At 70.4% G+C, this 114,619-nt stretch carries 97 protein-coding genes and 1 riboswitch (2 of these 98 only partly in view); of the genes, 30 read left to right on the top strand and 67 right to left on the bottom strand.

The window, feature by feature from the left end; all coding sequences use genetic code 11:
* Positions 1–983, bottom strand: partial view of an APC family permease gene (locus tag OG707_RS30910; protein WP_329124108.1) — the 5' end (the start) only. 1,066 nt of this gene lie to the left of the window's left edge; the window shows 983 of its 2,049 coding nt (coding positions 1–983); it begins with the start codon at positions 981–983; the stop codon falls past the left edge of the window.
* Between the two features lie 288 nt (positions 984–1,271).
* Here OG707_RS30910 and OG707_RS30905 point away from each other — a divergent pair, with 288 nt between their 5' ends.
* The 4 genes from OG707_RS30905 to OG707_RS30890 all read left to right on the top strand — a co-directional run bounded on the left by OG707_RS30905 (position 1,272) and on the right by OG707_RS30890 (position 6,903).
* The gene (locus tag OG707_RS30905) at positions 1,272–3,770 is read left to right on the top strand and encodes a beta-glucosidase family protein (protein WP_329124106.1); all 2,499 of its coding nucleotides are present in this window, start codon (positions 1,272–1,274) and stop codon (positions 3,768–3,770) included.
* Position 3,771: 1 nt separating this feature from the next.
* A complete protein-coding gene (locus OG707_RS30900) occupies positions 3,772–5,367 on the top strand; it encodes a carboxylesterase/lipase family protein (RefSeq protein ID WP_329124104.1) in 1,596 nt (531 codons plus the stop codon).
* A gap of 196 nt (positions 5,368–5,563) precedes the next feature.
* Positions 5,564–6,232 (top strand): potassium channel family protein, encoded by a 669-nt coding sequence (locus OG707_RS30895; RefSeq protein ID WP_329124102.1) that lies wholly within the window; start codon positions 5,564–5,566, stop codon positions 6,230–6,232.
* On the top strand, positions 6,232–6,903 hold the full coding sequence (locus OG707_RS30890; RefSeq protein WP_329124100.1) for a potassium channel family protein: 672 nt from the start codon (positions 6,232–6,234) through the stop codon (positions 6,901–6,903). The genes OG707_RS30895 and OG707_RS30890 overlap by 1 nt, the downstream gene beginning before the upstream one ends.
* Positions 6,904–6,964: 61 nt before the next feature.
* On the opposite strand, the gene OG707_RS30885 is transcribed toward OG707_RS30890, so the two are convergent.
* The 8 genes from OG707_RS30885 to OG707_RS30850 form a co-directional block, all read right to left on the bottom strand.
* Positions 6,965–7,696 carry a DUF3159 domain-containing protein gene (locus OG707_RS30885; protein WP_329124098.1) on the bottom strand — a complete coding sequence of 244 codons (732 nt, stop codon included), beginning with the start codon at positions 7,694–7,696 and terminating at the stop codon, positions 6,965–6,967.
* Between the two features lie 3 nt (positions 7,697–7,699).
* The gene (locus tag OG707_RS30880) at positions 7,700–8,083 is read right to left on the bottom strand and encodes an OB-fold nucleic acid binding domain-containing protein (protein ID WP_329124096.1); all 384 of its coding nucleotides are present in this window, start codon (positions 8,081–8,083) and stop codon (positions 7,700–7,702) included.
* A 9-nt stretch (positions 8,084–8,092) separates the two neighbouring features.
* Positions 8,093–8,788 carry a response regulator gene (locus OG707_RS30875; RefSeq protein WP_329124094.1) on the bottom strand — a complete coding sequence of 232 codons (696 nt, stop codon included), beginning with the start codon at positions 8,786–8,788 and terminating at the stop codon, positions 8,093–8,095.
* Between the two features lie 29 nt (positions 8,789–8,817).
* Positions 8,818–11,361: a sensor histidine kinase KdpD gene (locus OG707_RS30870; protein WP_329124092.1), complete on the bottom strand. Its 2,544-nt coding sequence runs from the start codon at positions 11,359–11,361 to the stop codon at positions 8,818–8,820.
* A 90-nt stretch (positions 11,362–11,451) separates the two neighbouring features.
* Entirely contained in the window at positions 11,452–12,186 is a 735-nt protein-coding gene (locus OG707_RS30865) for an ABC transporter ATP-binding protein (RefSeq protein ID WP_329124090.1), read from the bottom strand.
* Between the two features lie 157 nt (positions 12,187–12,343).
* Positions 12,344–13,102, bottom strand: coding sequence for a DUF3710 domain-containing protein (locus OG707_RS30860; RefSeq protein ID WP_329124088.1), 759 nt, complete (start codon positions 13,100–13,102; stop codon positions 12,344–12,346).
* 1 nt (position 13,103) lies between these two features.
* Positions 13,104–13,616, bottom strand: a complete 513-nt coding sequence (gene dut / locus OG707_RS30855) for a dUTP diphosphatase (protein ID WP_329124086.1) — start codon at positions 13,614–13,616, stop codon at positions 13,104–13,106.
* Positions 13,616–14,200, bottom strand: coding sequence for a PaaI family thioesterase (locus OG707_RS30850; protein WP_329124084.1), 585 nt, complete (start codon positions 14,198–14,200; stop codon positions 13,616–13,618). Before OG707_RS30850 ends, dut begins: the two co-directional genes overlap by 1 nt.
* A gap of 58 nt (positions 14,201–14,258) precedes the next feature.
* On the opposite strand from OG707_RS30850, the gene OG707_RS30845 reads away from it, so the two are divergent.
* Positions 14,259–14,705, top strand: a complete 447-nt coding sequence (locus OG707_RS30845; protein WP_329124082.1) for a DUF3093 domain-containing protein — start codon at positions 14,259–14,261, stop codon at positions 14,703–14,705.
* Positions 14,706–14,858: 153 nt separating this feature from the next.
* Here the strand turns inward: OG707_RS30845 and OG707_RS30840 are convergent, their stop codons facing one another.
* The 4 genes from OG707_RS30840 to OG707_RS30825 all read right to left on the bottom strand — a co-directional run bounded on the left by OG707_RS30840 (position 14,859) and on the right by OG707_RS30825 (position 18,341).
* A complete protein-coding gene (locus OG707_RS30840; RefSeq protein ID WP_329124080.1) occupies positions 14,859–15,743 on the bottom strand; it encodes a hypothetical protein in 885 nt (294 codons plus the stop codon).
* Between the two features lie 13 nt (positions 15,744–15,756).
* Positions 15,757–16,053, bottom strand: coding sequence for a DUF4193 domain-containing protein (locus tag OG707_RS30835; protein WP_206962697.1), 297 nt, complete (start codon positions 16,051–16,053; stop codon positions 15,757–15,759).
* A gap of 395 nt (positions 16,054–16,448) precedes the next feature.
* The gene (locus tag OG707_RS30830) at positions 16,449–17,681 is read right to left on the bottom strand and encodes a sensor histidine kinase (protein WP_329124077.1); all 1,233 of its coding nucleotides are present in this window, start codon (positions 17,679–17,681) and stop codon (positions 16,449–16,451) included.
* Between the two features lie 6 nt (positions 17,682–17,687).
* Positions 17,688–18,341, bottom strand: coding sequence for a response regulator transcription factor (locus OG707_RS30825; protein ID WP_329124075.1), 654 nt, complete (start codon positions 18,339–18,341; stop codon positions 17,688–17,690).
* Positions 18,342–18,661: 320 nt separating this feature from the next.
* Between OG707_RS30825 and OG707_RS30820 the strand changes: the two genes are divergently transcribed.
* The gene (locus tag OG707_RS30820) at positions 18,662–18,835 is read left to right on the top strand and encodes a hypothetical protein (protein ID WP_329124073.1); all 174 of its coding nucleotides are present in this window, start codon (positions 18,662–18,664) and stop codon (positions 18,833–18,835) included.
* A gap of 103 nt (positions 18,836–18,938) precedes the next feature.
* Here the strand turns inward: OG707_RS30820 and OG707_RS30815 are convergent, their stop codons facing one another.
* Positions 18,939–19,739, bottom strand: a complete 801-nt coding sequence (locus OG707_RS30815) for an inositol monophosphatase family protein (protein WP_329128071.1) — start codon at positions 19,737–19,739, stop codon at positions 18,939–18,941.
* 18 nt (positions 19,740–19,757) lie between these two features.
* Positions 19,758–20,870 carry a ferrochelatase gene (locus tag OG707_RS30810; protein WP_329124071.1) on the bottom strand — a complete coding sequence of 371 codons (1,113 nt, stop codon included), beginning with the start codon at positions 20,868–20,870 and terminating at the stop codon, positions 19,758–19,760.
* 93 nt (positions 20,871–20,963) lie between these two features.
* Between OG707_RS30810 and OG707_RS30805 the strand changes: the two genes are divergently transcribed.
* Positions 20,964–22,202: an MFS transporter gene (locus OG707_RS30805; protein ID WP_329124069.1), complete on the top strand. Its 1,239-nt coding sequence runs from the start codon at positions 20,964–20,966 to the stop codon at positions 22,200–22,202.
* Complete coding sequence (locus tag OG707_RS30800) at positions 22,171–23,481, top strand: D-arabinono-1,4-lactone oxidase (RefSeq protein WP_329124067.1); 1,311 nt, start codon at positions 22,171–22,173, stop codon at positions 23,479–23,481. The genes OG707_RS30805 and OG707_RS30800 overlap by 32 nt, the downstream gene beginning before the upstream one ends.
* Before the next feature lie 4 nt (positions 23,482–23,485).
* Here the strand turns inward: OG707_RS30800 and OG707_RS30795 are convergent, their stop codons facing one another.
* A complete protein-coding gene (locus tag OG707_RS30795; RefSeq protein WP_329124065.1) occupies positions 23,486–24,478 on the bottom strand; it encodes a hypothetical protein in 993 nt (330 codons plus the stop codon).
* A gap of 398 nt (positions 24,479–24,876) precedes the next feature.
* Between OG707_RS30795 and sepH the strand changes: the two genes are divergently transcribed.
* Positions 24,877–25,929, top strand: a complete 1,053-nt coding sequence (sepH, locus tag OG707_RS30790) for a septation protein SepH (protein ID WP_329124062.1) — start codon at positions 24,877–24,879, stop codon at positions 25,927–25,929.
* A 64-nt stretch (positions 25,930–25,993) separates the two neighbouring features.
* On the opposite strand, the gene OG707_RS30785 is transcribed toward sepH, so the two are convergent.
* Positions 25,994–26,818, bottom strand: coding sequence for a sulfurtransferase (locus OG707_RS30785; protein ID WP_329124060.1), 825 nt, complete (start codon positions 26,816–26,818; stop codon positions 25,994–25,996).
* Between the two features lie 147 nt (positions 26,819–26,965).
* On the opposite strand from OG707_RS30785, the gene OG707_RS30780 reads away from it, so the two are divergent.
* The gene (locus OG707_RS30780; protein ID WP_329124058.1) at positions 26,966–27,736 is read left to right on the top strand and encodes a VOC family protein; all 771 of its coding nucleotides are present in this window, start codon (positions 26,966–26,968) and stop codon (positions 27,734–27,736) included.
* Positions 27,737–27,842: 106 nt separating this feature from the next.
* Positions 27,843–28,973 (top strand): peptidoglycan recognition protein family protein, encoded by a 1,131-nt coding sequence (locus OG707_RS30775; protein ID WP_329124056.1) that lies wholly within the window; start codon positions 27,843–27,845, stop codon positions 28,971–28,973.
* Between the two features lie 18 nt (positions 28,974–28,991).
* Here the strand turns inward: OG707_RS30775 and OG707_RS30770 are convergent, their stop codons facing one another.
* Positions 28,992–30,620, bottom strand: a complete 1,629-nt coding sequence (locus tag OG707_RS30770; RefSeq protein WP_329124054.1) for a fatty acid--CoA ligase — start codon at positions 30,618–30,620, stop codon at positions 28,992–28,994.
* Between the two features lie 44 nt (positions 30,621–30,664).
* On the bottom strand, positions 30,665–31,567 hold the full coding sequence (locus OG707_RS30765; protein ID WP_329128070.1) for an esterase/lipase family protein: 903 nt from the start codon (positions 31,565–31,567) through the stop codon (positions 30,665–30,667).
* 217 nt (positions 31,568–31,784) lie between these two features.
* On the opposite strand from OG707_RS30765, the gene OG707_RS30760 reads away from it, so the two are divergent.
* The 4 genes from OG707_RS30760 to xdhC all read left to right on the top strand — a co-directional run bounded on the left by OG707_RS30760 (position 31,785) and on the right by xdhC (position 38,113).
* The gene (locus OG707_RS30760) at positions 31,785–32,984 is read left to right on the top strand and encodes a PucR family transcriptional regulator (RefSeq protein WP_329124052.1); all 1,200 of its coding nucleotides are present in this window, start codon (positions 31,785–31,787) and stop codon (positions 32,982–32,984) included.
* A gap of 423 nt (positions 32,985–33,407) precedes the next feature.
* Positions 33,408–34,907, top strand: a complete 1,500-nt coding sequence (locus OG707_RS30755) for a xanthine dehydrogenase small subunit (RefSeq protein WP_329124051.1) — start codon at positions 33,408–33,410, stop codon at positions 34,905–34,907.
* Positions 34,904–37,285: a xanthine dehydrogenase molybdopterin binding subunit gene (xdhB, locus tag OG707_RS30750; RefSeq protein ID WP_329124049.1), complete on the top strand. Its 2,382-nt coding sequence runs from the start codon at positions 34,904–34,906 to the stop codon at positions 37,283–37,285. Before OG707_RS30755 ends, xdhB begins: the two co-directional genes overlap by 4 nt.
* An 18-nt stretch (positions 37,286–37,303) precedes the next feature.
* The gene (gene xdhC / locus OG707_RS30745) at positions 37,304–38,113 is read left to right on the top strand and encodes a xanthine dehydrogenase accessory protein XdhC (RefSeq protein WP_329124047.1); all 810 of its coding nucleotides are present in this window, start codon (positions 37,304–37,306) and stop codon (positions 38,111–38,113) included.
* 77 nt (positions 38,114–38,190) lie between these two features.
* On the opposite strand, the gene OG707_RS30740 is transcribed toward xdhC, so the two are convergent.
* From OG707_RS30740 to OG707_RS30730, 3 genes are all read right to left on the bottom strand, one after another.
* A complete protein-coding gene (locus OG707_RS30740; RefSeq protein WP_329124045.1) occupies positions 38,191–38,694 on the bottom strand; it encodes a nucleoside deaminase in 504 nt (167 codons plus the stop codon).
* A 160-nt stretch (positions 38,695–38,854) separates the two neighbouring features.
* Positions 38,855–39,529, bottom strand: coding sequence for a response regulator transcription factor (locus tag OG707_RS30735; RefSeq protein ID WP_329124043.1), 675 nt, complete (start codon positions 39,527–39,529; stop codon positions 38,855–38,857).
* The gene (locus OG707_RS30730) at positions 39,526–41,568 is read right to left on the bottom strand and encodes a sensor histidine kinase (RefSeq protein WP_329124041.1); all 2,043 of its coding nucleotides are present in this window, start codon (positions 41,566–41,568) and stop codon (positions 39,526–39,528) included. Before OG707_RS30730 ends, OG707_RS30735 begins: the two co-directional genes overlap by 4 nt.
* Positions 41,569–41,751: 183 nt before the next feature.
* On the opposite strand from OG707_RS30730, the gene OG707_RS30725 reads away from it, so the two are divergent.
* Positions 41,752–42,213 carry a hypothetical protein gene (locus OG707_RS30725; protein WP_329124039.1) on the top strand — a complete coding sequence of 154 codons (462 nt, stop codon included), beginning with the start codon at positions 41,752–41,754 and terminating at the stop codon, positions 42,211–42,213.
* Positions 42,214–42,274: 61 nt separating this feature from the next.
* On the opposite strand, the gene OG707_RS30720 is transcribed toward OG707_RS30725, so the two are convergent.
* From OG707_RS30720 to OG707_RS30705, 4 genes are read right to left on the bottom strand one after another with little or no spacing between them, the layout of a single operon-like run.
* The gene (locus OG707_RS30720) at positions 42,275–42,925 is read right to left on the bottom strand and encodes a thymidine kinase (protein ID WP_329124037.1); all 651 of its coding nucleotides are present in this window, start codon (positions 42,923–42,925) and stop codon (positions 42,275–42,277) included.
* A 39-nt stretch (positions 42,926–42,964) separates the two neighbouring features.
* Positions 42,965–44,152, bottom strand: coding sequence for an alkaline phosphatase family protein (locus OG707_RS30715; RefSeq protein ID WP_329124035.1), 1,188 nt, complete (start codon positions 44,150–44,152; stop codon positions 42,965–42,967).
* The gene (locus OG707_RS30710; protein WP_329124033.1) at positions 44,152–44,739 is read right to left on the bottom strand and encodes a DUF5998 family protein; all 588 of its coding nucleotides are present in this window, start codon (positions 44,737–44,739) and stop codon (positions 44,152–44,154) included. The genes OG707_RS30715 and OG707_RS30710 overlap by 1 nt, the downstream gene beginning before the upstream one ends.
* Positions 44,740–44,787: 48 nt before the next feature.
* Positions 44,788–47,574: a bifunctional acetate--CoA ligase family protein/GNAT family N-acetyltransferase gene (locus tag OG707_RS30705; protein WP_329124031.1), complete on the bottom strand. Its 2,787-nt coding sequence runs from the start codon at positions 47,572–47,574 to the stop codon at positions 44,788–44,790.
* Between the two features lie 126 nt (positions 47,575–47,700).
* On the opposite strand from OG707_RS30705, the gene OG707_RS30700 reads away from it, so the two are divergent.
* Positions 47,701–47,982, top strand: a complete 282-nt coding sequence (locus OG707_RS30700) for an HPr family phosphocarrier protein (RefSeq protein ID WP_329124029.1) — start codon at positions 47,701–47,703, stop codon at positions 47,980–47,982.
* 124 nt (positions 47,983–48,106) lie between these two features.
* On the opposite strand, the gene OG707_RS30695 is transcribed toward OG707_RS30700, so the two are convergent.
* The 4 genes from OG707_RS30695 to OG707_RS30680 form a co-directional block, all read right to left on the bottom strand.
* Positions 48,107–48,790 (bottom strand): GntR family transcriptional regulator, encoded by a 684-nt coding sequence (locus OG707_RS30695; protein ID WP_329124028.1) that lies wholly within the window; start codon positions 48,788–48,790, stop codon positions 48,107–48,109.
* A 192-nt stretch (positions 48,791–48,982) separates the two neighbouring features.
* The gene (locus tag OG707_RS30690) at positions 48,983–49,798 is read right to left on the bottom strand and encodes a M23 family metallopeptidase (protein WP_329124025.1); all 816 of its coding nucleotides are present in this window, start codon (positions 49,796–49,798) and stop codon (positions 48,983–48,985) included.
* Positions 49,799–49,811: 13 nt separating this feature from the next.
* Positions 49,812–49,970: riboswitch (cyclic di-AMP (ydaO/yuaA leader) on the bottom strand.
* A gap of 195 nt (positions 49,971–50,165) precedes the next feature.
* On the bottom strand, positions 50,166–51,533 hold the full coding sequence (locus OG707_RS30685; protein WP_329128068.1) for a M16 family metallopeptidase: 1,368 nt from the start codon (positions 51,531–51,533) through the stop codon (positions 50,166–50,168).
* A gap of 29 nt (positions 51,534–51,562) precedes the next feature.
* A complete protein-coding gene (locus OG707_RS30680; protein WP_329124023.1) occupies positions 51,563–52,903 on the bottom strand; it encodes a M16 family metallopeptidase in 1,341 nt (446 codons plus the stop codon).
* Between the two features lie 167 nt (positions 52,904–53,070).
* Between OG707_RS30680 and OG707_RS30675 the strand changes: the two genes are divergently transcribed.
* On the top strand, positions 53,071–55,521 hold the full coding sequence (locus tag OG707_RS30675; RefSeq protein WP_329124021.1) for a DNA gyrase/topoisomerase IV subunit A: 2,451 nt from the start codon (positions 53,071–53,073) through the stop codon (positions 55,519–55,521).
* Positions 55,522–55,530: 9 nt separating this feature from the next.
* On the opposite strand, the gene OG707_RS30670 is transcribed toward OG707_RS30675, so the two are convergent.
* Complete coding sequence (locus tag OG707_RS30670) at positions 55,531–56,556, bottom strand: CobW family GTP-binding protein (protein ID WP_329124019.1); 1,026 nt, start codon at positions 56,554–56,556, stop codon at positions 55,531–55,533.
* Between the two features lie 262 nt (positions 56,557–56,818).
* On the opposite strand from OG707_RS30670, the gene OG707_RS30665 reads away from it, so the two are divergent.
* Together OG707_RS30665 and OG707_RS30660 are read left to right on the top strand one after the other, a co-directional pair.
* Complete coding sequence (locus OG707_RS30665; RefSeq protein WP_329124017.1) at positions 56,819–57,337, top strand: DUF6082 family protein; 519 nt, start codon at positions 56,819–56,821, stop codon at positions 57,335–57,337.
* A 275-nt stretch (positions 57,338–57,612) separates the two neighbouring features.
* Positions 57,613–57,849 carry a hypothetical protein gene (locus OG707_RS30660; RefSeq protein ID WP_329124015.1) on the top strand — a complete coding sequence of 79 codons (237 nt, stop codon included), beginning with the start codon at positions 57,613–57,615 and terminating at the stop codon, positions 57,847–57,849.
* A 49-nt stretch (positions 57,850–57,898) separates the two neighbouring features.
* Here the strand turns inward: OG707_RS30660 and OG707_RS30655 are convergent, their stop codons facing one another.
* Positions 57,899–59,053 carry a citrate synthase/methylcitrate synthase gene (locus OG707_RS30655; protein WP_329124014.1) on the bottom strand — a complete coding sequence of 385 codons (1,155 nt, stop codon included), beginning with the start codon at positions 59,051–59,053 and terminating at the stop codon, positions 57,899–57,901.
* A gap of 89 nt (positions 59,054–59,142) precedes the next feature.
* Between OG707_RS30655 and OG707_RS30650 the strand changes: the two genes are divergently transcribed.
* The gene (locus tag OG707_RS30650; protein ID WP_329124012.1) at positions 59,143–60,366 is read left to right on the top strand and encodes a citrate synthase; all 1,224 of its coding nucleotides are present in this window, start codon (positions 59,143–59,145) and stop codon (positions 60,364–60,366) included.
* Here the strand turns inward: OG707_RS30650 and OG707_RS30645 are convergent, their stop codons facing one another.
* The 5 genes from OG707_RS30645 to OG707_RS30625 all read right to left on the bottom strand — a co-directional run bounded on the left by OG707_RS30645 (position 60,367) and on the right by OG707_RS30625 (position 66,438).
* Positions 60,367–61,941, bottom strand: a complete 1,575-nt coding sequence (locus OG707_RS30645) for a glycoside hydrolase family 13 protein (RefSeq protein ID WP_329124009.1) — start codon at positions 61,939–61,941, stop codon at positions 60,367–60,369. It lies immediately after the preceding gene.
* A 25-nt stretch (positions 61,942–61,966) separates the two neighbouring features.
* Positions 61,967–62,842, bottom strand: coding sequence for a carbohydrate ABC transporter permease (locus OG707_RS30640; RefSeq protein ID WP_329124008.1), 876 nt, complete (start codon positions 62,840–62,842; stop codon positions 61,967–61,969).
* A gap of 15 nt (positions 62,843–62,857) precedes the next feature.
* Positions 62,858–63,817, bottom strand: a complete 960-nt coding sequence (locus OG707_RS30635) for a carbohydrate ABC transporter permease (RefSeq protein WP_329124006.1) — start codon at positions 63,815–63,817, stop codon at positions 62,858–62,860.
* Between the two features lie 61 nt (positions 63,818–63,878).
* A complete protein-coding gene (locus OG707_RS30630) occupies positions 63,879–65,294 on the bottom strand; it encodes an extracellular solute-binding protein (protein ID WP_329124004.1) in 1,416 nt (471 codons plus the stop codon).
* Positions 65,295–65,418: 124 nt separating this feature from the next.
* Entirely contained in the window at positions 65,419–66,438 is a 1,020-nt protein-coding gene (locus OG707_RS30625; RefSeq protein WP_329124002.1) for a LacI family DNA-binding transcriptional regulator, read from the bottom strand.
* Positions 66,439–66,527: 89 nt separating this feature from the next.
* Here OG707_RS30625 and OG707_RS30620 point away from each other — a divergent pair, with 89 nt between their 5' ends.
* Both OG707_RS30620 and OG707_RS30615 read left to right on the top strand, forming a co-directional pair.
* The gene (locus OG707_RS30620) at positions 66,528–68,162 is read left to right on the top strand and encodes a sensor histidine kinase (protein WP_329124000.1); all 1,635 of its coding nucleotides are present in this window, start codon (positions 66,528–66,530) and stop codon (positions 68,160–68,162) included.
* The gene (locus OG707_RS30615; protein WP_329123998.1) at positions 68,159–68,836 is read left to right on the top strand and encodes a DUF7342 family protein; all 678 of its coding nucleotides are present in this window, start codon (positions 68,159–68,161) and stop codon (positions 68,834–68,836) included. The genes OG707_RS30620 and OG707_RS30615 overlap by 4 nt, the downstream gene beginning before the upstream one ends.
* A gap of 9 nt (positions 68,837–68,845) precedes the next feature.
* Here the strand turns inward: OG707_RS30615 and OG707_RS30610 are convergent, their stop codons facing one another.
* The 3 genes from OG707_RS30610 to OG707_RS30600 are packed head-to-tail and all read right to left on the bottom strand — an operon-like array spanning position 68,846 to position 71,643.
* Positions 68,846–69,898: an ABC transporter substrate-binding protein gene (locus OG707_RS30610; RefSeq protein WP_329123995.1), complete on the bottom strand. Its 1,053-nt coding sequence runs from the start codon at positions 69,896–69,898 to the stop codon at positions 68,846–68,848.
* 58 nt (positions 69,899–69,956) lie between these two features.
* On the bottom strand, positions 69,957–70,847 hold the full coding sequence (locus OG707_RS30605) for an ABC transporter permease (RefSeq protein ID WP_443071422.1): 891 nt from the start codon (positions 70,845–70,847) through the stop codon (positions 69,957–69,959).
* Positions 70,819–71,643 carry an ABC transporter ATP-binding protein gene (locus OG707_RS30600; RefSeq protein WP_329123993.1) on the bottom strand — a complete coding sequence of 275 codons (825 nt, stop codon included), beginning with the start codon at positions 71,641–71,643 and terminating at the stop codon, positions 70,819–70,821. The genes OG707_RS30605 and OG707_RS30600 overlap by 29 nt, the downstream gene beginning before the upstream one ends.
* A 144-nt stretch (positions 71,644–71,787) precedes the next feature.
* Between OG707_RS30600 and OG707_RS30595 the strand changes: the two genes are divergently transcribed.
* Entirely contained in the window at positions 71,788–72,510 is a 723-nt protein-coding gene (locus OG707_RS30595) for a response regulator (protein WP_329123990.1), read from the top strand.
* On the opposite strand, the gene OG707_RS30590 is transcribed toward OG707_RS30595, so the two are convergent.
* From OG707_RS30590 to OG707_RS30565, 6 genes are all read right to left on the bottom strand, one after another.
* Positions 72,484–74,076: a solute symporter family protein gene (locus OG707_RS30590; protein WP_329123988.1), complete on the bottom strand. Its 1,593-nt coding sequence runs from the start codon at positions 74,074–74,076 to the stop codon at positions 72,484–72,486. The two genes, OG707_RS30595 and OG707_RS30590, sit on opposite strands and share 27 nt — an antisense overlap.
* The gene (locus tag OG707_RS30585; protein WP_329123986.1) at positions 74,073–74,549 is read right to left on the bottom strand and encodes a DUF485 domain-containing protein; all 477 of its coding nucleotides are present in this window, start codon (positions 74,547–74,549) and stop codon (positions 74,073–74,075) included. Before OG707_RS30585 ends, OG707_RS30590 begins: the two co-directional genes overlap by 4 nt.
* A gap of 109 nt (positions 74,550–74,658) precedes the next feature.
* On the bottom strand, positions 74,659–75,330 hold the full coding sequence (locus tag OG707_RS30580) for a response regulator transcription factor (RefSeq protein ID WP_329123984.1): 672 nt from the start codon (positions 75,328–75,330) through the stop codon (positions 74,659–74,661).
* Positions 75,327–76,484 carry a sensor histidine kinase gene (locus OG707_RS30575; RefSeq protein WP_329123982.1) on the bottom strand — a complete coding sequence of 386 codons (1,158 nt, stop codon included), beginning with the start codon at positions 76,482–76,484 and terminating at the stop codon, positions 75,327–75,329. The genes OG707_RS30580 and OG707_RS30575 overlap by 4 nt, the downstream gene beginning before the upstream one ends.
* The gene (locus OG707_RS30570) at positions 76,481–76,996 is read right to left on the bottom strand and encodes a DUF1453 domain-containing protein (RefSeq protein WP_329123980.1); all 516 of its coding nucleotides are present in this window, start codon (positions 76,994–76,996) and stop codon (positions 76,481–76,483) included. The genes OG707_RS30575 and OG707_RS30570 overlap by 4 nt, the downstream gene beginning before the upstream one ends.
* Before the next feature lie 123 nt (positions 76,997–77,119).
* Positions 77,120–79,210 (bottom strand): DNA gyrase/topoisomerase IV subunit B, encoded by a 2,091-nt coding sequence (locus OG707_RS30565; RefSeq protein WP_329123978.1) that lies wholly within the window; start codon positions 79,208–79,210, stop codon positions 77,120–77,122.
* 434 nt (positions 79,211–79,644) lie between these two features.
* On the opposite strand from OG707_RS30565, the gene OG707_RS30560 reads away from it, so the two are divergent.
* On the top strand, positions 79,645–79,875 hold the full coding sequence (locus OG707_RS30560; protein WP_329123976.1) for a DUF7455 domain-containing protein: 231 nt from the start codon (positions 79,645–79,647) through the stop codon (positions 79,873–79,875).
* 112 nt (positions 79,876–79,987) lie between these two features.
* Here the strand turns inward: OG707_RS30560 and OG707_RS30555 are convergent, their stop codons facing one another.
* The 7 genes from OG707_RS30555 to OG707_RS30525 all read right to left on the bottom strand — a co-directional run bounded on the left by OG707_RS30555 (position 79,988) and on the right by OG707_RS30525 (position 89,935).
* Entirely contained in the window at positions 79,988–80,818 is an 831-nt protein-coding gene (locus OG707_RS30555; protein WP_329123974.1) for a S1 family peptidase, read from the bottom strand.
* A 135-nt stretch (positions 80,819–80,953) separates the two neighbouring features.
* Positions 80,954–82,495: an RNA polymerase sigma factor gene (locus tag OG707_RS30550; RefSeq protein WP_329123972.1), complete on the bottom strand. Its 1,542-nt coding sequence runs from the start codon at positions 82,493–82,495 to the stop codon at positions 80,954–80,956.
* 328 nt (positions 82,496–82,823) lie between these two features.
* Positions 82,824–83,711 (bottom strand): FadR/GntR family transcriptional regulator, encoded by an 888-nt coding sequence (locus tag OG707_RS30545; protein ID WP_329123971.1) that lies wholly within the window; start codon positions 83,709–83,711, stop codon positions 82,824–82,826.
* Positions 83,712–83,871: 160 nt separating this feature from the next.
* On the bottom strand, positions 83,872–85,596 hold the full coding sequence (locus OG707_RS30540) for an ATP-binding cassette domain-containing protein (RefSeq protein ID WP_329123968.1): 1,725 nt from the start codon (positions 85,594–85,596) through the stop codon (positions 83,872–83,874).
* A 72-nt stretch (positions 85,597–85,668) separates the two neighbouring features.
* Positions 85,669–86,433: an NUDIX hydrolase gene (locus OG707_RS30535; RefSeq protein ID WP_329123966.1), complete on the bottom strand. Its 765-nt coding sequence runs from the start codon at positions 86,431–86,433 to the stop codon at positions 85,669–85,671.
* An 83-nt stretch (positions 86,434–86,516) separates the two neighbouring features.
* The gene (locus tag OG707_RS30530) at positions 86,517–88,544 is read right to left on the bottom strand and encodes a glycogen debranching N-terminal domain-containing protein (protein ID WP_329123964.1); all 2,028 of its coding nucleotides are present in this window, start codon (positions 88,542–88,544) and stop codon (positions 86,517–86,519) included.
* A gap of 89 nt (positions 88,545–88,633) precedes the next feature.
* The gene (locus OG707_RS30525; RefSeq protein WP_329123962.1) at positions 88,634–89,935 is read right to left on the bottom strand and encodes a DUF4192 domain-containing protein; all 1,302 of its coding nucleotides are present in this window, start codon (positions 89,933–89,935) and stop codon (positions 88,634–88,636) included.
* A 111-nt stretch (positions 89,936–90,046) separates the two neighbouring features.
* Between OG707_RS30525 and OG707_RS30520 the strand changes: the two genes are divergently transcribed.
* Together OG707_RS30520 and OG707_RS30515 are read left to right on the top strand one after the other, a co-directional pair.
* Positions 90,047–92,215 carry a RecQ family ATP-dependent DNA helicase gene (locus tag OG707_RS30520; protein ID WP_329123960.1) on the top strand — a complete coding sequence of 723 codons (2,169 nt, stop codon included), beginning with the start codon at positions 90,047–90,049 and terminating at the stop codon, positions 92,213–92,215.
* A 217-nt stretch (positions 92,216–92,432) separates the two neighbouring features.
* On the top strand, positions 92,433–93,068 hold the full coding sequence (locus OG707_RS30515) for a hypothetical protein (RefSeq protein ID WP_329123957.1): 636 nt from the start codon (positions 92,433–92,435) through the stop codon (positions 93,066–93,068).
* A gap of 102 nt (positions 93,069–93,170) precedes the next feature.
* On the opposite strand, the gene OG707_RS30510 is transcribed toward OG707_RS30515, so the two are convergent.
* The 3 genes from OG707_RS30510 to OG707_RS30500 all read right to left on the bottom strand — a co-directional run bounded on the left by OG707_RS30510 (position 93,171) and on the right by OG707_RS30500 (position 95,239).
* Positions 93,171–93,731 carry a hypothetical protein gene (locus OG707_RS30510; protein WP_329123955.1) on the bottom strand — a complete coding sequence of 187 codons (561 nt, stop codon included), beginning with the start codon at positions 93,729–93,731 and terminating at the stop codon, positions 93,171–93,173.
* A 97-nt stretch (positions 93,732–93,828) separates the two neighbouring features.
* Positions 93,829–94,539, bottom strand: a complete 711-nt coding sequence (locus OG707_RS30505; protein WP_329123953.1) for a ribonuclease HII — start codon at positions 94,537–94,539, stop codon at positions 93,829–93,831.
* A gap of 73 nt (positions 94,540–94,612) precedes the next feature.
* Positions 94,613–95,239 carry a TetR/AcrR family transcriptional regulator gene (locus tag OG707_RS30500; protein ID WP_329123951.1) on the bottom strand — a complete coding sequence of 209 codons (627 nt, stop codon included), beginning with the start codon at positions 95,237–95,239 and terminating at the stop codon, positions 94,613–94,615.
* 120 nt (positions 95,240–95,359) lie between these two features.
* Between OG707_RS30500 and OG707_RS30495 the strand changes: the two genes are divergently transcribed.
* The gene (locus tag OG707_RS30495) at positions 95,360–96,916 is read left to right on the top strand and encodes an MFS transporter (protein WP_329123949.1); all 1,557 of its coding nucleotides are present in this window, start codon (positions 95,360–95,362) and stop codon (positions 96,914–96,916) included.
* Positions 96,917–96,947: 31 nt separating this feature from the next.
* Here OG707_RS30495 and OG707_RS30490 read toward each other — a convergent pair whose 3' ends face one another.
* The 4 genes from OG707_RS30490 to OG707_RS30475 form a co-directional block, all read right to left on the bottom strand.
* Complete coding sequence (locus OG707_RS30490) at positions 96,948–98,564, bottom strand: DUF4153 domain-containing protein (RefSeq protein ID WP_329128065.1); 1,617 nt, start codon at positions 98,562–98,564, stop codon at positions 96,948–96,950.
* A 98-nt stretch (positions 98,565–98,662) separates the two neighbouring features.
* Entirely contained in the window at positions 98,663–99,553 is an 891-nt protein-coding gene (locus OG707_RS30485) for an ADP-ribosylglycohydrolase family protein (protein ID WP_329128063.1), read from the bottom strand.
* A gap of 15 nt (positions 99,554–99,568) precedes the next feature.
* Positions 99,569–100,228 carry a histidine phosphatase family protein gene (locus OG707_RS30480; protein WP_329123946.1) on the bottom strand — a complete coding sequence of 220 codons (660 nt, stop codon included), beginning with the start codon at positions 100,226–100,228 and terminating at the stop codon, positions 99,569–99,571.
* A gap of 48 nt (positions 100,229–100,276) precedes the next feature.
* Positions 100,277–100,882: a YdbC family protein gene (locus OG707_RS30475; protein WP_329123944.1), complete on the bottom strand. Its 606-nt coding sequence runs from the start codon at positions 100,880–100,882 to the stop codon at positions 100,277–100,279.
* Between the two features lie 85 nt (positions 100,883–100,967).
* On the opposite strand from OG707_RS30475, the gene OG707_RS30470 reads away from it, so the two are divergent.
* Entirely contained in the window at positions 100,968–101,927 is a 960-nt protein-coding gene (locus OG707_RS30470; RefSeq protein ID WP_329123942.1) for a DUF1152 domain-containing protein, read from the top strand.
* A 68-nt stretch (positions 101,928–101,995) separates the two neighbouring features.
* Here the strand turns inward: OG707_RS30470 and OG707_RS30465 are convergent, their stop codons facing one another.
* Together OG707_RS30465 and nrdR are read right to left on the bottom strand one after the other, a co-directional pair.
* The gene (locus tag OG707_RS30465) at positions 101,996–104,872 is read right to left on the bottom strand and encodes a vitamin B12-dependent ribonucleotide reductase (RefSeq protein WP_329123940.1); all 2,877 of its coding nucleotides are present in this window, start codon (positions 104,870–104,872) and stop codon (positions 101,996–101,998) included.
* 135 nt (positions 104,873–105,007) lie between these two features.
* On the bottom strand, positions 105,008–105,520 hold the full coding sequence (nrdR, locus tag OG707_RS30460; protein ID WP_329123938.1) for a transcriptional regulator NrdR: 513 nt from the start codon (positions 105,518–105,520) through the stop codon (positions 105,008–105,010).
* Between the two features lie 514 nt (positions 105,521–106,034).
* On the opposite strand from nrdR, the gene lexA reads away from it, so the two are divergent.
* Entirely contained in the window at positions 106,035–106,826 is a 792-nt protein-coding gene (gene lexA / locus OG707_RS30455) for a transcriptional repressor LexA (protein WP_329123935.1), read from the top strand.
* Between the two features lie 86 nt (positions 106,827–106,912).
* On the opposite strand, the gene OG707_RS30450 is transcribed toward lexA, so the two are convergent.
* The 5 genes from OG707_RS30450 to OG707_RS30430 form a co-directional block, all read right to left on the bottom strand.
* Entirely contained in the window at positions 106,913–108,901 is a 1,989-nt protein-coding gene (locus tag OG707_RS30450; protein WP_329123933.1) for an ATP-dependent DNA helicase, read from the bottom strand.
* Between the two features lie 38 nt (positions 108,902–108,939).
* Positions 108,940–110,769 (bottom strand): IucA/IucC family protein, encoded by a 1,830-nt coding sequence (locus OG707_RS30445; RefSeq protein WP_329123931.1) that lies wholly within the window; start codon positions 110,767–110,769, stop codon positions 108,940–108,942.
* A gap of 99 nt (positions 110,770–110,868) precedes the next feature.
* The gene (locus OG707_RS30440) at positions 110,869–111,600 is read right to left on the bottom strand and encodes a GNAT family N-acetyltransferase (protein ID WP_329123930.1); all 732 of its coding nucleotides are present in this window, start codon (positions 111,598–111,600) and stop codon (positions 110,869–110,871) included.
* 39 nt (positions 111,601–111,639) lie between these two features.
* Positions 111,640–113,496, bottom strand: a complete 1,857-nt coding sequence (locus tag OG707_RS30435) for an IucA/IucC family protein (protein WP_329123928.1) — start codon at positions 113,494–113,496, stop codon at positions 111,640–111,642.
* A gap of 29 nt (positions 113,497–113,525) precedes the next feature.
* Positions 113,526–114,619, bottom strand: the 3' portion of a protein-coding gene (locus tag OG707_RS30430) for a diaminobutyrate--2-oxoglutarate transaminase family protein (RefSeq protein WP_329123926.1). The gene runs 265 nt beyond the window's last position; 1,094 of the gene's 1,359 nt are visible here — the last part of the coding sequence; its start codon lies off the right edge, out of view; it ends in the stop codon at positions 113,526–113,528.

Genomic DNA, 114,619 nt, shown 5'->3' with positions numbered 1-114,619 from the left:
AAGAGGAACGAGCCCTTGCCGAAGACGGCCTCGGCGACCTGCGAGATCACCGGGTTCTGTACGAAACCGGAACCGACCGGGGTGCCGTTCTTGAGCAGGTCGGTCGCCGGGTTCTCGGCCATCTTCACGTCGGTGGTCATGGCCAGCGCGATGATGCCGCAGAACATGGTGACGGCGAGGCCGCCCATCAGGGCGAGCGTGGTCGCCGCGTTCTTGCTCTTGGGCTTGCGAAAGGCGGGGACGCCGTTGCTGATGGCCTCGACGCCGGTGAGCGCCGCACAGCCGGAGGAGAAGGCCCGCAGGAGGAGGAAGACCAGGGCGAATCCGGCGAGGCCGCCCTGTTCCGCATGGATCGAGAGGTTGGCCGTCGGGGCTTCCATGTTGTCGCCCGCGATCAGTCCGCGGTAGCCGCCCCAGAGCAGCATGATGAAGACGCCCGCGACGAAGACGTAGGTCGGGATCGCGAAGAGCTTGCCCGACTCCTTCATCCCGCGCAGGTTCATCAGGGTCAGCAGGACGACGGTCGCGACCGCGCAGAGCACCTTGTGCTCCACGACGAACGGGATCGCCGAGCCGAGGTTCTCCACTCCGGAGGCGATCGACACGGCCACCGTGAGGACGTAGTCCACCAGCAGGGCGCTGGCCACGGTGAGACCGGCCTTGGGGCCGAGGTTGGTGGTGGCGACCTCGTAGTCACCGCCGCCGCTCGGGTAGGCGTGCACGTTCTGCCGGTACGAGGCCACCACGGTGAACATCAGCACCACGACAGCGACCGCGATCCACGGGCTGAAGTGGTACGCCGACACACCCGCGATCGAGAGTACGAGCAGCACTTCTCCCGGGGCGTACGCCACCGAGGACAGAGGGTCGGAGGCGAAGACGGGGAGTGCGATGCGCTTGGGGAGGAGCGTTTCTCCCAGCTTGTCGCTGCGCAGGGCCCGGCCGATCAGGATCCGTTTGGGCACGTCGGTCAGTTTGGACACGCAGAGGATCGTAAGCGTTCGATATGGGTGCCGCCCACCCACCACCCACTTATCGCTGTGAATCCCCTGGGTCCATTCGTGGAGGGTTCCGTACGGGGTGCCCCCGACCGCCCGTCGCCGTGAGGGCCCAACTTCGTTTCTTGTTCAACTCATTGACACGCGTCAGCTGCGGTCATAGCTTTCCGGCCGAAATCACTGACACACGTTCAAGGGCTGAACACAACCCTGTCATTGACACGTGCAAGTGATGCACACCATCACGTCCCGATACAGAAGGAGTGACGGTCCATGCCCGACATCGTGTCCCGCCCCGTGTCCAGACGATCGGCCCTGCGCCTGCTCGGCGGCTCCATCGCCGTGGTCGCGGCAGCCACCACCGGACTGCCCGCCGCCCACGCCACGACCGCCCCGGCAGGGTCCGGCGCCCGCACCCGCCGTGTGGAGTCGCTGCTCGCCCGGCTCACCCTCGACGAGAAGCTCACCTTCCTCTCCGGCACCACCGACCCCAGGAACCTCGGTCAGGCCGGATACATCCCCGGGATACCGCGCCTCGCCATCCCGCCCCTGCGCCTCACGGACGGACCCGCCGGAGTCCGCGTCACCGCGCACGCCACCGCGCTCCCCGCCCCCGTACTCCTCGCCTCGGCCTTCGACCCGGAGCTGGCCCGCCGGTACGGGAAGGTCATCGGCCACGAGGGCCGCGCCCTGGAGCAGGACGTGCTCCTCTCCCCCATGGTCAACCTCATCCGGACCCCGTACGCGGGCCGCAACTTCGAGACCTTCAGCGAGGACCCGCTGCTCGCCTCCGACCTCGTCGCCGCGGAGATCACGGGGATCCAGGGCGAGGGGCTCATCGCCACCGTCAAGCACTTCGCGCTGAACAACCAGGAGAAGGACCGCGACTCCGTCGACGTACGGGCCGACGAGCAGACCATGCACGAGCTGGAGCTGCGGGGCTTCGAGTCCGCGGTCGCAGCCGGCGCGGGCGCCGTCATGGGCTCGTACAACAGGGTCAACGGCACCTTCGCCTGCGAGAACAAGGACCTGCTCACCGGCATCCTCCGCGACCAGTGGGGCTTCGACGGCTGGGTGATGACCGACTGGTTCGCCGCGCACAGCACCGTCGCGTCGATCGCCGCCGGCCTCGACATGGAGATGCCGGGCGGGATCTACTTCGGCGCCGCGCTGAAGAAGGCCGTCCAGGACAGGACCGTGCCCGAGGCCTGGATCGACCGCAGCGTGCGCCGCATCCTCGGCGTGATGGACCGCTTCGATCTTCTGGGCGGTACGGTGCCGACCCGGCCCGCGCGCGACGCCGAGGCCGGGGCCGCCGTGGCCCGCGAGGTGGCCGAGGCGGGCGCGACCCTGCTGCGCAACCGCGACCGCGCCCTGCCGCTCACCGGCTCCGCCGCCCGCGACATCGCCGTCGTCGGACCCACCGCCACCGTCCCGTTCGTCAGCGGCGGCGGAAGCTCCCACGTCACCCCCGACCACGCCGACAGCCCGCTCGACGCCATCACTTCCCGGGCCGGACACCGCGCGCAGGTCTCGTACGCGCTCGGCGAGGACATCTTCGGCAAGCCCCTTCCCCCGGCGCAGCTCACCCCGGCGGCGGACCTCGACGCGCGCAAGGTCGCGGCCGGTGAGACCTGGTCGTACGACGGAACGCTCACCGTCGACGCGGCCGACGAGTGGACCTTCGCCATCCACTACTCGGGCGCACGCCCCACCGTGCTGCTCGACGGCAAGGAGCTCTTCCCGCTGCTGCCCGGCTACGGCGAGTACTTCGCGGGCGGCCTGACCGGAGTCGCCCCCGACGGACTGATGCTGCGCCGCACCCCCGTCGCGCTCACCCAGGGTCAGCACCGGCTGCAGATCACCGCGAAGGGCGGCGACGCGGGCCAGACCTTCCGGCTGCGCCGCTTCAACTCCGCGACCAGGGCGGCCGACGTCGCCGCGGCCGTCAGGACCGCGCGCGGCGCCCGCAGCGTGGTCCTCTTCGCGTACGAGGACGCCACCGAAGGTCTCGACCGTACGACGCTCGCCCTGCCCGGACAGCAGAACGAACTGATCGCCGCAGTGGCGGCCGCCAACCCGCGGACCACCGTGGTCCTCAACACCTCGTCGGCGACGACCATGCCGTGGCTCGACGACGTCGCCGCCGTCCTGCAGATGTACTACCCGGGCCAGGAGGGCGCCGCCGCCACGGCCGCCGTGCTCTTCGGCGACTGCGACCCGGGCGGCCGGCTCACCCAGTCCTTCCCGGTCTCCGACACCCGCCACCCCATGGCGGGCGACCCGCTGCGCTACCCCGGGGTCAACGGCAGGGAGGAGTACTCCGAGGGCATCCATCTCGGCTACCGCTGGTACGACGCCCAGGGCATCGACCCGCTCTTCCCCTTCGGCCACGGGCTCTCGTACACCTCCTTCGCCTACGGCGACCTGACCCTGCGGCCCTCCGGCGGCGGCTTCGAGGCGCGGTTCACCGTGCGCAACACCGGGCGGCGCGCGGGGGTCGAGGTCGCGCAGATATACGTCGGCAGGTCACCGGACCTCAAGCTCGACCAGGCCGTACGCACCCTCGCCGGCTACCGCCGGATCCACCTCGCACCCGGCGAACACCGCCACGTCACGGTGCGCGTCGCGGCCCGCACACTCTCCTCCTGGGACGCGAAACGGCACCGCTGGGTGCTCGGAAGCGGCCGCCGCACCGTCCAGGTGGGCTCCTCCTCGCGCGACCCCCGGCTCACAAGGACCGTCGTCATCGGCCGCGGAAGGGACAACTGACATGAGGACCAGTCGCATCCGCGGGGCAGCGGCGGCCGTCGCCGCACTCGCGGCACTTCTCGCGGCGGCCCTGCCCGCCCAGGCCACCGCCGCCCACCACGACAGCACCCTCGTCCGCACGCAGGACGGCTGGGTCCGCGGGCAGTCCACCGCGGAAGGGCGCCAGTTCCTCGGCATCCCGTACGCACAGCCGCCCGTCGGCGAGCTGCGCTGGGCCGAGCCGCGCCCCGCGAAGTCCTGGCAGGGCGTCCGCAAGGCCACCGACTTCAGCAACCGCTGTGTGCAGAGCGCGAGTTGGGACCCCGGCTACCAGGACCCCACGTACACCGAGGACTGTCTCGACCTCAATGTCTACGCACCCGGGGGCAGCGGCGACAGGCCCGTCATGGTCTGGCTGCACGGCGGCGGGCTGACCGCGGGCGCGGGCAGCGACATCGTGCCCGACACCTTCGCGCGGCAGACCGGCACGGTTGTGGTGAGCGTCAACTACCGCCTCGGCGCGATGGGCTTCCTCGCCTCCGCCGGACTCGACCACGAGGCGAAGGACGGCGTCTCGGGCAACTTCGGCATGCAGGACCAGCAGCTCGCGCTGCGCTGGGTGCGCGCCAACATCGGCCGCTTCGGCGGCGACGCGCACCGCGTCACGATCGCGGGCGAGTCCGCGGGCGGCCGCTCCGTCTGCACCCAGCTCGCCTCGCCGACGGCGCGCGGGCTGTTCCGGGCCGGGATCATCGAGAGCGGGGCGTACGGCGACTGCGCGGCCCGCACCCAGCAGACGGCCGTCGCCGCGGGCGCCGCGTTCGCCGCGAAGCTCGGCTGCGACACGGCCCAGGACACCGTGGCCTGTCTGCGCCGCAAGCCCGCCCAGGACGTCCTCGCCGCCCAGTCGGGCTTCGACTGGGGCCCGGTGACGGGCGGCGCCTTCCTGCCGCAGCAGCCGGCCGCGGCCCTCGCCTCCGGGCGCGCGGGCAACGTGCCGGTCCTCAACGGCGCCAACAAGGACGAGGGACGGCTCTTCGCGTACGGCTCGTACGACGGCCAGGGCAAGCCCCTGACCGCGGCCGCCTACCCCGACGCCCTGAAGTCGGCCTTCGGCCCCACGACCGGCGCGAAGGCCCTGGCCCGCTACCCCCTCAGCGCCTATCCGTCCCCGACCCTCGCCTACGCGGCGGCCGTCGGCGACCAGCTGATGGCCTGCCCGGCCCTGCGCCTCGACCGCACCCTCGCGGGGGCCGGGCGCGCGCCCGTGTACGCGTACGAGTTCGCCGACCGCACCTCCCCGCCCTTCGCCTCGATCCGGGAGGCCGGAAAGACGTTCGACTTCGGCGCGACCCACGTCAACGAGGTCCAGTACCTCTTCAAGCACTTCGGCCTGGAGACCCCGCTCAACGCCGAGCAGCGCGCCCTGTCCCGGCAGATGGTGCAGTACTGGGGCTCCTTCGTGCACGGCTCCGCCCCCCGCGCCGCAGGACAGCCGGCCATGCCCGACCAGCGCAGCCACCCCGGCCGCCCCCTGTCCCTGCGCACGGCGTCGGCGGGCGGCACCACGGTCTCCAGCACGGTCGGCGCCGAGCACGGGTGCAGCCTCTGGGACTGAGTCGTGACGTGACCCGTGCTTCGTTCGGCTGTACGGGTAGCGTGTCCGATGACGGCGGAGCGGGCACGAACAGTGCCGTCGCACCGCCGTCACCGAGCCGCGTAGCCCAGTCATGGCCCCCGGAGGGGCACGGAAGGACAGAAGATGATGAACGTGCAGGTCAAAGCCCCACTGGACAGGGTGAGGTAGGGGCCCGATGCACATCGTCATCATGGGCTGCGGGCGAGTGGGAGCCGCTCTCGCGCAGACCCTGGAGCAGCAGGGGCACACGGTCGCCGTGATCGACCAGGACCCCACGGCCTTCCGCCGCCTGGGCGCCGGGTTCGGCGGCCGCCGCGTCAACGGGGTCGGCTTCGACCAGGACACGCTGCGCGAGGCGGGGATCGAGGAGGCCGGTGCGTTCGCCGCGGTGAGCAGCGGCGACAACTCGAACATCATCGCCGCGCGCGTCGCACGCGAGATGTTCGGCATCGAGAACGTCGCGGCCCGCATCTACGACCCCCGCCGTGCCGAGGTCTACCAGCGTCTGGGCATCCCGACGGTCGCCACGGTCCGCTGGACCGCCGACCAGATGCTGCGACGGCTGCTGCCGTCCGGCGCCGAACCGCTGTGGCGCGACCCGAGCGGCGGCGTCCAGCTGGCCGAGGTGCACACCTCGACGGCCTGGATCGGGCACAAGATCAGCACGCTGCAGGAGGAGACCGGCGTCCGCGTCGCCTTCCTCACGCGCCTCGGCGAGGCGGTCCTGCCGACCTCCCAGACGGTGCTCCAGGAGGGCGACCTCGTCCACGTGATGATGCACACGGACGAGGTGGAGAAGGTCGAGGCGGTCTTCGCCCAGGGCCCCGAGGAGGGTGGTCACTGATGCGTGTCGCTATTGCCGGAGCCGGCGCCGTGGGCCGTTCCATCGCGGGCGAGCTCCTGGAGAACGGGCACGAGGTGCTCCTCGTCGACAAGGCCCCCACCGCCATCTCGGTGGAGCGGGTGCCGATGGCCGAGTGGCTGCTGGCCGACGCCTGCGAGATCACCTCGCTGGACGAGGCCGCGCTGCAGCGCTGCAACGTGGTGATCGCTGCGACGGGTGACGACAAGGTCAACCTGGTCGTCTCGCTGCTCGCCAAGACCGAGTACGGGGTGCCGCGGGTCGTGGCCCGCGTCAACAACCCCAAGAACGAATGGCTCTTCAACGAGTCCTGGGGCGTCGATGTCGCGGTCTCCACGCCGCGTCTGATGTCGGCGCTGGTGGAAGAGGCGGTGAGCGTCGGCGATCTCGTACGGCTGCTGCGCTTCAGCCACGGCGACGCCAACCTGGTCGAGCTCACGCTGCCCCCGGAGTCGGCGCTGGCCGGCACCCAGGTCTCGGACGTGGCCTGGCCCGAGGACACCTCGCTGGTCACCATCATCCGCGGTACGCGCGTCCTGACGCCGAGCCCGGAGGAGACCCTGGAGGCGGGCGACGAGCTGCTGTTCGTGGCGGCTCAGGCGCGTGAGGAACAGTTGGAGGACCTGCTGTCGGTCCGCCGGGAGACCGCCTGACACAGCCAACGCGAAGGGCCCGGGACCATCACGGTCCCGGGCCCTTGCCACGTAACTACGGCTACGCCTCGCTCTGCTGAGCCGCGGCGGCCTTACGGGCCTTCTCGGCCTGCTCCTCCGCCTCCATCTCCGCGAACACGTCGATGGGCGGCGGCGCCTTCGACAGGAAGACCCACGTCAGATAGATCGCGAGCAGCATCGGCGGCAGCTTCAGCGCGATGACCACCCAGCCGAACTGCGTGGTGTCGCCCCACCAGTACAGCGGAAACAGAATCGCGTACTTGGCGAGGAAGATCAGGCCCCAGGCCCAACTCGACTTCATGTACGCCGACTTGCGGCCCGGGTTCCTCGTGCGCCAGGAGAGGTTCTCCTTGAAGATCGGCCCGAGGATCAGCCCGATCAGAGGGAAGCCGACCAGCGCGGAGACGATGTACGCGAGCCCCGTGCCGACGCCGTAGAGCATCCCCGGCAGGTAGAAGTTCTTGGCGTCGCCGGTGAACATCGAGAAGACCACACCGATGACGACGCCGAAGACGCCGCTGAAGGCGTGCTTGACCGTGTCCTTGCGGACCAGGCGCACGGCGACCAGCACCAGGGACACCGCGAGCGCGGCGATCGCCGCGGAGTGCAGGTCCTGGTTGATCGTGTAGATCATCACGAAGAGCAGACCGGGGAGAATCGTCTCCGCCATGCCGCGCACGCCGCCGAAGGCCTCGGAGAGCGCGGCCTCGGTCACGGCCTTGGACTCGGCGTCGCTCTCCGGTGTGGTGGTCGGCTTGTCGATCGACGTCACCGGCTACTCCTGTCCGATCGGTCGCAGTTCGTACTTGGGATTGAACAGCACCCTGCGGCCGTGGCTCATGGAGATCCGGCCGGAGGCAATCAGTTTGCGGCCCGGCTCTATACCCACGATGGAGCGCCGGCCCAGCCACACCACGTCCAGCGGGGCCGTGCCGTCGAACAGCTCGGCCTCCAGGGCGGGCACGCCCGCCCGAGGGCGCAGGGTGACCGTGCGCAAGGTACCAGTGACCTTGACGATCTGCCGGTCTCCGCAGTCCGTGATACGGGTGCACCCCGTGGCCTGCGTGTCCTCCTGCAGCTCCGCGGAGTGCAGGTCTTCCTGGGACGACGACAGCCTGTCGATCATCCGGCGAAAGCGGCCGGTCGGCTTAGCGCTCATACGGGAAGCCTAACGCTCGAAGCGGTAACCCATTCCCGGCTCGGTGACGAAGTGCCGGGGGTGAGAGGGATCTGTCTCCAGCTTGCGCCGCAGCTGGGCCATGTACACCCGCAGATAGTTGGTTTCTGTGCCGTACGAAGGCCCCCAGACCTCCTGGAGCAGCTGCTTCTGGCTGACCAGACGGCCGGTGTTGCGCACCAGCACCTCGAGCAGGTGCCATTCCGTCGGGGTCAGGCGCACGTCGCGCCCCTCGCGCCGCACCTTCTTCGCGGCGAGGTCGACGACAAAGTTCTCCGTCTCGACCAGTGAGACGTCATCGCCGGCGCCGTCCTGGCCGCCGACCGGCTCGGCCCGGCGGACCGCGGCCCGCAGCCGGGCGAGGAGCTCGTCCATGCCGAAGGGCTTGGTGACGTAGTCGTCGGCGCCCGCGTCCAGCGCCTCGACCTTCTCGTCGGAGGTGTGGCGGGCGGAGAGCACCAGGATCGGGACGCGGGTCCAGCCGCGCAGACCCTTGATCACCTCGACGCCGTCCATGTCGGGCAGGCCGAGGTCGAGGACGACCACGTCGGGATGGCGGGCCGCGGCCAGCTGGAGGGCGGTGGCGCCGTCGGGGGCCGCGTCGACCTCGTACTTCCGCGCCTTCAGGTTGATCACGAGGGCGCGCACGATCTGCGGCTCGTCCTCGACCACCAGGACCCGGGTCATCGCATTCCTGCTTTCTGCTGTCGGAGGGGTCATGAGGTGACCTGGGCGGGGAGATCCGCGGGTACGGCGTCGTGGCCGCTCACCGCTCTGAGGGTGAGGACCATGGTGAGGCCCCCTCCGGGGGTGTCCTCGGCGGCGAGGGTGCCGCCCATGGACTCGATGAAGCCGCGGGCGACGGCGAGGCCGAGGCCCACTCCGGCGCCGCGCGGGGCGTCGCCGTACCGCTGGAAGGGCTCGAAGATCTTGTCCTTGGCGTCGTCGGGCACGCCGGGTCCGAGGTCGGTGACGCGTACCTCCACGCGCTCGGCCATGGCGCTGGCGGAGACCTGGACGGGCTTGCCGTCCGGGCTGTACTTCACGGCGTTCTCGACGATGTTGGCGACGGCCCGCTCCAGCAGGCCCGGGTCGACCGCGACCATCGGCAGGGACTCGGGGATGTCGAGTTCCGCGCTGCCTTCCGGTACGCCGCCGAGCGCCATCGGGACCACCTCGTCGAGGTCGATCTCGCGGATCAGGGGGGTCACGGTGCCGGTCTGCAGCCGGGACATGTCGAGCAGATTGCCTACGAGATGGTCGAGGCGGTCGGCGCCCTCCTCGATCCCTGCGAGCAGCTCGGCCTCGTCCTCCTCGGACCACTGGATGTCGTCGGAGCGCAGTGAGGTGACGGCCGCCTTGATGGAGGCGAGCGGCGTACGCAGGTCATGGCTGACAGCGGCGAGGAGCGCGGTGCGGATCCGGTTGCCCTCGGCGAGCCTGCGGGCCTCCTCGGCCTCGCCGACCAGGCGCTGGCGGTCCAGTACGACGGCGGCCTGGGCGGCGAAGGCGCCGAGCACGCGCCGGTCCTCGGCGGGCAGTACGCGTCCCGAGAGGGCCAGCGCCATGTTGTCGCCGATCGGCATGTCGACATCGGCGTCCTCGGGCCGGGCGAGCGGCCGGGGCCCGACGCTGCCCGCGCAGGTCCAGGGGTCGACGTCGCTGGCGCGCTCCAGGAGTGCCACGGACTCCATCGCGAAGGTCTCCCGTACGCGCTCCAGCAGGGCGTCCAGCGTGGTCTCGCCCCGGAGCACGCTGCCCGCGAGGAAGGAGAGGATCTCCGACTCGGCGCGCAGCCTGGCGGCCTGGTGGGTGCGGCGGGCGGCCAGGTCGACCACGGAGGCGACCGCGACCGCGACCGACACGAAGATCACGATGGCGACGATGTTCTTGGGGTCGGAGATCGTCCACCGGTGCAGCGGCGGCGCGAAGAAGTAGTTGAGGAGCAGCGATCCGAAGGCCGCCGAGGCGAGCGCGGGCAGGAGCCCGCCGAGCAGGGCCGCGGCCACCGTCAGGGCCAGGAACAGCAGCATGTCGTTGGCGAGGCCGAGATCGGCGCTGGTGTTGGTCAGGATCACGGTGAGGAGCGCGGGTCCCACCACTCCGGCGAGCCAGCCCCAGATGATGCGGACCTTGCCGAGCCGCGCCCCGCGCGCGACGGGCAGTCCGCGCCCCTTGGCGACGTGCTCGTGGGTGACGATGTGGACGTCCAGGTCGGGCCCGGAGTCGCGGGCCACGGTCTGTCCGACGCCGGGTCCCAGGATGTACTGCCAGGCCTTGCGGCGGCTGGAGCCGAGCACGATCTGGGTGGCGTTGACACCGCGCGCGAACTCGAGGAGCGCCGGCGGCACGTCGTCGCCTATGACGTGGTGGAACGTTCCGCCCAGGTCCTCGACCAGCGTCCGCTGGACCGCGAGCTCCTTGGGGGACGCGGAGGTGAGCCCGTCGCTGCGGGCGACGTACACGGCGAGAATCTCGCTGCCGGAGCCCTTGGCCGCCATCCGGGCGGCACGGCGTATCAGCGTGCGTCCCTCGGGCCCGCCGGTGAGGCCGACGACGATGCGCTCGCGGGCCTGCCAGGTGGCCTTGATGTTGTGCTCGCCGCGGTACTGCTGGAGGTACTCGTCGACCCGGTCGGCCAGCCAGAGCAGCGCGAGCTCGCGCAGGGCGGTGAGGTTGCCCAGGCGGAAGTAGTTGGAGAGGGCCGCGTCGACCTTCTCGGCCTTGTAGATGTTGCCGTGCGCCATACGGCGGCGGAGCGCCTGGGGCGACATGTCGACGAGCTCGATCTGGTCGGCCCTGCGCACGACCTCGTCGGGAACGGTCTCCCGCTGCCGTACGCCGGTGATCGACTCGACGACGTCGCCCAGCGACTCCAGATGCTGGATGTTGACGGTGGAGACGACGTCGATCCCGGCGGCGAGCAGCTCCTCGACGTCCTGCCAGCGCTTGGTGTTGCGCGAACCGGGGACATTGGTGTGCGGCAGCTCGTCGACGAGCGCGACGGCCGGCCTGCGCTCCAGGACGGCGTCCACGTCCATCTCGGTGAAGAAGGTGCCGCGGTACTCGATCTCGCGGCGCTGGATCTGCTCCAGCCCGTGCAGCATCACTTCGGTGCGCGGCCGCCCGTGGTGCTCGACGAACGCCACCACACAATCGGTGCCGCGCTCCATCCGGCGGTGAGCCTCGGACAGCATCGCGTACGTCTTGCCGACGCCCGGTGCCGAGCCGAGATATATCCGAAGCTTCCCGCGTGCCATGCCTTGACTTTACGGGCAAAGAAACGGGCATTCCGGACGAGGTGGTCCACCGGTGATCGTCTTGACGTGTCTCTGACGCGCAGGGCCGTCTCAGCCGTGCTCGACGATGTGCCCGTCGCTCAGTTCGAGCACCCGGTCGGCCAGCCCGAGCAGCTGGTTGTCGTGGGTGGCGACCAGGACAGTCACGCCCTCGCTCCGTACGACCGCGCGCAGCAGCTCCATCACCGCGAGCCCGGTCTCCGCGTCCAGCTGTCCGGTCGGCTCGTCCGCGATCAGCAGCGCCGGGCTGTTGGCGAGCGCGCGGGCGATGGCGACGCGCTGCTGCTGGCCGCCGGAGAGTTCGCCGGGGCGCTGCTGGGCGTGGTCGGAGAGGCCGACCAGGGAGAGCAGCAGCTCGACGCGCTCCTCGCGCTCGCGCGGGTCGGTCTTGCGCAGGCGCATGGGGACGCCGACGTTCTCGGCGGCGGAGAGGATGGGGATCAGGCCGAAGGACTGGAAGATGAAGCCGACGCGGTCGCGGCGCAGCTCCAGGAGGCCGTTCTCGCCGAGGCCGGAGAGTTCGGTGCCGTCGACGGATATCCGGCCCTCGTCGGGGCTGTCGAGGCCGCCGACCAGGTTGAGCAGGGTCGTCTTGCCGGAGCCCGAGCGGCCCTTGAGGGCGACGAGCTCGCCTCTGGGTACGTCGAAGGAGACGCCGCGCAGGGCGTGGACGGCGGAGGGCCCGGTGCCGTAGGAGCGGTGGAGGTTCTCCACCCGGATCATCGGGCGGCCGGCCGGGTCGTCGACGACGGCCGTGCCGGACTGGCCGCTGGTGTTCTCGGTCATGGTCTCCCCCGTACGGTGCGGTGATCAGGCGCCAGTATCGCCGCGCGCCGGGCCTGCGGGCAATGCCTCGGGGGCAGGCCGGGGGTCAGCGAAAAGGCCGGTGGCCCGCATCCCCTCGAAAGGGGCGTGCGGGCCACCGGCCACGAACGGGAGCGGGTCAGCGGACCTCGGTGATCTCCGGACCGCGCTGAAGCTGTCCCATGCCACCGGAGAAGCGCGAGCCCTCCTGGTCCTCCTGCTGGACACCGTCGGGCATCATCTGCGCGTCGTCCGGGAGCTTGAGGACGATCGGGTCGCGCGGCGCCATCGGCCCCTCGCCCCGTACGACCACGGTGTCCCGGAAGATCTGCTCCAGGACCCCGGCGGCCTGCGGCTGCACCGCGCCCTGGCCGGAGATGACCCCGCGCAGGAACCAGCGCTTGCCGTCGACGCCCACGAAGCGCACCAGCTGCACGCCGTTGGTCCCGTCGGGCAGCTGTACGGGGACCTGCGCACGCAGCTCCCAGCCCAGCGGGCCCTCGATCTCGTCGATCACACCACCCTGCTGGGTGATGCCCGAGGCGATCTCCTCGCGCACCTCGCCCCAGATGCCCTCGCGCTTGGGCGCGGCGAAGGCCTGCAGCTGTACGGCGCTGTCGCCCAGGACGACCGTGGCCGCGACGATCGCGTCACCCGCGACCTCGACGCGCAGCTCCATGCCCTCCACCCCGGGCACGAAGAGTCCGCCCAGGTCCACGCGGCCTTCGCCGGCCTCGGAGACCTCACTGCTGTCCCACGGTCCGTCGGGACGGGGAGCGGGCTCCAGCACTACGCGCGGGGCCTCTTCGGCCTCGCCCTCGTCAGTACCGTCGACGACCTGCTCGGCCTCGCCCGCCAGGTCCTCGTCGGAACCGTTCTTCTTGCGACGTCCGAACACGTCACTGTCCTTCCCGGTCGGATACGACCGAAGCGTATCGATTCCCACCCTGTGAGCCGCCCACCGCGGCATGACCGCCGGTGGAACCGAAGCCCCCCTCGGCCCGCGCCGAGCCGGGAAGCTCCGCCACCTCGTGGAAGCGCACCTTCTCGACCTGCTGGACGACCAGTTGGGCAATCCGGTCGAATCGCTCGAACCGCACCGTTTCGCGCGGGTCGAGATTGACCACGATCACCTTGATTTCCCCACGGTACCCGGCATCAACCGTCCCTGGGGCATTCACCAGGGCGACTCCGCAGCGAGCTGCGAGACCGGATCGGGGGTGCACGAAGGCCGCGTACCCGTCCGGGAGAGCGACAGACACTCCGGTGGGCAGCACCGCCCGTTCTCCCGGGGCGAGTTCGGCCGCTTCCGTCGTCACGAGATCCGCTCCGGCGTCGCCGGGGTGCCCGTACGCGGGGATCGGTACCTCGGGGTCAACGCGGCGGATGAGTACATCTACGGGGTTACGCATCAGGGGTTCACCTCGAAGGCACGTGCGCGCCTGGTCATGTCCGGGTCGTCCATGGCCGCCCGGATCTCCTCGGGCCGGCCGTTCTCCGTGAAGTGCTCGACCTTGACCTCGATGAAAAGGGCCTTCGCACGGACCGCGACGGGCCCCTCGGGGCCGCCGATCCGCCCCACGGCCCGGGAGTAGATCTTCCGCCCGCTCACGGCGGTGACCTCGGCCTCCAGGTGCAGCACGGTGTCCACGGGGACGGGCCGTACGAAGTCGGTCTCGAGCCGTCCGGTCACCGCGATGACCCGCAGCAGCCAGTTCAGCGAGCCGAGCGTCTCGTCCAGCGCGGTGGCCAGAATGCCGCCGTGCGCGAGCCCGGGGGCGCCCTGGTGGGCGGCCTGCACGGTGAACTCGGCGGACACCCGCACGCCCTCACCGGCGCGCGCCTGGAGGTGGAGTCCGTGCGCCTGTTGATCACCGCAGCCGAAACAGTGTCCGTAGTGCGCGCCGAGAAGTTCTCCGGGGGCCGGGGCATCGGCGTGCCGCACCGGCGCTATGGCGTCGGCCGGGGGCGTCAGCGCTGCAGTTGTTCCTGTCACAGATGCAGACCCTACCTGCGCGTACCCGCAGTCAGAACGCCGTGCCAAGCTTGGTTTCATGCAGCCCTACGAAGAACGCCTCACCGCACCCCGCTCCTGGTGGTTCATGTCCCTGCTCGTGGGCTTCGCCTGCGCGCTGATGTTCCTGCCGCTGGGCACCCTGCCGCTGCTCGGCGGCCTGGTCGGCGGCACCGCGGTCGCGGGTGTCGTGGTGAGTGCGTACGGCTCGATGCGCATCCGCGTGGTCGCGGACTCGCTGGTCGCGGGCGAGGCGAAGATCCCGCTCTCGGCGCTGGGCGAGGCGGAGGTCCTGGACGCCGAGGAGGCGCGCGCCTGGCGCTCGCACAAGGCGGACACCAGGGCGTTCATGCTGCTGCGCGCCTACATCCCGACGGCGCTGAAGGTCGAGATCACCGACCCGGCGGACCCGACGCCGTACGCGTACCTCTCCACGCGCCACCCCGAGCAGCTCAAGGCGGCGCTCGCAGCCGTACGAGCCGCCTAGCTCCCCAACGCCTTGGGGTCGTCGGGCCCGTTCAACTGCACGGGCTCCTCGATCCGCACCTTTTCCCGACGCCGCCCTCGCACTGCTCCGCAGGCTTCGGGCAGCTGCGCCGACTGGGACATCAGTCGCTCCGCGACGGGCGTCCGCCGACCCTCAGGGATCCAGCGCCTTGGGCCCCTCTGGCCCGTTCAACTGCACAGGCTCCTCGATCCGCTCCAGCGGCGGGAGCGCGGGCAAGGCGTCCCAGGGCACCTGGTTCCTGCGCAGGTCCGTGCGGATGCGTGCGGCGAGTTTCTTGGTGTCGCGCCGGTTCATCACGGCGCCGACGGCCGCGCCCACCATGAAGGGCACCAGGTTCGGCAGGTCCCGGATCATCCGCTTCATGATCTGCTGGCGCAGCTCGCGCTTCATCTGGCCGCCGAGCGCCGCGTTCACCGTCATCGGTTTGGTGACGTCGATACCGCGCTCGCCCGACCAGGAGTTCAGATACGTGGTCGTGCGCTGCTTCAGACTGCCCGGCGGGCGCTGGCCGTAGACCTCGTACAGCTCGGCGATGAGCTTCATCTCGATCGCCGCCACGCCCGTGATCTCCGCGGCCAGCTCGGCCGGCATCGCGGGCGGTACGGGAAGCATCGCCGCGGCGCCGATGCCGGCGCCGACGGTGGAGGTCGCCGCGGCCGCGCCGGTGACCAGCTTGTCGGCGATCTCCTCCGGGCCCAGGCCCGGGAAGTGTTTCTGCAGGGTCGCGAGATCGCGCACCGGAATCCGGGGCGCGTTCTCGATGATTCTGTCGGCGACGTACGCGATCCCTGCTTTCGCGCCGTCGCTGCTCTTCTTCACGCCGTTCTTCAGAGCGCCCAGGCGGCGGGCCCCGGTCCCGGACCCGCCCTCTACGCCCTGCTCACGCTCCGAGGGCATCAGGGCGGTGGGCTCGGCAGGCGCAGCTACGCCTTCTGCCGGGCCTGTGCCGCCCTGCTGTACCCCGGTTGACCCCTTGCGCCGGAAGCCTCGCTTCCGGGACGGTGTCGCGCCTGCCACGGCCGACCTGACCTCAGTCGCAGTCGCGGCAGATGGGCTGGCCGTTCTTCTCGCGGGCCAGCTGACTGCGGTGGTGCACGAGGAAGCAGCTCATGCAGGTGAACTCGTCGGCCTGCCGCGGCAGGACCCGGACGGAAAGCTCCTCGTTGGAGAGGTCCGCACCGGGCAGCTCCAGGCCTTCGGCCTGCTCGAACTCGTCGACGTCGACCGCCGAAGTGGACTTGTCGTTCCGACGAGCCTTGAGCTCTTCGATGCTGTCCTCGTTGACGTCATCGTCGGTCTTGCGTGGGGTGTCGTAATCCGTAGCCATTTAGTCGCTCTCCCCCTCTGGGTGTCTGCGGTGTCTCAGCGCACGTAACGCGTGAGAGGCCGGACTTGTGCCCGACCTGAGGCGGAGATTTTGCCTCACATCAAGGTCTGTTACTCAATCGACACCCAACCGGATCCCCCTGGAGTGATCAGTTTGGATGGCGATCGGGACCGTACACGGTCCGAATGTCGCACTTCACGGGCGCCACCCCGTGTACTTCCCGTGATCACACCCCCCGGAAACCCGGGGTTTTCCCGGTTTTCCGGGGGTTTTGCGATCACGGAGAGTAGATGGCCGGAAAATCGCCCCTGTGATCGATCGCACACGATCTTTCCGGGAACGGGTCCCGAAAATTCCGCGCAAAGCGAACTTCCGGACCGGCGTCGAGCAGCATCTCAGACAGGCAGGGTGACGCGCATCACGAGACCGCCGCCGTCGCGGGGCTCCGCGATGATACGGCCTCCGTGGGCGCGCGCGACGGAGCGCGCGATGGACAGGCCGAGCCCCACGCCCTTGTCGCTGCCCGTCCGCTCCGTACGCAGCCGTCTGAACGGCTCGAAGAGGTTGTCGATCTCGTAAGCGGGAACCACGGGACCTGTGTTCGAGACCACCAACACGGCCTGCCCCTGCTGGAGTTCGGTGGTGACCTCCACCCAGCCGTCCTCGGGAACGTTGTAGCGCACGGCGTTCTGTACGAGGTTCAGGGCGATGCGCTCCAGGAGCACTCCGTTGCCCTGTACGACCGCCGGAGCCTGCACCCCGCGGATCTCCACACCCTTGGCCTCCGCCTCGGCGTGTGCCTGGTCCAGGGCCCTCGTCGCCACCTCCGCGAGATCGACGGGCTTGCGCTCGACGATCTGGTTGTCGCTGCGGGCCAGCAGGAGAAGCCCCTCCACGAGCTGCTCGCTGCGCTCGTTGGTGGCCAGGAGGGTCTTGCCGAGCTGCTGGAGCTCCACAGGAGCCCCGGGGTCGGAGAGGTGGACCTCCAGGAGGGTCCGGTTGATGGCGAGCGGCGTACGCAGCTCGTGCGAGGCGTTGGCGACGAAGCGCTGCTGGGCGGTGAAGGCCCGCTCGAGCCGGTCGAGCATCTCGTCGAAGGTGTCGGCGAGCTCCTTGAGCTCGTCGTCGGGCCCGTCGAGCTCGATGCGCCGGGTCAGATCCGTGCCGGCCACGCGGCGGGCGGTACGGGTCATCTTGCCGAGCGGCTGCAGGACGCGGCCGGCCATGGCGTAGCCGACGGCGAAGGCGATGACACTGAGGCCCACGAGGGCGTACAGCGAGCGGGTGAGGAGGTTGTCGAGCGCCTCTTGACGCTGATGGTTGACGCACGCGTTCATCGCCGCGTTGAACTCGTCCACCGTGCCTTGGTCGGGCAGGTTGCACACCTTGCTCGACACGCTTCCGGAGACCATCTTGAACGGCAGCTCCGCGCCCACGTGGAGCGCCTGCGCGGCCAGCATGTAGATGATCGTGAGCAGCACGATGCCCGCGATCAGGAACATCCCGCCGTACAGCAGCGTCAGACGTATCCGGATCGTGGGGCGCAACCAGGGGAAGGGCATCTCTGCCGACTTCGGGTCCCAGGTCGGTTTCGGGGGCGCCGCCGGTGGCGCGGGAGTTGTGGCCACCGGGGGTCAGATCCGGTAACCGGAGCCGGGCACGGTGACGATGACGGGGGGCTCGCCGAGTTTGCGGCGCAGGGTCATGACCGTCACCCGTACGACGTTGGTGAACGGGTCGGTGTTCTCGTCCCAGGCCTTCTCCAGGAGCTGCTCGGCCGAGACGACCGCGCCCTCGCTGCGCATCAGGACCTCCAGGACCGCGAACTCCTTGGGCGCGAGCTGGATCTCGTTGCCGTCGCGGAAGACCTCGCGGCGGTTCGGATCGAGCTTGATGCCGGCGCGCTCCAGGATGGGCGGCAGCGGGACCGTCGTACGGCGGCCCAGCGCCCGGACGCGTGCGGTGAGCTCGCTGAAGGCGAAGGGCTTGGGGAGGTAGTCGTCGGCGCCGATCTCCAGGCCCTCGACGCGGTCGCTGACGTCGCCGGAGGCGGTCAGCATCAGGACGCGGGTGGGCATCCCGAGCTCGACGATCTTCCGGCAGACGTCGTCGCCGTGGACCAGGGGCAGGTCGCGGTCGAGTACGACCACGTCGTAGTCGTTCACCCCGATCCGCTCCAGGGCCGCGGCGCCGTCGTACACGACGTCGACGGCCATGGCCTCCCGGCGGAGTCCGGTGGCCACCGCATCGGCGAGCAACTGCTCGTCCTCGACGACGAGTACGCGCACGGCGCTGTCCTTCCCTCGTGCCCGCGGTTTGTGCATACGGGCAGGTCTGTAGCACTGACTGTGTGCATCCATCCTGCCCCTAACGCCCATAAACCGGCTGTAAGGCGGTGCCGGACGGTGCTGTGCGACGGGGAATTCCGTGATTCCCGGACGGGTTGAGGTTTCTTGACGAGAAGGCGGGGGGAGGACGACTGCACACCCCGCGATCACGCCCTGTATGTGGCGTACCACAGCCCGCTCTGTCCCCCAGAGGGAGTGTGTGATCGCAGGCAACCCTCGGCACACCCCCGTGCCACCGACCCATGACGAGGGGGCGCACCATGGACGCATTCACCGCAGGACTGCTGCAGCGCATAAAGGCCACGGAAACCGACCTCACCCGGGCTCGCGAGACCGGCGACGAGTTCCTGGCGGAGGTGGAGCAGGGCGAGCTGGACGACCTGCGCCGTCTCGCCGCCGAACACGGCGTCGAGGTCACCACCGCGGGCGTCTGACGCACGATCCGGATCCAGATCCAGGATTCAGGCAGGGCACGAGTGGGCCCCGGAGCCGCGGGACGGCTTCGGGGCCCACTCGTGTGTACGGACGGCTTTCGGCTCAGTCGTGCCAGGCGCCGTACTCCTCCAGGAGCGCCTGCAGGGGCTCGAAGACGCCGGGTGAGGCCGCGACCGCCAGGTCGTTGGACGGACGCTCGCCGGGGCGGCCGCCGGTCAGGGCGCCCGCCTCGCGGGCGATGAGGTCGCCGGCCGCCAGGTCCCAGGGGTGCAGTCCGCGCTCGTAGTAGCCGTCGAGGCGGCCCGCGGCCACGTCGCAGAGGTCGACCGCGGCCGAGCCGCCGCGGCGGATGTCGCGGAACTGCGGGATCAGCCGGTGGGCGATCTCGGCCTGGTGGGTGCGGACGGTGGCGACGTAGTTGAAGCCGGTCGAGACCAGCGCCTGGTCGAGCGGGGGCGCCGGGCGGTGCCGCAGCGGTGTCTCGCCCAGGTACGCACCGCCGCCGCGCACCGCGTGGAACGTTTCGCCGCGCATCGGGGCCGCGACCACGCCCACCACCGTCTCCCCGTCGAGTTCGGCGGCGATGGAGACGGCCCAAGTGGGCAGTCCGTAGAGGTAGTTGACCGTGCCATCGAGCGGGTCGACGACCCAGCGGATGCCGCTGCTGCCCTCGACGGATGCGCCTTCCTCGCCCAGGAAGCCGTCGTCGGGGCGGTGTTCGGCGAGGTAGCCGGTGATCAGCTTCTCGGCGGCGATGTCCATCTCGGTGACGACATCGATGGGGCTGGACTTGGTCGCGGCCACGCCGAGGTCGGCGGGGCGTCCGTCGCGCAGCAGCGCGCCGGCCCGGCGGGCCGCTTCCTGGGCGAGGGCGAGGAGTTCGGACGTCAGGGGGTCGCTCACGGGGGTCACGAGGGCTCCTTATGCGTACGGGCTGTCGGCGCCCGCGGCCGCGGGCCTGGGGGCGCGGGCCGGGCAGCAGCCGACCGGGCAGAGGTCGTGCGAGGCGCCGAGCGCACCCAGGGCGCAGCGCTCCACGGAGAGGCCCCGCTCGCTCGCGGCGCGCTCCAGGACCAGGTCGCGCACGGCGGCGGCGAACCGCGGGTCGGCGCCGACCGTCGCGGAGCGGGCGACGGGCAGGTTCAGCTCGGCGGCCTTGTCGGTGGCCTCGGTGTCCAGGTCGTAGAGGACTTCCATGTGGTCCGAGACGAAGCCGATGGGGACCATGACGACGGCCGGGGCGCCCTCGCCGTGCAGGGTCTCCAGGTGGTCGCAGATGTCCGGCTCGAGCCACGGGATGTGCGGGGCGCCGCTGCGCGACTGGTAGACGAGCTGCCAGGGGTGTGCGACGCCGGTCTGCTCGTGGATCGCGTCGGCGATCACCTGCGCGACGTCCAGGTGCTGGGCGACGTACGCCCCGCCCTCGGGGCCAGCCGATTCGGCGGCCGAGGTCGGGATGGAGTGCGTGGTGAAGGCGAGGTGCGCGCCTGCCCGTACGTCCTCGGGAAGCGCGGCCAGAGAGGCGAGGACGCCGTCGATCATGGGCGCGACGAAGCCGGCGTGGTTGAAGTAGTGCCGCAGCTTGTCGACGCGCGGCAGCTCCAGGCCTTCCGCTTCCAGCGCGGCGAGGGAGTCGGCAAGGTTCTCGCGGTACTGGCGGCAGCCGGAGTACGAGGCGTACGCACTGGTGGCGAGGACCGCGATGCGCTTGCGTCCGTCGGTGATCATCTCGCGCAGGGTGTCGGTCAGATACGGCGCCCAGTTCCGGTTGCCCCAGTAGACCGGCAGGTCCAGGCCGTGCTCCGCGAAGTCCTTGCGCAGGGCGTCGAGCAGGGCGCGGTTCTGGCCGTTGATGGGACTGATGCCGTCGAAGCGGAAGTAGTGCTGCCCCACCTCCCTGAGCCGCTCGTCGGGGATGCCCCGGCCGCGGGTCACGTTCTGCAGGAACGGAACCACATCCTCCGGGCCTTCCGGACCGCCGAAGGAGAGCAGCAGCAGAGCGTCGTACGGATCTGGATCACGCTGATCGGACATGGGTCCGATCCTGCCATCCGTATCCGACGGGCCGGTAACCACGCCACGGCCGTAAGCTGTGTCTTTCGCCTTCAGCCCTTACCCGGAGATCCTGTGCCCAGTCCCTACCGCGCGATCTTCGCGGCACCCGGCGCCAAACAGTTCTCCGCGGCCGGTCTGCTCGGCCGGATGCCGCTGTCCATGATGGGCATCGGCATCGTGACGATGATGTCGCTGATCACCGGCCGGTACGGGCTCGCGGGCGCACTCTCCGCCACCTGCGCGCTGTCGGCGGCGGCGATCGGGCCGCAGATCTCCCGGCTCGTCGACCGGTACGGACAGCGCCGCGTCCTGCGCCCGGCGACGCTGGTGACGGTGGCCGCCGTACTGGGACTGCTGCTCTGCGCCCAGCAGGGCTTCCCCGACTGGACGCTCTTCGTCTTCGCCGCGGGCACCGGCTGCGTCCCGAGCGTCGGCTCGATGGTCAGGTCCCGCTGGGCGGAGATCCACCGCGGCTCCCCGCGCGATCTCCACACGGCGTACGCCTGGGAGTCGATCGTCGACGAGGTCTGCTTCATCTTCGGCCCGATCCTCTCCATCGGACTCTCCACGGTCTGGTTCCCCGAGGCAGGCCCGCTCTTCGCCGCCGTCTTCCTCGTCGCCGGCGTCTACTGGCTCACCTCGCAGCGCGCCACCGAGCCCGTACCGCATCCGCGGGGCCACGGCTCGGGCGGAACGGCGCTGCGCTCCGGGGGACTTCAGGTCCTGGTCGCCGCCTTCGTCATGGTCGGAACGATCTTCGGGACGATCGACGTGGTGACCGTGGCCTTCGCCAGGGAGCAGGGCCACCAGGGCGCGGCGAGTGTGGTCCTCGCGGTCTACGCGCTCGGCTCGTGCCTCGCCGGAGCGGTCTTCGGGCTGCTCCGCCTCAAGGGCTCGGCGCCGAAGAGGTGGCTGGTGGGCGTGTGTGCGATGGCCGTGAGTATGATCCCCCTCCAACTGGCCGGGAACCTTCCGTTGCTGGCCGTGGCGCTCTTTGCCGCGGGCCTGTTCATCGCTCCGACGATGATCACGACCATGGCCCTCGTCGAACAGCACGTACCGCGCACTCAGTTGACCGAGGGCATGACCTGGATCAGCACCGGGCTCGCCGTCGGAGTGGCGCTCGGGTCGTCGGCCGCCGGTTGGGTGGTCGACGCGCACGGCGCGCAGGCGGGGTACCTGGTGTCCGCCGGGGCAGGAACGCTCGCGGCCGCGGTGGCGTTCCTGGGGTACCGCCGGCTGAACAGGCCGGTGCCGCAACGGGAGGGGCGCGAAACAGATGGCCGGAGCGAGCAGCAGCACGTGGCGTAACTGGGCGGGGAATGTCACCGCCCGTCCGGCCCGGGAGGTCTCCCCCGCATCGGTCGAGGAGCTCGCGGATGCCGTACGGAAGGCGGCGGACGAGGGCCTGACGGTGAAGCCGGTCGGCACCGGCCACTCCTTCACCGCCACGGCGGCCACCGAAGGCCTGCTGGTACGGCCCGATCTGCTCACCGGGATACGGGAGATCGACCGCGCCGCGGGGACCGTGACCGTCGAGGCGGGCACCCCCCTGAAGCGCCTGAATCTGGCCCTGGCCCGTGAGGGACTCTCGCTCACGAACATGGGCGACATCATGGAGCAGACGGTCGCGGGAGCCACCTCCACCGGCACCCACGGCACCGGCCGCGACTCGGCCTCGATCGCCGCACAGATCCGCGCCCTGGAGCTGGTCACCGCGGACGGCTCGGTCCTGACGTGCTCCGAGAAGGAGAATCCCGAGGTCTTCGCGGCCGCCCGGATCGGGCTCGGCGCACTCGGCGTCATCACCGCGATCACCTTCGCAGTGGAGCCGGTCTTCCTGCTGACGGCCCGCGAGGAGCCGATGGCCTTCGACCGCGTGACCGCCGAGTTCGACGAGCTCGTCGCCGAGAACGAGCACTTCGAGTTCTACTGGTTCCCGCACACCGGCAACTGCAACACCAAGCGCAACAACCGCAGCGAGGGCCCCGTCGCCCCGCCCGGGAAGATCAGCGGCTGGGTCGAGGACGAGCTCCTCTCCAACGGCGTCTTCCAGCTGGCCTGTTCGCTGGGCAGGGCGGTCCCCCGGACGATCCCGTCGATCGCCAAGATCTCCAGCCGGGCGCTCTCGGCCCGTACGTACACGGACATTCCCTACAAGGTCTTCACGAGTCCGCGCCGGGTGCGCTTCGTGGAGATGGAGTACGCCCTGCCGCGCGAGGCCGCGATGGAGGCGCTGCGCGAGGTGAAGGCGATGGTCGAGCGGTCCCCGCTGCGGGTCAGCTTCCCCGTGGAGGTGCGGACCGCGCCCGCGGACGACATCGCGCTCTCGACCGCGTCGGGCCGCGAGAGCGCGTACATCGCCGTCCATCTCTACAAGGGCACGCCGTACCAGTCGTACTTCACTGCGGTCGAGCGGATCATGACCGCGCACGGCGGCCGCCCCCACTGGGGCAAGGTGCACACGCGCGACGCCGAGTATCTGGCCGGCGTGTACCCGCGGTTCGGCGAGTTCACGGCGCTGCGCGACCGCCTGGACCCGGAGCGGGTGTTCGCCAACGCGTACCTGCGCCGGGTCCTGGGCGACTGAGCTGCTACGACGCCGGGGTGGTGGCCGTCGCGCCCGCCCCGGCACCGTCGCCGCTGTCGGAGCCGGTGTCGCTGCTGGACGATCCGGACGGGGTCGGCGTGGGAGTCGGCGTCGCGGAGGAGCCGCCGTCCGAACCGGAATCCGAACCGGAACCGGAATCCGACCCCGTGTCCGTGGACGACGACGGGCTCGGCGTCGGGTCCGGGGTGCCGTTGTCCGTACCGGTGCCGGATTCGGACGACTGACCGGTGCCGGACGAGCCGCCCGGCGATGGAGTCGTCGAGGTCGACGGGGTGTCCGACGGGGTGGACTTGTGGCTGTTGCCGCCGCTCACCGCGCCGCCGATCGTCGTGCCCTTGCCGCCGCTGAGGTCCTGGCCGGAGAGCAGCTCGAAGCCGGTGATCCCGCCCATGGCCACGACGAAGACGACGAGGGCCGCGATCGCCGAGCGCTTCCAGCCCCGCACCCGGGTGCCATGGGTCGTGGCCTCGGTGAACTCCTCGTCCGGGCCCGGCTGTACGGGCACCTGGGGCACCAGCTGCGTCTTGTCGGGGTCCGCCTTGTCGAAGCCGGGCCGCAGGAGCTGCGTCGCCTCAAGATCCCCCGCGGGGAGTTCCTCGGTGATCTGCGTGATCACCTGCGTCCGCATGTCCTCGGGCCAGGGTGCCGCGACCGTCGGCGGCACCGCCCCGGGGTCCCTGTCTCCCGGGATGCGCCGGACCTGGACCTGACGGCCCGTGTGGCCCTTGGGCTTCACCTGGACCGTGACCTCGCGGATCTGCTCGCCGGTCCTGCGGAACAGGTGCTGGAAGATCGTGCCGCCGCAGGTGGCGACGACACTGACCACGCCGGCGCCGATGATCGTTCCGTACACCCCGAGCTTCGAGGCCAGCACCGCCGCGACCACGGCCGCGATCGCGCTTCCCGCGACCTGCGGGACGCTCAGATCGAGTGACCTTTTGTTCGTTTCCGTCCCGTTCTCGGGCTTCTGATCCATCTACAACCTCTGCTTGACCTTCTTTCCCACCATGCACCAGATAGGGACATTTGAGCGAAACGAATAGTTCCGTTTCAGCTGATTCTGTGAAGCAGGACACCCGGGGAGAGGTTCAACTCCCGTGCCACGGGAGAACTTCGGCGGCGCGCCGCCCACCCACGTGGCCCGAATGGAGTACTGTTGCGAGCCCTGGGCCCGGTCTCCCTTGGGGGTGAGTGACCGAAATGGTCACTTTGCGTCGCAAACTGGTAACCGTGCCATAACGGCGGTCCGGGGTTCATGCCCGACACGCCGGGCAGATCAGCAAGGTTGTGGCAGGCTGCACCCGGGCAGGCCACACTCGACTAGCGGAAGCAGCGACGCACGTGACGTCGGCAGGCACCACCCGGGAGGTTCCCATGCCCGAACTGCGTGTCGTGGCCGTCTCGAATGACGGCACACGACTGGTGCTCAAAGCTGCGGACAGTACGGAGTACACGCTTCCGATCGATGAACGGCTGCGTGCGGCGGTCCGTAATGACCGCGCTCGACTGGGCCAGATCGAGATCGAGGTGGAGAGCCACCTCCGGCCGCGCGACATCCAGGCGCGGATACGAGCCGGAGCCTCCGCCGAAGAGGTCGCGTCCATGGCCGGGATTCCGGTCGACCGCGTCCGCCGCTTCGAGGGCCCTGTGCTCGCGGAGCGTGCGTTCATGGCCGAGCGCGCCCGGAAGACTCCTGTACGACGTGCCGGCGAGAACACCGGCACGGGTCCCCAGCTCGGTGAAGCAGTCAATGAGCGCCTCGTGCTGCGCGGCGCCGACAAGGACACCGTCCTCTGGGACTCCTGGCGCCGCGACGACGGCACCTGGGAAGTCCTGCTCGTGTACCGGGTCGCCACCGAGACGCACTCGGCGAGCTGGACGTACGACCCGCCGCGCCGTCTGGTGCAGGCCGTGGACGACGAGGCGCGCTCGCTCATCGGCGAGAGCGACGACTCGCTCTCGGCGCCGGAGCCGAGCTTTCCCTTCGTACCGCGGATCGCCAGGCTGCCGCGCGACCGGCCGCTCGACCGTGCCCTGGACCGGCAGCTGGAGCGGCCCTCCGTTCCCGCACCCGCCGCTCCCGAGCCCGAGGAGAGCAGCGAGCGCGACTCGCTGACCAGTCTGCTCGAGGCGGTGCCGAGCTTCCGGGGCGACATGGTCGTGCCGGAGCGTCCGGCTCCGCCGGAGCCTCCGGTCACCGAGCCCGTCATGGAGCCCGCGGTCGAGGAGCCGCCGGCTGCTTCGGCGGGCGCGGGCGCCGCGTACGCGGACGTACTGATGCCGCGTGCGGTCAGTGGCCACCGTGACCGGCTGACCGGGACGACGGACCGGCAGGCGGAGGCCGACGGGGTGCGCCCCGGGCGGCGTGCGGCGGTGCCGAGCTGGGACGAGATCGTCTTCGGGACGCGGCGCAAGAACAAGGACTAGCGCTACGGAGTACGCGTACGAGGAGGGGCCCGCACGGTGAGTGCGGGCCCCTCCTCGCGTGGTCCTACTGGGGGTCGGGGCCCGTGGCGACCGGGCGGGACTCGTCCGAGGACCACTCGGACCAGGAGCCCGCGTAGAGGGCGGCCGGGATACCCGCCACCTCCAGGGCGAGGACCTGGTGGGCGCCGGAGACACCGGAGCCGCAGTAGACACCGACCTCTCCGTCGGCGGCGCCCAGCGCCTTGAAGCGTGCCGCGAGGGCCTCCGGGGCCAGGAAGCGGCCGTCCTCGCCGACATTGGCGGAGGTCGGGGCCGAGACCGCGCCCGGGATGTGCCCGCCGACCCGGTCGATCGGCTCGACGTCACCCCGGTAGCGCTCGGGCGCCCGGGCGTCCAGGAGCAGCCCGGAGCGGGCCAGCGCGGCCGCCCCGTCCGCGTCGAGCAGGGGCAGCGAGTCCGGTACGGGAACAAAGTCGCCCTCGGCCGGGACCGGGGGCTCGGCCGAGAGCGGGCCCGACCAGGCGGCCAGGCCGCCGTCCAGGACACGGACCCGGGTGTGGCCCGCCCAGCGCAGCAGCCACCAGGCACGGGCGGCGGCCCAGCCCTGGCCTCCGTCGTAGACCACGACCGGGGTGTCCCGGGAGACTCCGGCCCCGCGCATCACCGCGCCGAAAGCCGCGGGGTCGGGCAGCGGGTGGCGGCCGCCGCGGCCCGCGGGACCTGCCAGTTCCGCGTCCAGGTCGACGTAGACGGCCCCTGGGATGTGCCCGGCCTCGTACGCCGGTCGCTGGTTCGGACCGCCCAGCTGCCAGCGGATGTCCAGGAGCACCGGCGGGTGCGATCCCGCCGACTCGCTCGCGAGTTCGGATGCGGTGATGATGGCATTCATGGGCCCATCCTCGCGCAGCGAAGGGACGGGCCCACAACACCGCTGAAAAAATGCGGCGCGGCCGGGGCGCGCTGCGCGGCAGGTGCTGAAAACATCGGGACGGGGGTGGCCGGTCGGCCGTCCCAATCGTCCGAGGAGAGAGTGAAGATGACCGAGGCAGCCACTCGGCACACCCCCGGCACGCCCTGCTGGGTCAGTCTGATGGTGCACGGCCTGTCCGCGACGCAGGACTTCTACGGGGCCCTGTTCGGCTGGGAGTTCAAGCCGGGGCCGCAGCAGCTCGGCCCGTACGTCCGCGCGCTCCTCGACGGCCAGGAGGTCGCGGGCATCGGGCAGTTGCCCCCGGACCGGCATCTCCCGGTCGCCTGGACGCCGTATCTGGCGACCGACGACGCGGACGCGACCGCCGAGACGATCCGGCACTGCGGCGGCACGGTCGGAGTCGGTCCGCTGGACGCGGGCGAGGCGGGGCGGATGGCCATGGGCTCCGACCCGGCGGGAGCGGTGTTCGGGATCTGGCAGGCGGCCGGGCATCTCGGTACGGCGGTGGCCGGAGTGCCGGGGACGGCGGCCTGGAACGAGTTGGTGACGCGGGAGACGGCGACGGTCGGGAAGTTCTACCAGGCGCTGTTCGGGTACGACGCCGAAGCCGTCGTCTCGGCCGACTTCGACTATGTGACGCTGCATCTGGACGGCCGCCCGGTGGCCGCGCTGCACGGTGTCGGGCATGCGCTGCCGCACGACAGGGGTGCGCACTGGATGACGTACTTCGAGGTGGCCGACGTCGACGACTCCGCGCGGCGGGTGGCGGAGCTGGGCGGTCATGTACTGCAGCAGCCGCGCGAGGGGGCGAGCGGGCGGATGGCGACGGTCGCGGACCCCGAGGGTGCTGTCTTCACGCTCGTGAAGTCAGCGTAACCAGGCGCGCCTTTGGTCTACACCTGTGAAACGCGCATGCCCTTTGACCTGGTGTTTTTTCGTCAAACTCCTGGCCCAGCCCACACGTGCTGAATATCCTCCGGGGATGACTCTCCCTCAGCACGAAGTCGACCGCCGCACCCTGTTCAGAGTCGGGCTCGGCACGGCGATGGCCGCGGTCGTCGGCACCGATCTGGCTCTCGCGGGCCCGGCTGCCGCGGCCCCCGCCGCGGGGTTCCCCTGGATCATCGGCTGCGACGAGTGGGGCGCCCGGCCCCCCGCCTCCCCGGTCCAGATATCCGGCAACACCACGAACAAGATCATCCTGCATCACATGGCGTTCCCCAACGTCACCGACTACTCCCGCGAGCACGCCGTCCAGCTCGCCAAGGACTGCCAGGACCTGCACATGGACGGCAACGGCTGGGCGGACACCGGCCAGCACTTCACCGTCAGCCGCGGCGGGTACGTGACCGAGGGCCGCCACCGCAGCCTGGAGACGCTCAACACCGGCCGGCACCAGGTGATCTCGGCGCACTGTCCGGGCGAGAACGGCAACGCGATCGGCATCGAGAACGAGGGCACGTACATCACGGAGACCCCTCCGGAGGCTCTCCTCGACTCGCTCGTGAAGCTGTGCGTCACCGTGTGCCGGCAGTTCCGGCTCAACGCCTGGGACATCTTCGGCCACTGGGACTTCCGGGTCACCGACTGCCCCGGCATCGCCTTCTACGCGCAGTTCCCGATGATCCGCGCCCGCGTCCTGGCCGAACTGGGCACGCCGCACTCCCAGATCCCGGCGCGGCGGTGGCCCGACATCTGGCGGTTCGTCGACAGCCCGGTCGTCCAGGTCGCCCAGTACCTGCTCAACGACGTCGGTTACGCCCTCACGGCCAACGGCTCCTTCGGCACCGACATGAACGTCGCCGTCGCCGACTTCCAGACCAGGTGCGGCATCCCGGTCACTCCCGACGCCACGTTCGACGCGGCCACGTGGGAGGCGCTCGCCCCCGTCCTCGGCAAGGATGCCACCGGACTCCCGGTCACCGCCCTGCAGTTCATGCTCGTACGCAAGGGCTACACCGAGGTCACCGCGGGCGGCATCTACGACCACGCCACCATGAAGGCCGTCCAGGACCTCCAGCGCCTCCACGGTCTGACCCCGAACGGAAAGGTCGACCTCGGGACGTGGTGCGCCGCGGTCGGCGGCTCGGTCCGCGAGGCCTTCCGCCGCTGACCCGCCCGTCAGCGCTCCTCATCGCCCGACGGAGAAGACGCCGAGTTCGCCCTGTGCGTACCGGCGTCTCAGCTCCTTCTTGTCGAACTTCCCGACGCTCGTCCTCGGGATCTCGGGGACGGTGGTCCACCGTTCCGGCAGCTGCCAGCGGGCCACTCGCCGTGCCAAGTGGGCATGGAGAGCGGGGTAGTCGGCCGGGGCGGAGTGCCATACGACCACGGCCAGCGGGCGCTCGTCCCAGCGCTCGTCGGGGACGCCGATCACGGCGGCCTCGCGTACCGCAGGGTGGGACGCCAGGTGGTTCTCCAGCTCCACCGAGGAGATCCACTCGCCGCCGGACTTGATGACGTCCTTGGCGCGGTCGGTCAGACGGAGGGAGCCGTCGGGGGTGAGCGTGCCGAGGTCGCCCGTACGCAGCCAGCCGTCGCGGAACGATCCTTCCGGCCTGCCGATCAGGTGGTACGAGCCGGTCACCCAGGGGCCGCGCACCTCCAACTCCCCTACGGTGACGCCGTCTTGAGGCAGGACCGAGCCGTCGTCCTGGGACACCAGGCGCAGCTCCACTCCGGCCGGCGGGCGTCCGGCGCCCGTCCGGTACGGCCGGGCCGCCTCCGGGGTGCGCGCATGGTGCGGCGCCCTGGCGACCGTGCCCAGCGGGGAGGTCTCCGTCATGCCCCAGGCGGCTGTGACGCGGACGCCGTGGCGCTCCTCGAAGCCGTCCATCAGGTCGGGAGGGCAGGCGGCGCCGCCGACCAGGACCTCGCTCAGGGAGGAGACGTCGCCGCCGTGGGCGTCGAGATGGGCGAGGAGCGCGGCCCATACGGTCGGTACGGCGGCCGCCGTGCTGGGCCGGTGAGCGGCGATGAACTCGGCGAGCGGGGCAGCCTGCAGATGGGGCCCGGGCAGCAGCAGCGACGCACCGGCCATGAATGCGGCGTACGGCAGACCCCAGGCCATTGCGTGGAACATCGGGACGACCGCGAGCGCGCGCACCGAGTCGTCGAGGCCGAGCGACTCCGGCATGCACAGCTGCATGGAGTGCAGATAGACCGAGCGGTGGGAGTAGACAACTCCCTTGGGATCGCCGGTGGTTCCGGAGGTGTAGCACATCGCGGCGGCCGAGTCCTCGTCGAGCTCGGGCCAGTCGAAGCGGTCGGGGGCGGCCGCCAGGAGTTCTTCGTACGCGTGCGTACGGACTCGCGGCAGGTCGGGCAGCTGCCCGCCGCCCGTCACGATCACATGCTCCACGGCGGGCAGTTGGGGAAGCAGCGGGGCCAGCAGGGGCACCAGATCCGCGTCCACCAGGACGACGCGGTCCTCGGCGTGGCGGGCGATGTGCAGGAGCTGGTCGGCGGGGAGGCGGAGGTTGAGGGTGTGCAGGACGGCGCCCATGGACGGGACCGCGAGATAGGCCTCCAGGTGTTCCTGGTTGTTCCACATCAGGGTGGCGACGCGCTGGTCGCCGTCGATGCCGAGGCCGCGCAGGGCGGCCGCCAACTTCGTTGCGCGTGAGGCGACTTCGGCGTACGTGGCACGCCTGGCCGCCCCTCCCGTCCAGGTGACCGCCTCGCTGCGGCCGTGCACGGTCGCGCCGTGGCGCAGCAGGGTGGTCACGGTCAGAGGATGGCGCTGCATGGTGCTGAGCACGTGGGTCTCTCCTGGTGGACGGGGCGGGACGGCGGCGAACGGCGCTACGGAAGGAGACGGCAGCCCGTCGGCGTCGCGTGGCCCGGGTCGAGGGCGTTCAGGACCTCGTGCAGGGCTACGGGGTCGATCTGCAGGGTGGCGTGCTGGGCGGTGTCCAGCAGGCAGAGGTCCTGGGTGTACACGTTGCGGACCCGCGGACCTTCGAGGAACTGCGTACGCACCGGGGTCACGATGAAGTCGAGCCGGGTGGAGATCACGGTGTAGTCGACGCCGGGCACGGTGTCGCCGCCCGCGTTGACCTTCGCCAGGAAGTCGGAGCCCCTGGCCTGGTCGAGGCAGGCCGGGCACCAGCTCCCGAGCACCGCCTGGGGCGCGCCGGGGATCGCCTGGAGGAGGGTGGCGAGGCCGGAGAGGGTGGTGCCGTGGCTGGTCGGGCCGAGCGCGACGAACCGGCCGGTCTTCTCGGCGCCGCCCAGGAACTTCTCGTAGTAGCGCGGCAGCAGGCCGCCCTGCGAGTGGCCGACCATGTCGACCTTGGCCGCTCCGGTCGCGGCGAGCACTCCGTCGACGAAGGTCTTGAGCTCGCGCGCGGACTGTTCCATGGGGGCGATCGCGGCCATCACGGGCACGTTCGGCATCCGCCCGTAGGTGAGGGCGAAGACGCAGTAGCCCTGCGCCTTGAGGAGCGGGGCGAGTTCGATCCAGTTCACGGTGCCGGTCACGAAGGTGCCGTGGACGAGGACGACGGGCCGGGGGTGCGCGGCGCTCGGCCTGCAGTTCCAGTCGTTGGCGCCGGGCAGGCCGGTCGCCTGGAGCGCCTGGGCGTCGGCGACCGGGGAGGCGGCGGACGCGCTGCCTGCAGGACCGGTGGCGAGGAGGGCGCCGGCCACAACGAGGGCTGCGGCGTGTCCTGTTCGCCGCAGCCTGCGGCGGATGGAGAGGTACATGGCGTACACGTGGTCCTCCTGACGTCGGACGGACCCGGCGGCTCCGGGGCGGCGCTCATCCGAACAGAACCCGCTCCGGCCGGGCCAGGGGCGCCGTCGCATCCGCTGCCGCGCCCCAACGCGAGCCGTCCCGCATTGTGCGCGGCGCACAAGGGGACCGTCACGATCGGGATGCGGGTCTCCCCAACCGGGCGCGCTCGTGCCACGCTGCTCCGCCATGGAGCGGATCACGTTGTCACCCCGCACAGCCGGCACCCTCGCGGAGGAAGTGCCGCGCCTCGTCCGGGAGGTGGAGGGCATCCTGCGGACCCGGTTCGCGACGGTGGCCTCGAAGCTCGCCGCCGAAACGCTCCGCGAGGACCGCGCGTACGCCGCGCTGCTCACCCATCACGAGCTGAGCGAGAGGATCCACCTCAATCTCTGCCGGGCCCTGGCCGATGTCACGCAGGCCGTCCAGGGACTGCCCCTGGACCTCGGCGACGCGATGGCCACGGGAAGCAGGCGCGTCGAGCAGGGCCTGCCGCTCACCTCCCTTCTGCGCACCTACCGGCAGGGCGGCAGGCTGCTGTGGCAGACGCTCAGCGAGGTGGTCACCGAGCGGTTCCCTGCGGAGCTGCCCACGCTGCTGCCGGCCGCCGCCGTGGTGTGGGACGTCATGGAGCAGACGACGGACGCCGTCGCCGAGTCGTACCGGCTGGCCGAGGCGGCGCGGGCCGCACGCGACCAGGACCGCCGGCACGCGCTGCTCGACGCGCTTCTGGACGGCTCGGGCGCCGGTCTCGCCTCGGAGGCGGCCGCGCAGCTGGGGCTGCCCGAGTACGGCCGCTACGCGGTGATCGAGCTGCTCCCGACCCCTGGGGCGCCGTCGCACTCGCCCCCGCCTGCGGGCCCGCGGATCCTCTGGCGCATCCGGGCGGACAGCGAGACGGGTCTCGTCCACCTCGCGGACCACCGCATCGAGGAGCTCAGGGATCAGCTCGTCGCGTACGGGACGCGGGCCGGCATCAGCCCTGTCGTGGACTCCGTCGCCGACCTCGGACGGGCCCGCTGGCTGGCCGAGTTGGCGCTGCGCACCTGCCGCCCCCATGAGCGCGGCCCCGTACTGCTCGACGACCGGCTGCCCGAAGCGCTGATCGCCGCCCAGGGAGACCTCGGCGCCCGGCTGCGTACGACCGTGTTCGGACGCGTCCTGGCGCTGCCGCCCGACGAGTGCGAGATCCTGCTGGCCACGCTGGAGGCCTGGCTGGGGACCGGAGGGTCGGCGGCGTCCGCGGGCGAGCGGCTGTACTGCCACCGCAACACCGTCTCCAACCGGCTGCGCCGCCTCGAACACCTCACGGGACGGACCCTGAACGACCCGTCCCACCTGGTCGAACTGTCCCTGGCGCTGGCCGCGTTGCGGCAGTACGGACCGTAGGCTCGGCCGGCGTCGGCTCGGGCGCGCGCGGAAAACCCGAGTGCCTTGCCGCCGGTCGGATTCCGGGCGGCTTGGAGCAGGCTCTTGACCTCGATGGTTGCGAGTCTCTAATTTGTGAGAGTCGTCTGTCCACAACTCCCGGAAGGAGGCGACCCTCAGATGTACACCAGCTCTGACCTCGGTCGCCTCGCCCAGTGCACAGCCTGGGCCCCGGGCCAGATCGCGCACGGCTGCTGATCACGCCGTTCTGATGTGCCCGTCCGTGGCACATCACAGCCTTCCCGTCACCACCTGTCGGCACGCCGCTGTTGCGTGCCCTGCTGCGCCCGCTTCTCGCGTCCGGCGCACCTGATCATGGAAAGCTGCCCGAAAATTGGCGAACATGATGAATCGACCGATCACGCACCGAATTGAAGGCCCGACATGGTAGCGGCGTACATCGTGGTCAACGGCGAAGAAGCACCGATTTCACCTGCTGCTCCGCACACCACAGCGCTGGACTTCCTGCGCGAGCGCGGCCTCACCGGAACCAAGGAAGGCTGCGCCGAGGGCGAGTGCGGTGCCTGTTCGGTCCTGGTGGCCCGCCCCGGGGTGGACAAGCCCACCGACTGGGTGGCGGTCAACGCCTGCCTGATCCCCGCCGCGGCGCTCGACGGCCAGGAGGTCATCACCTCCGAGGGTCTCGCCCGTACCGGCGAGGCCGGCACCCCGGCCACCCTGCACCCGGTGCAGGAGGAGATGGCGGTCCGCGGCGGCTCCCAGTGCGGCTACTGCACCCCGGGCTTCGTCTGCAGCATGGCCGCCGAGTACTACCGGCCGGGCCGCTGCGCGCACCCGGAGCCGGACAGCGGCACGGACGCGGACGACAGCACGGGCTCGGACGGCAGCACTGACGCCGAGCACGGCCCGAACGGTTTCGACCTGCACGCACTCAGCGGAAACCTGTGCCGATGCACCGGCTACCGCCCGATTCGCGATGCCGCGTACGCCGTCGGCGAGCCCACGGACGAGGACCCCCTCGCCCAGCGCCGCGAGCAGTCCCCGCCCACGGCCCGCGCCACCGAGTACGTCCAGGACGACAGCACGTTCCTGCGCACGAACACCCTTGCCGAGACAGTGGAGTTGCTGCGCGAGCGGCCCGGCGCGGTACTGGTCGCCGGCTCCACCGACTGGGGCGTCGAGGTGAACATCCGCTCCCGCCGCGCCGACTGCGTGGTCGCCATCGACCGGCTGCCCGAACTGCGGGAGCTGCGGGTCGAGTCCGATCACATCGAGATCGGTGCCGCGCTGACGCTCACCGAGATCGAACGCCGTCTCGACGGCGACGTCCCGTTGCTGGCGGAGCTGATCCCGCAGTTCGCGTCCCGGCTCATCCGCAACAGCGCGACCCTCGGCGGGAACCTCGGCACCGGCTCCCCCATCGGTGACAGCCCGCCGGTACTGCTCGCGCTGGACGCGTCGCTGATCCTCGCCGGCGCCGACGGCGAGCGCGAGGTCCCGCTGGCCGACTACTTCACCGGCTACCGGCAGAGCGTGCGACGTCCCGGCGAGCTGATCCGCTCGGTGCGCATCCCGCTGCCGCTGTCGCCGGTCACGGCCTTCCACAAGATCGCCAAGCGGCGCTTCGACGACATCTCCAGCGTGGCGGTCGCCTTCGCGCTCGACATCGAGGGCGGTGTCGTACGCAAGGCACGCATCGGTCTGGGCGGTGTCGCCGCCACTCCGATCCGCTCGCTCGCCACCGAGGCAGCACTGGAGGGCAAGGCCTGGACGGCGGAGAATGTAGAGGCCGCGGCCCGCGTGCTGCGCGGAGAGGGAACGCCGATGAGCGATCACCGCGCCAGCTCCCTCTACCGCTCCGCGATGCTCGGCCAGAGCCTGCTGAAGCTTTACGCGCACACCACCGAGGCGGCGAAGTCATGAGTCAGTTGTCCCAGCGCCCCGAGAAGCCCGTCGTCGGCGTCTCGATGCCGCACGAGAGCGCCACCCAGCACGTCACCGGCACCGCGCTGTACACCGATGACCTGGTCCACCGCACCAAGGACCTGCTGCACGCCTACCCGGTCCAGGTCATGAAGGCCCACGGCAGGATCACCGCGCTGCGTACCGAGCGCGCGCTCGCGATGCCGGGCGTGGTCCGCGTACTCACCGTTGCCGACGTGCCCGGCGTCAACGATGCCGGGATGAAGCACGACGAGCCGCTCTTCCCCGACACGGTGATGTTCCACGGGCACGCGGTCGCCTGGGTGCTCGGCGAGACCCTGGAGGCGGCCAGGATCGGTGCGGCGGCCGTCGAGGTCGAGCTCGAGGAACTGCCCTCCGTGATCACGCTCCAGGAAGCAATCGCGGCGGACAGTTTCCACGGCGCCCGGCCCGTGATGGAGACCGGCGATGTCGAGGCGGGCTTCGCCGACTCCGCGCACGTGTTCACCGGCGAGCTCCAGTTCTCCGACCAGGAGCACTTCTATCTGGAGACGCACGCCGCGCTGGCCCTGATCGACGAAGCCGGACAGGTCTTCATCCAGAGCAGCACCCAGCATCCCTCCGAGACGCAGGAGATCGTCGCGCACGTCCTGGGTCTGCACAGTCACGAGGTGACCGTGCAGTGTCTGCGGATGGGCGGCGGCTTCGGCGGCAAGGAAATGCAGCCGCACGGCTTCGCGGCCGTCGCCGCGCTCGGCGCCAAGCTGACCGGCCGGCCGGTCCGGGTCCGGCTGAACCGTACGCAGGACCTGACCATGTCCGGCAAGCGGCACGGGTTCCACGCCCAGTGGAAGATCGGCTTCGATGCCGACGGCCGCGTCCGGGCCCTGGACGCCACTCTGACCGCGGACGGCGGCTGGAGCCTGGACCTCTCCGAGCCGGTCACCGCCCGCGCGCTCTGCCACATCGACAACACGTACTGGCTGCCCAACGCGCGCATCGCCGGTCGTATCGCCCAGACCAACAAGGTCTCCAACACCGCTTTCCGCGGCTTCGGCGGACCGCAGGGCATGCTGGTCATCGAGGACATCATGGGCCGCTGCGCGCCGCTGCTCGGCCTGGACCCGATGGAGCTGCGGAAGCGCAACTTCTACGGGAAGGGCCAGTCGACGCCGTACGGTCAGCCGGTCCTCCAGCCGGAGCGGATCGCCGCCGTCTGGGACCAGGTCCAGGTCAACGGCGGCGTCGCCGACCGCAAGCGCGAGATCGCCGCGTTCAACGCCGCGCACCCGCACACCAAGCGGGCGCTCGCCGTCACCGGCCTGAAGTTCGGCATCTCCTTCAACCTGACGGCCTTCAACCAGGCCGGCGCGCTGGTGCTGATCTACAAGGACGGCTCGGTCCTGATCAACCACGGCGGCACCGAGATGGGCCAGGGTCTGCACACCAAGATGCTGCAGGTCGCCGCGACCTCCCTCGGTATTCCGCTGCACAAGGTCCGGCTCGCCCCGACGCGTACGGACAAGGTGCCCAACACCTCGGCCACCGCGGCCAGTGCGGGCGCGGACCTCAACGGCGGGGCGATCAAGAACGCCTGCGAGCAGCTGCGCGAGCGGCTCCACCAGGTGGCCGCGACCCAGTTCGGCGCCAGCGCCTCGGACGTGCGCATCGTCGAGGGTGTCGTACGGGCTCTGGGCAGCGACAAGGAGCTGGCCTGGGACGACCTGGTGCACACCGCGTACTTCCAGCGGGTCCAGCTCTCCGCGTCCGGCTACTACCGGACCGAGGGTCTGCACTGGGACGTGAAGGCATTCCACGGCTCGCCGTTCAAGTACTTCGCCCACGGCGCCGCTGCGGCCGAGGTCGAGGTGGACGGCTTCACCGGCGCGTACCGCATCCGGCGCGTCGACATCGTGCAGGACGTCGGCGACAGCCTCTCCCCGATGATCGACATCGGTCAGGTCGAGGGCGGCTTCGTCCAGGGAGCGGGCTGGCTGACGCTCGAGGACATGCGCTGGGACGCCACCGACGGGCCGAACCGGGGCCGGCTGCTCACCCAGGCCGCGAGCACGTACAAGCTGCCGAGTTTCTCGGAGATGCCCGAGGAGTTCTACGTCTCGCTGATGGAGAACGCCACCGAGGAGGGTGCGGTCTACGGGTCCAAGGCCGTGGGTGAGCCTCCGTTGATGCTGGCCTTCTCGGTACGGGAGGCGCTGCGGCAGGCTGCCGCGGCGTTCGGGCCGAGTGGGGCCGACGTGCGGCTGGCCTCGCCGGCGACGCCGGAAGCGGTGTACTGGGCGATCGAGGAGGCCCGCAGGGGGGCTGTCGCCGTGAACGGCCAGGTCCGGACCGGCGTGACCGCGTCGAGCGGTGTCTGACATGCTGCGGTGTCTGAAATGACCTGGATCACCGCGGTCGCGCGGTTGCGGGCACGCCGGGAGACCGGCGTGCTGGTGACCGTCGCGACCGTGCGCGGCCACGCCCCGCGCGAAGCCGGCGCGAAGCTGGTGGTGGGGCGGGACGAGACGTGGGGGTCGATCGGCGGCGGCAATGTGGAGGCCGTCGCGATCGACCGGGCCAGGGAGATGATCGCCGTGGCCAAGTCCGAGCCGGAGCTGATGGATTTCGCCCTGAACGACAAGGTCACCAACAAGCACGGCGTCCAGTGCTGCGGCGGCACGGTCCAGGTGCTGCTCGAACCCCTCCCCGTGGTACGGGCTGTGGCCGTCTTCGGCGCCGGACACGTGGGCCTGGAACTGGCACGCGTACTCGCCCGCCAGGACATCGACCTCCATCTGGTCGACTCCCGTGCCGAGATGCTCGCCGGGGAGCGGCTGCGCGTACTGGACGACGCGGTGGCGCAGGTGCATACGCATCACACGCCGCTGCTGCCCGAGCAGGTCCTGGACGAACTGCCGCCCGGCACCCACGTCCTGATCATGACTCATGACCACGCCGAGGACGCCGCGTTGTGCGACGCCGCCCTGCGCACCCCTCACCTCGGCTCCATCGGGCTGATCGGGTCGGCGGCGAAGTGGGTGCGGTTCCGCAAGCGCCTGCGGACCGAGGGCGGCCACGACGACGCCACCATCGACCGGATCAAGACCCCGATCGGGCTGGCCGACATCACCGGGAAGGACCCCGCGACGATCGCCGTGAGCGTCGCCGCCGACCTGCTGCGCACCTTTGAGGCCGACGGGAGCTGACTTTCCCCCCCCCGGACAACCGAAAGCCCCAGGTCACGAAGAGTGTGACCTGGGGCTTTCGGTTGTCCAGGGGTGTGTCAGTAGTCGATACGGTCGGACTTGGCCAGCCACGCGTCGAAGGGCGCCGTGCGGTTCGGCATGTCCACCCGCTCGATCGCCAGCGGCCACAGCTCCACGGGCCGCTTCTCGAAGAGGTCGTAGAACTTGCGGTCGTCGAAACCGGCCGCCGCGGCGTCGTCCCGGTCTGCGGCGAAAATGATCCGGTCGACGCGCGCCCACAGCGCGGAGGCGAGACACATCGGACACGGTTCGCACGAGGTGACCAGGACACAGCCCTCGAGGGAGAAGGAGCCCAGCTCCTGGCAGGCGGCACGAATCGCGCTCACCTCGCCGTGCGCGGTCGGGTCCAGGTGCGAGGTGACGTTGTTGTTGCCGATCGCAACAATGTCGCCGCCCTTGGCGATCAGTGCGCCGAACGGACCGCCGCCGTTCTGCACGCTGGCGGTGGCAAGGCCGATGGCCTCGTTCATCCAGGTGCGCTCCAGCTCCTGGACACTGTTCTCTTGGGCGTACGCGGTCATGATGACTCCTTTGTCGAACAGTGGGCGCCCCGCGGGTGGCCCACCGGAGCCCGGCTCATCGAGGTCTGCGGACTGGCACAAGTACATCCGCCGGGCCGCCCCGAGGGCAGTCACCGAAACCATGAAGGAACCTGCCGGCCAACCGGCGTCTCTAGTCTGTTCACACGAATCCGTCGCGGCCCAGACCGGCCTCGCGGGCGCGGAGCGCAGCGGCGGTCCTGTCGTGCACCTGAAGCTTCAGCAGGATCGCCGAGACGTGGTTGCGGACCGTCTTGTCCGAAAGCCGCAGACGGCGGGCGATCTCCCGGTTGGCGCAGCCGGCCGCCAGCAGGTCCAGGACATCACGTTCGCGGTCGGTGAGCAGGGGGAAAGCCCGCGTCGCGCAGTCGGCCGCGCTGCGGGAGGTGAAGAACTCGGCGATGCGCCGGGCCACGGCCTCTCCGTAGGCGGCGCCGCCCGCGGCGACCTGGACCACGGCGGCGACGATCTCCCCCCGGTCGGCTCCTTTGACCAGGTAGCCGCTCGCCCCCGCGCGCAGGGCCGCGAAAACGCTGTCGTCGCCGTCGTGCATGGTGAGGGCCAGCACGCCGGTGCCCGGGCTGTGCTGCCGTATCGCCCGGATGGCCTGGATGCCGTCGGTGCCCGGCATGGACAGGTCGGTGATCACGACGTCGGGGGTGTGCAGCCGTACGGCATCGAGGAGTTCCGCACCGTCGGCCGCCTCGGCGAGGACCTGGACGCCGGGGTCGCTGTCGAGGGCGGCCCGCAGTCCGAGCCGGTACATGGGGTGATCGTCGGCGACGACCACCCGGATCGGTGGCCGCTCGGGTGTCATGACCGCTCCTCGATGGGGAGGTGCGCGGTGACCGCCGTTCCGCCGAGCCGGCCGGGCGAGTCCACGACGAGTGTCCCGCCGTGCGACGCGACGCGGGCCCGCATGCTGTCGAGGCCCACTCCGGTGCCCGCCGGGGGCGGGTCCTGGCAGTGCCTCAGGCCTCGGCCGTCGTCGTCCACCCGTACGGTCAACTCGCCGTCGGCAAAGGTGAGTTCGACGAGTGCCCGAGTGGCCGCCGCATGCCGTACCACGTTGGTCAGCGCCTCGCACGCGATCCGGTACGCCGTCGTCTCCACGTCCGGGGGAAGCCGCGCCGGACCCGCCGGTCCGCTCACCCGGACCGGCAGATCCGGTGCGAACGACCGCGCGCGTTCACGCAACGCGCCGAGCAGGTCCAGTCGGTCGAGCGTTCCCGGGCGCAGGTCCTGGATGATGCGCCGGACCTCGGCACCGGACGCGTCGGCCTCGGCCCGGGCCGCCTCCACCATGTGCCGGGCCGTCGCGCGGTCGCCGGTGTCGAGGGAGTCCGAGGCGACCTGGAGCGCCAGGGCGATTCCCATGAGGGCGGGGCCGAGGCCGTCGTGCAGGTCCCTGCGGAAGCGGTCGCGTTCGGCGCGGGTGGCGCCGATGACCCGGTCGCGCTCCGCCGCCAGCTCCCGGGCAAGGGCATCGGCCCGTACGGCGGCGGCCATCGAGGGGGCGAGGGCGCGGAGCACCTTCAGGTCGGCGGCCGTGTACGGCTCATGGGTCGTACGGTCGGCGATCCGCAGCGTGCCGACCAGCGTTCCGGAGAGCCGCAGCGGAACATCGGCGGCGGGTACGGAACCTGTCGGCCGCGCGCCGCACCGGGCGAGCAACTCCCCGTCCACGTCCAGAAGTTCGGCGCCGGGAGCCCGTACGGACTCCGCGGTGGCGGTGAGCACCGCGGCGAGCACGCCTCCGTCGGCCTCCTCGGCGCCGGTCGCGAGCCGGTCACCGACGCGGGCCAGCGCCCGCAGGGGGTCGCGGCGGTCGCCGTACACGAAGCGGTCCACGGCCCGCTGCAGCCGGCCTTGCAGCGGGGCGAGCCCCACCGCGACCAGCGCTGCCGCCACCACGCCCGGCAGAACACCGTGCCCGAGGGTGGCGCCGGCTAGCGCGGTGGCGGCGAGGTAGGCGGCGACGACGGCCGCGGTCAGGGTGCCGTACACCAGCCAGCGGCGCAGGACGAGATCGATGCCGAGCAGCCGGTAGCGCAGCACACCGACGCCGACGGCCACCGGCAGCAGCATGCTGAGGGTGTTGGAGACGATCCGGTCGGTGAAGAACGTGGCGATGCCGATCGGCGGCAGGACGGCCACCAGCCAGGCCAGTTGCTGCCGTTGCGGTGGGCGCGAACGGGCCAGGCGCACCCCGGTGTCGACCCAGATGGCGAGCGTCGCGGCGGCGAGGAGCAGAAGACCCGCTCCGAACGCCGTGGAGTACAGGACGGCGGGGGCGTACAGGGGCGGGTCGCCGTGCGCGACCATGTCGTCGTAGAAGGACGGGCTCAAGGCGCCGGCGACCACCACCAGTGCGAGCCCGGCCGTCGCCGTCCACGCGAGTACGCGCGCACGGCGTCCCTGCGGCCGTCCCTGCGGATACAGCACCAGCAGCACGCTGTACGGCAGCAGCCAGGCGGGCAGCCACAGCGTGCTGAACAGCTGGGCGGCCAGGCGGGCGGCGGGCCAGGCCGGGTCGGCCACTGCCGCGCCGTACACGCCGTACGCCTGGAACAGCGCGGTGAGCGCGAGCAGGAGACTCACGGCGGTCAGCAGCCGTCCGACGGCGTTCTTGGGCCGCAGGCCGGTGAGGGCGGATCCGGTGACCGCCCAACTGACGGCGGCGAGCGCGATGCTCAGGGTGTCGCGCCCGAAGTCGCCGGTGTGCGCGAGGAGTCCGTGGTCCGGGAGGTACGCGATGTACGTGCCACCGGCGCCCGCGAGCACGGTGACGGCGGTCGGGGCCCAGACGAGGGTCGGGCTGTGTCGCTGTCGCGCGGTGCTCTCGGCCAGGGCCATCGCACACCTCCGTGCCCCCAGTCTGGCAGGGGACGTGTCCCGGTGACCCGGGACCGGAGTCCCTCCTCGGCCGGGTCGACTCCCCGGCCGTTCCGGGCCCGTTGTCAGCGGCGGAGCCGCGGGGCTCGGGCGCACGGTGGTGGCCGAGCGATCCGGCAGGGGTCGCCGACCGGAGGAGGACCCATGAAATCCACAGAGTCGATGCCGAAGGCAAGCAGCATCCGTACAACCGTCGCCGTCGCCGTCGCCGCTCTCGGCGTGATGCTGGTCGGCACCTACGTGAGCACACCGCTGAAGGGCGACACCTGGGACGTGTCGGCCGACCAGCACGGTCTCGGCACGCTGCCCCTGCTGGTCGCGTTCGCCGTGCTGGGCAGCGCCGTGGTGTTCGGAGTGGCCGTGCGCCGTGCTGCGGCACGGCCCGCCGAACGCACCGGTCTCCGCGCCCTGTTGCTGGCCGTGCTCGGTGCGGCCGCGATCGTCGTGTTCTGGACGGGGCTGCCCGTGGTCCTCGCCGCCGGGGCGGCCGTCCTGGCCAGGTCCTCGCACACCCGGACCGGCCGGTGGACCCTTCCCACGGTGACGGCCGCGGTCCTGGCCGGGGCGACGCTGCTCATGGCGGGATGGCTCGCCCTCGCGGGCTGAGGAGCCGCCATCCGGGGATGGCCGGGCCCGGCCACGGGGCGGGCCCGGCACCTCGGTCTGCTCAGGCCGCGCCGACCGGAAGCACGTCGGGCGACAGCGCCCCCGCCTGAGCCGACGCGCTCGTCATGCGCTTCCGGTGGTGGCGGCGGCACAGCACCTCGTAGCCGACTTCCTGCGCCGGGCGGTTCACATCACCCACCACGACCTGCTCGCCCTCGACGACCATCTCGCCGTCGACCGTACGGGCGTTGTGCGTGGCCCGCGCCCCGCACCAGCACATCGCCTCGACCTGCAAGGTCTCCAGGCGGTCCGCCAGTTCGATCAGTCGCTGCGAGCCGGGGAAGAGCCGGGTGCGGAAGTCGGTCGTGATCCCGAAGGCGAAGACGTCCAGGTCGAGGTCGTCGACGATCCGGGCGAGCTGGTCGATCTGGTCGGCGGCGAGGAACTGGGCCTCGTCCACGATCACGTAGTCGATCTTGCCGCCCTGGGACAGCTCGTCCACGACATACGCGTAGAGGTCACGCCCCGGGGCGGCCTCGACCGCCTCGCTGACCAGACCGAGACGGGACGAGATCTTGCCCTCGCCCGCCCGGTCGTCACGCGTGAAAATGACGCCCTGAAGTCCCCTGGCCGATCGGTTGTGCCCGATCTGAAGAGCGAGTGTGCTCTTTCCGCAGTCCATCGTTCCGGAGAAGAACACGAGCTCGGGCATGGGGAGTTGAGCGCCTTTCAGGTGGGGGTGGGAGGGGGGTTACGGACGGACTTCGAGCAGCGGGACCAGCTGCTCCACGGGGGTCATCGAGCCGTGCATGCCGACCATCTGGGACTCGTGCGGCTCGCGCCGCGAGGCGGTGATCACGACGTCGGCGTGGGCCGCGGCGACGACGTCGCCGATCCGGCCGTACACCCGCTCGTCGACGGAGGGGCCGAACCAGCCGGCCGCGATCGCCTCGTCGCGGCTCGCCACCCAGAACTGCTCGCCGAGGACCTCGCGCCAGACGGTGAGGACGTCGGCCGCCGCGCCGGGTACGGCGTAGACATGGCGGGCGCGGCCCTCGCCGCCGAGCAGGGCGACGCCCGCGCCGAGCTCCCAGTCCTCGTCGAAGTCGATGCGCGACTCCTCGTCGAAGGGGATGTCGATCATGCCGTGGTCGGCGGTGACGTACAGCGCCGAGCGGGGCGGGAGCTGGTCGGCGAGGCGCTGGACGAGACGGTCGACGTACATCAGCTGGCCGCGCCAGTCGTCGGAGCCGACGCCGAAGCGGTGGCCCTTGCCGTCCACCTCGCTGTAGTACGTGTAGACCAACGACCGGTCCGCCGCGCCCAGTTGGATGGCCGCGAGGTCCATCCGGTCCTCGCCGGTGAGGCGCCCGTGGAAGGTGCCTCCGCTGAGCGCGACCTTGGTGAGCGGGGTGTGCCGGAAGTCCGGGGAGGAGACCTGCGCGGTGTGCACTCCGGCCGCATCCGCGAGCTCGAAGACCGTGGGATACGGCTGCCAGGCGTGCGGGTCGGTCCAGGGCTTCCAGCGGAGCTGGTTCATCAGCTCGTTGGTCGCGGGGTTCAGCGTCGTGTAGCCGGTGAGGCCGTGCGCGCCGGGCGGTAGTCCGGTGCCCACCGAGGCGAGCGAGGTCGCCGTGGTGGCGGGGAAGCCCGCGGTCAGCGGGCGGCCCGTGTTGCCGCGCGAGGTGGGGAGCAGGGAGTGGAGGTACGGGGCTTCGGCGGGGTGCGCCTTGATCTGCTCCCAGCCGAGTCCGTCGATCAGGAAGACGCAGTTGCGGTCGGCGGGGGTCAGTTCGGCGATCCCCGCCGTCATGCCCGGGACCTCCATGCCCGCGGCGAGCGTCGGGAGGAGGTCCGCGAGGGAGCCCGTGCCGTACTGGGGGACGGGCGCGGTCGTGAGGGCGAGAGGTTCCGGATCGTGCCAGACGGGCTGGGCCATCAGCGGGAGGCCGCCGCGGTCGCCTCGGAGAGCGCCTGGGAGAAGGCGAGCGTCTGGCGCACGGTGTCCGGGCCGTCGCCGGCCTCGCTGACGCGCAGGCTCAGGTCGTCCGCCGTAGAACTGCCCGTATAGCCGTGGTCCGCCTCGCAGTTGGGGTCGCCGCAGGCGGCGGGCTCCAGGTCGAGGCGGGAGACCGCGCCCCAGCCGATGGTCAGGACGACCTCGCGGGGCAGGGTGCCGGGGACGTACTTCTCCGGGTTGGCGACGACGCGGCTCAGGACGACGGAGGAGATCCGGTCGAGCTTGACGGACTCCGTGGAGGTCGTCGCGTACGGCGTCGGGGAGCTGTCGTCGGCCGCCTGCTCGTCGGTGTGGCTCACGATGAAACGGTGGCCGGTGAGGACGAGGACGGTGACATGGCGGCGCACCTCGTTGGAGTCGAACGTCGTCTCCTGGTGCACCAGGTACGAGGAGACCGGCTCGCCGCCGACGGCGGCCTCCACCGCCTCGGCCACGAGGGCCGGGTAGTAGCCGCTGCGCTCGATCGCCGCGCGGAGCCCCTGGGTCGTCGTACCGGTCTTTGCCATGGGCTCCATCTTACGTCCCTGCCCGGTACGTCCGGGCCCTCGGTGAGATCAGTAGCTGGGGAGGCGGCGGGGGCCCAGGTCGCCTCTGGCGGGGGGTGGTGCCAGACGTACGGAAGCGCCGAGGACGCAGAGTCCGCCGGGGGCGACGACCACGGGTTCCAGGGCCACGGCGATCACTTCGGGGTGGTCGTCGACGAGGCGCGAGACGCGGAGCAGCAGCTCTTCGAGGGCGGCCGTGTCGACGGGGGCCGAGCCGCGCCAGCCGAAGAGGAGGGGTGCGGTCCTGATGGTCCTGATCAGTTCGGCGGCGTCCCGGTCGGTGGCGGGGACGAGCCGGTGGGCGGTGTCGCCGAGGAGTTCGGAGGGGGCGCCGGCCAGGCCGAAGGAGAGGACCGCGCCGACCGCGGGGTCGATCGCGGACCGTACGACGGTGTCGACGCCGCGCGGGACCATCGCCTGCACGACCGGCTGGACCTCGTCCGCCGTGCCGAGCGCGTCGGTCAACTCCTGGTAGGCGCGCCGCAGTCCGGCCTCGGTGGCGATGTCGAGGCGTACGCCGCCGAGGTCGGGGCGGTGGCGCAGGTGGGGGGCGGTGGCCTTGAGGGCGACGGGGTAGCCGAGGTCGGCGGCGGCCGCGACGGCGGCATCCGCGTACGGCGCAGGGAGGGTCGGGCGGACCTCGATGCCGTAGAGACCGAGCAGTTCGCGCGCGTCCTGGGGCGAGAGGGGCAGCCCGCGGGAGACGTCGACGTGGGCGGTGGCGAGGAGCTGCTCGATGCGGGCGGCGGCACCGGCCTCGTCGATGTCGTCGTACTCGGGGACCTTGCCGGGGTCTGCGGCCTGGCGGCGCCACTGGGCGTACCGGACGGCCTGGGCGAGGGCCCGGACGGCGCGCTCGGCGGCGGGGTAGACGGGGATGCGCGCGGGGTGGGACGGGAGGGGTTCTCCGTCCTTCTCGGGCGCGTCGGCGGCCGGGGAGGTGTCGGGGCGGGGTGCGGCCGGGGCGACCGTCGCCGTGGCCGCGGCCAGGGCTTCCGCCAGGCCGCCGATCTCGACGTGGACGACCGCGACCGGCTTGGCGGGGGCGCCTGCGGCGGCTTCGCGCAGGGCCGCGCCGAGGATCTCGCCGTCGCCCATCTCCTTCATGCCGTCCTCCCCCACCCAGGGGATCGCGGTCACCACGACCGCGTCGCAGCCGTCGTCGGCGAGCGCTTCGGCGAGTGCCGCGCGGAAGTCCTGGGGCGTTGCGGACGTCGTCAGGTCGCGGGGCGGGAGCGGGCGCAGCCGCTCCGTGAGGCAGGCGTCGTACGTGAGGAGGCCGAGCGATTCGGAGTTGCCGAGGATCGCGACCCTGGGCCCTGCGGGCAGCGGCTGCCCGGCCAGCAGGACGCCCGCGTCGACCAGTTCGGTGACGGTGTCGACGCGGATGACGCCCGCCTGGCGCAGCAGGGCCGAGACCGTGGCGTCGGGGACGCGGGTGACGGGCACGGCGTGGCCGGGCGGCGCGGAGCCGCTGTGCCGGGCGCCCTTGACCACGACGACGGGCTTCACGGCGGCGGTGCGGCGGGCGAGGCGGGTGAACTTGCGCGGGTTGCCGATCGATTCGAGGTAGAGGAGGGCGACGTCGGTGTCGGGGTCGTCGTACCAGTACTGCAGGAAGTCGTTGCCGGAGACGTCTGCGCGGTTCCCGGAGGAGATGAAGGAGGAGAGGCCGGCGCCCCTGCGGTGCAGTCCGGACAGGAGGGCGATGCCGATGGCCCCCGACTGGGTGAAGAGGCCGATGCGGCCGGGGGCCGGGGACTCGGGGGCGAGCGAGGCGTTGAGGTGGACCGCGTCGGAGGTGTTGATCAGGCCGAAGGCGTTGGGGCCGATGATGCGCATCCCGTACGAACGGGCCTGGCGCACCAGTTCGCGCTGGCGCTCCCTGCCTTCGGGGCCGCTCTCCGCGTATCCGGCGGAGAGAACGACCAGGCCCTGGACGCCGCTCTCGCCGCAGTCGGCGACGGCCTCGGGGACCCGTTCGGCGGGGACGGCGACGACCGCGAGGTCGACGCTCTCGCCGATGGCGGCGACGGAGGGGTGGGCGGGGACGCCGTCGACTTCGGTGACGTCGGCGGGGAAGGCCTTGTTCACCGCGTACACCGGGCCGGTGAAGCCGGAGGCGAGCAGATTGCGCAGGATCGTACGGCCCACTCCGCCGGGTGCGCGGCCCGTGCCGACGACGGCGACGGAGCGGGGGGCGAGCAGGCGCTGCACCGAGCGGGCCTCGGCGCGCTGCTCGCGCGCCCGCTGGACGGCGAGGGACGCCTCGGTGGGCTCCAGGTCGAGGGTGAGGTGGACCGAGCCGTCCTCGAAGCTGCGCCGCTGCTCGTAGCCGGCGTCCGTGAACACCTTGATCATCTTGTTGTTGGCGGGCAGCACCTCGGCGATGAAGCGGTGCACGTCGCGTTCTCGGGCGACCGCCGCGATGTGCTCCAGGAGGGCCGATGCGACGCCTCTCCCCTGGTGCGCGTCCTGGACGAGGAAGGCGACCTCGGCCTCGCCGGTGCCGATCCGGTCGTAGCGGACGGTGGCGATGAACTCGCCGCCGATCGTTGCCGCGAGGCCCACCCGGTCGACGTAGTCGTGGTGGGTGAAGCGGTGCACGTCCTTGTCGGACAGCCGCGGGTAGGGCGCGAAGAAGCGGTAGTACTTCGACTCGTCCGAGACCTGCTCGTAGAAACTGACCAGCCGATCGGCGTCGTCGGGGGCGATCGGCCTGATCCGCGCGGTGCCGCCGTCGCGCAGCACGACATCGGCTTCCCAGTGCGCCGGGTACGCCAGGTCCGGGTTCATGAGGAGAGCCTACGGGTCGCCTACGGGTCGCGGGGCGACCCCGACCGGTGCAGGCTGGGCCTCAGCATCCCGTACCCCGTGGTTGAATGGTCTAGACAACAGTCAGAGAACTTGAAGGGCAACACCATGGCTGAGCGCCGCGTAAATGTCGGTTGGGCCGAGGGTCTGCACGCCCGTCCCGCCTCCATCTTCGTCCGTGCCGCCACGGCCTCCGGCGTCGCGGTGACGATCGCCAAGGCCGACGGCAACCCCGTCAACGCCGCATCGATGCTCGCCGTGCTCGGTCTGGGCGCGCAGGGCGGCGAGGAGATCGTGCTCGCTTCGGACGCCGAGGGTGCGGACGCCGCTCTCGACCGTCTGGCGAAGCTGGTCGCCGAGGGTCTCGAGGAGCTCCCCGAGACCGTCTGAATTTCGCACACCGAAGCCGCTCCACCAGAATTGTGGTGGAGCGGCTTCGGCATTTCCTGAACCTTTTTCGGGCAGCAGAAAAGAGAGGCTCTTAAATGCCTCTTCTTTGTATACGGCGCGACTGTTAATGCGAACCGCCCGCGTTGTTTACAGCATGTTGCGAAGTCCTCACACGCATTGCGTCGGGGCGGCGCAGCCGGTGCGCGGAGCTCACGCGCTCCGCGTGCTGCACGGTCAGCGCCCTGGCCCGCTCCGCGTCGCCGCGTGCCACGGCGTCGACGATCGCACCGTGCTCGGCCCACGAGTCGACAGGACGCACGGGCTGCTCGACGGCGTACATCCAGGCGATCTTGTGCCGCAGCTGGGTGAGCAGCGCGGTCAGCGGCGGACTGCCCGAGGCCTGGGAGAGGGTCTCGTGGAACCAGCCGCCGAGCGAGCGCAGGTCCTCGCCCTGCCCCCGCCTGGCCCGCTCCTGCCCCAGCCTGACCAGGCCGCGCAGGACTTTGAGGTGGGCTTCGGTACGTCGCTGAGCTGCCCGGGCCGCGCCCATCGGCTCCAGCAGCAGCCGCATCTCCAGAAGATCGGCCGCCTCCTGCTCGGTGGGCTCGGCGACGCAGGCGCCGGCATGGCGGCGGGTGAGCACGAAGCCCTCGGACTCCAGGGTCCGCAGTGCTTCGCGCACCGGTACGCGCGAGACGCCGTACCGGCGGGCCAGGACCTCCTCGGTGAGCCGGCTGCCGCGCTCGAAGACACCGGAGACGATGTCGTCACGGATCGCCGTGCATACCGAGTGCGCCGGAATGCGCATCACCGAACCTCCGCCTTAATCCCCGCGAAACGCGGTCGATCGACGCCTGTTCGGCGACTCTATTGCAGCGGACGTGAATTTCCGATGGCGGCCGGTTAATCATGGATATCTTTTGGCCACGGAACCGTACGCGGAAGGCCCCGGCGCTGATGCGCCGGGGCCTTCTCGGTGGTGCTACGGGTGGAGCAGCTGTCAGACGTTCACGCCGTGCGAGCGCAGGTACGCGACCGGGTCGATGTCCGAGCCGTACTCGGCGGTCGTACGGGCCTCGAAGTGCAGGTGCGGGCCGGTGACGTTGCCGGTGGCGCCGGAGAGGCCTATCTGCTGGCCGGAGGTGACGGCGGAGCCGACCGAGACGCCGATGGACGAGAGGTGGCCGTACTGCGTGTACGTGCCGTCGTTCATCTTGATGACGACGTTGTTGCCGTACGCGCCGCCCCAGCCGGCCTCGACGACGGTGCCGGCGCCGACGGCGTGGACCGAGGTGCCCGACGCGGCGTGGAAGTCGATGCCGGTGTGGCTGCCGGAGGACCAGAGGCTGCCGCCGGTCTTGTAGCCGGTGGAGACGTAGGAGCCCGTTATGGGCGCGACGTAGGCGTTCAGGCGCTTGCGCTCGGCCTCGCGGGCGGCGCGCTCCTTGGCCTCGCGCTCCTGCTTCGCCTTGGCCTCGGCCTTCGCCTTGGCTTCGCGTGCCTTCTTGGCCTTGGCCTCGGCCTTCGCCTTGGCTTCCGCCTTGGCCTTCGCGGCGGCCTTGGCCGTGGCGGCCTCGTGCTTCTGCGCGGCGGCCTGGGCGTCGACGTGCGCGGCGAGGGAGTCGCCGATCACGATGGTCTGGGTGAGGCCGGTGGTGTCCACGGCGGGGGCCGCGGCTTCGGCGGCCATGGCCGGGGCGGCCAGGGTTCCGACGACGCCGGTCGTGGCGAGGGCGGCGGCACCGGCGAAGGTCGCGGTCCTGCGCGTCAGACGGTTCGGGGCACGGTGCTTACCGGTAGGGCGGGCGAACGCCATGAAGGGGCTGGTCCTTTCCTTCCTTCTCGCCTACCGGGTTAGCTGACGGGTTCGGAGCAGGAAGGTCTCCTACGGGCGTGCGCCTTGCGGCTGGGCCCGATTCACCCCAGGGACTGAGTGGGTCCCCGGCTCCCCAGGCTCGCGCCTGACGGGGACTCGGCGATCACTGTCCGGGGCCGCGGATGCGGCTTACGTACGACGAACAGCGAAATCGACGCTAAACGCTCCCGCTTACCGGAACCAAACAGACAGCTTGTTTTGTAGCGCACGCCACAGGACATCCAGGCAACCACAGAACAAACCGGACAAAAGGGAGAACCTCGGCGGCCGCCCGGCCGCCGAGGTCCCTTTTGCCCCTGTCCGTCAATCAGCCCGTGACGACGGTCACTTCGCCGATGCCCAGCTGCCTGACGGGCTCCGCGATCTTCGCCGCGTCCCCGACCAGGACCGTGACGAGGCGGTCCTCGGGGAAGGCGTTGACGACCGCGGCCGTGGCCTCGACCGTCCCGGTCTCCGCCAGCCGCGCGTACAACTGCGCCTGGAAGTCGTCGGGAAGGTGCTGCTCGACCTGGTCGGCGAGCGTGCCCGCGACCGCCGCCGCCGTCTCGAACTTCAGCGGGGCGACACCCACCAGGTTCTGTACGGCGGTCTCGCGCTCCGCGTCGGTGAGCCCCTCGGCGGCGAGCGTGCGCAGCACCTTCCAGAGGTCCTCCAGCGCCGGTCCAGTGGACTCCGTGTCCACCGAGCCGCTGATGGCGAGCATCGCGGCGCCGCTGCCGTCGGCGGCGGAGCGCATCACCTGGCCGAAGGCCCGGACGCCGTAGGTGTAGCCCTTCTCCTCGCGCAGGACGCGGTCCAGACGCGAGGTGAGGGTGCCGCCGAGGCAGTACGTACCGAGCACCTGGGCGGGCCAGACGCGGTCGTGCCGGTCGGCGCCGATCCGGCCGATCAGCAGCTGGGTCTGTACGGCGCCGGGGCGGTCCACGACGATCACGCGGCCCGTGTCGTCGGCGGTGATCGGCGGGGCCGGGCGCGGGGCCGCGGTGTTGCCGGTCCAGTCGCCGAGGGTCTCGGCGAGCAGCGCGTCCAGGTCGACGCCGGTGAGGTCACCGACGACCACGGCCGTGGTCGTGGCGGGGCGCACATGGGCGTCGTAGAAGGCGCGGACCCCGGCGGCGTCGATGTTCGACACCGTCTCCTCGGTGCCCTGGCGGGGGCGCGACATGCGCAGGGTCGCCGGGAAGAGCTCCTTGGAGAGCTGCTTGGCGGCGCGGCGGCCCGGGTTGGCCTGCTCGTGCGGGATCTCGTCGAGGCGGTTGCGTACGAGCCGGCTGATCTCGCCGTCGGCGAAGGCCGGTGCGCGCAGTGCCTCGGCGAGCAGGCCGAGCCCCTTCGGCAGCCGGGAGACGGGGACCTCCAGGGAGACCCGGATGCCCGGGTGGTCCGCGTGGGCGTCCATGGTGGCGCCGCAGCGCTCCAGTTCGGCCGCGAACTCCTCGGCGGTGTGCTTGTCGGTGCCCTCGTTGAAGGCGCGCGACATGATCGTGGCGATCCCGTCGAGGCCCTCGGGCTCGGCGTCCAGGGGGGCGTCGAGGTTGACCTCGACGGCGACCACCTGCTGGCCCGGACGGTGACAGCGCAGCACCGTCAGACCGTTGGGGAGCGTGGAACGCCCGGGGGCCGGGAACGCCCAGGGCGTTGCGGTGCCCGGCTGGGGCTGCGGGTGGTACGTCATGCTCACGGCAGCGGTGTCGGTGGTCTCCGTCACTGGTCCGCCCCCTCTTCTTCGGTCGCATCGGCGGCGGTGGTCGGCTCGTACACGAGGACCGCACGGTTGTCGGGGCGCAGACGCGCCTTGGCGACCGCCTGCACCTCCTCGGCCGTGACGTCGAGGACCCGCTGCACGGCGGTCAGCGCGAGCTGCGGGTCGCCGAACAGGACGGCGTACCTGCACAGTTCGTCGGCGCGCCCCGCCACGGTGCCGAGCCGGTCCAGCCACTCGCGCTCCAACTGGGCCTGGGCGCGCTCCATCTCCTCGGCCGTGGGGCCCTGCTCGGCGAACCGGGCGAGCTCCTCGTCGACGGCCGCCTCGATCTGCGGGACCTCGACACCGCCCGACGTCTTGACGTCCAGCCAGCCGAGCGAGGGGGCACCGGCCAGCCGGAGCAGGCCGAAGCCGGCCGCGACGGCCGTCTGGTCGCGCCGTACGAGACGGTTGTGCAGCAGGGAGGACTCGCCGCCGCCGAGGATCGTGAGGGCGATGTCGGCCGCGTCGCACTCGCGGGTGCCGTCCTGCGGGAGGCGGTAGGCGGCCATCAGCGCGCGCGACGGAACCTCCTCGTGGACCTCTTCGCGCAGCTGCTCGCCGATGGTCTCCGGGAGCGAGCCGTCGCGCGGCGGCTGCTTGCCGTCGTGCGCGGGGATCGTGCCGAAGTACTTCTCGACCCAGGCGAGGGTCTGCGCCGGGTCGATGTCACCGACGACCGAGAGCACCGCGTTGTTGGGCGCGTAGTACGTACGGAAGAAGGCGCGCGCGTCCTCGAGGGTCGCTGCGTCGAGGTCGGCCATCGAGCCGATCGGCGTGTGGTGGTACGGGTGCCCCTCCGGGTAGGAGAGGCCGGTCAGCTTCTCGAACGCGGTGCCGTAGGGCACGTTGTCGTACCGCTGCCGGCGCTCGTTCTTGACGACGTCGCGCTGGTTCTCCATCGACTCCTCGTCGAGGGCGGCGAGCAGCGAGCCCATCCGGTCCGCCTCCAGCCAGAGCGCGAGCTCCAGCTGGTGGGTGGGCATCGTCTCGAAGTAGTTGGTGCGCTCGAAGCTGGTGGTTCCGTTGAGCGATCCGCCGGCTCCCTGCACCAGCTCGAAGTGACCGTTGCCCTTCACCTGTCCGGAGCCCTGGAACATCAGGTGCTCGAAGAGGTGAGCCAGGCCCGTACGGCCCTTGACCTCGTGGCGCGAACCGACGTCGTACCAGAGGCAGACTGCGGCGACCGGGGTCAGGTGGTCCTCGGAGAGCACCACGCGCAGGCCATTGGCCAGCCTGTGTTCCGTTGCTGTCAGGCCGCCGGAGGAGGCCTCGGCGGTGGCCGTGTGACCCATGGGCATGTACGTCCCTTCGATCGCGGTAAAGAGAAAAGCGAAGTCCTGCCACTGTATGCAAGCGCACCGACAGCGCGCTAAGTTCCCGGGTCGCGGTCGGTGTTGTCAGTGGGACGGTCCACAATGGTCGGCGTCCCTACCTGACCAAGGCATGTGAAGGAGCCGCAGCAGCGATGGCCCGCCGCAGCACGAAGACCCCGCCGCCGGAGGACTTCGAGGAGAAGATCCTCGACATCGACGTGGTCGATGAAATGCAGGGCTCCTTCCTCGAGTACGCGTACTCGGTGATCTACTCCCGGGCCCTGCCGGACGCCCGGGACGGTATGAAGCCCGTCCACCGGCGCATCGTCTACCAGATGAACGAGATGGGGCTGCGCCGCGACCGCGGCTATGTGAAGTGTGCCCGTGTCGTCGGCGAAGTGATGGGCAAGCTGCACCCGCACGGCGACGCGTCCATCTACGACGCCCTGGTGCGCATGGCACAGCCCTTCTCGATGCGGCTCCCGCTCGTCGACGGGCACGGCAACTTCGGTTCCCTCGGCAACGACGACCCGCCGGCCGCCATGCGGTACACCGAGTGCCGGATGGCCGACGCCACGACGCTGATGACCGAGTCCATCGACGAGGACACGGTCGATTTCACGCCGAACTACGACGGCCAGGAGCAGGAGCCGGGCGTCCTGCCCGCCGCCTATCCGAACCTGCTGGTCAACGGCGCGACCGGAATCGCCGTCGGCATGGCGACGAACATGCCGCCGCACAACCTGGGCGAGGTCATCGCCGCCGCCCGGCACTTGATCAGGCATCCGGCCGCCGACCTCGAGACGCTGATGCGCTTCGTCCCCGGTCCCGACCTGCCGACCGGCGGGCGGATCGTGGGGCTCACGGGCATCAAGGACGCGTACGCGTCGGGGCGCGGCACCTTCAAGATCCGCGCCACGGTGGCGGTGGAGAACGTCACCGCGCGCCGCAAGGGCCTGGTCGTCACCGAACTGCCCTTCACCGTCGGCCCGGAGAAGGTCACCGCCAAGATCAAGGACCTGGTCTCGGCGAAGAAGCTGCAGGGCATCGCGGACGTCAAGGACCTCACCGACCGCTCGCACGGGCTGCGTCTGGTCATCGAGGTCAAGAACGGCTTCGTCCCTGAAGCGGTTCTCGAGCAGCTCTACAAGCTGACGCCGATGGAGGAGTCCTTCGGCATCAACAACGTGGCACTGGTGGACGGCCAGCCGCTGACCATGGGCCTCAAGGAGTTGCTCGAGGTCTATCTCGACCACCGCTTCGAGGTCGTACGGCGCCGCAGCGAGTTCCGCCGCACCAAGCGGCGCGACCGGCTGCACCTGGTCGAGGGACTGCTCGTCGCCCTCCTCGACATCGACGAGGTCATCCGTCTCATCCGCTCCAGCGACAACTCGGCGCAGGCCAAGGAGCGGCTGATCTCGCACTTCTCGCTGAGCGAGGTGCAGACGCAGTACATCCTCGACACCCCGCTGCGCCGCCTCACCAAGTTCGACAAGATCGAGCTGGAGAGCGAGCGCGACCGGCTGAACAGCGAGATCGACGAGCTGACCGCGATCCTGGAGTCGGACACCGAGCTGCGCAAGATCGTCTCGGCCGAACTGGCCGCGGTGGCCAAGAAGTTCGGCACCGACCGGCGCACGGTGCTCATGGAGTCGGCGGGCGCACCGGTGGCCGCCGTGTCGCTGGAGGTCGCGGACGACCCCTGCCGGGTGCTGATGTCCTCGACGGGTCTGCTGGCCCGTACGGCCAACGGTGAGCCGTTCGCGGAGGATTCCGGGAAGCGTACGAAGCACGACGTTGTGGTCTCGGCGGTGCCGGCGACGGCCCGCGGCGACGTGGGGGTGGTGACCTCGGCCGGGCGGCTGCTGCGGATCGCGGTCATCGACCTCCCGCAGCTTCCGGACACGGCGAACGTGCCCAATCTGGCGGGCGGCGCATCCGTTTCGGAGTTCGTCTCGCTGGATGACGACGAGACCGTTGTCTGTCTCACCACGCTGGACGAGTCGTCGCCGGGTCTGGCGATCGGCACCGAACAGGGCATCGTCAAGCGGGTCGTGCCCGACTACCCCGCCAACAAGGACGAGTTGGAGGTCATCGGCCTCAAGGACGGCGACCGGGTCGTCGGCGCGGCGGAACTGCGCACGGGCGAGGAGGACCTCGTCTTCATCACGGACGACGCCCAGCTGCTGCGCTATCCGTCGGGGCAGGTACGGCCGCAGGGCCGTCCGGCGGGCGGTATGGCGGGCGTCAAGCTGGCCGTCGGCGCCAAGGTGATCTCCTTCACCGCGGTGGATCCGGCGGTGGACGCGGTGGTCTTCACGGTCGCCGGTTCGCACGGGACGCTGGACGATTCGGCGCAGACGGCGAAGCTCACTCCGTTCGACCAGTACCCGCGCAAGGGCCGCGCCACCGGCGGTGTGCGCTGCCAGCGGTTCCTGAAGGGCGAGGACCTGCTGGTGCTGGCCTGGGCAGGACCGGCCCCGGCCCGGGCGGCCTCGTCCAACGGCACGGCGGTGGAGCTGCCGGCGCAGGACCCGCGACGCGACGGTTCGGGGGTTCCGCTGCTGACGCCGGTCGCGGCGCTGGCGGGCCCGGCTTCGTAACGGCGGAAGTCAGTCCTGGTCCACGTACCGCAGGACGCCCCACATCGACTCGGGTCGGGCGTCCTGCGGTGCGGTCTCCCGGCAGCCGTCGAGCTCCTTGCGGAGGGCGGCGGCGTCGATGCCGGAGCCGATGAGGACGAGCTGGGTGAGGTGTTCCTCGCCGGTGGCCCAGGCGCCCGGGTAGAAGCGCAGGAAACGTCCGACGGCGTGGAGGGTGAACTTCCCCTCGTTCTCGGGGACTTCGAAGTGGACGAAGCCCTTGATCCGGTAGAGGCCTTCGGGCCGGCGGTCGAGGAACTCCATGAGGCGCCGGGGGTTCATCGGGTCGGACGAGACGAACTCCACGCTCTCGTAGGCGGCATGAAGATGCCCCGAATGATCCCCTTCCTCGTCGGCACGCAGATCGTCGAAGGAGAGCTGCCCGACGCGCTCGCCGACGGCACGGCGGTCGATGAGGAGCTCGGGATCGATCTGTCCGTACGAGGTCCGGACGACGGGCGTCCCGGGACTGAGCTCGCCGACGGACGTCAGGGTCCGCTCGATTCCGGCCTCGTCCGCCCGGTCGGCCTTGTTGAGCACGACGAGGTCGGCGAGGGCGAGATGGCGGTCGGTCTCGGGGTGACGGGCGCGGGTGGCGTCGAACTCGGCGGCGTCGACGACCTGGACGAGGCCCCCGTAGACGATGTCCGGGTTCTCGGCGGCCAGGATCATCCGGATGAGCTCTTCGGGCTCGGCCAGCCCGCTCGCCTCGATGACGATGACGTCGATGCGCAGCTCGGGGCGGGCGAGTCTGCCCAGGTAGTCGTCGAGCTCACTGGCGTCGACGGCGCAGCACAGACAGCCGTTACCGAGGGAGACCATCGAGTCGACCTGCCCGGCGACGGTCATCGCGTCGATCTCGACGGCGCCGAAGTCATTGACGACGGCACCGATGCGGGTGCCCCTGCTCTGCCTGAGGAGATGGTTGAGGAGGGTGGTCTTGCCGGAGCCGAGGAACCCGGCGAGGACGACGACGGGGACGGGTTTCCTGGACATGGGTTCAGATCGTAGTGCAGCGGGGTCTCGTCAATCCGACGCGAAGTAAACGATTGTTAGCGACGTGTAACGGGCACACATCCGACAGGGCGCACGACCTCACAGCCCGATCCGACCGTGCGCCGCCTCTCCGCCCCTCCCCGCCGACCAGAGCCGCTCGGCACCCTGGAGGAACGACACGTGCACCCCGTCCCTCGTCGCCCTGCAGCCCGCCACCCGCAACCGACGAGGGACCAGGGTCGCCCAAATCGGGGGTATTGACATGGCCACACAGAAGCTAGGGATGCTGGAGGCCGTCGCGGCGGGGATCGCAGCCGGAGGGGCGGCAGGCCTGGCCGTGCTGGTCGCCCAGCACCGGAGCCTCGTCGAACGGCGGCGGCACGACAAAAACGTCAGCCTGGGCCGTCAACAGCAACTGCTGTACGAGCTCCTGACCAAGGCGATCGACGATCCGGATCTGGCTGCGGTACTGGACACCTACGACGAGGACTTCCCGCACGCCACGCAGCGGCAATACCTCTTCGCCAACATCCTCTACACCAACGCCCTCCTGGCCCACCGGGTCGGCCTCGTCTCAAAGCAGGAGCTCTTCGGGCACCTCAGGCAGACCTTCAACAACCGGATCGTCCGGGACTATTGGCGAGCGACCTCCCATCATCGCCAGAGCCTGGTCAGTACTTCCGAGGAGGCCCGGGCGGGCCGCATGATGGACGCTCTCATACGCGAACTGGACGAGAACGATGAAGAGTGGTGGATCGTCGGCCAGCCACCCGCGGAGTAGGCTCCCGCCGGTCGATCACCCCCTTGCATCGCACCGTGCGCTTACGGCATACGAGTTGCCAGCGGCGTGACCTCTCCACCAGTTGATCGTTACCCCTGTGCCGCATCATGGTTGCTGCGGTGCACGGGACCTCGGCGCCCGCACAAGCACCTTGCTACACAAGCGAGTTGACATCTAGGGTGACGCCAATGTCGAGTCCGTAGCGCTCAAGGGGTCGCGGACGCGAGTGGCCTGCCCCTCCCCCGTCCGCCCGTTGAAGAATTTGAGCCACTACTTTGAAGATTGTGCGCCGCATCGGTGTCCCGCCCACAGCCCGCGGCAGTCTCAACGGGCAGTCCTGCCCCGATCTGTTCGAACTCAGCGACGGAAATTTCGCCGTAATCGGGACAGAAGCTACTGCAACCCTCGAAGCTGAGCTGCCCTCCGATGCTTCGCGCGCCGATTACGAGCGGATCGTGATTGTCAGCCGCGAGACACTCATCAGGGCGAAAGGTGACATCCCCGACGCCTGACCGCGCCCCTTCGGCCCGGCATCTCGGTGGATGCCGGGCTTTCGGCATGTCAGATGGCCGGGACTGCCTGAGGTGCTGATGGCCCGACGTACCGCGCCGCAGGTCGGATGATTTTGGAGTCTGCCGACTGTTCCAGGATGTTCGCGCTCCAGCCCACCACGCGCGCCGCGCAGAACGTCGGGGTGAACATCTCGCGCGGCAGGCCGCAGAGTTCCATCACCACGCCCGCGTAGAACTCGACGTTCGTGTGGAGCTCGCGGCCCGGCTTCAGTTCCGCCAGGATCGCCTCGACCCGGGACTCGACCTGGACCGCGAAGTCCACCAGCGGGCCGCCGAATTGCTGTGCGATGCCCCGCAGCATCCGCGAGCGGGGGTCCTCCGTGCGGTAGACGGGGTGGCCGAAGCCCATGATGCGGTCGCCCTCCAGAACGCGTTCGCGGATCCAGGGGTCGATGCGGCCCGGGGTCGCGATGGCGTCGAGGGTGTCCAGGGCACGGCTGGGGGCGCCGCCGTGGAGGGGGCCCGAGAGGGCGCCCACGGCGCCGACCAGGCAGGCCGCCACATCGGCGCCGGTGGAGGCGATGACGCGGGACGTGAACGTGGACGCGTTGAAGCCGTGGTCGATCGTCGAGATCAGATACTGCTCGACCGCTCGCGCACGGACCGGGTCCGGCTCCGAACCGGTCAGCATGTAGAGGTAGTTGGCCGCGTGCGGCAGGTCGGTGCGCGGCGCGACGGGGTCGAGCCCCTGCCCGATGCGGTACAGCGCCGTCAGCAGCGTGGGGACGACCGCGCAGGCGGCGAGGGCGTCGTCGGCGCGCTGGTCGGGGGTGATGTCGTACACCGGGCGGAAGCCGGCGGACGCACCGAACAGGGAGAGCGCCGTACGGAGGCCCGCGAGAGGACCCGATCCGGCACGGGCGATCGCGGGAAGCGCCTCCCGGACCTCCTCGGGGAGCGTCCGCAGTGCTGCGGTGCGTGCGGTGAACACCTCGCGCTCGGCGAGGGAGGGGAGTTCGCCGTGGACCATCAGGTACCAGACGTCCTCGAAGGTACGGGTCTCGGCGAGCTCCACCGCCGAGTACTGGCGGTAGTGGTAGAAGCCCTCGGTTCCGCGGACGTCTCCGAGTGCGGTCTCGGTGACTACTACGCCCGCCAGCCCACGCGGAGCCGGAGCCTGAGCCGGTGCTGTGCTGATCGACATCTCTTCCTCCCTCTTTCTTGATTCGACCATCCATGCTTGACTTAATCCTTGTCAATATTGATTGAATCAATATGAGTACGGTGAGCATCGTGACGGAAGAACAGCGGCTGACCACCCGGGAGGCGGCGGAACGGCTCGGCGTGAAGCCGGAGACGGTCTACGCGTACGTGAGCCGCGGCCAGCTCTCGAGCCGCCGCGGCCCCGGCAGCCGGGGCTCCACCTTCGACGCCAAGGAGGTCGACGCCCTGGTGCGGCGCTCCCGGCGGGATTCCGCGAGCGGCGGCAACGGCGAGCTGTCCGTACGGACCCGGATCACGCTGATCGACAAGGACCGGTACTTCTTCCGGGGCGTGGACGCCGCCGAGCTGGCGCGCAACTACTCCTACGAGGAGGTCGCCGAGTGGCTGTGGACCGGCGTGCTGCGGCCCGGCATCCGGTTCACCGCTCCCCGGGACGTGACGGAGGCCGCCCGCCGCGCCGTCGACGCACTGCCCCCGCACTCCGCCCCGACCGACCGGCTGCGCGTGGCGGCGGTCGCCGCCGCGGCCAGCGATCCGCTGCGCTTCGACCTGTCGGAGGCGGCCGTGCTCGCCACCGCGCGCACGCTCATCCCAACTCTGGTGACCGCGCTCCCCCTGGCCGGCACGGCACACCACGGCGAGGGGCCGCTGGCCGAGCGGCTCTGGCCCCGGCTGACCGTACAGCCGCCTGACGCAGCGTCACTTCGCGTCCTGGACCTGGCACTTGCTCTGCTCATCGACCACGACCTGGCCGCCTCCACCCTCGCGGTACGGGTCGCGGCCTCGGCCCGCGCCCATCCGTACGCCGCGGTGTCGGCCGGCCTCGGCGTACTCGAAGGCCCGTTGCACGGCGCGGCCAGCGGCCTCGCCCACCGGATGCTCGCCGAGGTCATCGAACGGGGCAGCGCGGCCCCCGTGGTCGCCGACCATCTGCGCACCGGCCGCCGCGTCCCCGGTCTCGGGCACCGCATCTACCCGGGCGAAGACCCGCGCGCCCAGGCCCTGTTCGCCGCACTGGAGGACGTGGAGCAGGCGGCCCCCGCGCTGGCGGCGGCCCGCGACGTGATCACCACGACCGCGCGCCACACCGAGCTGTACGCCAACGTCGATCTGGCCCTGTCCGTACTGACGGTGACCACCGGCATGCCCGCCGAGGCCGGCGAGACCGTGTTCGCCGTGGCGCGCACGGCGGGCTGGATCGCGCACACGCTGGAGGAGTACGAGGAGCGGCCGCTGCGGATGCGGCCCAGTGGTCAGTACACCGGACCCCGCCCGCCGCAGCCGCTCCCCTGATCAGGCCCGCAGCCAGACCGCGGTGTCCTGCGGGAGGCGTCCGGCGTCGTCCAGCGGGCCGCTGGTGAGCAGGACGTCACGGTGGCCGGGGAGTTCGGCGGGCTCCGCGGCCAGGTTGACGACGCAGATCAGACCGCCGGGACGGCTGAAGGCGAGCACCCCGTCGCCGGCCGGCAGCCACTCCATCGGCCCGTCCCCGAACCCCTCCCCGTCGTGCCGCAGCCGCAGCGCCGTGCGGTAGAGCGACAGCATCGACGCCGGGTCCCCCACCTGGAGTTCAGCTGCGTACGACTCCCAGCCCTCCGGCTGCGGAAGCCACGGTTCCACGACCGGCCGCCGGGCTGTCCAGGGCAGCGGCACCCGGCAGCCGTCGCGTCCCGGATCGCTCCCCCCGGACCGGAAGTGCATGGGGTCCTCGATGCGGTCCAGCGGTATCTCCGACTCCGGCAGGCCGAGTTCCTCGCCCTGGTAGAGGTAGACCGAACCCGGCAGTGCGAGGGAGAGCAGCGCCGCCGCGCGCGCCCTGCGGGTGCCGAGCACCAGGTCCGTGGGGGTCCCGAAGGTCTTGGCCGCGAAATCGAACCCGCTCTCCTCGCGCCCGTACCGCGTCACGGTCCGTGTGACGTCGTGGTTGGCGAGCACCCAGGTGGCGGGCGCGCCGACCGGTGCGTGCTCGGCGAGGGTCTCCTCGACGGTCCTGCGGAGCAGGGCCGCGTCCCACGGGCAGGTCAGAAAGTTGAGGTTGAAGGCGGTGTGCAGTTCGTCGGGGCGCAGATAGCGGGCGAAGCGCTCGGAGTCCGGCAGCCAGACCTCGCCGACGAAGACACCGCCGTACTCGTCGGCGACCCTGCGCCAGGAGCGGTAGATGTCGTGGAGTTCGTCCTGGTCGATGTACGGATGCGGATCGCGGCCCTCGACGAAGTCGGGCAACCCCTCGGCCTTGGCGAGCAGGGCCGCGGAGTCGATCCGTACACCTGCCACCCCGCGCTCGAACCAGAAGCGCAGGACGTCCTCGTGCTCGCTGCGCACCTGTGGATGCGCCCAGTTGAGGTCCGGCTGCTCGGGCGCGAAGAGGTGGAGGTACCACTCGCCGTCCGCCACCCGCGTCCAGGTCTCGCCGGCGAACTGCGACGGCCAGTCGTTGGGCGGGAGTTCACCTCTCTCGCCGCGCCCGGGACGGAAGTGGAAGAGCTCGCGCTCGGGGCTGCCGGGCCCGGCCTCCAGTGCCGCCTTGAACCAGACGTGCTGGTCGGAGACATGGTTGGGCACGATGTCGACGATGGTACGGATGCCGAGCTCGCCCGCTTCGGCGATGAGTTTCTCCGCCTCGCCGAGGGTGCCGAAGGCGGGGTCGATGGTGCGGTAGTCGGCGACGTCGTATCCGCCGTCGGCGAGCGGGGAGAGGTACCAGGGGGTGAACCAGAGCGCGTCGACGCCGAGTTCGGCGAGGTACGGCAGCTTGGAGCGGACGCCCGCGAGATCACCGGTGCCGTCGCCGTCCGCGTCCGCGAAGCTGCGTACGTACACCTGGTAGATGGCCGCAGAGCGCCACCACTCGGAGTGAGGGGCTGCCACGTGAAGTCCTTTCGGGGAGGGGCGGTCAGCCCTTGAGGCTGCCTGCGGTGAGGCCGCTCATGATGTTGCGCTGGAAGATCAGGAAGATGATCAGGGTCGGGGCCGATGCCATCGCCAGCGCGGCGATCAGCCAGTTCTCCGGGACCCCCTGGGCCAGCGAGTAGATGCCGACGTTGAGGCTCTGCTTGGCCGGGTCCGGGAGGGTGAGCAGCGGCCAGAGGAAGTCCTTCCAGACGCCGACCACCGCGAAGATCGAGACGACGCCGAGGATCGGGCGGGAGATCGGCAGCACGATGGAGCGCAGGGTGCGCAGCGGGGGTGCGCCGTCGATGGCCGCCGCGTCGAGGAGTTCGCGCGGGATCGAGTCGAAGAACCGCTTCAGCAGGAAGATGTTGAAGGCGTTGGTGACGGACGGGAGCCAGATCACCCAGGGCGAGTTGATCAGATTGCGGTGGACGATCGGCACGTCGAGGACCGTGAGGTACTGCGGTACGACCAGGACCGTCGCCGGGATCATCAGGGTGGCCAGCATCATCCCGAGGATGACCTTGCCGAAGATGGGCCTCAGCTTGGAGAGCGAGTAGGCCGCGGCGACGTCGAAGACCAGCTGGAAGGCGAGGGCCCCGAAGGCGTAGTAGAGCGTGTTGAACAGGAGCTTGGAGAGATCCATGATGTTCCACGCGTCGCTGTAGTTCTTCGGGTGCGCCGAGTGCGGGAACGCGGTGGGCGGGGACTGGGCGTACTCCTGGGCGGTCTTCAGCCCGCCGGTGACCATCCAGTAGAGGGGGCCGAGGAAGACCAGGGTGAAGAGGAGGATCACCGCGACGAGGACGCTCCAGTAGAGGAACTTGCCGCGGGGACGGCCCAGTTGGGCGGGCGAGATGAGGGTGCGCTCTGCCATCGTCGTACTCCTGCTCTAGTCTTCGCTGTCGCGGCTGAGTCGGACGTACACGGCCGAGAAGCCGGCCAGCAGTACGAGCAGGACCAGGCCGAGCGCCGCCGCGCCGCCGTAGTTGTTGAAGTTGAAGGCGTACTGGTAGATGAGGTAGACGACCGTCGTCGTGGAGCCCTCGGGGCCTGCGCCGCCCGTGAGCAGGAACGGTTCCGCGAAGACCTGCATCGTCGCGATGATCTGCATCAGGAGCAGCAGCGACAGGATGAGCCGGGTCTGCGGGATGGTGATGTGCCAGATCTTGCTGAAGAGGCCGGCTCCGTCGAGCTCGGCGGCCTCGTAGAGCTCACCCGGTATGCCCTGGAGTGCGGCCAGGTAGATGAGGGTGGCGCCGCCCATGTTCATCCAGGTGGAGGCGATGACCACCGACAGCATCGCGGTGCTCGTGGACTGGAGCCATTGCTGTTCGGGGAGGTGGAGGAAGTGCAGGATGCCGTTGAAGAGGCCGTAGCCCGGGTCGTAGAAGTACTTGAAGAGCAGGACAGAGGCGACCGGCGGGAGCATCACGGGGAGGTAGACGAGGAGCCGCAGGTAGCCCTGGCCGTGGCGGAATTCATTGAGGATGATCGCGACGAAGAACGGCACCACGAAGCCGAGCAGCAGGGCGAGGCCGGTGAAGAGAAGGGTGTTGCGCCAGGCCTGCCAGAAGGCCGGGTCGTTGGCGACGTACTTGAGATTGCGCAGGCCGACCCAGCTGGTCTTGCCCGCCTCGGTCTTCTGGAAGGCCAGCAGGAACTCCCTGACCATCGGGTACCAGGAGAAGAACGAGAAGCAGAGCACGGCCCCGATCAGGAAGCCGTGCGCCGAGATGTTGCGCCGCAGTGCGCTGGTGAAGGCCTCGCGCCGTGCGTACGCGGGGACTTCCCGGCCGGGGCCGTCCGGCTTCGAAGGGGTGCTGCTGGTGGAGAGGGTGGGGGCCGACATCGTCGCTCCTTGGTGCCGGTAGGGGAGCCGGGACAGTGAAGTCCCGGCTCCCGTACGCCAGTTACTGGTTGGCCAGAATCTGGTTGACCTGGGTCTCGGCGGTGGAGAGCAGCTTGCCCGCGTCCGCGTTCTTGTTGGTCAGGACGCCCGACATCACGTTGTCCAGGACCTTGTAGATCTCCTGGGCCTTGACCGGCTCGGCCTTGCCGACGATCGGGTTGTCCAGGAAGGGACGGAAGTTCTCGACCGGCATGGTCGCGTTGTCCGTACGGGACGTGAGGTCCGTGGCCTTGGTGGCACCGGTCCAGAAGTTGGGCTGCGGCAGACCGACGGGGAGCTGGTCGCCCTTGGAGCGCGCCCAGTCGAACTGGCCCTTGCCGGGGGTGAGCGTCTTGAAGCTCAGCCAGGCGATGGCGGCCTTGATCTGGTCCGGGGAGAGCCCCTTCTTGATCATGTAGTCGTTGCCGCCGAAGAGCGTGGCCTTGCCGCCGGGGATCGGTCCCATGCCGAAGTTCTCGTACTTGGCGCCGAGTTGCTGGACCATGTACGTGATGTCGTCGGGGGCGGCGAGGAACATGCCGAGCTTGTCGGTGCTGATCTGCTTCTGCAGATCACCCCACTTCAGCAGCTGGGTCTTGCCCATGCTGTCGTCGTCCCACCGCATGGCCTTCAGGTTGCTCACGACCTGCTTGCCGAGGTCGTTGTTGAACGCGGCCTTCTTGCCGTCGGGGGAGACGATGTCGCCGCCGAGGCCGTACATGGTCGCGGTGAAGTGCCAGCCACCCTGGTTGGTCGCGCTGTACTCGCCGTAGCCGGAGATCCCATTGCCGAGCTTGGCGATGGCCTTGGCCGCGGTGCGCACCTCGGCCCAGGTGGTCGGCGGCTTGTTCGGGTCGAGGCCGGCCTGCTGGAAGAGCTTGCGGTTGATGAGCAGGCCCATGGTGTAGTTGCTGGTGGGCAGCCCGTAGAGCTTGCCGTCCTTCTTGAGGACGTTCAGCACGTTGGGGTCGATCGACGGCAGGGCCGGGACGGTCTTGTCGGTGACGTACGCACTGATGTCCGCGGCGCCGTCGTTGTCCAGGACCTGCTGCAGGTCGGTGAAGTACGTGTAGAAGACGTCCGGCTGCGACTTGCCCTTGAGCGCCGCGGTGAAGCGGGTGGGCTCCTCGCACTGGCCGGTCGTCGACTTACCGTTGATCGTCACGTTCGGGTACTTCTGGTTGAACGTCTTGATGTCCTCCTTCCACTGCCGCAGTTCGGCGGCCTTGGCGGCGGGAGGCATGCAGTCCATGGTCAGTGTGACCTTGGTCTTCGGGTCGAGCGGAGCGGTCGGGTCGGAACTGCCGCCACCTGATCCCTTGCTCCCGGTGTCGCTGCTGCTGGTGCCGCAGGCTGCGAGAGCGGTCAGAGCAAGCGCGGAGACGAGGGCGGCCGCGGCAGTGCGGCGGTGGGCTGGGCGGAACCAGGTGCTTCTCATCGGTGGTCCCCTTGTGGGCAGGAGCGCGGGAAGCCCACAGCAGCTCGCTGTGTGGCGGCGCACACTCAACCACCGACATCACATGACCGCAAGATGTCGCGCAGATTCCGCAAATAGTTGACAGCTAATGGGTTCTGTCGCGCGGCGCTTGCGCGGTCGAGCCGCGGACCACCAGTTCGGGTTCGAAGAGCAGCTCGTCGGAGGGGACCGCACGCCCCGCGATCTGCACGGACAGCAGTTCCACGGCGGCCCGCCCCATGGCCTCGATGGGCTGGCGGACGGTGGTCAGCGGGGGCTCCGTGCAGTTCATGAAAGCCGAGTCGTCGTATCCGACGATCGACACGTCTCCGGGTACGGACAGGCCCCGGCGGCGTGCCGCACGCACCGCCCCGAGGGCGAGGGGGTCGCTCGCGCAGATGAACCCGGTGACACCCTGGTCGAGCAGCCGGGCGGCGGCGGCCTGACCGCCTTCGAGCGAGAACATCGCCCGTACGATCCGCTCGTCCGGCACCTCACCGCCCAGCTCGCCGGCGATCCTCCGGGCGGCGGCGAGCTTGCGCTGCGAGGGCATGTGGTCGCTGGGGCCGAGGACGAGTCCGATGCGTTCGTGGCCCAGGGAGGCGAGGTGCCGCCAGGCCTGCTCCACGGCGACGGAGTCGTCGCAGGAGACGCAGGGGAAGCCGAGGTGGTCGATGGCCGCGTTGATCAGTACGACGGGGATCTTGCGGTCGGCGAGCACCTTGTAGTGGTCGTGCGGGGCGTCCGCCTGCGCGTAGAGCCCGCCGGCAAAGACCACGCCGGAAACCTGCTGTTCGAGGAGGAGTTCGACGTAGTCTGCCTCCGAGACCCCGCCCTTGGTCTGCGTGCAGAGCACGGGCGTGAGCCCCTGTTGGGCGAGGGCGCCGCCCACGACCTCGGCGAACGCCGGGAAAATGGGGTTCTGCAGCTCGGGCAGGACCAGGCCGACCAGCCTGGCCCGCTCGCCCCGCAGTTGGGTGGGGCGTTCGTAACCCAGTACGTCGAGGGCCGAGAGGACGGCCTGGCGGGTGGCCTCGGAGACCCCGGGTTTGTTGTTGAGAACCCGGCTTACGGTGGCCTCGCTGACCCCGACCTTCCGAGCTACGTGCGCAAGTCGTCGCGTCATGCACGCAAGATTAGCGCAAGCAGCGCAAGTGATTTGCGTGCCCGGGGAAATTTCCGGTTGCGGCACCCCGCCCTTTACCGTCTTTGCATATGAGCACCCGGCAGCCCAGAAGGATCCGCATAGGTCTGCCGCAGCGTGTCTTCTCCCAGGTCCTGCTGATGCAGCTGGCGATCGCGGCCGGGGTCGCCGTCCTCGCCACGGGACTCTTCCTGCGGCCGCTCAGTGACCAGCTCGACGACCAGGCGATGCACCGTGCGCTCGCGATCGCGCAGACCACTGCCTCGCCGCAGCTGGCGGAGGAACTGCTCGCCACCAAGCCGAGTGCCAAGGGTCCGGTGCAGAAGGAAGCGCAGCGCATCAAGGACGCGACCGGAGCCGAGTACATCGTGGTGGTGGACCGGCACTCGATCCGCTGGTCGCATCCCACGCTCAGTGAGATCGGCCACCAGGTCTCCACCAGCGCCAAAGCCCCCCTCGCCGGCGACGACGTGATGGAGATCGACAAGGGCACACTCGCCCGCTCCGCCCGCGGCAAGACCCCGCTGCGGACCGCGGACGGAACGATCGTCGGCGCGGTCTCGGTCGGCATCGCGTACGACAGCGTGCGCACCCAACTGATCTCGGCCATTCCCGGCCTGCTGGCGTACGCAGGCGGGGCGCTCGCCATCGGCGCTCTGGCCGCCTACCTGATCTCCCGCCGTCTCCAGCGCCAGACCCACGACCTGGCCTTCTCCGACATCTCCGCACTGCTCGCCGAGCGCGAGGCGATGCTGCACGGCATCCGCGAGGGCGTCGTCGCCCTCGACATGCATGGCCGGATCCGGCTCATGAACGACGAGGCTCAGCGGCTCCTGGGCCTCGGCCCCGAGGCCACCGGGCTCCCCCTGGACGAGGCGCTCGGCGAGGGGCGTACCGCCGACGTACTGGCGGGCCGGGTCACCGGCGACGACCTCCTGACCGTACGGGGCCAGCGCGTCCTCATCACCAACCGGATGCCCACCGACGACGGAGGCGCCGTCGCGACCCTCCGCGACCGCACGGAACTGGAGCAGCTGGGCCGCGAACTGGACTCCACGCGCGGTCTGATCGATGCCCTGCGCGCCCAGGACCACGAGCACGCCAACCGGCTGCACACCCTGCTCGGCCTCCTCGAACTCGAGATGCACGAGGAGGCGGCGGACTTCGTGACCGAGGTGGTCGGCGTGCACCGGGCCACCGCCGAGCAGGTCACCGAGAAGATCCACGACCCGCTGCTCGCCGCCCTGCTGGTGGGCAAGGCCACCGTCGCCGCCGAGCGCGGCGTCTCGCTGCGCATCGCGACCGGTTCGCTGCTGCCCGACCGTCTGGTCGACCCGCGCGGTCTGGTGACGATCGTCGGCAATCTGGTGGACAACGCGCTGGACGCGGCGTCCGGTTCTCTCTCCGCCCAGGTCGAGATCGCGCTGCACACCGAGGGCCGTACGGCCGTGCTCCGGGTCAGCGACAGCGGACCCGGGATCCCCTCGGAGGAGCGTGAGGTGATCTTCACGGAGGGCTGGACGACCAAGAAGCTTCCGGCGCACGGCAAGCGCGGCCTCGGGCTCGCGATGGTGCGCCGGTTCGCCGAGCGGCAGGGCGGCAGCGCGCGGGCCGGGGAGAGCGCGGAGGGCGGAGCCGTGTTCACCGTCGTACTCCCCGAAGCACTGACCGAACCCGGCCTCGCCCCGGCAGGAGAGAAGCTGTGATCGACGTACTGGTGGTGGACGACGACGTCCGGGTCGCGCAGATCAATGCGGCCTATGTGGCCAAGGTGGCGGGCTTCCGGGTGAGTGCGACGGCGCACTCGGCGGCGCAGGCGCTCGACAGTGTCGCCGCGCATCCGGTCGATCTGGTGCTGCTCGACCACTATCTGCCGGACGAGAACGGCCTGTCGGTCGTACGGGAGCTGCGCAGCAGGGGCCTCCACCTCGACGTGATCATGGTGACGGCGGCGCGCGACATCGCGACCGTACAGGCGGCGCAGCGGCACGGCGCGCTCCAGTACCTGGTCAAGCCCTTCAACTTCGCCGGTCTTCGCACCAAGCTGGAGGCCTACGCAGCGCTTCGCCGCACCCTGGACGGGGGCGGCGAAGCGGAGCAGGCGGAGGTGGACCGGATCTTCGGGGCGCTGTCGGCGGCGAGCTCGTCCGAACTCCCCAAGGGGCACTCGCCGACCACCGCGGAACTGGTGCGCCAGGTGCTCCTCGGCGCCGAACTCCCGCTCTCCGCCCAGGAGATCGCGGAGCGGTCGGGGGTCAGCAGGCAGACGGCCCAGCGCTATCTGAAGCTGCTCGAGCGCACGGGCCGGGTGCGGCTCAGTCTCAAGTACGGGGAGACCGGCCGCCCCGAGCACCGCTACGCGTGGGTCGCGAGCCTGTGAACCGCCGTGTCAGTGCGCGTTCTTGGCGAACTCCGTCGTGTACGTCTTCGCCAGGTCGATCTTCGCGTTCTTGATGTTCGGGTTGAAGGCCTTCAGGACGCGCTCGACGGTCTCCGGACCATTGGCCGGCATCACCCCGTCCGTGGTGAACATGGGCAGCGTGCTCTTGACCGACTCGGTGTAGAGCTTCTGGTTCCCCGCCGCGTAGTCCGCCGGCATCTTGGCGGCGATCTCCTCCGGGGAGTGCGTGGACATCCACTTGAGCGTCTTGACGAAGGCGTTGACCAGCTTCTGCACGCTCTCCTTGTGGCTGTCGACCCAGGAGCTCTGCATGTAGAGGCTGGAGGAGGGGTACGGACCGCCGAAGGCCTCCTGCGAGCCCGCGGGGGTGCGCATGTCGACCAGGACGCGGCCGAGCTTCTTGTCCAGGATCTGGGCGACGGTGGGGTCCGTCGTCATGCCGGCCTGGATGGAGCCCTTCTGCAGGGCGGCGATGAAGGTGGGGCCCGCGCCGACGGCGACCCGGGTGAAGTCACTGGAGTCCACGCCGTTCTTGACGCCGAGGTACTGGCTCAGGAAGTCGGTGGAGGAGCCGATTCCGGTGATGCCGACGTGCTTGCCCTTGAAGTCCTTCGGGGAGGTGATGTCCTCGGCCTTGTTCGAGACGATCTCGACTTCGCCGGGAGCGTGCGAGAACTGCACCACGGACTCGACGGACTTGCCCTTGGTCTGCAGGTCGAGCGTGTGGTCGTAGAAGCCGACGGCGCCCTGGACCTGACCCGAAACGAGCGCCGTCTCGGCCTGCACGCCCGCCGGCTCCGTCAGCAGCTCGACGTTGATGCCCTCGTCCCGGAAGAAACCGAGCTGCTGGGTGAGCATCGCCGGCATGTAGATGACCTTGTCCAGGCCACCCACCATGATCTTGACCGACTCACCCTCGACCTTGCCCGCGGGCTTGCCGGAGCCCGAGGAGGTGGAGGCGTCGTCGGCGCAGGCGGTCAGCGTGGAGAGGGCGAGCACACCGGCGACGGCAAGCGCCGGGATCTTGAGGGAACTGCGCATGATTCACACGTCCTTGTGAGTACCGGGGGAAAAGTGCTGCGGCAAAGGGGAAACGGGGTCAGCGGTCGGCGCCGTGGCCCGCCGGCTTCCACTTGAAGAGACGGCGCTCGACCAGGGTCAGCAGCCCCTCGGCGACCAGGGCGACCACGGCGAGGATGGCCATCGCCGCGTAGACACCGGCCGGGTTGAAGTTGCCCTGGGCCGCGGCGACGAGGAGGCCGACCCCCTTGGAGGCGCCGATGTACTCGCCGACGATGGCGCCGATCAGGGCGAAGCCGAAGCTGATGTGCAGGCTGGTGAAGATCCACGTGGTCGCGGAGGGGACGACGACCTGCAGCGTCACCTTGCGGTTGCTCGCACCGAGGATGCGCGCGTTGTCGACCAGGTTGCGGTCCACCTCGCGGGCGCCCTGGAAGGCGTTGAAGAAGACCGGGAAGAAGACCAGCACGATGGCCGAGGCGATCTTCGACTCCGGGCCGAGGCCGAACCAGATGACGAAGATCGGCGCCAGGGCGATCCGGGGGATGGCGTTGAGGACCTTGACGTACGGACCCAGCACATCGGCGAGGAACGCGATCCGGCCGAGGACGATGCCGAGGACCACACCGGCGATGACGCCGATGATCCAGCCCATGAAGGCCTCGTAGAGCGTGGTGGCGATCTGCTCGCCCAGCGAACCCTGCGCGGTGCCGTGCAGGACCCAGGTGCTGATCTGGTCCCAGACCTTCGAGGGCATCGAGAAGTTGAACGGGTCGATGACCTTGGTGCGGGCGAGCACCTCCCACAGGCCGAGCAGGACGACCAGCAGCAGCAGCCGGCTGCCCAGGACCAGGCCCTTGCGGCGGCGCGCGGCCCTGGCGCGGGAGTTCTTGCGCTCCTCGGCGCTCGTCGCGGCGGCGGGTGCGATGCCGGCCTTGGTCTCAGGCTGCGTTGTCGACACGGGCGGCACCCCTCTCGCGCGTGATGCGGACCTCTTCGCCGAGCGAGGACCAGATCTCGCGGTAGATCTCGACGAACCGGGGCTCGAGCCGTACTTCCTCGACCTTCCGCGGCCGGGGCAGATCGATGGTGAAGATCTCCTTCACCGTGGCCGGACCGGCCGTCATGACGACCACCCGGTCGGCGAGGGCGATGGACTCCTCCAGGTCGTGCGTCACGAAGACCACCGACGAGCCGGTGCCCGCCCACAGTTCGAGGAGCTCGTCCGACATCAGCGCGCGGGTCTGCACGTCGAGCGCGGAGAACGGCTCGTCCATGAGCAGGATCTCGGGGTCGTTCACAAAGGTCTGTGCGAGTGCGACGCGTTTGCGCTGGCCGCCGGAGAGCTGGTGCGGATAGCGGTCCTCGAAGGCCGAGAGGCCTACGCGGGCGAGCCATTCCCGGGCCCGTTCCCTGGCCTCGGCCTTGGGGACTCCGCGGAAGCGCGGCCCCGCCATCACATTGGACAGGACGGTCCGCCAGGGGAAGGTGGCGTCCTGCTGGAAGACGAATCCGACCTTGTCGCCGATTCCGGAGACCGGCTCGCCGGCGACCAGCACCTCGCCGGCGGTGGGCTCCTCAAGCCCGCTCACCAGTGTCAGGGTGGTTGATTTGCCGCAGCCGGTGGGACCCACCACGGCGACGAACTCGCCGCGGGCCACGGTCAGATCCAGATCCCGTACGGCGGTGTGGAGCGCCCCGGACGGCGTACGGAACGCTTTGCCTGCGCCCCGCAGCTCGATGGCGGGGCTCGTGTCTGTGCTCATGGAGCGGGACCGTAGATGTGGCACGCAGCACAACGGCAGCCTTGTGGGCGCAAGGCCGTCTTCTGCTTGCAAAACACTGTTGTGCTCGTTTTGCTCGCGCTACAACTACGTGGTCGCAACAAACGGTTCACACAGGGAGGTCGAATGATCGACGTGCTGGTGGTCGACGACGACTTCCGTGTTGCTGAGATCAACGCGGCGTACGTGGGAAAGGTTCCCGGCTTCCGGGTCGCCGCCCGCGCGCACAGCGCCGGCCAGGCGATGGCCACCCTCGAGCGCGAACACATCGATCTGGTGCTGCTCGACCACTACCTGCCGGACGAGACCGGACTCTCGCTGGTACGGCGCATGCGCCAGCAGGGCCACCACACCGACGTGATCATGGTGACCGCTGCCAGTGATGTGACGACCGTGCAGGCCGCCATGCGCCATGGCGCCCTGCACTACCTGGTCAAACCGTTCACCTTTGCCGGACTCCGCTCCCGGCTGGACAGTTACGCCGCCCTGCGCCGCACCGTGGACCGGGTCGGCTGCAGCGGGGAGGCCGCCGGCCAGGAGCAGGTCGACCGGATCTTCAGCGCCCTGCGCACCGCTGGGCCCGCCGCGTCCGCAGGCCTTCCCGCTGGTCATTCCGTACCGACGTCCGAGCTGATCCGCGAGGTGCTGACCGGGACCCCTCAGCCGCTGTCGGCCCACGAGGTGGCCGCGCGGACGGGGCTGAGCCGGTCCACCGCCCAGCGTTATCTGCGCCAACTGGAGCAAACCGGACGGCTCCGGCTCAGCCTCAAGTACGGGGACACCGGCCGCCCGGAGCACCGTTACGTCTGGGCCGTGCCGGGGTCAGACGGCGCCGGCACCGGTCAGTGACCGTACTTCCGTCTCCGCGTGCCGGGCAGCGTCCGGGGGCTCGGACGAGGTGACCGTACCGAGCCAGCCCGCGAGGAAGCCGAGCGGGATGGAGACCAGACCGGGGTTCTCCAGCGGGAAGAACTGGAAGTCCACGCCGGGGAAGAGGGATGCGGGGCTGCCGGAGACGACGGGCGACAGCAGCACCAGCACGATGGCGGGGATCAGGCCTCCGTAGACCGACCAGACCGCACCGCGGGTGGTGAAGTTCCGCCAGAACAGCGAGTAGAGCAGCACGGGCAGATTTGCGGATGCGGCGACCGCGAAGGCGAGTCCCACCAGGAAGGCTACGTTCATGTCCTTCGCCAGCAGTCCCAGCGCGATGGCGACCGCACCAATACCGGCCGCCGCGACCCGGGCCACGGCGACTTCGCTGTGCTGCTTGGCGTGACGGCGCCTGAGCGAGGCGTACAGGTCGTGGGCGACGGAGGCCGAGGAGGCCAGCGTGATCCCCGCGACGACGGCGAGGATGGTCGCGAAGGCAATCGCCGCCACTACGGCGAACAGAACCGTTCCGCCTGTTGACCCTGCTCCCCCGCCCAGGTCCAGGGCGAGCAGCGGAACCGCTGTGTTCCCCGCGGCATTCGACTTCCGTACGGCATCGGAACCCACCAGGGCGGCGGCGCCGAAGCCGAGCACGATCGTCATCAGGTAGAAGCCGCCGATGAGCCCGATGGACCAGACGACCGAGCGGCGGGCGGCCCGGGCGGTGGGCACGGTGTAGAAGCGCGACAGGATGTGCGGCAGCCCTGCCGTGCCGAGGACGAGCGCGAGGCCGAGGCTGATGAAGTCGAAGCGCGCGGTCCAGTCCCCGCCGTACTTGAGGCCGGGTGCGAGGAATTTCGTGCCGTGGCCGCTGCGGTCCGCGGCGGTGTTGAGCAGTTGGTTGAAGTTCCCGTGGAATCGCACCAGTACGAGCACGGTGAGCGCGATCGCACCCGCCATCAGCAGTACGGCCTTGACGATCTGGATCCAGGTGGTGGCCCGCATCCCGCCCAGCGTCACATAGACGACCATGAGCGCGCCCACGCCGATCACCGCGAGCACCTGCGACGAGCCGCTGTCCCCGCCGAGCAGGAGCGAGACCAGGCTGCCCGCACCGACCATCTGCGCCACCAGATAGAGAACGGAGACGGTGACGGAGGAAGTTCCCGCGGCGATGCGCACGGGTCGCTCGCTCATCCGGGACGCGACGACGTCGGCGAGGGTGAACCGGCCGCAGTTACGGACCAGTTCGGCCACCAGGAGCAGCACGACCAGCCAGGCGACGAGGAATCCGACGGAGTAGAGCATGCCGTCGTAGCCGAAGAGGGCGATCAGTCCGGAGATGCCGAGGAAGGAGGCGGCCGACATGTAGTCGCCCGCGATGGCGAAACCGTTCTCCATGGGGGAGAACAGCCGTCCGCCCGCGTAGAACTCCTCGGCGGAACCGTGCCGGTTGCGGCTCACCCAGGTGGTGATGGCGAGCGTCGCCGCGATGAATGCGCTGAACAGCAGCAGCGCCAGAGTCTGGTGGTCGCCGCTCACCTGGTGATCCCCCGCGTCAATTCCTGTGTGTCCCAACGGAGATCGAGCGCCGCCCGGTCCCTGCGCAGTCGCGCGTGCCGTGCGTAGGCCCAGGTCAGCAGGAAGGTGGTGAGGAACTGGCCGAGCCCCGCGACCATCGCGACATTCACCGCCCCCGCTACCGGGCGGGCCATGAATCCGGGGGCCGTCGTGGCGGTGACGACGTAGGCCACGTACCAGGCGAGAAAGGCCAGCGCCGCGGGCACGACGAACCTGCGGTAGCGGCTGCGCACTTCCTGGAAGGCGGCGCTGGACTGCACTTCGAGATAGATGTCGGCCGCGCTGCGGCCCGGTTCGGATGACTTCTGCGCCGGTACCGCCGCGGGGATGCCGCTGCCGGCCTCGTGCAACTCCCCCCAGCCGGAAGCCAACGCGTCGTACCAGGGGTCGTCGAGCCGCACCTCAGCGGACTCGCGCCCTACGTCCTTCTCCACCGAACATCCTCTCCCTGTACGCGGACCGCTGCGGCGGCCGCGTGCCCCAGGATGGGGACAACAGGAAGATCCCGGGCGGTTCTGGGGCCCTCTTCACCCCATTAGGTGACTAGGTCAGGGATGTACCAGGAGGCTGTGCAAGGCCCCGTTGGTAGGCGTATCGCACGGCCTGTGCGCGATCGCGCACTCCGGTCTTGGCGAAGAGGTTGTTGATGTGCGTCTTCACCGTGGCCGTGGAGATCTGCAACGACCGGGAGATCTCCGTGTTGGAGAGCCCCTCGGCGATCAGGTTCAGGATCTCCGCCTCGCGCGCGGTGAGCCCGTCGGGCAGCTCCACCACGCCGGCCACGGGCGGCGGCGCGGCCGTGACCCGCTCCACCAACAGCCTCTGCACGCTGGGCGAAAGCCCCGCCTGCCCCGACATCACGTCCTCGATGGCCCGTACGATCTCGTCGCCCCCGGCGTCCTTGGTCAGATATCCACGCGCCCCCGCCTTCAGCGCGGGGAAGATCGAATCGTCGTCGGCGTAGGTCGTCAGCACCACGACCTGCGTGGACGGGTACCGGTCGCGGATGCGGCGGGTCGCCTCCACCCCGTCGCAGCGCGGCATCCGCAGGTCCATCAGCACCACGTCCGGGGCGTGTTCACCCACGAGTTCCACCGCCTCCTCGCCGTCCTTCGCCGCCCCGACGACCTCGATGCCGGGCAGCAGTCCGAGCAGCATCACAATGCCTTCGCGCACCACGGACTGGTCGTCGGCCACCACCACGCGCGCCGTCATGCCGGCACCCTCAGTCGCACCACGAAGCCCTCCTCGTCCGGTCCGGCGTCGAGAGTCCCACCGAGCAGCTCGGCACGCTCCCGCATTCCCAACAGACCGTAACCGGAGCCACTGACAGTGAGCTCTCCGTCGGGTTGGCGGCCCCCCGAGTCCCGTACTTCCAGGGCGACTTCGCCCGGCCCGTACGCCAGCTCCACCCGCACCCGGGCCCCCGGCGCGTGTTTGCGCACATTGGTCATCGCCTCCTGTGCCACCCGCCGCACCGCCTGAGAGGCCTCGGCCCGCAACGGCCGCCGCTCCCCCGTCACGGCGAGCTCCGCCGTGCCCACCACCTCCTGCAGGAAGTCCTCCACGGGCGTCATCTCACCGCGCAGGGCGGAGAGCGCCTGCCGGGTCTCCGCGAGCCCCTCACGCGCCATCCCGCGGGCCGCCACCACGCGCTCCAGGACCTGGTCACGGAACTCCCCCTGCGGCTCTCTCTCGATCAGCAGCCGGGCCGCCTCCAGGTGCACCAGCTGAGCGGAGAGGCTGTGCGCGAGGACGTCATGGATCTCCCTGGCTATCCGGCCCCGCTCGGCCAGCGCCGCCGTCTCCGCCTCGGCGGCCCGTGCGGCCCGCTCCTGCGCCAGCAGCCGCTGCGCACTGCCCCGCGCCTCCGCGTCCAGTCGCAGAACGTACCCGCCGAGTCCGACGCCCGCGGTGGCGGCCGCGATCGACAGCCATCCATCCGTAGTGACCAGGGCGTACGTCCCCAGGGCGAACCCGGTGCAGGGCACCGCGGCCATGAGCGGCAGCCGCTCCAGGCCGGTGACGGCGCAGCCGTACCAGAGCACCACGGCCGGGGTGTGGAACCCGGTCTGCTGCGCGGTCAGCGCCGCGCCCATCAGCAGCGCCATCAGTCCGACCGAGGGCCACAACCGGTGTTCCAGGCTGGTGCGGAAGAACGCCCAGGCGGCCACGGCACACCCCGCCAGACCGATCCCGGCCACCACCAGCCCCCAGGCCGGTGCGGTCGCTTCCGAGAAGGTGCTCCAGAGCAGTGCCGCCAGCACCACCAGCCGCACCGTACGGGAGAGCCACAGCCTGGCAGGCGTCAGCCCCTCACGGGAAAGTGCCTCCCGCGAGGGCCAGCTGGTCCAGGTACTGGTCGTCACACACGGTCCTTCCAGGCCGCCCCCGCCGGGCCGGCGGCCGCGAATCCGTAGGACGGCTGCAACCGTCCGGCCCGCCATGCCAGCACTCCCGCCCGTACGAGCAGGGAAGCCGCCAGCGCTAGCAGCAGCGCCCCGGTGCCCAGCCGTACCCCGGCCAGTGCCCCCACGCCCATCATGCCGAGCCGCACCAGCATCCCACCGACCCACACGGCGGCGGTGGCCTTTGTGCCCCTGGCCCAGACCGTGCCGTCGGCCTCGGTCCACACCCTGGTGGTCCACGCCCACGCCGCGCCCATGGCCAGGCCGACGGCCAGTTCGGCGCCTATGAGCAGGACGGACTCGGTGCGGTGGTGCACGTCGAGCAGCCCGTTCTGGCGCACCGCGAAGAAGGCGAGCACGGCGGGCATCACCCACCAGCGCCGGTCGTGGGTGATCTGCTGTGTCCTGAACTGCCGCACGATCACCAGCACCACGACGGCGGCGATCACCACGACATCGGTGAGCGTGGACATGAGGGCCTCCGGGAGACGACGAAGTTCTGTGCCTTCGAAGTTACGGAAATGCCCTGGCCAGCAGATCGGAGCAGGGGTGGATCGTGGGTGGAGCTTCTCGCTCCACCCACGGGTGGAGAACCCTCAGGCGTCGATGCGCGAGCGGTCCAGGGTCGCCGCGGAGCTGGTGATGAACTCCTTGCGCGGCGCGACCTCGTTGCCCATCAGCAGATCGAAGACCTGCTCCGCCGCGTCGAGATCACCGATGTTGATCCGCCGCAGCGTCCTGAACCGCGGATCCATCGTGGTCTCCGCCAGCTGGTCCGCGTCCATCTCGCCCAGACCCTTGTACCGCTGGATGGAGTCCTTGTAGCGGATGTTCTTGCGCTGGTACTCCAGCAGCGTCTGGCGCAGCTCGTTGTCGGAGTACGTGTAGACGTACTTGTCCTGGCCCTTCTTGGGCTGGACCAGCTCGATCCGGTGCAGCGGCGGCACGGCCGCGAAGACGCGCCCCGCCTCGACCATCGGGCGCATGTAGCGCTGGAAGAGCGTCAGCAGCAGGATCCGGATGTGCGCGCCGTCGACATCGGCGTCGACGAGCAGGACGATCTTCCCGTAGCGCGCGGCGTCGATGTCGAAGGTCCGCCCGGACCCCGCTCCTATGACCTGGATGATCGCCCCGCACTCGGCGTTCTTGAGCATGTCCGAGACGGACGCCTTCTGTACGTTGAGGATCTTTCCCCGGATCGGCAGCAGCGCCTGGAACTCGGAGTTCCGCGCGAGCTTGGCCGTACCGAGCGCGGAGTCCCCTTCGACGATGAAGAGCTCGCTGCGCTCCACGTCGTCGCTGCGGCAGTCGGCGAGCTTGGCCGGCAGCGAGGAGGACTCCAGCGCGGTCTTACGGCGCTGCGCGTCCTTGTGCTGGCGGGCCGCGATCCGCGTACGGGCTGCGGCGACGGCCTTCTCCATGACCGCCCGCGCCTGCGCCTTGTCGTCGCGCTTGGTCGAGGTCAGGAACGCCTTGAGCTCCTTGGCGACGACGTTCGAGACGATCCGGTTGGCCGCCGAGGTGCCGAGGACCTCCTTGGTCTGGCCTTCGAACTGCGGCTCGGCGAGCCGCACGGTCACGACCGCGGTGAGCCCCTCCAGGGCGTCGTCCTTGACGATGTCGTCCTCGGCGACGCGCAGCAGCTTGGCCGAGCGCAGCACCTCGTTGACGGTCTTGGTGAGGGACCGCTCGAAGCCCGTCACATGCGTGCCGCCCTTGGGGGTGGCGATGATGTTGACGAAGGACCTGACCGTGGTGTCGTAGCCGGTGCCCCAGCGCAGCGCGATGTCCACGCCGAGCTCGCGGGTGACCTCGGTGGGCGTCATGTGGCCGCGGTCGTCGAGGACCGGGACGGTCTCCTTGAAGGTGCCCGAGCCGGTCAGGCGCTGGATGTCGCAGACCGCCTTGTCCTGCGCGAGGTACTCGCAGAACTCGCTGATGCCGCCGTCGAAGCGGAAGGTTTCCTCGGTCTTGCCCTCGCCCTCGAGCCCTCGCTCGTCCCGGACGACGATGGTCAGTCCCGGCACCAGGAAGGCCGTCTGGCGGGCACGCTGGTACAGGTGCTCCAGGGAGAGCTTGGCGTCCTTGAGGAAGATCTGCCGGTCGGCCCAGTAGCGGATCCTGGTGCCGGTGCGGCCCTTGGGCACCCGCTTGCCCTTGAGGAGTCCGCTGGCCGGGTCGAAGGGGCTGTCGGGGCCCGGCTCGGTGAAGATGCCGGGCACTCCGCGCCGGAAGCTGATGGAGTGCGTCGTGTTGCGGTCGACCTCTACGTCGAGGCGGGCGGACAAGGCGTTGACGACGGAGGCGCCCACGCCGTGCAGACCGCCGGAGGCCGCGTACGAGCCGCCGCCGAACTTTCCGCCGGCGTGCAGCTTGGTCATCACGACCTCGATGCCGGAGAGGCCGGTCTTGGGCTCGGCGTCGACCGGAATGCCGCGCCCGTTGTCCCGCACCTCGACAGAGCTGTCTTCGTGGAGGATAACCTCGATGTGGTCGCAGTGCCCGCCCAGGGCCTCGTCGACGGAGTTGTCGATGATCTCCCAGAGGCAGTGCATCAGACCGCGGCTGTCGGTCGACCCGATGTACATGCCGGGCCGCTTACGGACCGCTTCCAGCCCTTCGAGGACGAGCAGGTGCCGCGCGGTGTAGTTCGAGCTGTCCCTTTGCACGGACGTATCGGCGGTCACGCAGTTCGCTCCTCGCTGAATTTACTTTGGGGCCCAGTGGGTACAGGCCGGGCGTCGGTCGCCCGTCAGAGGGTACCGAGCCCTGGTAGAGCCGTTGTTACGCCACCCTAGACAACACTGGACGCCAAACCATCACCGTACACGCGTTCGATAGCTCGTTGGAGTGAAGCGCACATCACGTTCCCTTCCAGGCATGAACCATTTAGGCTCCGGGCACGTCCTCATCAACAACCGGCGACCCCGCCGGGAGGATCAAGACAAGACAATCCACGCGAAACCGTAAAGCCACCGCAATACGGCACATTCGCCGCCAACCGGCAGCAGACAGCCACCTTGACAAAAAGTTTCGAGGAAAAGCCACGAGCGGGAACGTTTTCGGCCTGGTTGGATGTTGACCCTGGTACGACAGCTCGTCGAGCTAGAGAAGAGGCGACGTGACTACTGTTCTGACCCCCGCGAGCCCCCTGACGGCCGCCGACCGATGCGACCGTTGCGGCGCCCAGGCATACCTGCGCGTTGTCCTGGCCAGCGGCGGCGAACTGCTCTTCTGCGCCCACCACGGGCGCAAGTTCGAGCCGGAACTCAAGAAGATCGCCGCGGACATCCAGGATGAGACCGATCGGCTCACGGCCGTACCGGCCACCTCAGCCGAAGAGGAACGCTGACACCTCGCACCCACGACGAGCCAGAGGCCGGTCCTGAACCGGCCGACGGGCGGCCACCCCTGCACCACAGGGGTGGCCGCCCGTCCTCGTTCCCAGGCTGAAATGGCTTGAATCAGCCCTGTTCCCCGACCGCCGGAAGCAGCGCCGAGATCCGTGTGTAGACCCCGGGACTGGCGGCCTGCCCACAGCCGACGCCCCAGGAGACCAGCCCGATGAGCCGGCCGTGCGCCACCAGCGGCCCTCCGCTGTCGCCCTGGCACGCATCGTGACCGCCCTGGGGGTCACCGGCGCAGAGCATGCTGGCGGCCTCGTACGTCCCGTCGGCGGTCCCCGGATACGCCTCCTCGCACATCGCGTCGGGCAGCACCTGCACCCTGGTCGAGCGCAGCTCGCCCGCGTAGGTCCCGGTGCCGGTCGTATCGCCCCAGCCGTAGACGGCGGCACCCGTGCCCGGCAGATCCGCGATGTCCTCGGGTGCCGCCACCGGAAGCGTGTACGCCGCCGGGAGAGCCCGGGACAGGGTCAGTACGGCCAGGTCGTCGGCGTTGGTGAGCGGGTTGTACTCCGGATCGGCCCAGGCGGCGCTCACCGGGATCTCCTCGCCGCCCGCCCCCTTCAGCTCGTCGCGGCCCGCGATGACCTTGAGGTCGTGCACTTCGCTCAGCGGGACGCCGAGGACCTCCGTACTCAGGCAGTGGGCGGCCGTGACCACCTTGTCCGGGGCCACCACCACTCCCCCGCAGAACTGGCCCGCTCTGGTACCCCCGAACCGGTCACGGCTGGACACCGCCACGACCCAGGGATTGTCGGCGGCATGCGCCGGGGTCCCGCCGATGACGACACCGTCGGCCGCGGCGGGCACAGGAGCCGCCAGTGGGGCCGCGGCGCCCGCGGCGATCAGTGCCAGCACCCCTGTCAGCGCTCGGGCGATAGGACGACGCATACGGGCTCCTGACTCTCCGGTGAACACGCTTCACTCAGAGTCGGCCAGCCTGTCGCGGCCCGCACCCGCTCACGCCGCAGGCCCGGGTCTCGGCGAAGAGAACCCGGGCCTGCGGTGTGCTGTGCTTCGTACGGCCTAGTCGAGGTAGTCGCGCAGAACCTGCGAGCGCGACGGGTGACGCAGCTTCGACATGGTCTTGGACTCGATCTGACGGATGCGCTCACGCGTCACGCCGTAGACCTTGCCGATCTCGTCGAGCGTCTTCGGCTGGCCGTCGGTGAGGCCGAAGCGCATGGAGACCACGCCCGCCTCACGCTCGGACAGGGTGTCCAGGACCGAGTGCAGCTGCTCCTGCAGGAGCGTGAAGCTGACCGCGTCGGCCGGGACGACGGCCTCGGAGTCCTCGATGAGGTCACCGAACTCGCTGTCGCCGTCCTCACCCAGGGGGGTGTGCAGCGAGATGGGCTCACGACCGTACTTCTGGACCTCGATGACCTTCTCAGGGGTCATGTCGAGCTCCTTGGCCAGCTCCTCCGGGGTGGGCTCGCGGCCCAGGTCCTGGAGCATCTGACGCTGGACGCGCGCGAGCTTGTTGATGACCTCGACCATGTGCACCGGGATACGGATGGTGCGGGCCTGGTCGGCCATGGCGCGGGTGATCGCCTGACGGATCCACCAGGTGGCGTACGTGGAGAACTTGTAGCCCTTGGTGTAGTCGAACTTCTCGACCGCGCGGATCAGACCGAGGTTGCCCTCCTGGATGAGGTCCAGGAAGAGCATGCCGCGACCGGTGTAGCGCTTGGCCAGCGAGACCACCAGACGGAGGTTGGCCTCCAGGAGGTGGTTCTTGGCGCGGCGGCCGTCCTCGGCGATGATCTCCAGCTCGCGCTTGAGCTTCGGCGCGAGCTTGTCGGAGTTGGCCAGCTTGTCCTCGGCGAAGAGACCCGCCTCGATGCGCTTGGCGAGCTCGACTTCCTGCTCCGCGTTGAGGAGCGGGACCTTGCCGATCTGCTTCAGGTAGTCCTTGACCGGGTCGGCGGTGGCACCGGCGACGGCGACCTGCTGCGCAGGCGCGTCGTCCTCGTCGTCGTCGGAGAGAACGAAGCCCTTGGCCTCGCCGCCCTCCTCCTCTTCGCCCTCGCCGGCCTTGGCCGGAGTCTCCTCCGCCTCGTCGCCGTCGAGAGCCTCGTCGGCGTCCTTCTTGGAGGCGGTCTTCTTCGCGGTGGTCTTCTTCGCCGTCGCCTTCTTCGCGACAGTCTTCTTCGCGGCCGCCTTCTTGGCGACCGCCTTCTTGGGCTCGGTGTCGTCGGCGACGGCGTCCACGGACTCGGCGGCGGGTGCCGCAGTGGCCGCGACAGTCTTCGCCGTGACCGTCTTCGCGGCAACCGTCTTGGTGGCGGTGCGCTTGACCGGGCTCTTCGCTGCGACGCTCTTACGGGGGCGCTTGGGCGACTCCGCGGCACTGACCATCAGCGTCACACCCTCTTCCTCGAGGATCTGGTTGAGGCTGCGCAGAACGTTCTTCCACTGGGTTGGCGGAATCTGGTCAGCCTCGAAGGCCCGGCGCACGTCGTCGCCTGCGATCTGCCCATCAGCCTTTCCCCGCTCGATGAGCGCCATGACAGACTCGGACTCGGCGATCTCCGGCGGGAGAGTACGGGATGTGCTGGCCGACACGAACAACCTCTCGGAACGATGGAAACGGCTTCCGGCTCCGCCCCTGATGGGGCCGGAACCGACGACCGCCGGCTGGGGATGTACCGACGGCGCGGGCTGAACCTCGGAGTTCTACAGCGCCACGTACGGCTGCTGCATTCCCTCCTCGACTGTCGCCTCTTAAGTCATCGCGCTGTTTCAAGGAGTGTTACGCCCAATCTGCGTGGCCCGAGTCACACCTCATTTGCGACGTAAACGACAAGTGCGGGCGTTCACCCACAAGCGTGTCGCCGGACCCCGAAGGATCCGGCGACACAGGGTCCGTATGTACGCGCAGGCTCTCGCCCGGTCAGTGCTCTCGCGGAGCGGGAACCACCCGCTCCACCTCCGGGTGGACGGTGAGCAGTTGACGCATGGCGGACTCGGCGCCCTGGGGGTCGGCCGCCGCGACGGCATCCGCGATCCGGGCGTGGTGCGAGAGGGAGATCTCCGTGGGCCTGTCGCAACCGGTGATGGGACCGCCGGAGACCTGGAGCGCCGCCGAGACGATGCCCGAGAGGTGCTCCAGCATGCGGTTGCTCGCGAGCTGGATGAGCAGCGAGTGGAACTCGGCATCGGCGCGGGAGAACGTGATCGAGTCACCCTGGGCAAGGGCGTGGCCCATGATCTCCACCATGTCCGCTAGCCGCTGCGACACGTCCTCGCGGCCGTGCCCGGCCGCGAGGCGGGCGGCGAGCGGCTCGATCGTCCAGCGCAGCTCGGCCAGCTCACGGCGCTGGTCGTCGCGCTGCGGGCCGAAGGCGCGCCATTCGATGATGTCGGGGTCCAGCAGGTTCCAGTCACTGACCGGGCGGACCCGGGTGCCGACATTGGGGCGCGCGCTGACCAGGCCCTTGGCCTCGAGCACACGCAGTGATTCGCGTACGACCGTGCGGGAGACCTCGAATCGCTGGCCGATCTCCTCGGGGACGAGCGGGCGGTCGGCGCCGAGATCGCCGGAGACGATCATCTGTCCGAGCTGCTGGACGAGTTGGCCGTGCAGCCCGCGGCCGCGGCTGCCTGCGGCGCGTCGGCCGACCCGGCCGAGCTCCGCATCGGCCCCGCCCCAGGAGGGGGGACCGACACGGTCGGCGCCGGGCGCCTCCGCGTAGGGGTAACGGTCGAGTTCGCCCGGACCCGCCAGTCCGGACTCGGCAGAACGGGCGGCGGTCATCATGGAGTGCGCAAGGGTAGTCACGCATCCTTTGTCGGCGTGGCTCCTGCGCCCCTTGAGGTCTTTGGTGAAAAGCACACGAAAGGGTGATCGCCGCCCCCCTCGCAATTGACGCCTTATCGGAAAGAAGCGGGCTGCTTCAAAGGAGTTGTGTGCAGGTCGGAGCCGATGCGCAGGAAGACGGTCACCAACGGGCCCTGCCGCGAAGGCCGGTGAACAGATATGCGCAGAGAAGGCCCGAGAGTGACAGCGCCAGCGCCGCACCGACGGGCTCGGCGAGGAGTCGCAACAGACCTGTCAGCCAACGGTCGCTCTGGTAGGGCCAGGAGATCCAGGGCAGTTCGCGCAGCCTGCCCGGAAGTCCCTCGACGGTGCGTGCGGACGGTCCGGCGAACACCTTCTGCAGAAGCGGAACGACCAGTACGGGTACGGCCAGAACCGCCGCGAGCCCGGCCGACGTACTCCTGAAGACCCCGGCAGCCAGCAGCCCGGCCCAGGAGCAGCCGACCACGAGGGCGCCCCAACTCACGCACAGCATCGGCCAGTCCGTCGGTACGGCCGCCAAGTCGCCTCCGTACACGGTCCGGAGAACCTGGGCATCGGTCACGACCGCCAGCGCCGCGAGGATCAGCGCGGCGGTGGCGGAGACGCCGAGTTTGGCCGCGAGGAGTCCGAGGCGGCGGGGAACCGTGCCACGGCCCGCCGCGAGTGCGGGGTAGCGGAACTCGTCGCCGAAGGCGAGGGCGCCGAGCAGCCCCGCCCCGAAGGCCGCGGGCGGCAGCGGGAGATACCGGGGCCAGGCCGCCAACAGACGGGGAGGCGGAGTGTGGCCGGTGCGGGCGAGGAGCAGGGAGATGACCGCCGACGTGACGAGAACGGCGGCCGCGATCAGGGGTGTTGTCCTGACGCCGAGCAGGCGGCGGAGTTCGTAGCGGACCGGTCGGAGCGGTCCGCGGGCCGGGTGCCGGGCGAGCGGCGGAGCGGCGCTCTCGGCGCGGGCCTCGGGGGCGGCGGGGGCTTCGGTGGCGCGGGGAGCGGGTGCCGGACCGGTTTCGTCGGCGAGCTGATGGAGGAGGACACCGTGCCGGAAGGCGGTGTCACCGATCTCGGCGCAACTGCTCCCGTAGACGGACAGGAGACTGCCGCCCTCGGGAACGACCTCGACGGAGCGCCGGGCCTCGCGGGATTCGCGGGCGATGAGTGCGCCGAGCCGGGTGGTGTGCGGGGTACGGACGGCGACGCGCGGACGGAGCCGGGTACGGGCGAACTCCGCCGCGTCCTGGTCGGCGACCAGCCTCCCCGCATCGATGGTGACGATCCGGTCCGCGGTACGGGCTGCCTCCTTGGGGTCTCTGGTGGTGTAGAGAACGGTGCCGCCCTGGGCGGCGTGGCCGCGCAGCAGTCCATGCAGCCAGCTGTTCTCGCGCGGCGAGAGTCCTTCGGCGGGCGCGTCGAGAAGGAGGGTGTGGGGGTCCGCCAGCAGGGCGACGGCAAGGCCGAGCCTGCGGTCCATGCCGAGGGAGAGCGTGCCGATGCGCTGGCCGCCGAGGCCTGCCAGGCCGACGACTTCGAGCAGGTCGTCGGCGCGGGAAGCGGGCACCCCGGCGGCGGCGCAGAGCATCCGGAGCTGGCCGCGGGCAGTGCGGGCGGGGTGTCCCGGAACATCGCCGAGGAGGGTTCCGACCTCGCGTGCCGGGTTGGCGATGCGGTGCAGCGGGCGGCCCCTGAAACAAGTGACACCGCGGCCCGGTTCGAGTTCGAGCATCAGCCGCAGGGCAGTTGTCTTCCCCGAATCCGGGTCGCCGAGCAGCGCCGTAACCTGTCCGGATCCGGCCTCGAAGGTCAGATCGTCCACGGCGGGCGCGAGGTCCCGGCGGGGGGTGCTGGTCAGTCCGATGGCCTGGAGCATCGCATCTCTTCGGCGGCAGGTGTGGGTACCGCAGCAAGATAACGCGATATTTAGGACTTTTTGCGCACCGGCTCAGACTTCGGGACGGAGCATCGGGGGATTCAGCAGCGTCGCACCTCCGGCTCGGAACAGCTGTGCGGGTCGGCCGCCCTGCCGAGTGGTGGTACCGCCCGAAGGGACGAGGAAGCCGGGCGTACCCGTCACCTTGCGGTGGAAATTGCGGGGGTCGAGGGCCACGCCCCATACGGCCTCGTAGACCCGGCGCAGCTCGCCCACCGTGAACTCCTGCGGGCAGAAGGCGGTGGCGAGCGAAGAGTATTCGATCTTGGACCGGGCGCGTTCCACACCGTCCGCGAGAATCTGGGCGTGGTCGAAGGCGAGCGGAGCCGGCAGCTCGCCCTCCCGCCCGGCGTCACTCTCGTGATGGAGCAGGGTCTCCACGGGAGCCCAGCGCGCGCTGTTCGCATCACCGCCCGCCCGGGGCGCCGGCAGGTCGGGGGCGAGGGCGAGATGAGCCACGCTGACGACCCTCATCCGGGGGTCGCGCTTGGGGTCGCCGTAGGTGCCCAACTGCTCGAGGTGGGCGCCGTTGTCCGGGGCCGGCGCCTCGGGGTCGTGCGCGCGCAGCCCGGTCTCCTCGCCGAGTTCCCGTGCTGCCGCCGCCCCGAGGTCCTCGTCCGCCCTGACGAAGCCGCCGGGAAGCGCCCACCTGCCCTGGAACGGCGACTCCCCCCGGCGTACGACCAGTGCGCAGAGCGCATGACGTCGCACGGTCAACACGACCAGATCGACGGTGACGGCGAAGGGCGGAAAGGCCGACGGGTCGTAGGGCGACATGGGGCGATCATAGTCGTCTCCCTGACGATAAGCACGCCCCTTGTCATCCACAATGCTCTCCACTCGTACGTCGCCCACCCGCCTCACACCCCCAGCTGCAACCCGCCCGCAGCCTCCTCCACCATCCCGAGGCCGAGCCTGCTGACCCTGACGGTGAAGGGCTCCCCCGCCACGCGCAGTCCCGAGAGCCTGATGGCGCCGAGCGGCGCGCAACTCACCGGATGCAGCGCGACCGTACCGGCAGGAGCATCGGGGCGGATACCTGCGAGCGTGGTGAGCAGCTGAATTCCGGCTGCGGCGGCCACCGCGGCCGGCCGGCAGGCGGCGGGGTGAGGCAGCGGTACCCCGGACCCGGTGCGCTGTTCTCCCGCGTACATCTCGGGCAGCCGATGGCCGAAAGCATCGGCTGCGTCGAGAACGCCGCGCAGCAGGGAACTCGCCTCCCTCTCGTATCCGGCCGCCGCCAGGCCCGCGACGGCCACCGCGCTCTCGTGCACCCGTACCGCACCGCCCCGGTGACCGAACGGGTTGTACCCCGGCTCCTTGGTCCCGAGGCTGCGCAGACCCCAGCCGGAGTCCATCGCCGGGCCACCGAGCAACCGGGCCAGTTGCTCGGTCTGCACCTTGTCCAGCAGACCCTGGGCGACCCGGCCGGCCCCCAGCAGACCGGTGTCCAGCAGATGGGCGACGCCCGAACCCAAGTGCGCCACAAGCTGCCCTTCCGTTGTACGGGCGACCGCGGGCCGGCCGCCCCCACGGTCCTCGACCCAGAAGTCCGCCTGGAACCTGCGCCGCAGCGCGCCGGCCCACTCGCGCCAGGCATCACTTCCCGGACGGCCGCACTCCTGCAGGAGTTCGGCCCCCAGGAGCGCGGCTCGGTGGGCGTGCGCCTGTGTCTCGCTGCGGCAGAACCCACCGGGCCCGGCGTCCGGGAGCAGCCCGTCCTCCCCTGCGGCGGTGCGCAGCCAGTTCATCGCACGCTCCGCTGCGGGAAGCAGCTCCGCCACCTCCTGTTCCGGCATCCCCCAACGGCGCGCCTCCGCCAGGAGGGTGGGGAGAAGGAGGGTCGCCTCCATGCCCGAACACGCCGGCGGCAGATGCGGCCCCGAGTCCCTGAGCGGTCCCGGGACGCGCCCCGTATCCGGTCCAGGGCCCGGGAGTTGGGTACGGGCGAGCGTGCGCAGCACGGAGGCGGCGAGCCGCGTACCCAGCGGCAGTGTCATCCGCGCGGCCCAGATCATCTCGGCGGGTGCGAATCCACAGCGCCAGGGCACCCCGGCCACGGGATACATGTCCGCCGGGTGGCGGGGGTCGCGCACCAGCAGGGCGCGCAGGTCGTCCAGCGCGGCGGCGAGCAGGGACGGTGCGCGGGGGTCGTCGCCCTCCGCCTGTGCGGGAGAGAGCGGATGGCTGCCCGAATGGGCCGGTGGCCGGGACGGACGGTCGCTGCGGATCCTCAGCTCGATGGAGCGGGAGCCTCCGGGCTCCAGTTCCATCTCCCAGCAGAGCAGCCCCGCGGAAGCCAGCGCGTCCTCGGGCGACGGGTCGGCGGTGACGACGGTCTGGGCCGTCGCCGTGGCCCAGCGCATCCCCGAATCATGGACGCTGGCGGACAGTTCGGGCCCTGCCCGGCCGGCGGCGACAGCTCCCAGATCGGCGAGGTCGGTGCCCAGCGCGATCTCCACGGACAGCCGCAGCGCACGCCCGGCCGCACTGTGCAGGGTGATCCGCTCGGTCCCGTCCGCGGATCGCATGCGTTCGACACTGATCTCGGGATCGGGCCCGCTGTCGGCGGCCGTACGGACGACGGAGAGGAATCTGGCACGGCCGGCCGAGACCAGCCGGCCCTGCAGGGCGACCGGCTCGCGTCCGGCGATGCGCAGTTGGCAGCGGGAGAGCAGCCGACGGCCCGACTGGTAGAAGCCCTCCAGACCCTGCCCCGTGAGCTGTCCGTCCTGTGCCGAGATCGCAAGTCCGGGCAGGGCGACGCAGATCAACGCGGCGTGGACCGGCGGCAGTTCTCCCGGCCGCCGCGCAGCTGAGGAGCCGGCACCGGATGCCGGGGCGCGAGCGCCGGCTCCACGGGGTCGGGAGGGGACGGTCAGGGCCATGGTCTGCCTTCTCTGCAGGGGAAGAGCTGCGCCACTCAGGTGAACGGCACTGCGGGTGGGCGGGTCACGGCCACAGCCCCGTACGTCCTTCACCGGCCGCTCTTCGTCCCACGCTGTCCGTTGCGCCTGCGCGTCCGGAGGCGCGGTCCACCCGCCCCGGGGCGGGCTGCGCCCGAGGGGCCGTCCTTCCGAGTGGCGGGCGGCTGCGGAGGCTTGCGCCGAGACTGTGCGCGCACTGGTCCTGCGGCCTTCGCCGACCTGTTCCGGCGCTCCGTGCGCAGACAGGAGCGCAGTGCCTCTGGATCGAGCCCCTCGTTGCAGGCCTGGTGCAGCAGTTGTGCGAAGTGGTATTCGGGGTCGAGCCGCAGGGCACGCCCCAGAGCGACCCGCGCTCCGGGCTCGTCGCCGGTCGACCAGGCGACCCACCCGGCAAGGGTGAGCGGGGCCGCCGCATGATCGGCGTACGGACCGACGCACCGCCTGGACAGCGCACGCCACAGCCGCAGCGCGTGCTCGGCCTCTGGTCCCTCCATCCATTCCGCCGCCCTGTCACGGGTCGTACGGTCCTGGAGACCGAGGACGAGTGCCGCAGCTTCACTGTCGTCGATGAGCGCGTCGTCACCGCTGTCGGTGCCGGTCTCGGTCCGGCCCGCCTTCCACGGCGCACCCGCGATCCGCCGCATCAGCCCGCGGGCCAGAGTGAGCGTCTCCTCGCCGACCTGTTCGCTTTCGGCTCCGTTCAGGATCCTGGGGACCAGTGCCGCTGCGGCCAGGTCGAGCGCACGCTCCTGCTGCTCGGTCCCAGCGGTCCTCGGCAGCAGTCGCGCCTCCATGTCACGCAGGGATCCGCGCACTTGGATTCCCGCGTACGCTGCGGCCGCCGCCATGACCGATGTCCCGGGCATGGCCAGCGCGTTCCCCTCGGGCGGACAGCAGCGGGTGTCCGGGCAGACGTACGACCAGAAACGGCCGTCCGAGATGCAGAGGGCCTCGTGGACGGGGACGTCGAGGGAACCGCAGGCCGTCCGGAGCCGCTGCGCGAGCGGGCGGAGGCGCTCCAGCACATCTGCGGACGTCTCGTCGGGGGCAGGATCCTGGCAGAGAAAGACGACGATCCCCTCCGGTTTGCTCCCGCGCCGTTCGCTGCCGGCCACCAGGCATTCGGCGAGTTGCTCGGCAACGGCCGGCCACTCCCCCGGCGAGCGCGGGATGCCGAGCCTGAGACGGCCGCCGAATCGGCCCCGGCGGCCGTGGAGGGCCACCATGACAATCGAGTCGGTCGGGTGGAACCCCATCAAGTAGGGCAGGGCGTCCGCCAGTTCGGCGGGCCCACGCAGAGTGATCTGCTCCTGGGCGGACGAAGAACCGGATGATTCGTGGTGCTTGTTCATGGTCACGAAGGTGCACCGGGCGGTCCGAGTCCGCGACCCCTGTGGATAACTTTGTCCACAGGCCGACGCCGTCGTTCGCGGTTTGTCAGTGCGATCGGGTTGCATGGGGGCATGACCAACGCAGACCGCTCCGAGCTCAGGGCCTCCGCCGACTCCGTACTCGCCCGCCTCGTCGGCGACCCCGGCGGTACCGCACGCCTGCGTGAGGACCAGTGGCGTGCCATCGAGGCACTCGTCGCCGACAAGCGCAGGGCGCTGGTCGTGCAGCGGACGGGGTGGGGCAAGTCCGCGGTGTATTTCGTGGCGACCTCACTGCTGCGTGCCCAGGGCAGCGGTCCGACCGTGATCGTCTCGCCCCTGCTGGCACTGATGCGCAACCAGGTGGATGCCGCGGCCAGGGCAGGCATCCGGGCGCGGACGATCAACTCTTCCAACACCGAGGAGTGGGACTCGGTCCAAGCCGAGGTGGCAGCCGGCGAGGTCGACGTCCTGCTGGTCAGCCCGGAGCGGCTCAACAATCCGGACTTCCGCGACCAGGTACTGCCGAAGCTCGCGGCCGCCACCGGAATGCTGGTCGTCGACGAGGCCCACTGCATCTCCGACTGGGGTCACGACTTCCGGCCCGACTACCGGCGGCTGCGCACGATGCTCGCCGACCTGCCGCCGGACGTTCCCGTGCTCGCCACCACCGCCACCGCCAATGCCCGTGTGACCGCGGATGTGGCGGAACAGCTGGGTACCGGGGGCAGCGAGGCACTCGTACTGCGCGGTCCGCTGGACCGGGAGAGCCTGAGCCTGGGCGTGGTCCAGCTGCCGGACGCGGCCCACCGGCTGGCCTGGCTCGCCGACCGGATCGGCGAGCTTCCCGGGTCCGGGATCATCTACACGCTGACGGTCTCCGCCGCCGAAGAGGTCACGGCCTATCTGCGCCAGCGCGGACACACCGTCTCGTCGTACACCGGAAGGACGGAGAACGCCGACCGGCTGCAGGCGGAGGAGGATCTGCTCGCGAACCGGGTCAAGGCGCTGGTCGCGACCTCGGCGCTGGGGATGGGATTCGACAAGCCCGACCTGGGATTTGTGGTGCACCTGGGGTCGCCCTCGTCCCCGATCGCCTACTACCAGCAGGTGGGGCGTGCCGGGCGTGGAGTGGAGCACGCGGAGGTACTGCTGCTGCCGGGCAAGGAGGACGAGGCGATCTGGAAGTACTTCGCCTCCGTCGCCTTCCCGCCCGAGGAGCAGGTGCGGCGCACGCTCGACCTGCTCGCTCAGGCCGGCAGGCCTCTCTCGCTGCCGGCCATGGAGCCGATGGTCGACCTTCGGCGCACCCGGCTCGAAGCCATGCTGAAGGTTCTTGACGTGGACGGTGCGGTGCACCGGGTGAAGGGCGGCTGGACCGCCACGGGTCAGCCCTGGGTGTACGACGCCGAGCGGTACGCGTGGGTCGCGAAGCAGCGGGCCGCCGAGCAGCAGGCGATGCGGGAGTATGCGACGACGACGGCCTGCCGGATGGAGTTCCTGCGCCGCCAGCTCGACGACGAGGAGGCAGCGCCGTGCGGGCGGTGCGACAACTGTGCGGGCGGCAGGTTCACTGCCGAGGTGTCGGGGGCCGCGCTGGACACCGCGCGCGGTGAACTCGACAGGCCCGGCGTGGAGGTGGAGCCGCGCAGGATGTGGCCGACCGGTCTCGCCGCGGTGGGGGTGGATCTCAAGGGCCGTATCCCGCTGGGGGAACAGGCCTTCACGGGGCGGGCCCTGGGGCGGCTGTCCGACATCGGCTGGGGCAACCGGCTCCGGCCGATGCTCGCCGCGCAGGCGCCCGACGGCCCGGTCCCCGACGCCGTCGTGGACGCCATCGTGACGGTGCTGTCCGACTGGGCCAGGGGTCCCGGCGGCTGGGCGTCCGGCGCCGCGGACGCGCCGCCCCGGCCCGCCGGTGTGGTCACCGTCGCCTCGCACGGCCGGCCCGAGCTGATCGGAACGCTGGGCAGCCGGATCGCCGAGGTCGGCCGTATGCCACTGCTCGGGCAGATCGAGTACGGCCCGGAGGCGTCGGACCAGCGGATCGCTCCCAGCAACAGCGCCCAACGGGTGCGCGCCCTGCACTCGGCCTTCACCGTGAGCCCCGGACTCGCCGCCTCGCTGGCTTCCGCGGGCGGTCCCGTGCTGCTCGTCGACGACTTCATGGACACCGGCTGGACGCTGGCCATGGCTGCGCGGCTGCTGCGCCGGGCCGGGGCGGAGGGAGTGTTTCCGCTGGTCCTTGCCGTTCAGTCGTGACCTCAGGAGTCACTCGTGGCGTGTCTGGGCAGGGATATGAGTGCCATACCCGCAGATTCCAGTCAGCATCGCCAATTGCTCGTTGCCGCCTGCCCATACGCCAGGAAGAATTGGAGCCGCTCCCCGCGCGGCTCGCCCGAGGTCCGGAAGGGCTGTTCCGCGGTGCGCCCTCACCCGACCCTGCCCGCACTGTGGGCGCGTATGCGAAGGGAGGACCGTGACCTTCGGATTCGCTCCGACCGCCGCTCTGACCAACTCCTCGACATCTCTGTCCGCAGCCGATTCCGTCAACCACCTCGGCAGAATGCTCGAACCCTCCGAGTGGGCCGCGGCAGGAATTCCCCTGCTGCGCAATCCCCGTGAGGTGGTCAGCGGCCTGCACTCGCGCCACAGCCCTTCGCCGTCTACCGCCGTCGTCGCCGTGCTCGATCACGAGGAACGGCTCACGGCCAGCGCCTCGTTCGCCCGCCGCGCCGCCCCCGCCGACGGCTGGGACTTCCGCAACGCCCTGCTGGCCCACCTGCGCCGGGTCATCCCGCACGATCTTCGCCGGCGCACGCCCGTCCGTACCGCCGTACTGCTCTACTGCCGCGAGGGAGACGAGCGGTGGACGGAGGAGGACGGCGCCTGGATGTGGGGGTTGCGGGACGCCTGCACCTTGCACGGGCTGCGCTGCGGTGCGTACATCACGCTGACGCGCGGCGGCTGGCAGGTGCTGGGCGAGGGCCGCGGCGGCCGCCGTCCCAACTCGCTGTCCAGGCCCGCCGATCTCGCGGACGCCGCAGCCGACTCCGTGTCGGCACCGCTGCGTTCGGGTGCGGCGGCGGCACTCCGGCGCGTGGCGGCCCGCTGACCGCACCGCGCTGCACCGCACCGGATCGCAGCACCGCCCGGCCGCCCCTCCCTCGGGAGGAAAAGCCGGGCGATCAGCGCGTACGACGGTGTGGTGAGGTGCTCACACTCCGGCGCCGAGCACGGCGTTGACGCGCTGCGGGTCGCCGCACACGATCAGCAGCACACCGGCGCGCGCCATCGCCGCGGGCAGTGCCCGCACCGTGGCGTCGTCGGTGCCGCCGTTGACCGCGACGATCACCACGGGCCGGGTCGCGGCACGCTCGGCGACAGCGGCGTCCGCGTAGAACACGTCGTCGCGGGCGTCGTGCTGGGCCCAGTAGGCGGCTTCGCCGAAGGACAGCTCGTGCGCCGCCCACGGGTGCTGCTCACCGGTGGTCAGCACCAGGACGTCGCCCGGCGCACGGCCGGAGTCGAGCAGCATGTCCACTGCCTCCTCCGCGGCGTCGAGCGCACCGTCCAGCGGTGCGGGAATCAACTGGATCTGCGGAACGGAACGATTCTCCGTGCGCGCCGCGGGCCTGGCGGCCGGCGGGGGCCCGGGACGAGCGGAACGCGGACCGGGTACGGGACGAGGGGTCGGCGTCGTGCGGCCTGTGGCCGGAGCGACACGGGGACCCTGGGCACTCTCGTGAATCTGAGGCTCCTCGGGGATGAGAGGCATGAATGGATGTCTATCAAACGCCGCTGCGGAACACATCGGCGGGTGGGCACATCAGTGCGATCGATACGGAAAAGTTCCCCGCCGATCCACCGAAAGTTCAGAAATCGAAGCCGAGTTGGCCCCCGCTTTCCAGCGCGACGGCCTCCGCGGACGGACGGGTCCTCTTCAGATGGCGCCACTGGGGCAGTGCGTCAAGATACGACCAGGACAGCCGGTGGTGCGCGGTGGGCCCCCGCTCGGCCAGCGCGGCCTGGTGCACGGGCGAGGGATAGCCGGCGTTCGCGGCAAAGCCGAACCCCGCACACTCCTCGGACCCCTCCTCGAGCTCGGCCATCATCGCGTCCCTGCGCACCTTGGCGATGACGGAGGCTGCCGCGACCGCGATGCAGGACTGGTCGCCCTTGATCACGGTACGGACGTGCCAGGGCGGCCCGAGGTAGTCGTGCTTGCCGTCGAGGATCACCGCGTCCGGACGCACCGGCAGCGCCTCCAGCGCCCGTACGGCAGCGAGCCGCAGCGCGGCGGTCATCCCCAGCGCATCGATCTCCTCCGGGGAGGAGTGCCCGAGGGCGTGCGAAGTGACCCAGCCCTCGAGTTCCGGAGCCAGCTCGGCCCGGCGTCTGGGACTGATCAGTTTGGAGTCGGTGAGTCCGGCGGGTGGCCGGCGCAGACCGGTGACGGCGGCGCACACGGTGACCGGTCCGGCCCAGGCCCCGCGCCCGACCTCGTCGACACCGGCGACGGTCTTGGCACCGGTGGTGGCGCGCAGTGAGCGCTCGACGGTGTGTGTGGGTGGTTCGTACGGCATGGCGCCAGACAGGGTACGCCGCCGGACGACACCCGCGACACCCCCGGGTCCCCACCGGCCCGCGGCGCCCGGCTCAGCAGCGGTGGCGGACCAGCAGCGGCACCATCACCTGATCGATCATCCGGGCGATGTCCGCCTCCTCCCATTCGCTGGCGCACACCTTCGACCGGTACATCATCAGCCCCGGAATGACGTCGAAGATCAGCTCTCCGGTGGCGTCAGGACGTACGTCACCGCGCTCGATCCCCCGGTACACCACCTCCCTGAACAGCCGGGTGGACGGCTCGATCACATGCTGCAGGATCACCTCATGGAACCGCTCCGCGGTCGCGTGGTCGCACTCGTGAAGCACGGCACGCAGCGCAAATCCCGGCCTGGAGAACATCGCGCCGCGCATCCGCAGACACAGCTGATAGAGGTCCTCGCGAATGCTTCCGAAGTCGTCCGCCTGGTCGAGATCGGGCAGTCCGGCCTGCAGGGCGTCCACGACGAGATCCTCTTTGGAGGGCCATCGCCGGTAGACCGCGGCCTTCCCGGTCTGCGCTCCGGCCGCGACCCCCTCCATGGTGAGGCCGCTCCAGCCGACCGTGCTCAGCTGTTCGAGTGCCGCTTCCAGGATGGCCCGTTCGAGTACGGGCCCCCGGCGGCGCAACGAGACCGGACGCGCCGTGGGGGCGGCGGACCAGCGCGAAGTAACCATGTTCAACTCTCCATCGGGGACAGGGTTTTAGTGAACGCTTGCGTCCACTGGCGGGGACTCTCTACCGTTGACGTCACAGTGAACGGATGCGTTCACTAACTCTCTTGCAGGGGACTCACAGTGACAACCTCTCAGCTGACAGCTCCACAGAAGGCGGGCGCGGCGCGCAAGCCAGGAAAGCCGGGGATCGCCCTGGCCGTCATCGCCGCTCTCCAACTCATGGTGGTCCTCGACACCACGATTGTGAATATCGCGCTCCCACACATCCAGAGTGCCCTGGACTTCACCACGACCCAGCTCTCCTGGGTCGTCAACGCCTACACCCTCACCTTCGGCGGGCTGTTGCTGCTGGGAGGCCGCGCGGGCGACATCCTCGGCCGCAGGCGCGTGTTCGTCTTCGGCGTCCTGCTCTTCACTTTCGCCTCGCTGATCTGCGGCATAGCCCAGGAGCCCTGGCAGATACTCGCGGCCCGCGCGCTCCAGGGCGTCGGCGGCGCCATCGCCTCGCCCACCGCGCTGGCCCTGATCACCACGACGTTCCCCGAAGGCCCGGAGCGCAACCGGGCGTTCGGCATCTTCGCCGGCGTCTCCGCAGGCGGTTCGGCCATCGGCCTCCTGGCCGGCGGCGTCCTGACCCAGTGGCTCTCGTGGCGCTGGGTCTTCTACGTCAACCTGCCCATCGGGATCGCGATCGCCCTCCTCGCCCCGGTGTTCATCAACGAATCCGACCGCCACCGCGGCAAGTTCGACCTCCCCGGCGCGATCACCTCGACCGCCGGCGTGGCCTCACTGGTGTACGGATTCATCCGCGCCGCCGACTCCGGCTGGACGGACGGTCTCACCCTCGGCGCCTTCGCGGCAGCCATCATCCTCCTGCCGACCTTCGTCTTCATCGAAAGCCGGGCATCCGAACCGATCACGCCCCTGCGGATGTTCGCCGACCGCAACCGCGCCGGAACCTACGCGGTCATGATGGGCCTCGCCGCCACGATGTTCGGCATGTTCTATTTCATCGTGCTGTTCGTGCAGAACGTGCTCGGCTACTCCGCGATCAAGTCGGGTGTCGCGTTCCTGCCGGTCACCGTGCTCGTGATGACGGGAGCCGGTCTCGCCACCAAGCTGCTCCCGGTTCTCGGCCCCAAGCCCTTCCTGATCGCGGGTACTTCCTTCGCCGGGCTCGGAATGCTCTGGCTGACACAGGTCGACCAGGGCAGTTCGTACGTCGGCGGGCTCCTCGGCCCGATGCTCTGCTTCGGCTTCGGCATGGGCATGATCTTCGTGACGGCGACGCTGACCGCCGTCTCGGGCGTGGCCCAGCACGAGTCGGGCGCGGCCTCCAGCCTGCTCAACGCCATGCAGATGGTGGGCGGTTCACTGGGCCTGTCCATCCTGGTCACCGTCTTCGGCACGGCCAGCCGCAACGAGGCCACCCGGCAGATGCCGGACTTCCTCGCCAAGTCCACACCGGAGCAGAAGGCGGAGCTCGCCAAGACGCATCAGCTGCCGGGCGACTGGGGCCATGCGGTGCTCGCCCAGGGCATCTCCACTGCCTTCTGGGCCGGGGTCGGTCTGGTATCGGTCGCGATTCTCGTCGCCGTCTTTGCCATCCGCGTACGCAAGAGCGACCTGGAAGCGCTCAGTGGTACGGCAGCGTCCGGCGGCGGAGGCGCGGTCTGAGCGACGTGGGGTGACCCCGTGGGGCGCGCCGTCAGTACTCTCCGAGCCCGACGCGCCCCACGTCGTACAACCCCATCCGCCCGCAGGCCTCCGTGTCGATGTCCACCGGCCTCTCGCGCAGGATGCCCCGGGCCCTGGACTCGGCGAGGCTGGTCGCGTACCACGGCTTGCCCGTGCCTCCCCTGCCGTCGCTGCCGAACCGGTCGGCGATCCCCGCGAGCGCGCAGGAGCGTTCCGGCTCGGGGAGGGTGTCGAGGGCGGGCACCGCATCGGCCGACAGGTCCTGGAAGTAACCGATGTCGATCTTCCCGGTGTCCTGGTAGCGCTGGACGTTCTGCTCGGCGACCAGGCCGTCCGGCGACACGAGCCCGAACGCCAGCACGGCCACGGCAGCACTGGCGGCGACGGCACGCGGCAGCCAGCGCGCGCCCCACACCCCGGCCGCCATGATCAGCACGATCACCAGACCGAGCCACAGCTCCATCGCCGCGACGGAGATACGCAGCCGGGTCAGCCCGTACGCGTCGACGTACAGATCCATCCTGCGCAGCGCCGAGGCCACCACGACCAGCGTCAGCACACACAGAGTGCCGAGTACGGACCGCACCAGTGCCCGGTCGCGCGGCGCCCAGCGCAGGGCGAGCGCGATGACCGCGAGGGTCAGGACGGTGGCCCAGAGAAGCTGCCAGAAGCCCTGGCGCGCATACGCGGCGTAGGTCAGCCCCGTCTCCTTCAGCACCTTGTCGTACCCGCCGAAGAGCACGGCGAGCTGTACGGCGATGAAGGCCGCGAACAGCAGATCGAGCACGATCAGCGGTACGGCCCACTCGGCGCGGCCCCTGGAACGCCCCGGCCGCACCCGCATCCTGTCCCAGCGCAGAGGCGCCGCGGCGGTGCGTGCGGCGGCGAGCGCCCCGACCAGGCCGACCAGGAAGAGCAGGATCCGCCACGGCCCGTCCGCGACCGAGAAGTCGGGGACCAGGCCTCCGAGCAGATCGGCGAAGGCGGCGTCGGCCCCCGCGAACAGCGCCCCGAATACCAGCAGCAGTACGGCCGCCACCAGGACGGTGCGCACCGCGGGCCCCCAGCGCTCGCGCGCCCCGCCCGACCGCTCGCGCACTCCGCTCCAGGCCCAGCCGAACCCCGTACCGATGGAGCCGAGGAGCCCGAGCGGGCTGAACAGCACCCCCGGCCAGCTGCCGCTGCCGTGCAGCGCGAACGAGCCGAGTGCCATCGCGGAGACGACGGCCAGGAAGGTGGGCCAGCCCGCGTCGCGCAGTGCGGGGATCACCAGCAGCGCCGGTCCGCCGAGCGCCCAGACCACCGTCCAGCGGCGTACGGTACGCCCGGCGGCCCGGGCGGCGAAGTACGCGCCGAGCGCCGCCGGCACCGCCACGATCAGCAGGTTCAGGCCGCTTCCCTCGCCCAGCAGCAGCGCACTGAGCACCGCGGTGGCCAGTACGGACCAGAGCGTCGCGCTCCGGACGGCAGCCGGCGGATCGGGACGTACGTCGACGAGCCACTGAGGCGGCCCGGCCGTGTGGTGCGCCCACTCGTGCGGATTGGACACCGCCACCGCACGCGCCGGCACGGCATCGTTCAGCTCTGCTTCGGACACGGAACCCCCTCCGTCGACGCGCCGGGTCATGATCACCGGCGGCGTGGCCGAAAGGGTAGCCCCGGACAGCACGGCTCCCCCCGTACGGAGGGAGCCTGTGTCAGGACCGTGACAACTTCAACCAGGCCTCAGTGCGCGGGAATCCACTCAGGCAGCGCCTCGGTCTGCTCCAGCCACCCGGCCGGCGGCGCTCCCGCTCCGCCCGCGGCCACCACCCCGCCGACGATCGCGCAGGTCGTGTCCACGTCTCCGCCCACCTGGGCGGTCGTCCAGAAGGCCCGCTCGAAGTCGCCGAGCCCGCGGGCCGCCGACCACAGCGCGAACGGCACGGTGTCATGGGCGCTCGTACGCCGTCCGCACCCGAGCACCGCCGCGACCGTGCCCGCGTCGTCGTAGTCCAGCATGTCCCTGGCGCGCCGCAGCCCCGCGCCCACGGCGCTGCGCGGCACCAGCGCGATCACTCCGTCGAGCAGATCACCCGGCGAGGGCGGCCCCGCAGGGTCCGCCGCGAGCGCCGCGGCGGCCGCGACCGCCATGGCACCCATGACGGCCTCGCGGTGCTGATGCGTCGTGTACGCGGAGATCTCGGCCTGGTGGGTGGCCTGTTCGGGGTCCGAGGCGTACCAGGCGCCGAGCGGTGCGATCCGCATCGCGGCCCCGTTGCCCCAGGACCCCTGCCCCTTGAAGAGAGCGCTGGCCAGCTCGCGCCAGTCGCCGCCCTCCCTGATGAGGCGGAGCATCCGGTTGACCGCGGGCCCGTAGCCCCGGTCGAAATCGTGGTGGTCGGCGAAGGACGCGGCCAGCGCGTCCTGGTCGATCCGTCCGTACGAGCCGAGCACGGCCAGCACGGAGGCCGCCATCTCGGTGTCGTCGGTCCACTGCCAGGGCCCCGGCGGCAGCTCGCGCCGGCCCAGCAGGGGGTAGTTGTCGGGGACGAAGAACTGGGAGCCGAGTGCGTCTCCCACGGACAGCCCGCGCAGGCTGGCCAGCGCACGTTCGAAAGCGGAATCAGGGGTCATCATCGCCCTGCCACTCTATCCGGTGACGCCGTACGGCTCCGGGGTGCGCCAGCGTTCGAACGGCCGGTCCAGGGTGTACCGCCCGTCCTCCCCCAGCACCAGAATGCGGGACTCCGCGTTGCCCGGATTGGACAGCGCCTCGAAGTCCGCGACGGACCAGTGGAACCAGCGCATGCAGAAGAGCCGCATCGTCAGCCCGTGCGTCACCAGCAGCACATTGGGCGGATGGTCGGGCGCCTCGAAACTCCGGTACAGACTCTCCAGGAATGCCCCCACCCTGTCGTAGACGTCGGCCCCCGACTCCCCTTGCGCGAACCGGTAGAAGAAGTGCCCGTACGCGTCCCGGTAGGCCTTTTGAAGTCGAACGTCGTCGCGGTCCTGCCAGTTCCCCCAGTCCTGCTCCCGCAGGCGCGGCTCCTCCCGGATCCGTACCTGCGCGGGGTCGAGCCCGAAGGCCCGGAAGGTCTCGTGCGTGCGCCGGTAGGGCGAGACATACGTACTGATCTGCTCGCTCCCGAACAGCTCCCGCAGCCGTACGCCCGTCTCCTCGGCCTGCCGCCACCCGGTCTCGGTGAGCTTCAGCGCATGGTCGGGTTCGCGCTCGTACACCGTGTCGTCGGCATTCCCCTCCGACTCCCCGTGCCGGACAAGAACGATGCGTTGTGGTCGTGCCATGCCAAAACCCTAGAGCGAAGCGGCACGGCCCGCCCCGCCAGGCACCCCTCACACGGTCCAGGAGGGCTCGAGCTGGACGACGTCCCCGGCCAGCGCCGCCACATCGGCGTCCGTCTGGGCGCGCAGCGAAAGCCGCTCGATCCGCTCGGGCCGGTACTTGCCCCGCTCGGCGGCCGAGTGCCACATGGAGAGCACCAGGAACTCCTCCCCCGGCGCCTCGCCGAACACCCCGCGCAGCATCCCGGGCGACCCCGCCATCGCCGGGTTCCACACCTTCTCCTGCATCAGCGCGAAATGCTCGACGCGGTCCGGATGCACCCGGCAGTGCGCGACCCGCACCACGTCCGCGTCCGTGAACCGGGGCTCGAACCCCGTCTTCACATCGAAGCGGTACTCGAAGAGCTTGACCTGAATGTCCTTGTACGTACCCGACTGACCGGCAGCGAGCCGGTCGTGCGAGCGCGCCATGAACGAGTCGTAGAACGGCCGGCTCTCCCAGAAGGCGAACACATGCGCCACCCCCGGCCGCCCCCGGCTCCACCCACCGCCCTGCCCGCGGAACCCCGGCTCGCCGAGAAGCCCCGCCCACTTCCGCTGTCCCCGTTCGAACCCGCGGGGGTCCGTCACGGTGCAGCGAATCCACTTGACCAGCACCGCGCCATCGTACGGCGCGAGACGTGGCGCCGGTCACACTCTGACGGAGTACACCCGTACCGGCTCGGTCGACAGAATGTCCGCCATGACAGCCCTGCACGCCAACCCGCTCTTCGCCCGCCTGGACAAGGCGCAGCACATCCTCGTCGCGGGCGCGGGCGGCGGCTTCGACATCTACGCCGGCCTGCCCGTGGCGCTCTCCCTCCTGCACCAGGGCAAGGACGTCCACCTGGCCAATCTCTCGTTCAGCGCGATCGAAGGCCTCCCGCTCGACGCATGGCTCGCCCCGGACGTCGCTGCGGTCACGCCGGAGACGGCGCTCCACCAGACGTATTTCCCCGAACGCACGCTCGCCCAGTGGCTCGACCTGCACGGCTATCCGTCGACCGTGCACGCCCTCGCCCGGGTCGGCGTACAGCCCTTGCGCGCCGCCTATCGCGCGCTGATCGACGCGTACGACATCGACGCCGTAGTCCTCGTGGACGGCGGTACGGACATCCTCATGCGCGGCGACGAATCGGGTCTCGGCACCCCGGAGGAGGACCTCACCAGCGTCGCCGCGCTGGCCGGTCTCGACGTCCCGGAACGCCTGATCGTCTCGATCGGCTTCGGCGTGGACGCGTATCACGGAGTGAGCCACGGCCTGGTCCTGGAGAACATCGCCGCCCTGGAACGCGACGGCGCGGCCCTGGGCGCCTTCTCCGTCTCCCGTACGACCAAGGAGGGCGCCCTCTACGTCGACGCGGTGGCCCACGCCCAGCAGAACACTCCCGACCACCCGAGCATCGTCAACGGATCGATAGCCGCAGCGGTCCAAGGCGCCTTCGGGGACGTCCGGTTCACCAGCCGCACCCGGGGCAGCGAGCTGTTCGTCAACCCGCTGATGTCGCTCTGCTTCGTCTTCGAACTGGACGGAGTGGCCCGCCGCTGCCTCTATCTGGACCGCATCGAGAACACCCACCTCATCCGGCAGGTGAGCAGCGCGATCGCGGAGTTCAGGGACGACATCGCCGTCTCCCGGCCACCACGCCGTATACCGCACTGAGGCGGGGCCCGGACCCGAAGGTCCGTGCCCCGCCTCAGTGTTCAGCGGTCAGCGTGCGATGCAGTCGATCAGCTGCAGCCGCTGGTCGAGCCGCAGCCCTCGCACAGGTAGCAGCTGCCGGCGCGGCGCATCTTCGTACCGCAGGAGAGGCAGAGCGGTGCGTCGGCGTTCAGACCGAGCTGGATCTCCATCAGTTCGGTGGAGTTGTGCGCCTGCCGGGGAGCGGGCTTCGCCGCCTCCGGCTCCGCGGCCTTGGGGGCGGCGGCCTTGGGGGCCTCCACCTGGCGCGGGGCGGACTGGGACAGACCCTCGACGTCCACCTCGTCGTCACTCGGCTCGTACGAACCGGTGTCCAGGTGACGCTGGCGCTCCTCGGCGGAGTGGATGCCGAGCGCGGAGCGGGTCTCGAAGGGCAGGAAGTCCAGCGCCAGGCGGCGGAAGATGTAGTCGACGATCGACTGCGCCATCCGCACGTCCGGGTCGTCCGTCATACCGGCCGGCTCGAAGCGCATGTTGGTGAACTTCGAGACGTAGGTCTCCAGCGGGACGCCGTACTGCATGCCGACCGAGACGGCGATCGAGAAGGCGTCCATCATGCCCGCGAGGGTCGAACCCTGCTTGGACATCTTCAGGAAGACCTCGCCCAGACCGTCGTCCGGGTAGGAGTTGGCGGTCATGTAACCCTCGGCGCCGCCCACCGTGAAGGAGGTGGTGATGCCGGGACGGCCCTTGGGGAGACGCTTGCGGACCGGGCGGTACTCGATGACCTTCTCGGTCTTCACCGCCGCCGTCTCCGCCGGCTTCTCTTCCTTCTTCTTGGCCGAGAGCGGCTGGCCGACCTTGGAGTTCTCGACGTAGACGGCGAGCGCCTTGGTGCCGAGCTTCCAGCCCTGGAGGTAGATCTCCTCGACGTCCTCGACCGTGGAGCTCGCGGGCATGTTGACGGTCTTGGAGATCGCGCCGGACAGGAACGGCTGGGCGGCCGCCATCATCCGTACGTGACCCATGGGCGCGATCGAGCGCTCGCCCATGGCGCAGTCGAAGACCTCGTAGTGCTCGTGCTTGAGGCCGGGGGCGTCGACGACATTGCCGTGCTCGGCGATGTGGGCGACGATCGCCTCGACCTGCTCCGGCTGGTAGCCGAGGCGCTTGAGGGCCTTGGGGACCGTGTTGTTCACGATCTGCATCGAGCCGCCGCCGACGAGCTTCTTGAACTTGACCAGGGCCAGGTCCGGCTCGACGCCCGTGGTGTCGCAGTCCATCATCAGGCCGATGGTGCCGGTCGGCGCGAGCACGGAGGCCTGCGCGTTGCGGAAACCGTTCTTCTCGCCGAGCCGGATGACGTCCTGCCAGGCCTCGGTCGCCGCGGCCCAGACCGGGTTGTCGAGGTCGTCCATGCGCTTGGCGTCGGTGTTGGCGTCCGCGTGCTGCTTCATGACGCGCTTGTGGGCGTCGGCGTTGCGGGCGTAGCCGTCGTACGGACCGACGATCGCGGCCAGCTCGGCGGAGCGCTTGTACGAGGTGCCGGTCATCAGCGAGGTGATGGCGCCGGCGAGCGCGCGGCCGCCGTTGCTGTCGTACGCGTGGCCGGTCGCCATCAGGAGCGCGCCGAGGTTGGCGTAACCGATGCCCAGCTGACGGAAGGCGCGGGTCGTCTCGCCGATCTTCTCGGTGGGGAAGTCGGCGAAGCAGATGGAGATGTCCATCGCGGTGATGACCAGCTCGACGACCTTGGCGAAGCGCTCGGCGTCGAACGACTGGTTGCCCTGGTCGTCGTCGCGCAGGAACTTCATCAGGTTCAGCGAGGCGAGGTTGCAGGACGAGTTGTCCAGGTGCATGTACTCGCTGCACGGGTTGGACGCGGTGATCCGGCCCGTCTCGGGCGAGGTGTGCCAGCGGTTGATGATGTCGTCGTACTGGATACCGGGGTCGGCACAGGCGTGCGCGGCCTCGGCCATCTTGCGGAAGAGCGACTTGGCGTCGACCTCCTCGATGACCTCGCCGGTCATGCGCGAGCGCAGACCGAACTTCGAGCCGGACTCGACGGCGTTCATGAACTCGTCGTTCACACGGACCGAGTTGTTGGCGTTCTGGTACTGGACCGACGTGATGTCGTCGCCGCCCAGGTCCATGTCGAAGCCCGCGTCGCGCAGGGCGCGGATCTTCTCCTCCTCCTTCACCTTGGTCTCGATGAAGGCCTCGACGTCCGGGTGGTCCACGTCCAGGACGACCATCTTGGCCGCGCGGCGGGTGGCGCCGCCCGACTTGATCGTTCCCGCGGACGCGTCGGCGCCGCGCATGAAGGAGACCGGGCCCGAGGCGTTGCCGCCGGAGGAGAGAAGCTCCTTGGAGGAGCGGATACGGGAGAGGTTCAGGCCGGCGCCCGAGCCGCCCTTGAAGATCATCCCCTCTTCCTTGTACCAGTCGAGGATGGACTCCATGGAGTCGTCGACGGACAGGATGAAACAGGCGCTGACCTGCTGCGGCTGCGTCGTGCCGACGTTGAACCAGACCGGCGAGTTGAAGCTGAAGACCTGGTGCAGCAGCGCGTAGGTCAGCTCGTGGTCGAAGAGCTCGGCGTCCTCCGGGGAGGTGAAGTAACCGTTCTCCTCGCCCGCCTTGCGGTAGGTCTTCACCACACGGTCGATGAGCTGCTTGAGGCTGCTCTCGCGGTTCTCAGCGCCCACCGCTCCGCGGAAGTACTTACTGGTGACGATGTTGACCGCGTTCACCGACCAGGAGTCGGGGAACTCGACGCCACGCTGCTCGAAGTTGATCGAGCCGTCGCGCCAATTGGTCATGACGACGTCACGGCGCGCCCACGTCACCTCGTCGTACGGATGCACGCCGGGGGTGGTGTGGATGCGCTCGATACGCAGACCCTTGCTGGCCTTGGATCCCTTGGAACGGGAACCTCGCGCCGGGCCGCTCGTCGTCTCGGTCATGCCGCCTCCCATATACGGGCGAAAACGCCCAAAAGTGCCCAGATCTTCCCGAGGCACGGTGTCGTCTGTCTGTCTTGTGTCCACGGCGCAGCAAGCAGCGCCGCAGGCAGGTCTCGCGCTGCCGGACCCTTGGGGTCAGTCGGCAGCAGTGGCGGGCACGGGGACCTCGAGGGTCTCGCCGCACTCGCAGTCGGGGGTGTGGAGCCTGCCCTCACGGAGTTCCGCGATGGCGGACTCGAAGTCTTCGAGCGAGTTGAACGCCCGGTACACGGACGCGAAGCGCAGGTACGCGACCAGGTCGAGCTCCCGCAGGGGGCCGAGTATGGCCAGACCCACGTCATGGGTGGTCAGTTCGGCGCTTCCGGTGGCGCGCAGCGCCTCCTCGACCCGCTGGCCGAGCTTGGCGAGAGCGTCCTCGGTGACCGGCCGCCCCTGGCACGCTTTGCGCACACCGGAGATGACCTTGGTACGGCTGAAGGGTTCGGTGACCCCGCTGCGCTTGATCACCATCAGCGAGGCGGTCTCCACCGTGGTGAAACGGCGGGTGCAGTCGGGGCACTGGCGGCGCCGGCGGATCGACGTGCCGTCGTCAGTGGTCCGACTGTCGACAACGCGGCTGTCGGGGTGCCTGCAGAAGGGGCAGTGCATGATTCCCAACCCTCCTTCACAGCACGACTGAATGGCCTCGACGGGCCCGGACAGGGCCCTCGAAGCAGCCCCAAGCATAGGCGATGGCCGGGGCCTTGAGGACCACGGACCACAACTTCTGGGCGGCTGGTTCAATCCAACCACTAGATCTGGGGTTTGGCGCGACTATCGACCACAGCGCGTGTCGCGCGGCCCGGAACGCCACGGGTTCGCCACGAGGGTACGGGAGACACGCGGACGACCGACGGTCAGGGGCGTCGGGCGCCCTCGGATGACACACTGGACAACCGGCACGGCCGACCGCGGCGGACCCCCCTGAGGGGTGGCGCCCCAGCGGTGAAGGGTACCGTAATGGACCGAATTGAGATTCGGTTCGAGCCTCGCTCATACACCCAGCAATACGCACACGTGAAGGTTTCTACGGTTTTTCACTCGAACGTGTGTTTGGCGCAACCTTTCGAAAGCAACTACCGTTGTGCAGCTAGGGAGAGCGAATATCTCGAGAGGGGCCGACGTGACCACCACCGCAGACAGTGCCACCATCACTGCCCAGAACCGACTCGAGCCGGTGCATGCCATGAATGACGCAGCCACGAACCCTGAATCCACAGGGGGGGCCGTGCCCTCGCGACCTGCGCGCTCGCTGCCCGGCCGACCTCCGGGCATCAGGGCGGACAGTTCCGGGCTGACCGACCGGCAGCGGCGGGTCATCGAGGTGATCAGGGACTCCGTGCAACGCCGCGGGTACCCGCCGTCGATGCGGGAGATCGGCCAGGCCGTGGGCCTGTCGAGCACGTCGTCGGTGGCGCACCAGCTCATGGCGCTGGAGCGCAAGGGCTTCCTGCGCCGCGACCCGCACCGGCCCCGGGCGTACGAGGTCCGCGGCTCCGACCAGCCCAGCAGCCAGCCCACCGACACCACGGGCAAGCCCGCCGCTTCGTACGTCCCGCTCGTCGGGCGCATCGCGGCCGGTGGCCCGATCCTCGCCGAGGAATCGGTGGAGGACGTCTTCCCGCTCCCCCGCCAGCTGGTCGGCGACGGCGAACTGTTCGTCCTGAAGGTCGTCGGCGACTCGATGATCGAAGCCGCGATCTGCGACGGCGACTGGGTCACCGTGCGCCGTCAGCCCGTCGCCGAGAACGGTGACATCGTGGCGGCCATGCTGGACGGCGAGGCCACGGTCAAGCGCTTCAAGCGCGAGGACGGCCATGTGTGGCTGCTGCCGCACAACTCCGCGTACCAGCCCATCGCAGGCGACGAGGCCACGATCCTCGGCAAGGTCGTGGCGGTCCTCCGGCGGATCTGACCCCTCTCCGCCGGTCATGAACCGGGCCCCTGGAATCCACTGCGCCGGTTCCAGGGGCCCTGCCGCGTTCAGGGGAACGGGCCGGACTACTTGCCGTCCGTCTTTGCTGCCGCATCGATCGCGGCGAGGGAGCGGCGGGCCTGGTTGGGGTCCGTGGTGTACCAGAAGTCGGGCAGCGAGGCGCGCAGGTAGCTGCCGTAGCGGGCGTTGGCGAGCCGGGGGTCCAGTACGGCGACGACACCCTTGTCGCCCGTTGCCCGGACGAGCCGGCCCGCGCCCTGAGCCATCAGCAGTGCGGAGTGCGTGGCGGCCACGGCCATGAAGCCATTGCCCCCTGCCTCCTCCACCGCCTTCTGGCGGGCGCTCATCAGCGGATCGTCGGGCCGGGGGAACGGGATCCGGTCCATGACCACCAGCTGGCAGCTCGGGCCGGGAACGTCCACGCCCTGCCAGAGCGAGAGCGTGCCGAACAGGCAGGTCTCCGGGTCGGCCGCGAAGTTCTTGATCAGCTCGCCCAGCGTCTCCTCGCCCTGGAGCAGGATCGGCTTGTCGAGCCTGGTGCGCAGTTCCTCGGCGGCGGCCTTGGCCCCCCGCATCGAGGAGAAGAGACCGAGCGTGCGGCCGCCGGCCGCCTCGATCAGCTCGGCCAGCTCGTCGATCATGTCCGTACGCGTGCCTTCGCGACCCGGGGTGGCCAGGTGCTTGGCGACGTACAGGATGCCCTGCTTGGGGTAGTCGAAGGGCGAGCCGACGTCGAGGCCCTTCCAGACGGGCATGTCCTCGCCCCCCTTGCCCTCCGGTGCCAGGCCCAGTGAGGCGCCGACGCCGTTGAAATCGCCGCCGAGCTTGAGGGTGGCGGAGGTGAGGACGACGGAGCGGTCGGTGAAGAGCTTCTCGCGCAGCAGGCCCGACACGGAGAGCGGCGCGACGCGCACGGAAGCGCCGAAGCGGTCGTGGCGTTCGTACCAGACGACGTCGTACTCGGAGCCCTGGGTGATGCGCTCGGCGACGTCATGGATGGACTCGACGGAGGCGAGGGCCTGCTTGCGTACGACGTCCTCGTCCTGGACGGACTTGTCGCGGGTCGCGCCGATGGCGGAAATGACCGTACGGGACGCGTCGCGCAGCGCCATCAGCGCGTATCCGAGGTCCTCGGGGATCTCTTCCAGGCGGCCGGGGAGCGCGAGTTCCATGACGCGCTCGAAGGTCTCCGAGGCGGTCTGCAGGGCGTCGGCCGCCTTCTCGTTGACGAGCTTGGCGGCCCGGCGCACGGCGCGGTTCACCTGGCCGGGGGTGAGCTCGCCGGTGGCGACGCCGGTGACCCGGGAGACCAGCTCATGGGCCTCGTCGACGATCAGCACCTCGTGCTGCGGGAGCACCGGGGCGCCTTCGATGGCGTCGATCGCCAGAAGGGCGTGGTTGGTGACGATGACATCGGCGAGCTTGGCGCGCTCACGGGCGGCCTCGGCGAAGCACTCCGCGCCGTACGCGCACTTCGTGGCGCCCAGGCATTCGCGCGACGAGACCGAGAGCTGGCCCCAGGCGCGGTCCGAGACGCCGGGGGTGAGGTCGTCGCGGTCGCCGGTCTCGGTCTCGTCCGCCCAGTCGCGCATCCGCAGCAGGTCCTGGCCGAGCTTGCTGGAGGGGGCGGACGTCTCGAACTGCTCGAACTGGTTGAAGAGACCGTCCTCCTCTTCCTGCGGCACGCCCTCGTGAAGGCGGTGCAGGCAGAGGTAGTTGGAGCGGCCCTTGAGCATGGCGAACTGGGGCTTGCGGCGCAGCAGGGGCTGCAGTGCCTCCACCGTACGCGGCAGGTCCCGCTCCACGAGCTGGCGCTGGAGGGCGAGGGTCGCTGTGGCCACGACGACGCGCTCGCCGTGGGCCAGAGCGGGGACCAGATAGCCGAGGGACTTGCCCGTACCCGTGCCGGCCTGGACCAGCAGGTGGGAGCTGTCGTCCACGGCCTCGGCGACGGCTTCGGCCATGGCCGCCTGGCCGGGCCGCTCCGTGCCGCCGACGGCGGTGACGGCGGCGTGAAGGAGCTCGGGAAGGGAGGCGTGTGGGGAAGCAGTCATAGCGGGACCACCCTACGGTGCGGCACTGACAATCGGGATCACACCTGGTGGAGGGGGTTGGGCACGGAGCCGTGGACGGCGGCGTGGGGGCGGTCGGGGCGGTCGCGGTAGCCGTCGAGGTGGAGACGGTTGCGGTTGAGGCTCAGGCGCTCGAGCCGGGGGGTGAGCAGGTCGAAGGTTTCGTAGCGGTCCTTCAGTTCGGGGAATCGTGCCTGGTGGCGCAGGATCTCGGCCCGTACGAGCGACCAGAACTCGCTCTCCGGAACCCCCAGTTGGTCCTCGCAGAGGGGGGCGAGGAAGCGGAAGACGCCGATGAAGAGCCCCGAGTGGATGAACTGCGTGAGGAAGGACGGGTCCTCGGTGAGGAGGATGGCCCGGACGTCCTCCGGCATGGAGTCGTGCTCGGGCAGCGGTTCCGCGCTGACGTTCACGTCGTCGACGAAGTCCTTGATCGCGAGGCGGACCGGGACGTCGTGGTCGTCGAAGACGACGATGGCGTTCTCGCCGTGCGGTGAGAAGACGGTGCCGTAGCGGTAGAGGAAGCGCAGCAGCGGGGGCAGCAGGGCGGCGAACAGGCGGCGGAGCCAGACGGTGGGGGCCAGCTGCGAGCGGGCGACGAGTTCGGCGGTGAAGGCGCGTCCCTCGGGGTCGGTGTGGAGCAGGGAGGCGAGCGTACGGGCACGTTCGCCGGGCGCGAGGTGACCCTCGAGCGGCTCGCGCCAGATCGCGCCGAGGAGTTCCCGGTACTGGTACGGGACTTCGGGCAGCTGGTCGTACAGAGGGTGTTGGACGGCGACGGACGCAACCTCGCCGAGGAGGATCACGCGGCATTCGTCGCGGAGGTAGGCGTCGCCGTCGCGCAGGCCCTGGACCCAGGTGGTGACGGCGGGTGCGGCGAGGGTTCGTTCGGTGGGGAGGCCGCGCCAGACCAGGGTGTTGAGGATGGAGAGGGGCAGCTTCACGGTGTGCCGGTCGGGGCGGCTGGTGTTGAGGAACGTACGGATCGACTGTTGGGGGAGGCGCAGGTCGCCGTCCGAGTGGAGCGGGACGATCGCGTTGTGGGCGACGGCCGGGGCGAAGAGCGGCAGGATCGTCTCGTGCCACTGCCAGGGGTGGACGGGGAGATAGAGGTACTGGTCCGGGTCGAGGCCGCGGGCCCGGAGTACGGCGGTGAAGGAGGCGCGGGTGGGGGCGTCGAGTTCGCGGCTGTAGAGGCGGTCGGGGGTGGCGAGTCCGGGGACGCCACGGTAGGAGGCGAGCTCGGTGGTGACCGCGATCCAGGGGAGACGTGTCGGTCTGCGCGCCTCGGGGGTCCAGCGCGCGGCGTCGGTGGCGGAGAAGCCGAGGCGGCCCTTGTTGAGGACGAGCCAGGGGTGTCCGGTCTGGTGTCCCTCCAGCTGCGCGTAGTCGAGGTCGGCGAGACGGGCCACGGGGAGGGCGGTGTGGTCGAGCCTGGCGTCGGCGGCGAGGGTGGCGGTGAGCTCGCGGACGAGGTGTCCCAGGGTGGCGCCGTCGAGGGCGAGCACGCGGCGGGCGCGGACGAGGAACTGCAGCGGGTCACCGAAAGGACGCCCCTGGACCTCGACGGAGTCCGGGTCGATGTGCCAGTGACCGTAACTGCCGCGTCGGGCACGGAAGGTGAGGAGGCTGTCGTCGTCCAGGAGGAAGGAGTGGCGGTCGTCGCCGGCCGGCGAAGCGACGGGGACGGGCTCGATGAGCTCCTCGTAGGCGAAGGCGCCGAGCATCTTGGCGAGGAGGCGGCCTGCCGCCCGGTCCCAGACGTCACGGTTCAGCTCGGGCGGTGCGAACAGCACTGGCTCCTCCGTGGATTCCTCTGCGGAGTCAGGAGTGGCAGGGGGTGTGGGCACGGGGACTCCTCGGGGTGGAACCGATTCGGGACGAGCGGTGTATCCAAGGCAGCGGTCGTTCACATCAAGGGGGGCACATGAGAGGGCACACGGAGCGGGTCACATCAGATTGCGGAAGGCCCGGTCGCGGACCATCAGGGCTGCCCGTTTGTCGGGGAGGTCGACCTCCGCCGAGAAGCGGAAGCCGGCGCTGAGGAAGGCGGCGACGGAGGGGGTGTTGCGCAGGTCGGGTTCGGCGATGACGCGTGCGCAGTGCGGTCGGTGGTCGAGGACGAGGTCGGAGACGGCGCGCAGGAGGGTGGTGCCGAGACCGTGGGCGCGGTCGGCGACGCCGCCGATGAGGAGGTGGAGGCCGGTGTCGTGGGGGCGGGCGGGGTAGTGCCGGGCGAGTGGATCGAGGTCCGCGCGGTAGATCTCCCAGTAGCTCATCGGTGTGCCGTCCAGTACGCCCAGGCAGGGGGAGCTGCGTCCGTCGCCGTCGAGCTGGGAGCGCAGATGTGCGGCGGTGACGGACTCGGGGCCCGGCAGTTCCCAGAAGGCGGCGACGGCGGGGTCGTTCATCCACCGGCTGATGAGCGAGAGGTCACGGTCGATCGACACGGGAGCCAGACGGAAGACCCCTGCGGCGGTGGTCGCGGGGCCCCACGCCAGAGGGTTGTCGAGCAGGTCGTCCTCGGGCGGCACGGACGGGGCGGTCCGGTGTGCGGTCGCCGGGTCCGTGTCGCGCAGGAGCGAGAGCAGCTCTTCGGGAAGCCGGAGATCCAGGGTGTCCTCGGGGCCCCCTGGGTGGGGGCTGGTTCCTGTGTCGGTGCTCGCATCGGTGGGAGGCACGGCGACGTTCCTCATTTCACGTGCTGATGTCGGGTGGGGTCATGTCCCGGTGGAGTGAAGGGGGTTGGTGAGGGCGACGTAGACGGACTGGGTGTCGACGGGCCCGACGAGTTCGTCGAGTCCGTGCAGCCGGGTCAGCAGATTGGCCTTGGTGCGGAGTACTGGGGTGTCGAGGAGGAGTGCGGGCAGGGGGGAGCCCAGGGCGGTGGCTTTGGTGAGGAACTGGCGGAAGGCGGCGAGGAGCAGGCGTTCGTCGGCGAGGTCCTGGGCACCGAAGGCGCCGATCAGACCCAGGACGTTGTTGATGCCGAGGTAGTAGGCGAAGCGTTCGTCGGTGACGGCGTCGGGGACGAACGTGTCGCTGTCGGTGCCGATGGAGGGGAGGCGTTGTTCGAGGGAGTCCCGGTGGGATTCCCGGAAGTAGTAGCCCTGGTTGTCGCGGTAGCGGCCGCCGACGGGCCAGCCTTCCGGGTCGAGGATGACCAGGGTGTTCTGCTGGTGGGCTTCGAGGGCGATGCCGGCGGTCCCGTCGAGCCAGAGCACGGGGCGAACGACATGGTCGAGGTAGCGCAGGAACCACTCCGCGGCGACGGCGTCGGTGGGCCGTCCGGTGCGGGTGGCCAGCCCGGTCACGATGTCGGCGAGGCGGGAGTGCATTCCGCTCCGGCCGGGCCAGGGGCGGGGTCCGGTGAGTCCTGCGATGCAGACGGCGTCGTCGCCGGGGCCGAACGGGTTGTGGCGCAGCACGACGTCAAGGCCGGGGAGCGGTTCTCCGTCCGGGGTGTCGACGGCGAGCCAGGCCGGGTCGCGGACGATGTCGAAGCCCGGGTGGGCGGACTGCCACTCCTCGGCGAGTCCGCCGCGCAGAAGGCGTTGTACCTCGACGCCCCGGTGGAGTTCCTTGCGGAGGTTCTCCCGGCGGGAGTTGGTGATGCGCAGGCCCAGCGAGAGCTTGAGCATGGCCGGGGCGCCGGGGCGGTGGACGGTTCGGACCGAGGAGGTGGGATGCCAGTGGTCGCCGTGCGGTCCGAGGTCGTGGAGCAGTCCCGCTTCCAGGAGGGCGGCCACGGCGGGGCGGTGGGCCAGGTCCCGGGCCTGCCAGGGGTGAAGGGGCAGGGGCACGGTGCCGGCGGGGAGTGGGAGGTCTCCGGCGAGGCGGGCTGCCAGTTGGTCGGCCGGGACGGTGCGGCCGCGCTCGGTCCAGGCGGAGTCGTGCGCCAGTGCCGACCGGTCGACCGCCATCCAGTGCAGCGGGAAGGAGCCGTGCAACTCGGGTGAGTAGAGGCGGGTTTCGGCCTCCGAGAGGCCTTCCCTGCTTTTCGGAGTGGGGTGCAGGGGGTGGCCGAGGAGGAGCGACTGTTCGGCGGTGAGAAAGAGGTCGGACTCGGCAACGGGGGCGGGGGCGGCACGCCGGTCGGTGATGAAGGAGGCAGTGCGGCGTACCGAATCGGCGACCCTGCCCACCAGGTCGGAGCTCTCCGCCTGGCCGGCCTCGCGGCCGAGCAGGGCTGCGACGGTGACGGCGTCGGCGGCCGGGGCCCCCTGCGGGCCTCCTTCCAGAGCGGGCCTGCCGAAGCGGTGCCATCCGGTGGCCGACCAGTAGCGGACGGGAATGAGGAAGGCGCTGCCACTGGCGTGGAGCGGGATGCGCAGGGTGGGGCCGTCCGGGCGGGCCAGGTTGTTCTCCCGTACCCAGCAGCGCAGCAGGTTCTCGACGGCCGCCGCTTCTGCCGCCGCGTGCGGGTCCGGGTCGTCGAGAAGATCCCCGGGGAGGCCGACCGGCAGCTGGGACCCCGTCTTCTGGCGCGGTACCGCCGCCGGATCGACCGATCGCGGACCGTGGGCGGTGGGGCGGCTGTCGGCCTCGGGCGCATCGGGTGCGGGGGTGGGGTTCACGGAGGGCTTCCTTGTGGGGTGGTCCGGGGTCAGTGAGAGGGCCCGGTCTCGCGGGGGCGGTGCGTGCGTTCGGCGGCGCTCAGGGCGTCGGCGAGACGGTCCAGTACGGCCTCGGCCTGTTCGTCGGTGATGGTGAGGGGAGGGAGCAGCCGTACAACACTGCTGTGGCGGCCGCCGAGTTCGACGATGAGGCCGCGGTCGAGGCACTCCCGCTGCACCGCGGCGGCGAGGGCGGGGTCGGCCGGGGGCGGGCCGGCGGCGGTCAGGTCCTCCGCTTCCGGGGCGACGAGTTCGACGCCGATCATGAGGCCCTTGCCGCGGACGTCACCGATGCGTGGGTGGTCTGCGGCCAGCCCCTGGAGCCGGCCGAGCATCCGAGCGCCCAGGGTGGCGGCGCGCTCGGCGAGACGGTTCTCGCGGACGTGGCGCAGGGTGGCCGCGCCCGCCGCCATGGCAAGCTGGTTGCCGCGGAAGGTACCGGCGTGCGCACCGGGCTCCCAGGCGTCCAGCTCCGAGCGGTAGACGACGACAGCGAGGGGCAGGGAGCCGCCGATGGCCTTGGAGAGGACCATCACGTCGGGGACGATCCCGCTGTGCTCGACCGCCCAGAAAGCACCGGTGCGCCCCACCCCGGTCTGTACTTCGTCGGCGATGAGCGGAATCGAGCGGTCCGCGGTGATCCGGCGCATCCGCCGCAGCCAGTCGTCGGGGGCGGGGATCACTCCGCCCTCGCCCTGCACCGGTTCGAGGATCATCCCGGCCGGTGCGGCCACCCCGCTCTTGGGGTCGTCGAGGAGGGTCTGGGTCCAGCGGGACGAGAGTTCGGCGCCGCGCTCACCGCCGACGCCGAACGGGCAGCGGTACTCCTGGGGGTACGGCAGCCGTGTCACCCGTACGTCCGGCGCACCACCGGATGCGGCCAGCGCGCCCTCGGTCATGCCGTGGTAGGCGCCGGTGAAGGCGAGCAGTCCGCTGCGCCCGGTCGCCGTACGGACCAGCTTGAGCGCGGCCTCGACCGCGTCCGTGCCGGCCGGTCCGCAGAACTGCACCCGCGCGTTGTCGGCAAGCCCGGGCGGCAGAGTGGCGAACAACTCGGTGGTGAAGGCGTCCTTGACGGGTGTGG

The sequence above is a fragment of the Streptomyces sp. NBC_01465 genome, from assembly GCF_036227325.1.
Classification (GTDB): Bacteria; Actinomycetota; Actinomycetes; order Streptomycetales; family Streptomycetaceae; genus Streptomyces.
This window is presented reverse-complemented; position numbering and strand designations above follow the sequence as displayed.

What these genes read in the sequence shown, in the direction of transcription:
- OG707_RS30905 (WP_329124106.1), top strand. Translation starts at nt 1,272, where the DNA reads ATGCCCGACATCGTGTCCCGCCCCGTGTCCAGACGATCGGCCCTGCGC.
- OG707_RS30900 (WP_329124104.1), top strand. Translation starts at nt 3,772, where the DNA reads ATGAGGACCAGTCGCATCCGCGGGGCAGCGGCGGCCGTCGCCGCACTC.
- OG707_RS30895 (WP_329124102.1), top strand. Translation starts at nt 5,564, where the DNA reads ATGCACATCGTCATCATGGGCTGCGGGCGAGTGGGAGCCGCTCTCGCG.
- OG707_RS30890 (WP_329124100.1), top strand. Translation starts at nt 6,232, where the DNA reads ATGCGTGTCGCTATTGCCGGAGCCGGCGCCGTGGGCCGTTCCATCGCG.
- OG707_RS30880 (WP_329124096.1), bottom strand. Translation starts at nt 8,083, where the DNA reads ATGAGCGCTAAGCCGACCGGCCGCTTTCGCCGGATGATCGACAGGCTG.
- OG707_RS30875 (WP_329124094.1), bottom strand. Translation starts at nt 8,788, where the DNA reads ATGACCCGGGTCCTGGTGGTCGAGGACGAGCCGCAGATCGTGCGCGCC.
- OG707_RS30870 (WP_329124092.1), bottom strand. Translation starts at nt 11,361, where the DNA reads ATGGCACGCGGGAAGCTTCGGATATATCTCGGCTCGGCACCGGGCGTC.
- OG707_RS30865 (WP_329124090.1), bottom strand. Translation starts at nt 12,186, where the DNA reads ATGACCGAGAACACCAGCGGCCAGTCCGGCACGGCCGTCGTCGACGAC.
- dut (WP_329124086.1), bottom strand. Translation starts at nt 13,616, where the DNA reads ATGCGTAACCCCGTAGATGTACTCATCCGCCGCGTTGACCCCGAGGTA.
- OG707_RS30845 (WP_329124082.1), top strand. Translation starts at nt 14,259, where the DNA reads ATGCAGCCCTACGAAGAACGCCTCACCGCACCCCGCTCCTGGTGGTTC.
- OG707_RS30835 (WP_206962697.1), bottom strand. Translation starts at nt 16,053, where the DNA reads ATGGCTACGGATTACGACACCCCACGCAAGACCGACGATGACGTCAAC.
- OG707_RS30820 (WP_329124073.1), top strand. Translation starts at nt 18,662, where the DNA reads ATGGACGCATTCACCGCAGGACTGCTGCAGCGCATAAAGGCCACGGAA.
- OG707_RS30810 (WP_329124071.1), bottom strand. Translation starts at nt 20,870, where the DNA reads ATGTCCGATCAGCGTGATCCAGATCCGTACGACGCTCTGCTGCTGCTC.
- OG707_RS30800 (WP_329124067.1), top strand. Translation starts at nt 22,171, where the DNA reads ATGGCCGGAGCGAGCAGCAGCACGTGGCGTAACTGGGCGGGGAATGTC.
- OG707_RS30795 (WP_329124065.1), bottom strand. Translation starts at nt 24,478, where the DNA reads ATGGATCAGAAGCCCGAGAACGGGACGGAAACGAACAAAAGGTCACTC.
- sepH (WP_329124062.1), top strand. Translation starts at nt 24,877, where the DNA reads ATGCCCGAACTGCGTGTCGTGGCCGTCTCGAATGACGGCACACGACTG.
- OG707_RS30785 (WP_329124060.1), bottom strand. Translation starts at nt 26,818, where the DNA reads ATGAATGCCATCATCACCGCATCCGAACTCGCGAGCGAGTCGGCGGGA.
- OG707_RS30780 (WP_329124058.1), top strand. Translation starts at nt 26,966, where the DNA reads ATGACCGAGGCAGCCACTCGGCACACCCCCGGCACGCCCTGCTGGGTC.
- OG707_RS30775 (WP_329124056.1), top strand. Translation starts at nt 27,843, where the DNA reads ATGACTCTCCCTCAGCACGAAGTCGACCGCCGCACCCTGTTCAGAGTC.
- OG707_RS30765 (WP_329128070.1), bottom strand. Translation starts at nt 31,567, where the DNA reads ATGTACCTCTCCATCCGCCGCAGGCTGCGGCGAACAGGACACGCCGCA.
- OG707_RS30760 (WP_329124052.1), top strand. Translation starts at nt 31,785, where the DNA reads ATGGAGCGGATCACGTTGTCACCCCGCACAGCCGGCACCCTCGCGGAG.
- OG707_RS30755 (WP_329124051.1), top strand. Translation starts at nt 33,408, where the DNA reads ATGGTAGCGGCGTACATCGTGGTCAACGGCGAAGAAGCACCGATTTCA.
- xdhB (WP_329124049.1), top strand. Translation starts at nt 34,904, where the DNA reads ATGAGTCAGTTGTCCCAGCGCCCCGAGAAGCCCGTCGTCGGCGTCTCG.
- xdhC (WP_329124047.1), top strand. Translation starts at nt 37,304, where the DNA reads ATGACCTGGATCACCGCGGTCGCGCGGTTGCGGGCACGCCGGGAGACC.
- OG707_RS30740 (WP_329124045.1), bottom strand. Translation starts at nt 38,694, where the DNA reads ATGACCGCGTACGCCCAAGAGAACAGTGTCCAGGAGCTGGAGCGCACC.
- OG707_RS30735 (WP_329124043.1), bottom strand. Translation starts at nt 39,529, where the DNA reads ATGACACCCGAGCGGCCACCGATCCGGGTGGTCGTCGCCGACGATCAC.
- OG707_RS30730 (WP_329124041.1), bottom strand. Translation starts at nt 41,568, where the DNA reads ATGGCCCTGGCCGAGAGCACCGCGCGACAGCGACACAGCCCGACCCTC.
- OG707_RS30725 (WP_329124039.1), top strand. Translation starts at nt 41,752, where the DNA reads ATGAAATCCACAGAGTCGATGCCGAAGGCAAGCAGCATCCGTACAACC.
- OG707_RS30720 (WP_329124037.1), bottom strand. Translation starts at nt 42,925, where the DNA reads ATGCCCGAGCTCGTGTTCTTCTCCGGAACGATGGACTGCGGAAAGAGC.
- OG707_RS30715 (WP_329124035.1), bottom strand. Translation starts at nt 44,152, where the DNA reads ATGGCCCAGCCCGTCTGGCACGATCCGGAACCTCTCGCCCTCACGACC.
- OG707_RS30710 (WP_329124033.1), bottom strand. Translation starts at nt 44,739, where the DNA reads ATGGCAAAGACCGGTACGACGACCCAGGGGCTCCGCGCGGCGATCGAG.
- OG707_RS30705 (WP_329124031.1), bottom strand. Translation starts at nt 47,574, where the DNA reads ATGAACCCGGACCTGGCGTACCCGGCGCACTGGGAAGCCGATGTCGTG.
- OG707_RS30700 (WP_329124029.1), top strand. Translation starts at nt 47,701, where the DNA reads ATGGCTGAGCGCCGCGTAAATGTCGGTTGGGCCGAGGGTCTGCACGCC.
- OG707_RS30695 (WP_329124028.1), bottom strand. Translation starts at nt 48,790, where the DNA reads ATGCGCATTCCGGCGCACTCGGTATGCACGGCGATCCGTGACGACATC.
- OG707_RS30690 (WP_329124025.1), bottom strand. Translation starts at nt 49,798, where the DNA reads ATGGCGTTCGCCCGCCCTACCGGTAAGCACCGTGCCCCGAACCGTCTG.
- OG707_RS30685 (WP_329128068.1), bottom strand. Translation starts at nt 51,533, where the DNA reads ATGACGTACCACCCGCAGCCCCAGCCGGGCACCGCAACGCCCTGGGCG.
- OG707_RS30680 (WP_329124023.1), bottom strand. Translation starts at nt 52,903, where the DNA reads ATGCCCATGGGTCACACGGCCACCGCCGAGGCCTCCTCCGGCGGCCTG.
- OG707_RS30675 (WP_329124021.1), top strand. Translation starts at nt 53,071, where the DNA reads ATGGCCCGCCGCAGCACGAAGACCCCGCCGCCGGAGGACTTCGAGGAG.
- OG707_RS30670 (WP_329124019.1), bottom strand. Translation starts at nt 56,556, where the DNA reads ATGTCCAGGAAACCCGTCCCCGTCGTCGTCCTCGCCGGGTTCCTCGGC.
- OG707_RS30665 (WP_329124017.1), top strand. Translation starts at nt 56,819, where the DNA reads ATGGCCACACAGAAGCTAGGGATGCTGGAGGCCGTCGCGGCGGGGATC.
- OG707_RS30655 (WP_329124014.1), bottom strand. Translation starts at nt 59,053, where the DNA reads ATGTCGATCAGCACAGCACCGGCTCAGGCTCCGGCTCCGCGTGGGCTG.
- OG707_RS30640 (WP_329124008.1), bottom strand. Translation starts at nt 62,842, where the DNA reads ATGGCAGAGCGCACCCTCATCTCGCCCGCCCAACTGGGCCGTCCCCGC.
- OG707_RS30635 (WP_329124006.1), bottom strand. Translation starts at nt 63,817, where the DNA reads ATGTCGGCCCCCACCCTCTCCACCAGCAGCACCCCTTCGAAGCCGGAC.
- OG707_RS30630 (WP_329124004.1), bottom strand. Translation starts at nt 65,294, where the DNA reads ATGAGAAGCACCTGGTTCCGCCCAGCCCACCGCCGCACTGCCGCGGCC.
- OG707_RS30625 (WP_329124002.1), bottom strand. Translation starts at nt 66,438, where the DNA reads ATGACGCGACGACTTGCGCACGTAGCTCGGAAGGTCGGGGTCAGCGAG.
- OG707_RS30620 (WP_329124000.1), top strand. Translation starts at nt 66,528, where the DNA reads ATGAGCACCCGGCAGCCCAGAAGGATCCGCATAGGTCTGCCGCAGCGT.
- OG707_RS30610 (WP_329123995.1), bottom strand. Translation starts at nt 69,898, where the DNA reads ATGCGCAGTTCCCTCAAGATCCCGGCGCTTGCCGTCGCCGGTGTGCTC.
- OG707_RS30600 (WP_329123993.1), bottom strand. Translation starts at nt 71,643, where the DNA reads ATGAGCACAGACACGAGCCCCGCCATCGAGCTGCGGGGCGCAGGCAAA.
- OG707_RS30595 (WP_329123990.1), top strand. Translation starts at nt 71,788, where the DNA reads ATGATCGACGTGCTGGTGGTCGACGACGACTTCCGTGTTGCTGAGATC.
- OG707_RS30580 (WP_329123984.1), bottom strand. Translation starts at nt 75,330, where the DNA reads ATGACGGCGCGCGTGGTGGTGGCCGACGACCAGTCCGTGGTGCGCGAA.
- OG707_RS30570 (WP_329123980.1), bottom strand. Translation starts at nt 76,996, where the DNA reads ATGTCCACGCTCACCGATGTCGTGGTGATCGCCGCCGTCGTGGTGCTG.
- OG707_RS30555 (WP_329123974.1), bottom strand. Translation starts at nt 80,818, where the DNA reads ATGCGTCGTCCTATCGCCCGAGCGCTGACAGGGGTGCTGGCACTGATC.
- OG707_RS30540 (WP_329123968.1), bottom strand. Translation starts at nt 85,596, where the DNA reads ATGCTCCAGGCCATCGGACTGACCAGCACCCCCCGCCGGGACCTCGCG.
- OG707_RS30535 (WP_329123966.1), bottom strand. Translation starts at nt 86,433, where the DNA reads ATGTCGCCCTACGACCCGTCGGCCTTTCCGCCCTTCGCCGTCACCGTC.
- OG707_RS30530 (WP_329123964.1), bottom strand. Translation starts at nt 88,544, where the DNA reads ATGGCCCTGACCGTCCCCTCCCGACCCCGTGGAGCCGGCGCTCGCGCC.
- OG707_RS30525 (WP_329123962.1), bottom strand. Translation starts at nt 89,935, where the DNA reads ATGAACAAGCACCACGAATCATCCGGTTCTTCGTCCGCCCAGGAGCAG.
- OG707_RS30520 (WP_329123960.1), top strand. Translation starts at nt 90,047, where the DNA reads ATGACCAACGCAGACCGCTCCGAGCTCAGGGCCTCCGCCGACTCCGTA.
- OG707_RS30510 (WP_329123955.1), bottom strand. Translation starts at nt 93,731, where the DNA reads ATGCCTCTCATCCCCGAGGAGCCTCAGATTCACGAGAGTGCCCAGGGT.
- OG707_RS30505 (WP_329123953.1), bottom strand. Translation starts at nt 94,539, where the DNA reads ATGCCGTACGAACCACCCACACACACCGTCGAGCGCTCACTGCGCGCC.
- OG707_RS30500 (WP_329123951.1), bottom strand. Translation starts at nt 95,239, where the DNA reads ATGGTTACTTCGCGCTGGTCCGCCGCCCCCACGGCGCGTCCGGTCTCG.
- OG707_RS30490 (WP_329128065.1), bottom strand. Translation starts at nt 98,564, where the DNA reads ATGACCCGGCGCGTCGACGGAGGGGGTTCCGTGTCCGAAGCAGAGCTG.
- OG707_RS30485 (WP_329128063.1), bottom strand. Translation starts at nt 99,553, where the DNA reads ATGACCCCTGATTCCGCTTTCGAACGTGCGCTGGCCAGCCTGCGCGGG.
- OG707_RS30480 (WP_329123946.1), bottom strand. Translation starts at nt 100,228, where the DNA reads ATGGCACGACCACAACGCATCGTTCTTGTCCGGCACGGGGAGTCGGAG.
- OG707_RS30470 (WP_329123942.1), top strand. Translation starts at nt 100,968, where the DNA reads ATGACAGCCCTGCACGCCAACCCGCTCTTCGCCCGCCTGGACAAGGCG.
- OG707_RS30465 (WP_329123940.1), bottom strand. Translation starts at nt 104,872, where the DNA reads ATGACCGAGACGACGAGCGGCCCGGCGCGAGGTTCCCGTTCCAAGGGA.
- nrdR (WP_329123938.1), bottom strand. Translation starts at nt 105,520, where the DNA reads ATGCACTGCCCCTTCTGCAGGCACCCCGACAGCCGCGTTGTCGACAGT.
- OG707_RS30450 (WP_329123933.1), bottom strand. Translation starts at nt 108,901, where the DNA reads ATGACTGCTTCCCCACACGCCTCCCTTCCCGAGCTCCTTCACGCCGCC.